The 115,343-nt window shown below is 68.1% G+C and carries 100 protein-coding genes and 1 tRNA gene (1 of these 101 running past the window's edge); 45 read left to right on the top strand and 56 right to left on the bottom strand.

Annotated elements, in window-relative coordinates:
• Positions 1 to 685: the beginning of an MFS transporter gene (locus NN4_RS11270; RefSeq protein WP_147129871.1), read on the bottom strand. Its footprint begins 806 nt before the window's first position; 685 of the gene's 1,491 nt are visible here — the first part of the coding sequence; it begins with the start codon at positions 683 to 685; the stop codon falls past the left edge of the window.
• A gap of 209 nt (positions 686 to 894) precedes the next feature.
• Positions 895 to 1,566 (bottom strand): FadR/GntR family transcriptional regulator, encoded by a 672-nt coding sequence (locus NN4_RS11265; RefSeq protein ID WP_107660875.1) that lies wholly within the window; start codon positions 1,564 to 1,566, stop codon positions 895 to 897.
• Between the two features lie 65 nt (positions 1,567 to 1,631).
• On the opposite strand from NN4_RS11265, the gene NN4_RS11260 reads away from it, so the two are divergent.
• From NN4_RS11260 to NN4_RS11220, 9 genes are all read left to right on the top strand, one after another.
• Positions 1,632 to 2,891: an MFS transporter gene (locus NN4_RS11260; RefSeq protein WP_246180820.1), complete on the top strand. Its 1,260-nt coding sequence runs from the start codon at positions 1,632 to 1,634 to the stop codon at positions 2,889 to 2,891.
• A gap of 287 nt (positions 2,892 to 3,178) precedes the next feature.
• Positions 3,179 to 5,689, top strand: a complete 2,511-nt coding sequence (nirB, locus tag NN4_RS11255; protein ID WP_147129909.1) for a nitrite reductase large subunit NirB — start codon at positions 3,179 to 3,181, stop codon at positions 5,687 to 5,689.
• 64 nt (positions 5,690 to 5,753) lie between these two features.
• Entirely contained in the window at positions 5,754 to 6,155 is a 402-nt protein-coding gene (gene nirD / locus NN4_RS11250; RefSeq protein ID WP_147129870.1) for a nitrite reductase small subunit NirD, read from the top strand.
• Between the two features lie 4 nt (positions 6,156 to 6,159).
• A complete protein-coding gene (locus NN4_RS11245; protein ID WP_135232995.1) occupies positions 6,160 to 7,383 on the top strand; it encodes a uroporphyrinogen-III synthase in 1,224 nt (407 codons plus the stop codon).
• Positions 7,380 to 8,135 (top strand): sirohydrochlorin chelatase, encoded by a 756-nt coding sequence (locus NN4_RS11240; RefSeq protein WP_147129869.1) that lies wholly within the window; start codon positions 7,380 to 7,382, stop codon positions 8,133 to 8,135. Before NN4_RS11245 ends, NN4_RS11240 begins: the two co-directional genes overlap by 4 nt.
• A gap of 376 nt (positions 8,136 to 8,511) precedes the next feature.
• Entirely contained in the window at positions 8,512 to 12,780 is a 4,269-nt protein-coding gene (locus tag NN4_RS11235) for a non-ribosomal peptide synthetase (protein WP_246180819.1), read from the top strand.
• Between the two features lie 15 nt (positions 12,781 to 12,795).
• Positions 12,796 to 12,996, top strand: a complete 201-nt coding sequence (locus NN4_RS11230; protein WP_147129868.1) for a hypothetical protein — start codon at positions 12,796 to 12,798, stop codon at positions 12,994 to 12,996.
• A 40-nt stretch (positions 12,997 to 13,036) separates the two neighbouring features.
• Positions 13,037 to 14,014, top strand: coding sequence for an alpha/beta hydrolase (locus NN4_RS11225; protein WP_147129867.1), 978 nt, complete (start codon positions 13,037 to 13,039; stop codon positions 14,012 to 14,014).
• Between the two features lie 45 nt (positions 14,015 to 14,059).
• Positions 14,060 to 14,398: a TfoX/Sxy family protein gene (locus NN4_RS11220; RefSeq protein WP_147129866.1), complete on the top strand. Its 339-nt coding sequence runs from the start codon at positions 14,060 to 14,062 to the stop codon at positions 14,396 to 14,398.
• A gap of 4 nt (positions 14,399 to 14,402) precedes the next feature.
• On the opposite strand, the gene NN4_RS11215 is transcribed toward NN4_RS11220, so the two are convergent.
• Complete coding sequence (locus tag NN4_RS11215) at positions 14,403 to 16,106, bottom strand: metallophosphoesterase (RefSeq protein ID WP_147129865.1); 1,704 nt, start codon at positions 16,104 to 16,106, stop codon at positions 14,403 to 14,405.
• Between the two features lie 239 nt (positions 16,107 to 16,345).
• Here NN4_RS11215 and NN4_RS11210 point away from each other — a divergent pair, with 239 nt between their 5' ends.
• From NN4_RS11210 to NN4_RS11200, 3 genes are all read left to right on the top strand, one after another.
• On the top strand, positions 16,346 to 17,251 hold the full coding sequence (locus NN4_RS11210) for an RpnC/YadD family protein (protein ID WP_147129864.1): 906 nt from the start codon (positions 16,346 to 16,348) through the stop codon (positions 17,249 to 17,251).
• A gap of 183 nt (positions 17,252 to 17,434) precedes the next feature.
• Positions 17,435 to 18,289 carry an aminoglycoside 6-adenylyltransferase gene (locus tag NN4_RS11205; protein ID WP_222595022.1) on the top strand — a complete coding sequence of 285 codons (855 nt, stop codon included), beginning with the start codon at positions 17,435 to 17,437 and terminating at the stop codon, positions 18,287 to 18,289.
• A 111-nt stretch (positions 18,290 to 18,400) separates the two neighbouring features.
• The gene (locus tag NN4_RS11200; RefSeq protein WP_147129863.1) at positions 18,401 to 18,853 is read left to right on the top strand and encodes a VOC family protein; all 453 of its coding nucleotides are present in this window, start codon (positions 18,401 to 18,403) and stop codon (positions 18,851 to 18,853) included.
• A gap of 32 nt (positions 18,854 to 18,885) precedes the next feature.
• Here the strand turns inward: NN4_RS11200 and NN4_RS11195 are convergent, their stop codons facing one another.
• Positions 18,886 to 19,692 carry a CPBP family intramembrane glutamic endopeptidase gene (locus NN4_RS11195; RefSeq protein ID WP_147129862.1) on the bottom strand — a complete coding sequence of 269 codons (807 nt, stop codon included), beginning with the start codon at positions 19,690 to 19,692 and terminating at the stop codon, positions 18,886 to 18,888.
• A gap of 115 nt (positions 19,693 to 19,807) precedes the next feature.
• Between NN4_RS11195 and NN4_RS11190 the strand changes: the two genes are divergently transcribed.
• Positions 19,808 to 20,239, top strand: a complete 432-nt coding sequence (locus NN4_RS11190) for a YdeI/OmpD-associated family protein (protein WP_147129861.1) — start codon at positions 19,808 to 19,810, stop codon at positions 20,237 to 20,239.
• A gap of 5 nt (positions 20,240 to 20,244) precedes the next feature.
• Here NN4_RS11190 and mtnC read toward each other — a convergent pair whose 3' ends face one another.
• From mtnC to NN4_RS11170, 4 genes are all read right to left on the bottom strand, one after another.
• Positions 20,245 to 20,934 (bottom strand): acireductone synthase, encoded by a 690-nt coding sequence (gene mtnC, locus NN4_RS11185; RefSeq protein ID WP_147129860.1) that lies wholly within the window; start codon positions 20,932 to 20,934, stop codon positions 20,245 to 20,247.
• A complete protein-coding gene (locus tag NN4_RS11180) occupies positions 20,931 to 21,506 on the bottom strand; it encodes a 1,2-dihydroxy-3-keto-5-methylthiopentene dioxygenase (RefSeq protein WP_147129859.1) in 576 nt (191 codons plus the stop codon). Before NN4_RS11180 ends, mtnC begins: the two co-directional genes overlap by 4 nt.
• Entirely contained in the window at positions 21,503 to 23,236 is a 1,734-nt protein-coding gene (gene mtnA / locus NN4_RS11175; protein WP_147129858.1) for an S-methyl-5-thioribose-1-phosphate isomerase, read from the bottom strand. Before mtnA ends, NN4_RS11180 begins: the two co-directional genes overlap by 4 nt.
• Positions 23,237 to 23,351: 115 nt before the next feature.
• Positions 23,352 to 23,699 (bottom strand): DUF1330 domain-containing protein, encoded by a 348-nt coding sequence (locus NN4_RS11170; protein WP_147129857.1) that lies wholly within the window; start codon positions 23,697 to 23,699, stop codon positions 23,352 to 23,354.
• 209 nt (positions 23,700 to 23,908) lie between these two features.
• Between NN4_RS11170 and NN4_RS11165 the strand changes: the two genes are divergently transcribed.
• Positions 23,909 to 24,196: a hypothetical protein gene (locus NN4_RS11165; protein ID WP_147129856.1), complete on the top strand. Its 288-nt coding sequence runs from the start codon at positions 23,909 to 23,911 to the stop codon at positions 24,194 to 24,196.
• 107 nt (positions 24,197 to 24,303) lie between these two features.
• Here the strand turns inward: NN4_RS11165 and NN4_RS11160 are convergent, their stop codons facing one another.
• From NN4_RS11160 to NN4_RS11140, 5 genes are all read right to left on the bottom strand, one after another.
• On the bottom strand, positions 24,304 to 25,062 hold the full coding sequence (locus NN4_RS11160; protein WP_147129855.1) for a class I SAM-dependent methyltransferase: 759 nt from the start codon (positions 25,060 to 25,062) through the stop codon (positions 24,304 to 24,306).
• A gap of 74 nt (positions 25,063 to 25,136) precedes the next feature.
• A complete protein-coding gene (locus tag NN4_RS11155) occupies positions 25,137 to 26,873 on the bottom strand; it encodes an NTP transferase domain-containing protein (protein ID WP_147129854.1) in 1,737 nt (578 codons plus the stop codon).
• 74 nt (positions 26,874 to 26,947) lie between these two features.
• Complete coding sequence (locus tag NN4_RS11150; protein ID WP_147129853.1) at positions 26,948 to 27,697, bottom strand: VOC family protein; 750 nt, start codon at positions 27,695 to 27,697, stop codon at positions 26,948 to 26,950.
• A 40-nt stretch (positions 27,698 to 27,737) separates the two neighbouring features.
• On the bottom strand, positions 27,738 to 28,034 hold the full coding sequence (locus NN4_RS11145) for an MGMT family protein (protein WP_147129852.1): 297 nt from the start codon (positions 28,032 to 28,034) through the stop codon (positions 27,738 to 27,740).
• A gap of 5 nt (positions 28,035 to 28,039) precedes the next feature.
• The gene (locus tag NN4_RS11140) at positions 28,040 to 28,816 is read right to left on the bottom strand and encodes an alpha/beta fold hydrolase (RefSeq protein WP_147129851.1); all 777 of its coding nucleotides are present in this window, start codon (positions 28,814 to 28,816) and stop codon (positions 28,040 to 28,042) included.
• Positions 28,817 to 28,887: 71 nt separating this feature from the next.
• Here NN4_RS11140 and NN4_RS11135 point away from each other — a divergent pair, with 71 nt between their 5' ends.
• Both NN4_RS11135 and NN4_RS11130 read left to right on the top strand, forming a co-directional pair.
• On the top strand, positions 28,888 to 32,772 hold the full coding sequence (locus tag NN4_RS11135; protein ID WP_371865641.1) for an ATP-dependent helicase: 3,885 nt from the start codon (positions 28,888 to 28,890) through the stop codon (positions 32,770 to 32,772).
• 276 nt (positions 32,773 to 33,048) lie between these two features.
• Positions 33,049 to 37,005: an ATP-dependent helicase gene (locus tag NN4_RS11130; protein WP_147129850.1), complete on the top strand. Its 3,957-nt coding sequence runs from the start codon at positions 33,049 to 33,051 to the stop codon at positions 37,003 to 37,005.
• Here NN4_RS11130 and NN4_RS11125 read toward each other — a convergent pair.
• A complete protein-coding gene (locus tag NN4_RS11125) occupies positions 36,962 to 37,375 on the bottom strand; it encodes a DoxX family protein (protein ID WP_147129849.1) in 414 nt (137 codons plus the stop codon). The two genes, NN4_RS11130 and NN4_RS11125, sit on opposite strands and share 44 nt — an antisense overlap.
• Before the next feature lie 139 nt (positions 37,376 to 37,514).
• On the opposite strand from NN4_RS11125, the gene NN4_RS11120 reads away from it, so the two are divergent.
• Entirely contained in the window at positions 37,515 to 38,570 is a 1,056-nt protein-coding gene (locus NN4_RS11120) for a potassium channel family protein (protein ID WP_186818369.1), read from the top strand.
• 45 nt (positions 38,571 to 38,615) lie between these two features.
• Positions 38,616 to 39,515, top strand: coding sequence for an NAD(+) diphosphatase (nudC, locus tag NN4_RS11115; RefSeq protein ID WP_147129847.1), 900 nt, complete (start codon positions 38,616 to 38,618; stop codon positions 39,513 to 39,515).
• A 111-nt stretch (positions 39,516 to 39,626) separates the two neighbouring features.
• Here the strand turns inward: nudC and NN4_RS11110 are convergent, their stop codons facing one another.
• The gene (locus tag NN4_RS11110) at positions 39,627 to 39,857 is read right to left on the bottom strand and encodes a mycoredoxin (protein ID WP_107660865.1); all 231 of its coding nucleotides are present in this window, start codon (positions 39,855 to 39,857) and stop codon (positions 39,627 to 39,629) included.
• Positions 39,858 to 39,962: 105 nt separating this feature from the next.
• Here NN4_RS11110 and NN4_RS11105 point away from each other — a divergent pair, with 105 nt between their 5' ends.
• The gene (locus NN4_RS11105; RefSeq protein WP_147129846.1) at positions 39,963 to 40,199 is read left to right on the top strand and encodes an EVE domain-containing protein; all 237 of its coding nucleotides are present in this window, start codon (positions 39,963 to 39,965) and stop codon (positions 40,197 to 40,199) included.
• A 9-nt stretch (positions 40,200 to 40,208) separates the two neighbouring features.
• Positions 40,209 to 40,667, top strand: coding sequence for a MarR family winged helix-turn-helix transcriptional regulator (locus NN4_RS11100; RefSeq protein ID WP_107658932.1), 459 nt, complete (start codon positions 40,209 to 40,211; stop codon positions 40,665 to 40,667).
• Here the strand turns inward: NN4_RS11100 and NN4_RS11095 are convergent.
• Entirely contained in the window at positions 40,662 to 41,921 is a 1,260-nt protein-coding gene (locus NN4_RS11095; protein ID WP_147129845.1) for a low temperature requirement protein A, read from the bottom strand. The two genes, NN4_RS11100 and NN4_RS11095, sit on opposite strands and share 6 nt — an antisense overlap.
• 48 nt (positions 41,922 to 41,969) lie before the next feature.
• On the opposite strand from NN4_RS11095, the gene NN4_RS11090 reads away from it, so the two are divergent.
• The 3 genes from NN4_RS11090 to NN4_RS11080 all read left to right on the top strand — a co-directional run bounded on the left by NN4_RS11090 (position 41,970) and on the right by NN4_RS11080 (position 45,058).
• Complete coding sequence (locus NN4_RS11090; protein WP_371865644.1) at positions 41,970 to 44,144, top strand: ATP-dependent DNA helicase UvrD2; 2,175 nt, start codon at positions 41,970 to 41,972, stop codon at positions 44,142 to 44,144.
• Positions 44,145 to 44,254: 110 nt separating this feature from the next.
• Positions 44,255 to 44,596, top strand: coding sequence for a hypothetical protein (locus NN4_RS11085; RefSeq protein WP_147129844.1), 342 nt, complete (start codon positions 44,255 to 44,257; stop codon positions 44,594 to 44,596).
• 192 nt (positions 44,597 to 44,788) lie between these two features.
• Positions 44,789 to 45,058, top strand: a complete 270-nt coding sequence (locus NN4_RS11080) for a WhiB family transcriptional regulator (protein ID WP_107658928.1) — start codon at positions 44,789 to 44,791, stop codon at positions 45,056 to 45,058.
• Between the two features lie 130 nt (positions 45,059 to 45,188).
• Here NN4_RS11080 and NN4_RS11075 read toward each other — a convergent pair whose 3' ends face one another.
• The 5 genes from NN4_RS11075 to NN4_RS11055 form a co-directional block, all read right to left on the bottom strand.
• A complete protein-coding gene (locus tag NN4_RS11075; protein WP_222595021.1) occupies positions 45,189 to 45,812 on the bottom strand; it encodes a helix-turn-helix domain-containing protein in 624 nt (207 codons plus the stop codon).
• Between the two features lie 97 nt (positions 45,813 to 45,909).
• Positions 45,910 to 46,326 carry an SSI family serine proteinase inhibitor gene (locus NN4_RS11070; RefSeq protein ID WP_159080686.1) on the bottom strand — a complete coding sequence of 139 codons (417 nt, stop codon included), beginning with the start codon at positions 46,324 to 46,326 and terminating at the stop codon, positions 45,910 to 45,912.
• Between the two features lie 102 nt (positions 46,327 to 46,428).
• Complete coding sequence (locus tag NN4_RS11065; protein ID WP_147129842.1) at positions 46,429 to 47,772, bottom strand: ABC1 kinase family protein; 1,344 nt, start codon at positions 47,770 to 47,772, stop codon at positions 46,429 to 46,431.
• A gap of 78 nt (positions 47,773 to 47,850) precedes the next feature.
• Positions 47,851 to 48,756: a hypothetical protein gene (locus tag NN4_RS11060; protein WP_147129841.1), complete on the bottom strand. Its 906-nt coding sequence runs from the start codon at positions 48,754 to 48,756 to the stop codon at positions 47,851 to 47,853.
• An 86-nt stretch (positions 48,757 to 48,842) separates the two neighbouring features.
• Positions 48,843 to 50,270, bottom strand: coding sequence for a zinc-dependent metalloprotease (locus tag NN4_RS11055; protein WP_147129840.1), 1,428 nt, complete (start codon positions 50,268 to 50,270; stop codon positions 48,843 to 48,845).
• A gap of 126 nt (positions 50,271 to 50,396) precedes the next feature.
• Here NN4_RS11055 and NN4_RS11050 point away from each other — a divergent pair, with 126 nt between their 5' ends.
• A complete protein-coding gene (locus tag NN4_RS11050; protein WP_186818366.1) occupies positions 50,397 to 51,422 on the top strand; it encodes a YlbL family protein in 1,026 nt (341 codons plus the stop codon).
• 5 nt (positions 51,423 to 51,427) lie between these two features.
• Here NN4_RS11050 and NN4_RS11045 read toward each other — a convergent pair whose 3' ends face one another.
• On the bottom strand, positions 51,428 to 52,033 hold the full coding sequence (locus tag NN4_RS11045) for a PPA1309 family protein (protein ID WP_107658922.1): 606 nt from the start codon (positions 52,031 to 52,033) through the stop codon (positions 51,428 to 51,430).
• A 225-nt stretch (positions 52,034 to 52,258) separates the two neighbouring features.
• On the opposite strand from NN4_RS11045, the gene NN4_RS11040 reads away from it, so the two are divergent.
• A complete protein-coding gene (locus NN4_RS11040; protein WP_147129838.1) occupies positions 52,259 to 55,264 on the top strand; it encodes a UPF0182 family protein in 3,006 nt (1,001 codons plus the stop codon).
• Between the two features lie 78 nt (positions 55,265 to 55,342).
• Here NN4_RS11040 and NN4_RS11035 read toward each other — a convergent pair whose 3' ends face one another.
• A complete protein-coding gene (locus NN4_RS11035) occupies positions 55,343 to 55,900 on the bottom strand; it encodes a transglycosylase family protein (protein ID WP_135232959.1) in 558 nt (185 codons plus the stop codon).
• 554 nt (positions 55,901 to 56,454) lie between these two features.
• Here NN4_RS11035 and NN4_RS11030 point away from each other — a divergent pair.
• The 3 genes from NN4_RS11030 to NN4_RS11020 all read left to right on the top strand — a co-directional run bounded on the left by NN4_RS11030 (position 56,455) and on the right by NN4_RS11020 (position 57,596).
• Positions 56,455 to 56,528: transfer RNA gene (locus NN4_RS11030), tRNA-Met, on the top strand.
• Positions 56,529 to 56,880: 352 nt separating this feature from the next.
• Positions 56,881 to 57,180, top strand: coding sequence for a hypothetical protein (locus NN4_RS11025; RefSeq protein ID WP_147129837.1), 300 nt, complete (start codon positions 56,881 to 56,883; stop codon positions 57,178 to 57,180).
• Entirely contained in the window at positions 57,177 to 57,596 is a 420-nt protein-coding gene (locus tag NN4_RS11020) for a hypothetical protein (RefSeq protein ID WP_147129836.1), read from the top strand. The genes NN4_RS11025 and NN4_RS11020 overlap by 4 nt, the downstream gene beginning before the upstream one ends.
• Here NN4_RS11020 and NN4_RS11015 read toward each other — a convergent pair.
• Positions 57,593 to 58,012, bottom strand: coding sequence for a TetR family transcriptional regulator C-terminal domain-containing protein (locus NN4_RS11015; RefSeq protein ID WP_222595020.1), 420 nt, complete (start codon positions 58,010 to 58,012; stop codon positions 57,593 to 57,595). The genes NN4_RS11020 and NN4_RS11015 overlap by 4 nt on opposite strands.
• Before the next feature lie 154 nt (positions 58,013 to 58,166).
• Between NN4_RS11015 and NN4_RS11010 the strand changes: the two genes are divergently transcribed.
• Positions 58,167 to 60,014, top strand: a complete 1,848-nt coding sequence (locus tag NN4_RS11010) for an arabinofuranosyltransferase (protein WP_147129835.1) — start codon at positions 58,167 to 58,169, stop codon at positions 60,012 to 60,014.
• 954 nt (positions 60,015 to 60,968) lie between these two features.
• Here the strand turns inward: NN4_RS11010 and NN4_RS11005 are convergent.
• From NN4_RS11005 to NN4_RS10995, 3 genes are all read right to left on the bottom strand, one after another.
• Positions 60,969 to 61,559: a TetR/AcrR family transcriptional regulator gene (locus NN4_RS11005; RefSeq protein WP_147129834.1), complete on the bottom strand. Its 591-nt coding sequence runs from the start codon at positions 61,557 to 61,559 to the stop codon at positions 60,969 to 60,971.
• Between the two features lie 57 nt (positions 61,560 to 61,616).
• On the bottom strand, positions 61,617 to 63,296 hold the full coding sequence (locus tag NN4_RS11000) for an ABC-F family ATP-binding cassette domain-containing protein (RefSeq protein ID WP_147129833.1): 1,680 nt from the start codon (positions 63,294 to 63,296) through the stop codon (positions 61,617 to 61,619).
• Positions 63,297 to 63,379: 83 nt separating this feature from the next.
• Entirely contained in the window at positions 63,380 to 64,642 is a 1,263-nt protein-coding gene (locus NN4_RS10995) for an MFS transporter (RefSeq protein WP_147129832.1), read from the bottom strand.
• Between the two features lie 203 nt (positions 64,643 to 64,845).
• Here NN4_RS10995 and NN4_RS10990 point away from each other — a divergent pair, with 203 nt between their 5' ends.
• Positions 64,846 to 65,652 carry a VOC family protein gene (locus NN4_RS10990; protein WP_147129831.1) on the top strand — a complete coding sequence of 269 codons (807 nt, stop codon included), beginning with the start codon at positions 64,846 to 64,848 and terminating at the stop codon, positions 65,650 to 65,652.
• On the opposite strand, the gene NN4_RS10985 is transcribed toward NN4_RS10990, so the two are convergent.
• Genes NN4_RS10985 through NN4_RS10975 form a run of 3 tightly spaced genes read right to left on the bottom strand, consistent with a single transcriptional unit; the run spans position 65,653 to position 67,975 of the window.
• Positions 65,653 to 66,114: a CinA family protein gene (locus NN4_RS10985; protein WP_147129830.1), complete on the bottom strand. Its 462-nt coding sequence runs from the start codon at positions 66,112 to 66,114 to the stop codon at positions 65,653 to 65,655.
• 29 nt (positions 66,115 to 66,143) lie between these two features.
• Complete coding sequence (locus NN4_RS10980) at positions 66,144 to 66,815, bottom strand: response regulator (RefSeq protein ID WP_147129829.1); 672 nt, start codon at positions 66,813 to 66,815, stop codon at positions 66,144 to 66,146.
• On the bottom strand, positions 66,812 to 67,975 hold the full coding sequence (locus NN4_RS10975) for a sensor histidine kinase (protein ID WP_246180818.1): 1,164 nt from the start codon (positions 67,973 to 67,975) through the stop codon (positions 66,812 to 66,814). Before NN4_RS10975 ends, NN4_RS10980 begins: the two co-directional genes overlap by 4 nt.
• Before the next feature lie 224 nt (positions 67,976 to 68,199).
• Here NN4_RS10975 and NN4_RS10970 point away from each other — a divergent pair, with 224 nt between their 5' ends.
• Complete coding sequence (locus NN4_RS10970) at positions 68,200 to 69,081, top strand: sterol desaturase family protein (protein WP_147129902.1); 882 nt, start codon at positions 68,200 to 68,202, stop codon at positions 69,079 to 69,081.
• A gap of 55 nt (positions 69,082 to 69,136) precedes the next feature.
• Here NN4_RS10970 and NN4_RS10965 read toward each other — a convergent pair whose 3' ends face one another.
• On the bottom strand, positions 69,137 to 69,943 hold the full coding sequence (locus NN4_RS10965) for a nuclear transport factor 2 family protein (RefSeq protein WP_147129828.1): 807 nt from the start codon (positions 69,941 to 69,943) through the stop codon (positions 69,137 to 69,139).
• Positions 69,944 to 70,097: 154 nt separating this feature from the next.
• Here NN4_RS10965 and NN4_RS10960 point away from each other — a divergent pair, with 154 nt between their 5' ends.
• Positions 70,098 to 71,444, top strand: a complete 1,347-nt coding sequence (locus NN4_RS10960; RefSeq protein WP_147129827.1) for a TIGR01777 family oxidoreductase — start codon at positions 70,098 to 70,100, stop codon at positions 71,442 to 71,444.
• 9 nt (positions 71,445 to 71,453) lie between these two features.
• Here the strand turns inward: NN4_RS10960 and NN4_RS10955 are convergent, their stop codons facing one another.
• Positions 71,454 to 72,716 carry an SAM-dependent methyltransferase gene (locus NN4_RS10955; protein ID WP_147129826.1) on the bottom strand — a complete coding sequence of 421 codons (1,263 nt, stop codon included), beginning with the start codon at positions 72,714 to 72,716 and terminating at the stop codon, positions 71,454 to 71,456.
• 407 nt (positions 72,717 to 73,123) lie between these two features.
• A complete protein-coding gene (locus tag NN4_RS10950; protein WP_147129825.1) occupies positions 73,124 to 73,969 on the bottom strand; it encodes a MerR family transcriptional regulator in 846 nt (281 codons plus the stop codon).
• 182 nt (positions 73,970 to 74,151) lie between these two features.
• On the opposite strand from NN4_RS10950, the gene NN4_RS10945 reads away from it, so the two are divergent.
• Both NN4_RS10945 and NN4_RS10940 read left to right on the top strand, forming a co-directional pair.
• Positions 74,152 to 74,763 (top strand): lipocalin family protein, encoded by a 612-nt coding sequence (locus tag NN4_RS10945; protein WP_371865640.1) that lies wholly within the window; start codon positions 74,152 to 74,154, stop codon positions 74,761 to 74,763.
• A 125-nt stretch (positions 74,764 to 74,888) separates the two neighbouring features.
• The gene (locus NN4_RS10940; protein ID WP_147129901.1) at positions 74,889 to 76,214 is read left to right on the top strand and encodes a cryptochrome/photolyase family protein; all 1,326 of its coding nucleotides are present in this window, start codon (positions 74,889 to 74,891) and stop codon (positions 76,212 to 76,214) included.
• A gap of 8 nt (positions 76,215 to 76,222) precedes the next feature.
• Here the strand turns inward: NN4_RS10940 and NN4_RS10935 are convergent, their stop codons facing one another.
• A complete protein-coding gene (locus NN4_RS10935) occupies positions 76,223 to 77,737 on the bottom strand; it encodes a sensor histidine kinase (RefSeq protein ID WP_147129823.1) in 1,515 nt (504 codons plus the stop codon).
• A 573-nt stretch (positions 77,738 to 78,310) separates the two neighbouring features.
• Between NN4_RS10935 and NN4_RS10930 the strand changes: the two genes are divergently transcribed.
• Positions 78,311 to 79,135 carry an amidohydrolase family protein gene (locus tag NN4_RS10930; protein WP_147129822.1) on the top strand — a complete coding sequence of 275 codons (825 nt, stop codon included), beginning with the start codon at positions 78,311 to 78,313 and terminating at the stop codon, positions 79,133 to 79,135.
• A gap of 12 nt (positions 79,136 to 79,147) precedes the next feature.
• A complete protein-coding gene (locus NN4_RS10925) occupies positions 79,148 to 79,684 on the top strand; it encodes a P-loop nucleotide/nucleoside kinase family protein (protein ID WP_147129821.1) in 537 nt (178 codons plus the stop codon).
• A 1-nt stretch (position 79,685) separates the two neighbouring features.
• Here NN4_RS10925 and NN4_RS10920 read toward each other — a convergent pair whose 3' ends face one another.
• Both NN4_RS10920 and ctaD read right to left on the bottom strand, forming a co-directional pair.
• A complete protein-coding gene (locus NN4_RS10920) occupies positions 79,686 to 80,318 on the bottom strand; it encodes a class I SAM-dependent methyltransferase (RefSeq protein ID WP_246180821.1) in 633 nt (210 codons plus the stop codon).
• Positions 80,319 to 80,411: 93 nt separating this feature from the next.
• On the bottom strand, positions 80,412 to 82,193 hold the full coding sequence (ctaD, locus tag NN4_RS10915) for an aa3-type cytochrome oxidase subunit I (RefSeq protein ID WP_147129819.1): 1,782 nt from the start codon (positions 82,191 to 82,193) through the stop codon (positions 80,412 to 80,414).
• A gap of 199 nt (positions 82,194 to 82,392) precedes the next feature.
• Between ctaD and NN4_RS10910 the strand changes: the two genes are divergently transcribed.
• Positions 82,393 to 83,688 carry a cytochrome P450 gene (locus NN4_RS10910; protein WP_147129818.1) on the top strand — a complete coding sequence of 432 codons (1,296 nt, stop codon included), beginning with the start codon at positions 82,393 to 82,395 and terminating at the stop codon, positions 83,686 to 83,688.
• 6 nt (positions 83,689 to 83,694) lie between these two features.
• On the opposite strand, the gene NN4_RS10905 is transcribed toward NN4_RS10910, so the two are convergent.
• Positions 83,695 to 83,919 (bottom strand): hypothetical protein, encoded by a 225-nt coding sequence (locus tag NN4_RS10905; RefSeq protein WP_147129817.1) that lies wholly within the window; start codon positions 83,917 to 83,919, stop codon positions 83,695 to 83,697.
• 232 nt (positions 83,920 to 84,151) lie between these two features.
• On the opposite strand from NN4_RS10905, the gene NN4_RS10900 reads away from it, so the two are divergent.
• Positions 84,152 to 84,982: a mycofactocin-coupled SDR family oxidoreductase gene (locus tag NN4_RS10900; RefSeq protein WP_147129816.1), complete on the top strand. Its 831-nt coding sequence runs from the start codon at positions 84,152 to 84,154 to the stop codon at positions 84,980 to 84,982.
• 148 nt (positions 84,983 to 85,130) lie between these two features.
• On the top strand, positions 85,131 to 87,083 hold the full coding sequence (locus NN4_RS10895) for a bifunctional copper resistance protein CopD/cytochrome c oxidase assembly protein (RefSeq protein WP_246180817.1): 1,953 nt from the start codon (positions 85,131 to 85,133) through the stop codon (positions 87,081 to 87,083).
• A gap of 19 nt (positions 87,084 to 87,102) precedes the next feature.
• Here NN4_RS10895 and NN4_RS10890 read toward each other — a convergent pair whose 3' ends face one another.
• Both NN4_RS10890 and NN4_RS10885 read right to left on the bottom strand, forming a co-directional pair.
• Positions 87,103 to 89,376, bottom strand: a complete 2,274-nt coding sequence (locus NN4_RS10890) for a heavy metal translocating P-type ATPase (protein WP_147129814.1) — start codon at positions 89,374 to 89,376, stop codon at positions 87,103 to 87,105.
• 13 nt (positions 89,377 to 89,389) lie between these two features.
• A complete protein-coding gene (locus tag NN4_RS10885) occupies positions 89,390 to 90,133 on the bottom strand; it encodes a zf-HC2 domain-containing protein (RefSeq protein WP_186818365.1) in 744 nt (247 codons plus the stop codon).
• A 130-nt stretch (positions 90,134 to 90,263) separates the two neighbouring features.
• On the opposite strand from NN4_RS10885, the gene sigC reads away from it, so the two are divergent.
• On the top strand, positions 90,264 to 90,830 hold the full coding sequence (gene sigC, locus NN4_RS10880; protein ID WP_107658899.1) for an RNA polymerase sigma factor SigC: 567 nt from the start codon (positions 90,264 to 90,266) through the stop codon (positions 90,828 to 90,830).
• 5 nt (positions 90,831 to 90,835) lie between these two features.
• Here the strand turns inward: sigC and NN4_RS10875 are convergent, their stop codons facing one another.
• From NN4_RS10875 to NN4_RS10835, 9 genes are all read right to left on the bottom strand, one after another.
• Positions 90,836 to 91,591, bottom strand: a complete 756-nt coding sequence (locus tag NN4_RS10875) for an ABC transporter ATP-binding protein (RefSeq protein ID WP_246180816.1) — start codon at positions 91,589 to 91,591, stop codon at positions 90,836 to 90,838.
• Positions 91,592 to 91,620: 29 nt separating this feature from the next.
• Positions 91,621 to 92,667, bottom strand: a complete 1,047-nt coding sequence (locus tag NN4_RS10870) for a FecCD family ABC transporter permease (RefSeq protein WP_147129811.1) — start codon at positions 92,665 to 92,667, stop codon at positions 91,621 to 91,623.
• A complete protein-coding gene (locus NN4_RS10865) occupies positions 92,664 to 93,716 on the bottom strand; it encodes an ABC transporter substrate-binding protein (protein ID WP_147129810.1) in 1,053 nt (350 codons plus the stop codon). Before NN4_RS10865 ends, NN4_RS10870 begins: the two co-directional genes overlap by 4 nt.
• Positions 93,710 to 98,104 (bottom strand): non-ribosomal peptide synthetase, encoded by a 4,395-nt coding sequence (locus NN4_RS10860; RefSeq protein WP_186818364.1) that lies wholly within the window; start codon positions 98,102 to 98,104, stop codon positions 93,710 to 93,712. Before NN4_RS10860 ends, NN4_RS10865 begins: the two co-directional genes overlap by 7 nt.
• Positions 98,101 to 98,337: a phosphopantetheine-binding protein gene (locus NN4_RS10855; RefSeq protein WP_147129808.1), complete on the bottom strand. Its 237-nt coding sequence runs from the start codon at positions 98,335 to 98,337 to the stop codon at positions 98,101 to 98,103. Before NN4_RS10855 ends, NN4_RS10860 begins: the two co-directional genes overlap by 4 nt.
• A gap of 5 nt (positions 98,338 to 98,342) precedes the next feature.
• Positions 98,343 to 99,881, bottom strand: coding sequence for a long-chain-fatty-acid--CoA ligase (locus NN4_RS10850; RefSeq protein WP_147129807.1), 1,539 nt, complete (start codon positions 99,879 to 99,881; stop codon positions 98,343 to 98,345).
• Positions 99,878 to 100,417: an FcoT family thioesterase gene (locus tag NN4_RS10845; protein ID WP_147129806.1), complete on the bottom strand. Its 540-nt coding sequence runs from the start codon at positions 100,415 to 100,417 to the stop codon at positions 99,878 to 99,880. Before NN4_RS10845 ends, NN4_RS10850 begins: the two co-directional genes overlap by 4 nt.
• Positions 100,414 to 101,274, bottom strand: coding sequence for a (3R)-3-[(carboxymethyl)amino]fatty acid oxygenase/decarboxylase (scoE, locus tag NN4_RS10840; protein ID WP_147129805.1), 861 nt, complete (start codon positions 101,272 to 101,274; stop codon positions 100,414 to 100,416). Before scoE ends, NN4_RS10845 begins: the two co-directional genes overlap by 4 nt.
• A gap of 123 nt (positions 101,275 to 101,397) precedes the next feature.
• A complete protein-coding gene (locus NN4_RS10835; protein WP_147129804.1) occupies positions 101,398 to 101,985 on the bottom strand; it encodes a TetR/AcrR family transcriptional regulator in 588 nt (195 codons plus the stop codon).
• A gap of 95 nt (positions 101,986 to 102,080) precedes the next feature.
• On the opposite strand from NN4_RS10835, the gene NN4_RS10830 reads away from it, so the two are divergent.
• On the top strand, positions 102,081 to 102,512 hold the full coding sequence (locus tag NN4_RS10830; RefSeq protein ID WP_147129803.1) for an STAS domain-containing protein: 432 nt from the start codon (positions 102,081 to 102,083) through the stop codon (positions 102,510 to 102,512).
• 19 nt (positions 102,513 to 102,531) lie between these two features.
• Here the strand turns inward: NN4_RS10830 and NN4_RS10825 are convergent, their stop codons facing one another.
• Positions 102,532 to 103,596 carry a DoxX family protein gene (locus NN4_RS10825; RefSeq protein WP_147129802.1) on the bottom strand — a complete coding sequence of 355 codons (1,065 nt, stop codon included), beginning with the start codon at positions 103,594 to 103,596 and terminating at the stop codon, positions 102,532 to 102,534.
• A 200-nt stretch (positions 103,597 to 103,796) separates the two neighbouring features.
• Between NN4_RS10825 and NN4_RS10820 the strand changes: the two genes are divergently transcribed.
• On the top strand, positions 103,797 to 104,081 hold the full coding sequence (locus NN4_RS10820; protein ID WP_147129801.1) for a hypothetical protein: 285 nt from the start codon (positions 103,797 to 103,799) through the stop codon (positions 104,079 to 104,081).
• A gap of 8 nt (positions 104,082 to 104,089) precedes the next feature.
• Here the strand turns inward: NN4_RS10820 and NN4_RS10815 are convergent, their stop codons facing one another.
• The 5 genes from NN4_RS10815 to NN4_RS10795 all read right to left on the bottom strand — a co-directional run bounded on the left by NN4_RS10815 (position 104,090) and on the right by NN4_RS10795 (position 110,269).
• A complete protein-coding gene (locus NN4_RS10815; RefSeq protein WP_186818363.1) occupies positions 104,090 to 104,947 on the bottom strand; it encodes an alpha/beta fold hydrolase in 858 nt (285 codons plus the stop codon).
• Positions 104,948 to 105,032: 85 nt separating this feature from the next.
• Complete coding sequence (casG, locus tag NN4_RS10810) at positions 105,033 to 106,682, bottom strand: steroid-24-oyl-CoA synthetase (RefSeq protein ID WP_147129799.1); 1,650 nt, start codon at positions 106,680 to 106,682, stop codon at positions 105,033 to 105,035.
• Positions 106,683 to 106,699: 17 nt separating this feature from the next.
• A complete protein-coding gene (locus tag NN4_RS10805) occupies positions 106,700 to 107,740 on the bottom strand; it encodes an NAD(P)-dependent alcohol dehydrogenase (RefSeq protein ID WP_147129798.1) in 1,041 nt (346 codons plus the stop codon).
• Positions 107,740 to 108,891 carry a serine hydrolase domain-containing protein gene (locus NN4_RS10800; RefSeq protein WP_147129797.1) on the bottom strand — a complete coding sequence of 384 codons (1,152 nt, stop codon included), beginning with the start codon at positions 108,889 to 108,891 and terminating at the stop codon, positions 107,740 to 107,742. Before NN4_RS10800 ends, NN4_RS10805 begins: the two co-directional genes overlap by 1 nt.
• Positions 108,892 to 108,901: 10 nt before the next feature.
• Positions 108,902 to 110,269 carry a flavin-containing monooxygenase gene (locus NN4_RS10795; protein ID WP_147129796.1) on the bottom strand — a complete coding sequence of 456 codons (1,368 nt, stop codon included), beginning with the start codon at positions 110,267 to 110,269 and terminating at the stop codon, positions 108,902 to 108,904.
• A gap of 233 nt (positions 110,270 to 110,502) precedes the next feature.
• Between NN4_RS10795 and NN4_RS10790 the strand changes: the two genes are divergently transcribed.
• Positions 110,503 to 111,132: a TetR/AcrR family transcriptional regulator gene (locus tag NN4_RS10790; protein ID WP_147129795.1), complete on the top strand. Its 630-nt coding sequence runs from the start codon at positions 110,503 to 110,505 to the stop codon at positions 111,130 to 111,132.
• A gap of 162 nt (positions 111,133 to 111,294) precedes the next feature.
• Positions 111,295 to 112,068, top strand: a complete 774-nt coding sequence (locus tag NN4_RS10785) for a DUF6319 family protein (protein ID WP_147129794.1) — start codon at positions 111,295 to 111,297, stop codon at positions 112,066 to 112,068.
• Position 112,069: 1 nt separating this feature from the next.
• Here the strand turns inward: NN4_RS10785 and NN4_RS10780 are convergent, their stop codons facing one another.
• Both NN4_RS10780 and NN4_RS10775 read right to left on the bottom strand, forming a co-directional pair.
• The gene (locus NN4_RS10780; protein ID WP_147129793.1) at positions 112,070 to 113,551 is read right to left on the bottom strand and encodes a GGDEF domain-containing protein; all 1,482 of its coding nucleotides are present in this window, start codon (positions 113,549 to 113,551) and stop codon (positions 112,070 to 112,072) included.
• An 86-nt stretch (positions 113,552 to 113,637) separates the two neighbouring features.
• Positions 113,638 to 114,204, bottom strand: a complete 567-nt coding sequence (locus tag NN4_RS10775) for a hypothetical protein (protein ID WP_147129792.1) — start codon at positions 114,202 to 114,204, stop codon at positions 113,638 to 113,640.
• Positions 114,205 to 114,374: 170 nt separating this feature from the next.
• Between NN4_RS10775 and NN4_RS10770 the strand changes: the two genes are divergently transcribed.
• Positions 114,375 to 115,343 (top strand): galactokinase (locus NN4_RS10770; protein WP_147129791.1); only part of this gene is annotated, 969 nt, incomplete at its 3' end.

The following is a 115,343-nucleotide window of genomic DNA, read 5'->3' as shown; positions in this document are numbered from 1 at the left end:
CGAAGCGGTAGCCCGCCGGATCCTTGGCCATCAGGTGCGTGCCCAGGGTGATCAGCAGCGGCAACGCCAGCTGGGTCTGTGCCACACCGAGATTGCCGCCCGCGGCGTTGATGCCGAGCGCCGCGCCCTTCTTGTTCTCCGGGAAGAAGAAGTTGATGTTGGCCATCGACGAGGAGAAGTTGCCGCCGCCGACACCGGCGAGTGCGGCCAGGATCATGAAGACCCACATGGGCGTGCCCGGCTGGTTCACGAAATACGCCAGCCCGAGAGTCGGAATGAGCAGCATCGCCGCGCTGAACGCGGTGAAGGCCCGGCCGCCGAATTTCGGGATCGCGAAGGTGTAGGGGATGCGTAGCGCGGCGCCGACCAGGGTCGGGGTGGACGAGAGCAGCAGCGCGTTGCTCACCGCCGTCGGGTTGCCTTTGCCGAGCCCCTCGAGGAAGGGGAAGCCCGCGGCGCCCATGCTGGTGACCACGGTGCCCCAGATGACCCAGATGCTGAAGCCGAGGTTCTCGGCGAACACCGAGAAGATCAGGTTCTTGCGTGCCGTCCGCGCGCCACCGGATTCCCAGAACTTCAGATTGTCCGGCTCCCAGTGTTCCAGCCAGCGGCCGCGGGTCTGGTGCTGGAAGGTCTCGGATGCGGTGTTCGACTCGGTGCCGGTGGCGGCTGCGATGGCAGTCATCGGCTTCCTCTCGTTCGCACTCGACCGGCCCTCATCGCGGCTGGCGCCGCCGGCGGAGTCGAGTTGCCTTTTTAGGTCGTTTCACAACGTAGGGGCCGGTTGTTGCGGCTCCGTGGCTACGCGTGACGTTCCAGGCAATTCCGACTCACATGCGAAGCGGACGGCACGTGAGTGGTTCTTCACGTGCCGTCCGCTAGGAAGAGAGCTGTTTATCGAACGTCGGGGTATTCGGCGATGAGCGACTCGAGGAAGCAGCTGGCCGCGGAGGCGGCGCGCTCGGGGTCGCCGTCGATCACGGCGTGCACCAGCTCGGCGTGCTCCTCGGGGTAGGAGTCGTCGGACTTCAAGGTCCGGGCCCGGATCACCTGCTCGATGATCGGCAGCAGCGAGTCGTAGAACTCGAGGTAGACCGCGTTGTGGCTGGCGACCACGATCGCGCGGTGCAGCTCGACATCGGACTCGATCGCGGCCGGGTTGTCCTCGTCGTAGGCCTTGTCGCGCTCGGCGAGCAGCTGCAGTAGGTTCGCGATGTCGCCGTCGTCGCGGCGGCGCGCGGCCAGCGCGGCGGCCGTGGTGTCCAGCGCCAGGCGTAGCTCGAGGACATCGCGCTCTTCGGCATCGGCGAAGTACTTGCCGAGGGTGCCGCCGAGGTCGGAGGAGGCGATCACGTAGGTTCCCGAGCCTTGGCGTCGCTCCAGCATCCCCGCGTGCACGAGGGCCTGGACGGCCTCGCGCACGGTGTTTCGACCCGTTCCGGTGAGCTCGGTCAGCTCCGGTTCGGTGGGGATGCGGGACCCGATGGGCCAACGGCTGGAACGAATTTCGGCACGCAGCTGCTCGGTGACCTGGGCGATGAGGCTGGTGCGCCGGACTGGTTGCACTGCCATAGAGTACCGCTCATCACAAATCGTTGCCTCCTATCATCCGGTCATCCTATGATTTCGCAGTGACTGCAACCCTCCAGAAAACTCCGACCGGACAGGAATCTCCGCAGGTCGAGCAGCGCCGACGTGCGCTGACGGAGGGCCGTCTCCTCGTTCTGGCCGCCATCGTTATGTCGGCGCTTACCCTGCGCGTCGCGGTCACCGCGTTCAGTCCGCTAGCCGAACGCATCGGCGCCGACGTGGGCTACGGCACCGCGGTGGTCGGCGTCTTCGGCATGATCCCGACCGCGATGTTCGCGCTGTCCGGCCTGCTGACCCCGGTGCTCGTCCGGCGCCTCGGGCTGGAGCGCACCGCGCTGGTCGCCATGCTGATGGCGGGCACCGGCCAGCTGGTCCGGGTGCTGCTGTCCGGCACCGCCGAACTCCTCGTCTTCTCCGCGCTGGCGCTGGCAGGCATGGGCATCGGCAACGTGGTGATCCCGCCGCTGGTGAAGCGGTACTTCGCCGATCGGGTCGCCATCGTCAGCTCGCTCTACATCGTGATGGTGCAGCTCGGCACCGTGGTGCCCGCATTCGTCGCGGTCCCGGTCGCCGACGCGCACGGCTGGCGGATCTCACTGGGTCTGTGGGCGATCCTCGGCTTCGCCGCCGTGGTGCCGTGGCTCGGCGTGCTGCGCGACCGGCGCGGCCGCGACGTGCAGGACAGCACCGCCCTCGGCGCGATCGACGCGCCGCGCACCGGGCGGGTCTGGCGGTCCCCGGTGGCGTGGGGCATGGCGGGCATGTTCGGTATGACGTCGTTGATCACCTACGCGATGTTCACCTGGTTGCCCAAGATCCTCAGCGACGCCGGAGCAAGCGCAGGCTTCGGCGGGTCGATGCTCGCGCTGTTCGCGGTGGTCGGTCTGGTCGCGGCGCTCAGTGCGCCGACGGTCGTCACCCGATTCCGTAATCCTTTCCCCGTCGTGATCGGCTGCGCGATCTTCTTCGTCGCCGCCTTCGTAGGACTGATCGTCGCCCCGATGAGCGCGCCCATCCTGTGGGTCGTCCTGCTGGGCCTCGGCCCGAGCACCTTCCCGATGGCGCTGACCCTGATCAACCTGCGCACCAACACCCCTGGTGGCTCCGCCGCGCTCTCCGGTTTCACCCAGGGCGTCGGCTACGCGGTGGCCTGCATCGGACCGCTGCTGTTCGGCGTGCTGCACTCGGTCACCGGCGGCTGGATCGCTCCGTTCGCACTGCTCGGCGTCGCCGTACTTGTGCTGCTCGCCGGTGCCTGGCAGGCCTGCAAGCCGCGGATGCTCGAAGACACCTGGAATTGATTCCCGGCTCGAGTTGCGGGGTGATGTGGCGGCGTTCATGCTGTGCGCGTCGCCCCGCATCGGCCGGCTATTGCGAGGTCGGCTCGCGATGACGCGCGCGAACGGCGCGTCGCACCCGCGCAACATTGCGGCGAGCTCACCCTGGTGAATCCGGGTCCGTGAGCAACCGTTGATGCGCCGGTCATCGCGCGCAGCATGGCGGCAATACCTGTTTCCTACCGTGGGGCCAACCGGATCTTGGGAGGCCCTTCTTGAGCACGTCGACGAATCACTCAGTCGAACCAGCCCTGCGCAAGACCGCGGTCGTCGTCGGCCACGGCATGGTCGGGCATCGGTTCGTGGAGGCACTGCGCTCGCGCGACGAGGCAGGACAGTGGCAGGTTGTCGTGCTCAGCGAGGAACGGCTGCCCGCCTACGACCGCGTGGGTCTGTCGACCTACGTCGGCGCCTGGGATACCGCGGCGCTGGCCCTGCCCGGCAACGACTACGACGGTGACGCCCTCGTCGACCTGCGGCTCGGCCAGCGCGCCGAGTCGATCGACCGGGACGCCCGCAAGGTCACCACGTCGGCGGGCGACACCATCGCCTACGACGCGCTGGTGCTCGCCACCGGCTCCTATCCCTTCGTGCCGCCGGTGCCCGGCCACGATCGCCCGGAATGCTTCGTCTACCGCACCATCGACGACCTGGACGGCATCCGGGCCGCCGCCGAGGCCGCCGGACCCGGCGCGGTCGGCGTGGTGGTCGGTGGCGGTCTGCTCGGCCTGGAGGCCGCGAACGCGCTGCGGCTGCTCGGCCTCACCCCGCACGTGGTCGAGTACAACCAGCGGCTGATGCCTGCCCAGGTGGACGAGGGTGGTGGCGCCATCCTGGAGCGGCTGGTCACCGATCTCGGCCTGTACGTGCACACCGGCGTCGGCACGTCCTCGATCGAGGCGGGGGACAGCGGCATCCGGGTCAGCCTGTCCGACGACTCGGTCATCGAGGCCTCGCTCGTCGTCTTCTCCGCGGGTGTCCGCCCGCGCGACCAGATCGCCCGCGACAGTGGGCTGGAGGTCGGCCCGCGCGGCGGCATCATCACCGACCTCGGCCTGCAGACCTCGGATCCGAGCATCTGGGCCATCGGCGAATGCGCCGCGGTCGAGGGCACCTGCTACGGCCTCGTCGCGCCCGGTTACACCACCGCCGAGATCGTCGCCGACCGATTGCTCGGCGGCGCAGGCGAATTCCCCGGCGCGGACATGTCGACCAAGCTCAAGCTGCTCGGCGTCGACGTGGCCAGCTTCGGTGACGCGCACGGCACCACCGAGGGCGCGCTGTCGGTCGTGCTGCACGACGCCGCCAAGGGCACCTACGCGAAACTCGTTGTCTCCGATGACGCGCAGATCCTGCTCGGCGGCATCCTGGTCGGCGACGCCACCGCCTACGCCGCGCTGCGCCCGCTGGTCGGGCGGCCGCTGCCGGCCGAGCCCGCCGCGCTGATCTCGCCCGCCGGTGCGGAATTGGGCGCCGACGCGCTACCCGACGACGCGCAGATCTGCTCCTGCAACAACGTGTCCAAGGGCGCGATCTGCGGCGCCATCGCCGAGGGCGCCTGCGACATCCCGGGCATCAAGAAGTGCACGACCGCCGGAACCTCCTGCGGCGGTTGCGTTCCCATGCTCAAGAAGCTGCTCGAGCAGTCCGGCGTGGAGATGTCCAAGGCGCTGTGCGAGCACTTCATCCAATCGCGCGCCGAGCTGTTCCAGATCGTGCAGGTCACCGGCATCCGCACCTTCTCCGGACTGATCACCAAGTACGGCAAGGGCACCGGCTGCGACATCTGCAAGCCGACGGTCGCCTCCATCCTGGCCTCGACCTCCAGCGAGCACATCCTCGACGGCGAGCAGGCCGCGCTGCAGGACACCAACGACCACTTCCTGGCCAACCTGCAGAAGAACGGCACCTACTCGGTGGTGCCGCGGATGCCCGGCGGTGAGGTGACCGCCGATCAGCTCATCACCATCGGCCAGATCGCCAAGGACTTCGACCTTTACGTCAAGGTCACCGGCGGTCAGCGGATCGACCTGTTCGGCGCCAGGGTGGAGCAGCTGCCGCAGATCTGGCAGCGTCTGGTCGACGTCGGCATGGAATCCGGTCACGCGTACGGCAAGTCGCTGCGCACGGTGAAAAGCTGCGTCGGCTCCACCTGGTGCCGCTACGGCCAGCAGGACTCGGTCGGCATGGCGGTGCTGCTCGAAAAGCGTTACCGCGGACTGCGTTCCCCGCACAAGCTGAAGCTGGCCGTGTCCGGTTGCGCCCGTGAATGCGCCGAGGCGCGGGGCAAGGACGTCGGCGTGATCGCCACCGAGCACGGCTGGAACCTCTACGTCGGCGGCAACGGCGGCCTCACCCCGAAGCACGCGGTGCTGCTCGCCGGTGACCTCGACGACGAGACCCTGATCAAGTACATCGACCGGTACCTGATGTTCTACGTCCGCACCGCCGACCGGTTGCAGCGCACCGCGCCGTGGCAGGAGGCGCTCGAGGGCGGCATCGACTACCTCAAGCAGGTCATCTGCGAGGACAGCCTCGGCATCGCCGAGGAACTGGAGGCGGTGATGGCCCAGCATGTCGCCGGCTACCGCGACGAGTGGGCGGCCGTGCTGGAGGACGAGGAGAAGCTGTCGCGCTTCGTTTCCTTCGTCAATGCCCCGGATGAGACCGACCCCACAATCGCGTTCGACGAAACGGGGGAACGCAAGGTACCGGTGTTGCTGGGCATGCCGGACGTGCCCGCCGCCATGCCCGGGAAATAACGGCTTAACCGCATAGAAACAGGACGCCTGTACCAATGGGTAAGGCGTTTGGAGGATGACACCGATGACCGTGATCGATACCCCCGGTTTTGCCGCTACGACCGCCACCGGCTGGACGCAGGCATGCCGGCTCGACTACCTGATCCCCGGCCGCGGCGTTGCGGTATTGCTGAAAGGTGGCCGTCAGGCCGCGTTGTTCCTGCTGTCCGACGGCATGCTCTACGCCGTGGGCAACATCGACCCGATCGGACGCGCGGCGGTCATGTCGCGCGGCATCGTCGGCGACCGCGGCGGTGTCCCGGTCGTCGCCTCACCCCTGCTGAAGCAGGCGTTCTCCCTGGTCGACGGGCGCTGCCTGGACGACGAATCGGCGGCGCTGCCGGTGTACGCGGTCCGCGTAGCCGACGGCGTCGTGTCGATCTCCAACGAGCCGGTCGCCGCCGGGCTCGCCTCCTCGGACGGATGAACGCATGACAACCATCGAGCCGGGCCCCTGCCTCGCCGGATTCACCATCGGCATCACAGCGGCCAGACGGGCCGACGAGTTCGCCACGCTGCTCGTCCGGCGCGGCGCCGACATCGTGTCGGCGCCGGCCATTCGCATCATTCCGCTGGCCGACGACACCGAGCTGGAGCGGGTGACCCGCCAGCTCATCGTCGAACCGCCGCAGATCGCGGTGGCCACCACCGGCATCGGCTTCCGCGGCTGGATGGAGGCCGCCGAGGGCTGGGGCGTCGCGGAGGAGTTGCGCGCCACGCTCGGCGCCACCCGGATGCTGGCGCGCGGCCCGAAAGCCAAGGGCGCCATCCGCGCCGCCGAATTGCGGGAGGAGTGGTCGCCCGCCTCGGAGTCGTCCGCGGAGGTGCTCGATCACCTGCTCGCCGAGGGCGTGGAGGGCGTGCGGATCGCGGTGCAGCTGCACGGCGCCACCACCGAGTGGGAGCCGGTGCCCGACTTCTGCGAGGTATTGCGTTGTGCCGGTGCGGATGTCGTGCCGGTGCCGGTGTACCGGTGGATGCCGCCGGAGGATCAGGGTCCGATGGACCAGCTGATCGAGGCCATCGTCACCGCGAACCTGGACTGTGTGACCTTCACCAGCGCGCCCGCCGTGGCGTCGATGTTGATGCGCGCCAAGGAAACCGGCCTGCTGGAGGGCGTGCTGCACGCGCTGCGCGGCCGGGTGCTGGCCGCCTGCGTCGGCCCGATCACCGCGGCGCCGCTGGAGGAGCTCGGTGTGGCGACGTCGATGCCCGGCCGGGCCCGGCTCGGTGCGCTGGCTCGCCACGTCGCCGAGGAACTGCCGCGGCGGGCCAACCGGATCTACGCCGCGGGCCACACGCTCAGCGTGCGTGGCGGCTGCGTGGTGGTCGACGGCGAGGTGCGTCAACTCGCGCCCGCGCCGATGGCGCTGATGCGCTCGCTGGCGCGCCAGCCCGGCCGGGTCGTCTCCCGGGAGAACCTGCTCGCCGCGTTGCCCGGCGGCGGTGACGACACGCACGCCGTGGAGACCGCGATCGCCCGGCTGCGGGCTGGGCTCGGTGCGCCGAAGGCGATTCAGACGGTGGTCAAGCGCGGCTATCGACTGGCGCTGGACGCGGCCGAATGCATCGACAACAATCCGCGCCCCGAGCTGTCGGGACCGCAGGCGCCCGGCGCGCCGACGCGGTACGTGCAGACGTTGGGGTCCTTGTGACCCCGCCCGCCCTGGTGCTGGTGGCGCACGGCACCAGGAGCACCCGTGGGGTTCAGATGATCGCCGCGCTGGCCGAGGCGGTGGACAGGGAGCTCGGCGTCGCGGTTTCGGGGCGCGACGCCGAGCTGCCCGACCCGGCCGTGCGGACTGCTTTCGTGGACGTTCTCGGTCCGTCGCCGGCCGAGGTGCTGCGCGATCTGTGCGACACGGCGGGGGATTCTGTTCCCGCCGTGGTGGTTCCGGCGTTCCTCGCCTCCGGGTACCACGTCTACCAGGACGTGCCGCGGGAAGTAGCCGAGAGCGGGCATGCCGCAGTGGCTGTCACTCCGGCCATGGGTCCGGATCCGGCATTGGCCCGGATCATGACGATGCGGCTGCGGGCCGCCGGCTGGCGTCCCGGTGACGCGGTCGTCTTCGCCGCCGCCGGATCCTCCGATGCTCGTGCCCGCCAGGATGTTCGCCGGGCCGCCGCCATGCTCGCCGAACACCTCGATACCCCGGTGCGGATCGGCTACATCGCCACCGGTGCGCCACGGGTTGCGGAAGTCGTTGCCGCACTGCGGGAGTCGGGTGCGCAACGGGTCTTCGTCGCTTCGTATCTGCTGGCGCACGGGCTGTTCCAGCAACGCCTGCACGACGCGGGTGCCGACGGCGTCGCCGAGCCCATCGGCGTGCATCCCGCCGTGGTCCGGCTCATCGCCGACCGTTATCGCGCGGCCGCGCGGGAATTGGTGCGGACCCGGGCCGCTTGAGCTCGTGTTACGAGCTGTGCGGTGTCGCCGACACGATGAGCCGAGAAAGGTTCGTACTGTCGGCTGCCGCCGGTCAGTGAACGGCTCCACTGAGCCCCCCGTTGGGCGAGCGGCTCCACTGCGACGCCTCCCGTTGAGCGAGCGGCTCAACGGCTACGCCTCCCTTGAGCTAACGGCCTACGTAGCAGGGTGTGTGCCGAGATAACGCTCGTGGCCGGATATTCGTCGAATCCGATAGGCCAGCGCCCGCTGTCTGTCCTGGCAGCGACCCTTGCACGCGCCGATCATGCTGCAATTACGGCGAGTTCGGGCCTAGATGCCGTAGGTTTGCCCGAGAAACGATTCAGCGGTGGCTTCCGAATGCATGGGAGGCGTGTTGACCGGAGCCGACGACGCCGTGCCTGGCGATGCCACGGCGCAGCGGATGTACCCACTCTCGACCGTGCAGCAGAGTTGGTGGGTGGCCCAGCAACTGCAACCCGAGGTGCCGCTCACGGTCGCGATGTACCTGGATCTTTGTGGACCCCTCGACATAGCACTGATGGCCCGCTGTGCCCGGCGCGCGGCCCGGGAACTCGAATCGCCGCACGTGCGACTCCGGACCGTCGACGGGCAGCCGCGGCAGTACGTCGATCCGGACGCGGAGCTGCCGATCGAGGTCGTGGACCTGACGACCGGCATCGACCCGGTCGCTACCGCTCTCGCCGCGATGGAGCGTGACTACAGCGCACCGCTGGATCCCCGCACCGACGACCACACCGTCGCCACTCTGTTCCGGGTAGCGCCGCAGCACCACCTGCTGTACCTGCGCAGCCACCATCTCGTACTGGACGGCCTCGGTGCCGCGGCGGTGCTGCGCCGCACCGGGGAGCTCTATCGGGCCGAAGTGCTTGCGTCCCAGCGGGACATCGAGCCGCGAGTGGTGCGTGGGGCGGGCGACACCGCGCTTCTCGACACCGGCCGCTTGGTAGGAGCGGGCCGTCGCCCGTCCGGGCGAGTGCTGTGGCGGTCCGCGGATCATCTCGCATCGACCGAAACGCGCGAAGCGGCAGACGAATCCACGCCGCGCGCCAGTACTGTGCTGTCGAACGGTGCCGCGGATCGCGCCAAAGCCGGTTCGGTACAGGACCTTCCGGCGCTATCGGTGCCGGAGATCTTGGCAACCGAGCAGGCCTATCGGGATTCACCACGCCGAGCGGTCGATCGGGACTACTGGCTGGATCGGCTCGCCGGACTCGGCGCGCCGGTGAGCCTGGCCGGCCAACCTGCCGCACCGCAGGCCCGGCCGCACCGGGTGACGGCGACCGTCGATGCCGCCACCGCGGAACTGCTCGCCGCCGCAAGGACCAGCCACGGTGCCACCTTCCCGGAGTTGGCCCTCGCGGCCTTCGCCTGCTTCCTGGCGCGGATGACGGGCAACGCGGAGGTCTGCCTCACCCTGCCCGTCCCCGCCCGCACCACCGCGGGACTGCGCCGATCGGCCGGATCGCTGTCGAATGTGGTGCCGCTGCGACTATCCGGGCTCGACACCAGCACCGTCAGTGCGGTCATCGCCCAGGTCCGATCGACTGTCATCGGCGCTTTGCGGCACCAGCGCTACCGTTTCGAGGATATGCGCCGCGACAGTGGCCGGGATCAGGCCCTGGGCAGTGGATTCGGGCCGCTGGTCAATGTCCTCGGTTTCGCCGAACCGCTCCGGCTCGGCCCGCTGACCGGCCAGGCCCGGCTGCTCGCACTCGGACCCGTCGAGGATCTGATGGTCAACGGCTACCAGGCCGGTCCGGACGACCGCTCGGTCAGCATCGATTTTCAGGCCAACCCGGCGCGCTACCGCCACGACACCGTGGTGTGGCAGCACCGCATGTTCCTGGAGTACTTCCGCCGCTTCCTTGCCGCGGCGCCCGACTGCCCGATAGTCGCGGTCGACGGCGCTCGGCCCGCTCCCGTGGTCGCGCCGCCCGCCGCGCCGGTGCGGGTGCTGCCCGAACTGCTGTGCGCGGACTCGGCCTCGGATGCTGTTGCGGTGCAGGACGATACCCGCACCATGAGCTACCGCGAACTGGACGAGGCGTCCTCGCGGCTGGCCCGCGAGCTGATGGCGGGCGGCGCGCGTCCCGGTGAGTTCGTGTTGGTCGCCGTGCCGCGTTCGCTGGAATCGGTGCTGGCCCTGTGGGCGGTCGCGAAGACCGGCGCCTGCTTCGTCCCGGTCGATCCGTCCGATCCGGCCGCGCGGATCGCCACGGTCATCGCGGATTCCCGTGCCCGGCAAGGAATCACGATCAGCGCGGTGCGGGAGAAATTTCCCTGCGATACCGGATTCTTCGGCCGCCTCGATCCTGCCGCGGCGGACGCGGACCGCGCGAGCGACGATGACGCACGCGGCGCGACCGGGTGTGGCATCGACTGGCTGGTGCTCGATGATCCGCGGTGCATGGCGGAGGTCGAGCGCCGGTCGGCGACACCGGTGGCCGACACGGAGCGGCCGCGTGCCCTGCGGCCCGCGCATCCGGCCTATCTGATCTACACGTCGGGCACTACCGGGCGGCCGAAAGGTGTGGCGGTCAGTCATCGCGGCCTCGGTTCGCTGACCGACTACATCGTCGAGCACTGGGGCGTCGGCAGGGACTCGGTGGTGCTGCATTCGCACGCCCCGTCTTTCGACGCACATCTCCTCGATGTTCTTGCCGCGTTCGCGTCCGGTGCGCGCTTGGTGGTGCAGCCGCCATCGGTGGTGTCCGGCGCCGAGCTGGCACGGCTGCTCCGCGCGACAGGCTGCACCCATTACCTGACGACCCCTGCGGTGCTTGCCACGCTCTCCCCGGCGGAGGTGCCCGGGCTGTCGGTGGTGGCCATCGGTGGCGAGGCTTGCCCGGCGAAGCTGGTGCGCGAATGGGCGCCGCATGTGCGGTTGTTCAACGGATACGGGCCGACCGAGGCCACCGTGATGGCGACGGAGACCGCGGCGATGGCGATCGACGCGCCGGTGACCATCGGGCGCGCGCTTCCCGGGGTGCTCGCGGTGGTGCTGGACTCCCGATTGGCGCGACTGCCCGACGGTGCCCGAGGCGAGCTGTACCTCGGCGGCATCGGCGTCGCCGATTGTTATGTCCGCAATCCGGCGGGCACCGCGGTGCGGTTCATCGCCGATCCGTTCGGGGTCGGGCGGCGGCTGTACCGCACCGGCGACCTGGTCAGCGCGGGACCCGACGGGGTGTTCGAGTTCCTCGGTCGCGTCGACGCCCAGGTCGAGGTGCGCGGGCGGCGGATCGAGCCCGCCGAGATCGAGGCGGCACTGCTCGCCGGACCGGACATCGAGTACGCGGTCGTCACGGTCGCCGACGCGGGTCGCCCCGAGGCGCGACTGGTGGGTTACGTGGTCGCCGCCCCCGGTGTCGCGTTCGACGCGGCGGCCACACTGCACCGATTGCGCGCGACGCTACCCGCCGCACTGGTGCCCTCGGCGCTGATCGAACTCGACCGGCTCCCGGTGGCGAGCAACGGAAAACTCGATCGTGCCGCTTTGCCGCCGTCGATCATCGTGCAACGTCCGTATCTGGCCCCGGAGAACATGATTCAGCGTCTGGTCGCCGAGCACATCGGCACGGCCACCGGTCAATCCAGGGTCGGCCTGAACGATGACTTCTTCGAGCTGGGCGGGAATTCGCTACTAGGCGTGGCGGTCTCGGCCGAATTGGCCGCAGCGACCGGGGTGCCGGTGACGGTGCGCTGGTTGTACGCGGCACCGACCGTGCGGGCGCTCGCCGAGCGGATCACCACCTACGACGGCACGGATACCAGCGACGACGACGCATTCGGTGTCTTGCTCGCATTGCGCCGCAACGGAACCCGCCCGCCACTGTTCTGCGTCCACTCGGCGGTCCCGCTGGCCTGGTGCTACGCCGGATTGGCGCGGCACATCACGGACCGGCCGGTGTACGGCTTGCAGGCGCCGACGCTGACCGGACCGTGCCGCACGCTCGGCACCATCGACGAGCTGGCCGACAGCTACGTCGACGCGATGCTGCGCGTGCAGCCGGAGGGGCCGTACCACCTGCTCGGCTGGTCGCTCGGTGGTCAGATCGCGCACGCGATCGCGGTGCGGCTGCGCGCCCGTGGTGCCGCGGTGGCGGTGCTGGCCATGCTGGACAGCGTCGTCTTCCCCGACGGCGTCGATCCGCCCCCCGCGCCTCGGATGCGAGATCTGCTGACGCACTTGCTCGGTGACGAGCCGGAAGACGGCGACGCCGCCCCGGAGCTGTCGGCCGCCGAGGCCGCCGACGAATTGGCCGGCGCCGGTGCGTCATTCGGTACCGGACTATCGGCGGCGCAACTGGAACGGCTGCATCGCGGTTATGTGGACGGCGTCGCCCTTTCCCATGGATACAAGCCCGGCGTCTTCGACGGTGACCTGCTGTACTTCTCGGCCACCCGTGGCGTGACCGAGCTGTTCGGCGCCGAGATATGGCGGCCGTTCATCACCGGCGACCTCATCGAACACCCGGTGCCAGCGACACATGCACAGCTCACCAATGCAGATGTGGTCGGCGTGATCGGACCGATACTGGCGCGGCATCTGGAGCGCACGGCGGTGCCCGTCGCGGTGCGCAGTGAACGGCTCGAGCGCGTTGCGGGTCCGGGCGCTTAAGGCTCGAATGCGTTGATGCAGGCACCTGACCCGGCCCGTCTGAGCTGCTCGAAGGCGCAGACGTGCATTACCGATTCGGCGCGCTGGACACCGATGGCTCGAACGCAGTTACGCAGGCTGAATCCGCCGTCGCTGGTCGATTGCTGGATTCTGATCGGCGACGACGATGCCGCCACCGACCTGCGCGTTCATTCGGTACGCGAACACGCCCGGTGAATGCCGGATGTCCCGGCGGCCCTGGGAGATACTCGACCCCATGCGCCGGCTGATGCGATGCCTGGTTCCCCTTCTCGCGGTCCTCGCCGCGATCGTCCCGGCCGGTCCGGCCGCCGCCGATCCCGACTCCCGCATCCTCGAGGTACGTCCGCTGGACGGGCGACAGCTCGAGGTCGTCGTGCACTCGGCGGCGATGAACAAGCCCATCACGCTGTGGATGTCGCATCCCGGCGCCGGTGCGCCCGCGCTGTATCTGCTCAACGCGGTCGACGGCGGCGAGGACGGTGGGCCGTGGATGCGGCGCACCGATGTCGCGGAGTTCTTCGCGGACAAGAACGTCAACGTGATCGTGCCGATGGGTGGGCGCGCCAGCTACTACACCGACTGGCTGCGCGACGATCCGGTGCTCGGCCGCAACCAGTGGACCACCTTCCTGACCCGCGAGCTGCCGCCGTTGCTGGAGGACAGGTTCGGCATGACGGGGCGCAATGCCGTTGCGGGACTGTCCATGTCGGCGACCTCGGCGTTGAACCTCGCGACCGGCGCACCCGGTCTCTATCAGGCGGTCGGCGCCTACAGCGGATGCCCGCGCACCAGTGACTCGGTGGCCCAGGCCTACGTCTCGTCGCAGCTCGCGGTGTTCGGCGCGAACGCCGCGAACATGTGGGGCGGGCCGGAAAGCCCGGCCTGGGCCGAGCACGATCCGATGCTGAACGCCGAACGCTTGCGCGGTGTGGCGCTGTACGTTTCGTCGGGCACCGGCGCACCGGGGGAGCACGACACCATCGGTGACCGCGGCATCGACGGCAACCCGGCCCGGTTGCTCGACCGCATGCTCGTCGGCGGTGTGATGGAGACCGTCATCGGCGGCTGCACCCGGCCGTTCGTGGATCGGCTGCACCAACTCGGCATCCCGGTCACCGCGAACCTGCGGCCTGCCGGTACCCACGCCTGGACCTACTGGGAAGACGACCTGCACCTGTCCTGGCCGTTGTTCGCCGCGGCGATCGGCGCGTGAGGCTGTCGCCGAGAATCTGTCGGTGCCAGGGTCGACAATTCCGCTATGGCATATGACGAGGAGTTGGCCGATCGCATCCGGCTGCTGATCAAGCCGGGGCCGGAGCTGTCCGAGCGCAAGATGTTCGGCGGTCTGGCCTTTTTGATCGGCGGCAATATGGCGGTGGCGGCCAGTGGGCAAGGCGGCTTGCTGGTCCGGGTCGACCGGGCGGAAAGCGACAGGCTGCTCGCGAACGAATTCGTGGAGCCCATGGTGATGGGCGGCCGGGAAATGGTCGGCTGGCTGCGCGTCAACCCCGAGGCGGCCGACGACGACACCGTGCTGCGCGAATGGGTCGATCGCGGCGTCGGCTATGCGCGGACGCTGCCGCCGAAAAAGAAGTAGCCGGTTACCCGCGCACCTGCCTGCGGTAGGTGACCCGGTCGAATTCGTGTCCGTACTCGTCGACGGCGATCACGTCCATCTCGCTGGCGAAGATGCCGGGACGGACGTCGACGCGCAGGAACGAATAGTTGCGGAACCGCACCCGCGACCACGGGGCCGCCTCGTCCTGCTTGTCGCCGCCGGGCGCCCACACATAGCTGTTCGGTACGGCCGTGTCCGGTAACTCGTTGCCTCGGTAGGACTCTCGTGATCCCGGTTGGAAGTCGTAGCGGGGCCGACCGCCGCCGCCGACCGTGTAGTAGACGGTGCCGTCGGTCTCCGGGTACACCACCGAATTGTCGCCCGCGACCTTCGTCGCGACGTTGCCGCGGATCGGGTCGGTGCGTTCGAAAACGTGATTGTGCCCCTGCAACACCAGATCCACCTGGTAGCGGTCGAACAACGCGACCCAGGCGTCACGCACGCCACCGTCGCTGGCGTGCGCCTCAGTCGTCGAATAGGCGCAGTGGTGGAAGAAGCAGACCAGGAAATCGATATCCGGGTTCGCCCGGTAGGCGGCGAGCGTGCGCTCCACCCAACTCGTCTGCGCCCCATCGGAATACCCGGTATTCGCGCGAATCTCGTAGGAGACGTCATTGGCGTCGAGCGAGAGCACCGCGACATTGCCGTAGGTGAACGAATACGCCGACGGACAGCCGGCCGGCCCGTTACCGGGAAAGTCGAGGCGCGCCGCGTGACCGCCGTAGCCGTGCGAACCGTAGGTCGCCTCCATATCGTGGTTGCCGGTGGCGAACATCCACGGCGTCTGAGCGGCGCTCACCTCGATGGCGCCGAAATAGACGTCCCAGACGTACGGATTGAACTTGTCGAAGCCGTGCGCCGATTTCGCACCGTGCGAGACGAATTGGTTCGGTTTGCCCGCACCGGACGGATCGGCGTAAGCGATGTCGCCCGCCAGAATATGGAAATCCGGTTTGGCCCTGGCGATTTGGCGCAGCACATTCGTGGCGTGCGGGACATTCGGATCGTTGTCCGCCTTGTAGTACTTGTCGTCGTAGTCACCGGGCGCGACACCCGACGGCAACGCAGGCGTTTCGTCGGTCCCCTGATCGCCCATCATGGTGAAACGAAACGGCACGATCGCCGCCCGCGCGGTCGGCATCGCCGTCGCAGCCGCACGGATATCACCAGCGAAGCCGTCCGACGTGCGCCAGCGATAGTAGTGCGGCACCCGCCCCGGCAACCCGTCCACCGGCGCGTGCACATAGAACTGTTCGGCCGCCAGCACGCCGCCATCGCTACTCGGCACCTGCGTCAGCAGATTGCGCACCTCCGCCTCCACCGTCGCACCGAGCGCAGGCGTCGGCCCATGCTCGAGAAACACCTTGGTACCCGCAGGTCGCCTGGACAACTGCCCCGCAAATCGCAACTGACTGGTCGCATCCGCCCCGAACCCCACATGCCGCCCCCCGACCGCCAACGGCGCATCCTGCGCATAAGCCCGCCCCCCGAACGGCGAAGTACCCACCGCCGCGACAGCAGCCGCAGCCGCCGCCCCTCGCAACACATTGCGCCGCGAAACCCGATGCCGCCGCAGATACTCCTGATGCCACTCATGCTGCTCAGCCATAGTCATCTCGGCAGACAGCCCACCCGGTATCCCGGTCTCCGGAACATCACCAACAGGATTCAGCGGATTCGACCCCATACCCACCGATGCTGTACTCCCCGCAAGCCCCCAGCAACTCGACACTGGAAGTCAAGTGCGAACACTGGATGAACTCTCCCGATCGGAGCGCTACAACCCGGCAATTACGACAATCCCACAACCACAGCCGGATTCAGCCGACCCCTTCGAAGACGGTCCCGTCCATGCACCTCACCCGAATTCCACTGCCCCAAATTTGAATCGAACGTATTTTCGAATCTCGAGGTACTTTCGGCGGAATGGTCGGTTCCCAGCACGAGGCGATGCACCGGATTTTTCAGCACGACCCGAAAATGTTCGCGCGCGCATTCCGCGCGTTGGACGTGCCATTAGACGATCCAACCGAAGTGGTCTTGCTACCAACGGATCTCACCGAAGTCAGACCGCTGGAGCGACGAGTAGACACCTTATTGCGGTTCACCACGGCTACGGGCCAGTTTCTGCTTCTGGTCGAGGCGCAAGGCGAGGACGACCCGGCCAAACCTTCGGCGTGGGCGTACTACCTCGCGCACGCGCACGCCAAGTACCGCCTCCCCGCACTGCTGCTGGTCGTCTGCCACGACCAAGCCACCGCGCTGTGGGCGGCCCGCCCTGTAGCGTTCGGCCAGCCGTTCTGGTCGAGTCTCACGATGCGCCCGCTGGTCCTCGGCCCGGAAAACGTGCGCCCGGTAACCGACCCCGACGAGGCCGCCGCCGACATCGCGCTCACCGCACTCTCCGCGATGACGCATGCCAAAGACCCCTGCATCGGTGAGATACTGAAGGCGCTCGCCGCCGCCCTGCGGGGGATCGACGAGGAGGACGCCCACGTCATCGCCGAACTCACCGAACTCGGCCTGGGTAAGAGCCCGGCCGCCCACACTTGGAGGCACCTGATGTCGATCGACCCATCGTTCTTCCGCTCGGAGACGTCGCAGCGCCTGCGGGAAGAGGGGCGGACTGAGGGGCTAATCGAGGGCGAGGCCAAAGGGGAGGCCAAGGGAGTCGCGGGCAGCATTCTCGAGATCCTGGCTGAGCGATCGATCGAGGTACCACCTGACGCGCGAGCTCGCATCACATCGTGCAAAGACCGGGACGTACTCCGCTTGTGGCTCCGGCGCTCGGCGACTGTGACCAGCATCGCCGACCTTTTCGGAGCCGAGTGACCCTGATCGGTCCGTCTCCGATGGGAGAACATGTGCGTTGGGCGGACCTGCGCGCTGAAGTCATGAATCGGTCAGGGGCTGGAGTTGCCTACGAGACGGCGCGAAGCCGATTCGAACTCGATGCCGCAGACGGGACCGGTGGTCCGTTGCCACCCCGAGGTCCGTCGGGCAGGATCGGCGATCATGGATCGCTCGCTGATGGGGATTGCTGAGGACGAACCGATGGTGGGGCGGGTGGTGGAGTGGGCGCGGGGGCGTGACGACATTCGGGTGGTGTTGCGGACGGGGTCGCGGGGGCGGGGAGATGGGATGGTGGATGCGCTGTCGGACCACGATATTGAGCTCTACACCACGGACGTGGAGCGGTATTCGGGGGATGACGGGTGGGTGCGGGAGTTGGGGGAGGTGTGGGTGAATGTCGAGTTGGAGGGGCCGTATGACAATCCTGCCCACCTGGTGTTCTTCGAGGGTGGGGTGAAGGTCGACTTTCAGGTGGTGCCGGTGCAGCGGCTGGGGGAGATGGTCGAGGACGGTCTCGACGAGTTGCATGAGCGGGGATATCAGGTGCTGTTCGATCGGGATGGGTCGGCGGCGGGGCTGCCGGCGGCGACCGGGTCGGCACCCGTCGGCGAGTTGCCTGATCAGGCGGAGTTCGGAGCGCTGTGCTCGGAGTTCTGGTTCGAGATCGCCCATCTGCCAAGGTATTCGGCGCGCGGTGAGTTCTGGGTCGTGAAGGCTCGGGACTGGGAGACCAAGGAACTGCTGTTGACGATGATCGAATGGCATGCGATTTCGCGGCACGGCAGTGGGCACGATGTTTGGCATGCGGGCACCAAGATGCGGCAGTGGGCAGCGCGGGGGGTGTGGGAGCGGGTCGAAGGGGTCTTCGCGATCCGTGATCCGTTGCGGCAGGCGCAGGCTACGGCGGATCTGTTCGGTGAGCTCGCCAGGGAGGTTGCTACGGCCGGTGGGCTCGACTACCCAGAAAAAGCCGAGAAGGCGATCCGGCCATATCTCGACCAGCTGCCGTCTCTCTGACCGGCCTCGCAGAAATATCTCGAGAAATTTCGGGGAGATAGGTCGAGACAGCGAAAACGGCTCCGACCAGAGGGTGACAGCAAGTCACACACCACCGGCAAGGAGCCCATCATGTCCGTCAACACTTTCCTCTGGTTCGACAGTGCCGCCGAGGAAGCCGCCACCCTCTACACCACCCTCGTGCCGAACTCTCGGATCACCGACGTCGCACGCAACTCGGACGGAACGGCGTTCATCGTCGCGATCGAACTCGACGGCCACGCGGTCACCCTGATGAACGGTGGCCCCGGCCACCCACTCACCGACGCGGCCTCGCTGCAACTGATCGTCGAAACCCAGGACGAGATCGACCGACTCTGGGACGCCCTGACCGACGGCGGCGAGCCGGGCCCGTGCGGTTGGCTCACCGACCGGTACGGCCTGTCCTGGCAGGTCACCCCGGCCGTGCTGCCGAACCTGATGAGCGGCGACGACCCCGCCAAGACGATCGCCGTCGGCACCGCCCTGCGCAGCATGTCCAAGCTCGACATCAAAACCCTCCAGGACGCCTACGACAACGCCTGAACCGACCGCCCGCCTCACCGAGAGGCGGGCGTTCAAATCTTGCCGCTGACCGCCGAACGTTCCGGGAGCACGAGCCGCCGTCGCCACGCGCCCGCGAGCAGGCAGGCAAGCAGACCCGTACCGAGCATGACGAACAGCCCGGTATCACCGGCGAGGTACTCCCCGAACACGACGGGATGATCAGTCGCCACGATCGCCGGCAACACCGCGAATGCCCAGTTGTGCGCGAAGTGCGCGAGCACCGGCGGCCACACGCTGTCCGACGCGAGCCGCAGATAACCGAAGAAGAAGGAGAACGCGAGCACGCTTCCGATGAACAGCGAAAGAGTAAGCAGCCGATTGCCTTCGCTGTGGTAGTAGGGCGTGAACAGAATGTAGGGCAGATGCCAAGCCGCCCAGACCACACCGACGAGCAGCATGGCGCGTCGCTCGCCCAGCCACATCACTCGCGGGAGAAGGTAACCGCGCCAACCGATTTCCTCGGCGAACGCGAGAATCGGCCCGGTGATCGCCAGCACGAGCATATTCATCCACATGTCCGAGCCGGGCGAGGTGAACGACGCGTAGCCGAGCAACACCACGAGACCCGTGGCCACCACCGACACCGCGACACTCCCACCGACAGCCAGCGGCCACTGACGAACCCCACTGCGGAACAACCCGGCCCGGTCCCACCCTGTGCGACTGTCGCGAGTGAACGCCAGCAGCAGCACGGTAACCAACACCGGCGACAACGCCAGAATCAACCCACCGGCCACATTCGCCGTCGCCACCGCGATCCCCAGAACCAGCACGATGAAGACGGCCGCGGCCGACCGATCCGAAACCTGACGCCGCACACTACCTCCACCGATGACCGACCGACGCTCACCGTAGGCCGGACCGGCGCACCCCTGCTATCGGGGAACACCCTGAATCCGGAGATCAGCACGCCTCAGGGACTAGGGTCGGTCCATGCGATTCGAAGCGAGAATCGAGTCCGGCGCCGGCGGCGGCGCGTACGTGGCAGTACCCACGGAAGTCGTCGCGGCGCTCGGTGGCGGCGGCCGCATCCCGGTCGAGGTGGACTTCGACGGCGTCGACTACCGCGGCTCCATCGTCGACATGGGTTCCGGACCCTGCCTCGGCCTGCTGAAGGCGATCCGCACCGAGCTGGGCAAGGCACCCGGTGACACCGTAGTGGTGACGGTGTCCCGCGACGACGCCGAACGCACCGTCGACGTCCCGGACGACCTGGCCGACGCACTGCGCTCCGCGGGTCGCCGCGACGCCTTCGACAAGCTGTCCTACTCGCGCCGCCGCGAACACGTCACGGCGGTCACCGATGCCAAGCGTGCGGAGACCCGCACGCGCCGGATCGCGAAGATCGTCGACTCGCTGGGCTGAGCCGCCTACTCGGCGCTCGGATCGATGTCAGCGAACGTATCCACCCAACGATGTGGTGGCCGAGGCGGATTGGGCTCGCCGGGCCTGGCGAGCCCGATGGCGTGCCAACCAGCCGCGACGGCCGCGTCGAGCTCGTCCGGATGGTCGGACAGGAACAGGATCCGATCGCCGGAGACGCCGATGGCACCCGCGATCTTCTCGTACGACGAGGCCTCACGTTTGCCGCCCGCCGTCGACAGATCGAAGTAGCCGCAGACCAGCGAGGCCAATTCGCCGCCGCGCGCGAAGGTGAACCAATCCTGTTGATTACGAACAGATCCCGACGAATACACGTACACCGCGAGACCGTCCGCATGCCAGGCGCGCAGCGCCGGTGGCACATCGGCGAAGAACTCCCCGTGCAGCGCGCCGTTGCGGAACCCCTCCGCACAGATCAGCCCCTGGGCGGCCTTGAGCGACTCGGCTTTGACGTCGGAGTCGAGCCAGCCGCGCAATGTCGCCGCAACCTCATCGGTGTCGGCAGACGGTCGCCCAGCCTGCGCCTTGGCCGCAGCGAGGATGGGAGCCGCTGCGCCCGTGCGGTTCTCGGCCAACCACGCCGGAAGACGTTCGCGGGTATAGCCGTACAAATCTTCGCGCACCGAACTGGTCGGGCTGGTGGTCCCTTCGATATCGACGACGATCGTCGTGATCATGAGGTGGCGAGCAGCTCGTCGAGGGTCGGGAACCCCGCGCTGATCCGGTCCCCGGTGAAGTCGCCCACCCAGCCGTCGGCCTCCTCGAAGAAGCGGATGGCGATGAAGTCGGGCCGACTGCCCATGTCGAACCAGTGCAGGGTGCCTGCGGGCACCGAGAGCAGATCGCCGCCCTCGCAGACCACGGCCAGCACCTCCTGCCCGAGATGCAGGTAGAAGCAGCCGCGGCCGGCGGCGAAGTAGCGGACCTCGTCCTCGGCGTGCCGGTGTTCGTCGAGGAACTTCGCCCGCGCACCCTCGGCGACCTTCGGCCATTCGGGGTCGGCGTCGTCCGGGTGGATGCGGGCGACGTCGATGTGCTGGTAGCGCCCGGACTGGTTCAGCTCGGCGACCTGGTCGGTGTAGTGCGCGAGCAGCTCATCGGAGGCGATCGCCGTCGCATTCTCCACCACCGGCCAGCGGCCGAAAGTTATGCCGTGCTTTGCCAATTCGGTGCCGATCACCGCGTCGTCGGTGGTCCGCACCCGCACGTCGGCCGGGTTGTCGGCGGCCATCACCTGGAGCAGGGTCATGTCAGTCCAATCTCGAGAGTCTCGTCGCGCGACCCGACTGCCTGCCTGCGACCGGTGCGGGCCACCAGCTCGCACAGCGCCTCCAGGCATTCGGCACGATCACGCGCCTGGGAAAGATTGTCCCCCCACGCGGTGATCCCGTGACCGGTGATGAACAGGATCGGCGGCGCGGCGGGGTGATCGGTGAGATAGCGCTCGATATCGGCGCCGATGCGCGGCACGTCCGGCCAGTTGGGGAACACGGGAATGTCGATGACCGCCGGGTCGCTGCCGCCGAGACCCTTGATGAGCTCGTAATCGGCGATCCGCAGAGCGGTTACCTCGTCTGACCCGCCGGCTCGCGTGGCCAGCGCGGTGGCATAGGGCGGATGGATGTGCACGACCGCCTGCGCGGCGGTGGCGCGGTAGGCCGCGGTGTGAATTGTGGTCTCCGCCGAGGGTTTCCGGCTGCTCCCGGCCACCGGTGTCGAATCCGCGACCCGGACGATCACCATGTCGTGTTCGGTGAGTTCACCTTTGGACAACCCGCTGCCGGTAATCACGGCGGTCTCGCCGGTCCGCACCGAGATATTGCCCGCGGTCCCCGGCATCCAGCCCCGCTGGTACAGGCCGCGCGCGAGATCGGCGATCGCCTTGCCGGGCAAGGAATTACCGCTGGCCGCGTCCGGCCCGGCACCAGCCGGCCGATGATCGCCCGGGACGAGGGTTCGGGTCGACCCCGACCCGGTCGTCGCGGCGCAGCGATGCACCACACCGAGTTCCGAGACCACCGCCGTCACCAACGCGCCGGGCGTCACATCGAACGCCGGGTTGAACACCGCGGTCCCTTCGGGAGCCGTTGCCACACCACCGAATCCGATCACCTCGGCGGCGGCCCGCTCCTCCACCACGATGTCGCGCCCGGTCGCCATGTTCGGATCCCTGGTCGATTCCGGCGCGACCACGATGAACGGAATGCCGTGATGCCGCGCCGCGAGCGCGAGCGAATACGTGCCGATCTTGTTCGCGACATCACCGTTCACGGTGACCCGATCGGCGCCGACCAGTGCACAGTCGACCTGCCCCGTCGCCATGGCCCAGGCCGCCGCGGCATCGATGGTCAGCCGATGCGGAATACCCGCCTCGGCGAGCTCCCAGGTGGTGAGCCGCGCGCCCTGCAACAACGGCCGAGTCTCGTCGACCAGCACGTCCTCGAGCGCGCCGCGCTCGAACAGCACCCGCAGCGTGCCGATCGCGGTACCGAACGCACTCGTCGCGAGCCGCCCGGTGTTGCAGTGAGTGAGTACCCGCAACGGCCGGTCCGGGCACAGCTCCTGGACCAGGTCGGCGGCGTGCGTCGCGGCGGCCCGATTGACCCGGCCGTCTTCGGCGAGCATGTCCAGCGTTTCGGCGAGCACGGCGTCGGCACCGTGCGCGATCTTGGCGCGCACGCGCTGCACCGCCCACGCGAGGTTCACCGCGGTCGGCCGCGCGGCCGCGATGCGATCGGCGTCGTCGTGCACCCGGGCCTCGTCCACCACCCCGTCGACCGTGTGCGCGGCGGTGGCGATGACCACGCCGAACGCCCCCGCGATGCCGATGGCGGGTGCGCCCCGGATGGCGAGCACCCGGATGGCGTCGATGACCGCGTCGACCGTGTCGAGCCGCAGCTCGCGGACTTCGTGCGGCAGTCCACGCTGGTCGATGGTGACCAGCGCACCGTCGTCCCAGCTCAGGGAACTGTCGTCCATCAGGCGCATCCTTCGTCGCGTGGAACCGTGTTGTGCCTGGTCAACGGTATCGGACGGGAATGGCGCGGAGAAAGTCGGCCGAGTGGCCGGAACCGGACGAGCCGCGGGTGCCCGGTTACCCGGCTGCGGCTTCCGCCCGCAACTTCACGGCCCGCGCGCGCGGGTCGTAGTTCGGTTCGACGCTTTCGATCAGCAGCAGATCGCCGTCGATGTGGTCGGTGCGCAGAGGCATGATCTGCTGATACGCGGGGGAGTGATACCACGCCCGTGCCGTATCCAGATCGGGGAACTCGAGCAGCACCATGCTGCCCGGCCAGTCGCCCTCGACCACCTCGGCGGGCGGTCCATGGATGACGAAGCGGCCGTGGAACGGATCCAGGGTGTCCTGAATGCGCTCCAGGTACTCGAGGATGTCGGGGTGCGGCCTGCGGGCGCGCAGGTGGGCGAAGCCATAGGCGGACATGGGCGGCTCCCGTCGTCGGTGGCGTCGCCGGAGCACGACGCCGATCCGAACGTAGGCCTTGCGCTGATGCCCGACAATTACTTCAGAGGTAAGCGTCGATCCGCTTACCCCGCAACACATTCCGCTGCCCGCTCGACCGCGCTTCCGGGGAACGGCACCGAAAGGTTTGCGGGTCAGCCGGACCGGCGTGCTCAGCTGTCCGGCGCCGAATGCGCCGGAACGACCACAACCGCGGCCGCCGGTTCGGTGAACCGGCGGCACGCGGTGCGGATCAGTTAGTTCTGGCCCATCCTGCGCTGGTCGGCGTCGCGCCGATCATCGTCGGACTGGCGCTGGTTCGGCATGCGCTGGCCGTCTGCGCCTGGGCGGTTCATGCCCTGGTTCTGGTTTTGATCCTGGCGCTGTTGTTGCTGCTGCCGATCCATCTGCCTAGGCATTTTCTTAGGCGTTTTCTTCGACTTTTCAGCCATCTCCACTCGGTCCTTTCCGGGGATTGATATTCGCCTAACGTCACTCACGATAGCGAGCGTCGAGCAATTCCGGAAGGGAAAGTGAAAAAAGCCTGTCGCACCGGCGATCCTAGGCATTTTCGCAGGTAGAAGCGCTATGGCTTGCGTGCTTCGATTAGGAATCGGGTCGAATGGGCGATGAATGGACCATTTGCTTCGATCTCGTCGTGCAGGGTCCGGAGGCGGTCGCGGTATCGGTCCACCGTGAAGTCGGGGACCATCCACGGCACCTTCCGCAGGAAGTACACGACCGCGCCGATATCGCCGAACTCGACGCGCAACCGTTCATATCGGAGATCGATGATATCGAGTCCCGCGGCCGCCGCGGCGGTCCGATCGTCATTCGGATTGCGGCGCTTACGAATTTCCGCCGGCTGTGCGCCGAGAAAATATTCGACGAGTTCGAAAACGCTTGCATCGCCGACATGTTGCGCCAAATAGGTGCCCGACGGACGGAGCACCCTGGCGATCTCCGTCCACCAGACGGTGACCGGGTGTCTGCTGACCACCAGATCGAAGGCGTTGTCCCCGAACGGCAACGGCGGTTCATCCGGATCCGCGATCAGCGCCACGCCCAGTGGATGTAGCAGTTGGGTCGCCTTGTCGATATTCGGCGGCCACGATTCGGTGGCCACCATCAGCGGCGGAAAGTTCCCGGCACCGGCCAGTACTTCGCCCCCACCGGTCTGAATGTCCAGTGCCGCAGTGACTTTCCCGAGCCGCTCAGCCAGCACCCGCTGGTACCCCCAGGACGGCCGCTGTTCGCTGGCCCGCCCGTCGAGCCAGCCGAAATCCCAGCCTGCCACGGAGACCGTGTCGGCCTCCGCTACCAGATCCTCGAAGCTGCGTCCCATGCCCCGATTGTTGCCGAGCGGTTGCCGCAGGGGCAACAGGTTTATCTACCCGCGCGTCGGCAGGTGGACGCTGCCTATCGCGGCAGCGGCAAGAACTCGACCGTTGCACCGTCTGCGGCGTCGGCGGGCACGATGACCAGACCGTCGCGGTCCACCAGACCGCCGAGGTGAGCGGTGCGAATGTGCGGGTCGCCGACCCAGCCGCCCGCCTCGGCGAAACGAGCGGGCACGATGCGCGCGACCGGTCCCGCTATCTCCGACGCGTTGTGCAGCGGGCCGAGCAAGGAGCGTCGCGGCGCGCAGCCGGTGCGACCCTCGACGAGAGCGGGGGCCAAGGCAAGAAGAGTAGCCACGGCGGCGAACGGGTTACCGGGCAGGCCGAGAACCGTAGTGCCCGTGGTGAGTTCGGCGACGATCGTGGAACCGCCCGGCCGCAGCCGCAGTCGCCGCACCAATACCCGAGCTCGCGAGCGGTCCACCGCGGCACGGAGCTGGTCGGCCGCCCCGCCACCCGTCGCGCCGACGATCACCAGCAGGTCGCACTCCGGCGCTGCGGCGAGCACCTGGTCGAAGCCGTTGGGGGTATCGCGCAGGTGCACGCGGTCGGCGGTGCGAATACCGCACAGCGACAGCAACTCCGGCAGGATCGGGCCGATCGAATCGCGGGTCTGCCCCGCGTGCAGCGGACCTTCGCTGCGGATCTCGTCGCCGGTCATCACGATCCTGGCCCGGACCGGGCCGCGCACCGGCGCCGCGGTCACCTCCACGCTCGCCGCGGCGGAGATCAACGCGGCGGTGACCGGAGTCCCCTGTGGCGCAACGAGATCGCCGGGTTGCCGGTCCTCGCCCCGGCGGCGCACATCGTCCCGGATCGGGGTATCCGGTAGTCGGTGCAGGCTGTCCTCCGCGGTCACCCGGACGAATTCGTCGCGCAGCACGCTGGTGGTGCCGTCGGGCACGTGTGCGCCGGTGGCGATGCGCACCGCCTCGCCGGACAGCAACCCGACCGGACGCTGACCGCCCGCGAACCCGATATCGCGGCGCAACCGCCACGGACCGTCGCCGGCCACCGCGTACCCGTCCATCGCGGAGACGTCGAAGCGGGGCAGCGGACCGCCGGCCGTCAGTGGTGCCGCGAGCGCCGCACCGCGCACCGAGGCCAGGTCGGCGGTGTACGTGGTGAGCCGGGAGAGGTTGTCGCGCAGGATATTCCGTGCCTCGTCTAGGGGCAGCGGTGGTGCCGGGTCGACCGAGGCGCGGGCCTGACGGACCTCCTCGTCGGTATCGCAGTCGGCGACCCCCGGCAGCGCGATGATCGCCGAGTCGGCCGGTATCAGCGCCTTCATCGGCTGATTGATCAGGGAGTCCAGCCCATCGAGGGCCGCGGCCAGCGCGGTGCGCCGCCACACTCCGATCAGATACTGCGGACGCCCCGACTCGTCCGCCGCGAACACCGCCTCGGCCCCGGATTCGCAGGCGTGCCTGATCAATTCGGTGACCGACCAGTCGGACAGGAACGGCAGATCGGCCGCGAGCACCACCAGGAGCGGGGCCGCCGAGCCGAGTGCGTGCAACCCGGCGCCGATCGCCGCGACCGGCCCCGACCCCGGTGGTACCTCGCGCGCCTGCTTGATCTCCGGCGGCAGCTCGGGCCGATGCGGTCCGACCACCACCGTGTGCGCACACGAGGAGACCGCGGCCAACGCGGCATCCAGCATGGAGCGCCCGCCGATCACGATCGCGGGTTTGTCGACACCGCCCATGCGGCTGGCTCGCCCGCCGGCGAGCACGATGGCGTCGGCGGCGGTCACCGAGCAGGGCCTAGGTACATGGCGGACATGCTAATTCGTCGTCGCCGCGAACCCGGGAGGCGGACACCGACGGTTTACACCGTCGAGCAGTCGCGCACCGGCCGTAGCAGGCAGAACTCGTTGGTCTCGGGGTCGGCGAGGGTGAGGCCGGGCGCGATGTCGACGTTCCCGCCGTCGTGCTCGATCGGTGTGGCGCCGGCGGCCCGCAGTCTGGCCAGCTCGACGGACTGATCGTCGAACGAGGCCAGATTCAGGTGCAGCAGGTTGCGGCCCGACTTCGCCTCCGGCGTGCGCACGAACTCCAGCCACGAGCCGAGCCCGGTCGCCGACCGCAGTCCGGCGACCTGCGCGCCGCCGTGCGCTACCGGCCAGCCGGAGGCGGCGGACCAGAACTCGGCCAGTCGCAGTGGGTCTCGGGTATCCATCACGATGGCCGCGACGGCGCCGGTGTCCACATATTCCTCGCGCGGCTCCAGGACACAGAATTCGTTGCCCTCGGGATCTGCGAGCACCACCCACGGCACCGAGCCCTGCCCGATGTCGACGCGGCGCGCCCCGAGGGACAGCGCGCGATCCACCTGCAGGCGTTGATGATCGATCGAGCGGCTGGCCAGGTCGAGGTGAATGCGGTTCTTGCCGTGCTTGGCTCGCGCGGCGGGCAGGAAGGCCAGGGCCAGATCGGCGCCGTCGGGATCGTGCGCCGCCACATCCACCTCGTCCGGGCGGTCGAGAGTCACACCCCAACCGAGCAGCTCGGCCCAGAAATCCGCGATGAACCGCGGCCGGTCTGCATCGAACACGACACACGCCAGGCGGGTGGACATGCTTCAACGGTAACCGTCGCGCGGCCCGCGCCGGGTGGGTTTACCCAAACGGAAAACGCGCCGCTCGCAAGTTCACTCGGCCCTCGCGGATCGGCACCCCTTCGGCCGCGAGCAGGCGCAGCTGGCGGTCGGCCAGGTGCGCGGCGGGCTTGCCTGCCGCGCCGATCACCCGATGCCACGGCAGATCCGCGGCGTCGGTGCGCATGATCCACCCGACCGTGCGCGGCGTGGACAGCCCGGCGGCCGCGGCGATGTCGCCGTAGGTCGCCACCCGGCCGGGCGGGATGGACGCGACCAGCTCGCGCACCCGCTCCACCTGATCGTCGGTGGTGGCCATCGCGCTCAGAGCACCGAGCGGATGAGCGCGGCGGCCTCGGCCGGAAGGGCTTGCGGGATCATGTGATCGCACTGCCACTCGTGCACGGTGAGCCGCGCGCCGAGGTGCTCGGTGAGCGCCGCGCGGAACTCGGGTGTGACGAACGGTGGCTGTACCTTCATCGCCTGCACCAGGACCGTGGGCAGGTCGGCGGACGGCAGCACGAAGGGGCGGGCGAGCTGGCCCCAGTAGGAGGTGATGGCGGGTAGGCTCATCCGCCAGCCGACGCGGCCGTCCGCGGTGGGCACCAGATGTTCGGCGAGTTCGGCATCCAGGCGCTCCGGCGCGACCTCGCCCCACGAGGAGGCCAGCTTGTCCTCCCGGGCGCGGGCCATGCTCTCGTAGTCGGGGGAGGCCAGCAGCGATTCGGCGATGTCGTTGATCAGTGCCGGGTCGATCGCGATGGCCGGATCGAACAGCACGAGCTGCCGGACCAGGTCCGGATGGCGATCGGCGAGATGAAGCGCACACGCGCCGCCGAACGAGTGCCCGACCACTGTCACCGGATCGGTGGTCTCCGCGGCGAGCAACTCGACCAGATCCGCGACGACGGCCTCGAAGGTCCACGGCGGCAACGCGCTCGACCGCCCGTGTCCGCGCAGGTCAGGTGCGATGATCCGGACACCGGGCAGATGGTTCGCGGCCAGGTCTTCCCAGCGTTTGCCGTGGCCGGTCACCCCGTGCAGGGTGAGGACGGCCGGTCCGGTCGCCGGGCCGAATCGATAGACATTGAGAGCAGACACCGGTCCATTTTGACCTGCGTAGCGAACGGCCGCTCGGCGAGTTGCCCGAGGGGCGCGTCGGCGTGTCGGTCGTGTCTGTTGCAATAGCCCGCGTGGTGCGATCGGATAGCGCGGTGCGACTTGTTCGCCGGAACGTGGCGGCACCCCGGCCGCGCGCCTGGGGTGCCGACGTTCGCGCGCTGTTCGAGGCCGCGGCCGCGGCCGGGCCGACGCGCCCAGGGTGGCGACCTTGGCAGGTGCTCGGCGGACCGGGCACGGGCAAAACAGCTCTGCTGGTCGATCTCGCCGCCGACCGCATCGCGGCGGGCGACGATCCCGAATCCGTGCTGGTCCTTGCCCATTCGAAGCAGGCCGCGAGTGCGGCCCGCGACGCCATCACCGCACGCCTGGCCGGCCCCGACGCCGAGGGCGGGGTACCGGGCGCGACCAGGGAGCCGCTGGCCCGCACCCTGCACTCCTACGCCTTCTCGGTGCTGCGCAGGCACGCGACCGCACACGGCAACCCGCCGCCACGTTTGCTGACCGGTGCCGAGCAGGATGCGGTGCTGCGGGAAATGCTGCGCGGGGACCTTATCGACATCGCTGAGGGCGCGGACGACCTGTGGCCGGAACGGCTGCAACCCGCATTGGCACTCGGTGGGTTCGCCGAACAGTTGCGTGACCTGATGTTGCGGGCGACCGAACGTGGGCTGGGGCCCGAGGATCTGGTGCGGCTCGGGCGCGAGCACGGTAAACCGGAGTGGGTGGCGGCGGGCAAGTTCGCGGTGCGCTACGAACAGACGATGCTGCTGCGCTGGTCGGTGGGCGTCGAGGCACCGGAGGCGACCGCGCCCGCGCTGGACGCCGCCGAACTGATCGGCGCCGCGCTCGACGCGCTGGCCGGCGACGCCGATCTGCTTGCCGCCGAACGCGCCCGGATCAGGTACCTGCTGGTCGACGATGCGCAACATCTCGACCCGCAGGCCGCGATGCTGGTCAGGGCGATCGGGCACAGCGCGCACACCACCGTCGTCGCGGGCGACCCGGACCAGGGCATCTTCGCCTTCCGCGGCGCGGACGCCCGGTTCGTCGCCGACCTGCCCGCACCCGACGGGCAGCGAATCGTGCTGCGCGACAACCGTCGTTCGGGCGGTCCGGTGGAGCTGGCCGTCGCCAGGGTGGCGGCGAAGTTGCCCGGCAGTGCGCCACAACGCTTTTCGTTGCCGAAGCGGGCGGATCAACCGGTGGACGACGGCACCGAGGTGCGGGTGCGGGTGCTCGCCACGCCCGCGAAGGAAGCCGCGCTCATCGCCGATCACCTGCGGCGGGCGCACCTGACCGGTGGGGTGCCGTGGTCGCGGATGGCGGTGATCGTCCGGTCGGTGCCGCTGTCGTTGCCGCCGCTGCGCCGGGCGCTGCTGGCGGCGGGAGTGCCGGTACAGCAGCCCGCGCTGGACACACCGCTGGCTCGGCGGCGGGGCGCGGCCTGGATGCTGCTGTCGCTCCGGGCGTTGCTCGCGGGAGAGAAGGGCTCGACGTTCGAGCCGGAGGATGCGCTGGACCTGCTTGCCGGTCCGCTCGGTGGCGCGGATCAGATCACGCTGCGGCGGTTGCGGCGTGGTGTGCGACGCAGTGTGCTGGAATCCGAGCGGAACAAGGCGAAGTTCGGCCGGGGTGCGGACGAGGCTCCGGAAAACGAGTACTCCGAGCGGAATCCGGGTGAGCCCGATCAGGCTATCGAAAGCTCCGAGCGGGAGACAGGGCTACCCGAGCCGAGTCCGGGCAGCGTCGAGCGGGCTGCGGACGACGCCGATTGGTATGGGATCGATGCCGAATGGAGCATCGAGGACTCCGAATGGCGTGGCATCGAGGTCGAACAGGATGACGAGGACGCCGACCAGAACGCTGACCCTGATGCCGCCGCCAACGACGATGACTCCGCCGACTCGACGGACGTGACCGCCACCGCTGATGCGACCGCCACCACCGCCGCTGTCGACGGCTCCTCCGCGAAGTCCAGTCACTCCATCGATCCCGCTGACGATCCTGCGGCGAGCGGTGAGTCCGCCGTACTCCGGCACGGCATAGATCAATCGTCTGCGGAGGTCCTGCGGGATCTGCTGATCGGGTCCGGCGACCTGCGCATCCTGGAGCGGCTGACCGATGTCGAGGCGGCCCCGCTGCGCCGGGTGCTCGACGCGCTCGAGCGGGCGCGCAAGGCGCGTCGGCCCGGCGCGGGGCTGGAGGACGTGCTGTGGGCGCTGTGGACCGCCTCGCGGCTCGAGCGACGCTGGGTCGCGCAGTCCGAACGCGGTGGCGCGGTGGGCATGCAGGCCGACCGCGATCTCGATGCCGCCGTCGGCTTGTTCGACGCGGCCGCGGCCTATGTGGACCGGCTGCCCCGCGCGAGCATCGAGGGCTTCGTGGAATACCTGGTGCAACAGGAGATTCCGAACGGTTCGATGCCCCGTACCGCGCCCAAGGAGGCGGTCGCCCTGCTCAGCGCGCACGCCGCCGCGGGCCGGGAGTGGGACGTCGTCGCGGTCGCCGCTGTGCAGGAAGGGATCTGGCCGAACCCGCGGGCGCGCGGGACGTTGTTGAACACCGAGGACCTGGTTGACCTGACCGCAGGCGTCACCGACGGCGGCGAACAGGTGAGCCGGGCCGCGCCGATCCTCGCCGAGGAACGCAGGCTGCTGCTCGTCGCGTGCAGCCGGGCCCGGCGTTCACTGCTGGTCACCGCGGTGGAATCGGTCTCGGGGGAGCGGGATCTCGTTCCGTCCCGGTTCCTGGCCGAGTTGCTCGGGCACGACGAGGACGGGGAACCCGGCGCGCTGCCGATCGCCGATCCCGGCCGCGCCCTGGTCATGCATTCGCTGGTGGCCGAATTGCGCGGCGCCGTCTGCGATCCCGAGGCCGATCCGGACCGCAGGCAACGGGCCGCGCACCAGTTGGCGCGCCTGGCCGGCGCCGGCGTGCCGGGCACCCACCCCGACGAGTGGTACGGCACCGCCGAATTGAGCTCGGCGCGGTCCCTGTGGGAGGAGGACGAGAGCCCGATCGGCCTCTCGCCGTCCACCGTGGAGCTGCTGCGCACCTGCCCGCTGCGTTGGGCGCTGGAACGGCACGGCGGCACCGACGGGGACAACCCGCACGCCGTCAAGGGCAACCTGGTGCACACCCTGGTGCAGGCGCTGGCCGGACAGGTGCCCGAGACGCAGGTGCGCGCCGCGCTCGAAAAGGCTTGGCAGTCCGTCGATCCCGGATCCGGCTGGCATTCCCGGCAGGAGCTGCGCCGCACCGAGGCCATGCTGGAAACCTTCATGGCGTGGGTGCGCAACACCCGTGGCGAACTCACCCAGGCCGGGGTCGAGGTGCCGGTGGACTGCGTGCTGCCGCCTCGGACGGAAGACGAACGGCCGGTGCGGATTCGCGGCCGGGTGGACCGGTTGGAGCGGGATGCGCTGGGCCGCTTCGTGATCGTGGACGTGAAGACCGGGAAGTCGCCGGTCACCAAGCAGGCGGCGGTCGATCACGCGCAGCTGGCGACGTATCAGGTGGCGGCGGCGATGGGCGCGCTCGACGCGACCACCGAGGAAGCGCAGGAAGAATCGGGCCCCGCCGATAGGCCGGCTGATTCGGATGCGGTCGAATCGGTCACCGCCCCAGGCGAACCGGATGCCGACGAGCAAGACTCGGACGAACAGATCGCGAACGAAGGCGGCGCACTCGGCGAGCCGGGCGGCGCTCGATTGGTCTACGTCGCCAAGCCGAGCAGCAAGGAGGGCGCTACCCAGCGCATGCAGCCGCCGCTCGATCCGGAGGCTCTGGACAAGTGGCGCAACACTATTCACGACGCGGCCGCCGCCACCGAGGGCCCGAGCTATCTCGCGATGCGCAACGACGGCTGCCGCCACTGCCCGGTCGCAGGCAGCTGCCCCGTCCAGGACACCGGCAGGCAGGTGACCGACGAGTGAGCCAGCATCGGCGAGTCGATCGCCAACACAGCGTGCTGTTGCGCACGACGGAGCCGGGCAGCGAGGTGACGTCGTGAACGACAAGCCCCGCCGCGTACCGCTGCCGATCTGCGGAGTCGAGTGTCTGTGCTGCTCCGTCATACCGGAGCGAGCGATCGACGCCGCAGCGCACTCGAGTATCGGGCCACGTCGCCGGGCCACCGGCGCACGTCGACCGCGACCAGGCGGACCGGTGCCACCCGGCGCGTCGGAGTGCGGTACCACCGAGGCGCAGTCGTGACCGGCGGACGGGTAACCCCGCACCGGCTGGCCGACGCACTCGGCCTGCCGCCGCCCACCGACGAACAGGCGGCGGTGATCGCGGCGCCGCCGGGCCCGACCCTGGTCGTCGCGGGGGCCGGGGCGGGGAAGACCGAGACGATGGCCGCCCGCGTGGTGTGGATGGTGGCCAACCGCCTCGTCCTGCCCGATGAGGTTCTCGGCCTGACGTTCACCCGAAAAGCCGCGCAGCAGTTGACCGCTCGCATCCGGACCCGGCTGGCCCGGCTCGCCGGTGCGCCGCTGCTGCGCGAACTCGACCTGTCCGGGCAGTTGCGGGCGCAGCTGTCCGGCGCCGAGCCGGAGATCAGCACCTACCACTCGTACGCGGGCAGGCTGCTCACCGAACACGGCCTGCTGCTGCCGGTGGAGCCCTCGGCGACGCTGCTCACCCAGACCCAGCTCTGGCAGCTCGCGCACCAGGTGGTGCGCACCTGGGACGGCGACCTGGACACCGACCGCACCCCCGTCTCGGTCACCGAGGCGATCCTCGCTCTGTCCGGGCAGCTGGCCGAGCACCTGGTCGAGCCGGAGCAACTGGCCGAGGCGCACACCGACCTCGAGAAGCTGGTGCACACCCTCCCGCCCGGCCCACGCCAGCGCGGTGGGCCGAGTCAAGCCCTGCTGAGCATCCTGCAGGTCCAGCGCGAACGCATCGCCCTGCTCCCACTGGTGCAGCAGCTGGCCGACGCGTTACGCCGTCGCGGCGCACTGGATTTCGGCGCGCAGATGTCCTTGGCCGCCCGCCTTGCCGCCGAACACCCGGAGGTCGCCACCGCCGAGCGGGCCCGTTTCCGCCTCGTCCTGCTCGACGAGTACCAGGACACCGGCCACGCCCAACGAGTGCTGCTGGCCGCCTTGTTCGGTGGCGCGCCCTGGGCCGATCCGACCGGCCGCGCTGAGCAGCCGACGAGTGCACGGGAGCCGCGGCACACCGGACGGCCGGCGAGCGAGGAGTCGCGGCAGGGCGAGCAACGCGGTGCTGCCAGGTCCTCGAATGCCGATTCGCGGGAGCCCTCGTCGCGTGACGGACAACGACTGGCGGTCACCGCCGTCGGCGACCCGATGCAATCGATCTACGGCTGGCGCGGTGCCTCCGCCGCGAACCTGCCGCGCTTCGCCACCGACTTCCCCAGTGCCCCCGGCGTTCCCGCGCCGACGCTGCCGCTGCTGACCAGTTGGCGCAATCCGCCCGAGGCGTTGGCACTGGCGAACCTGGTAGCGGACCCCTTGCGCCGCAAAGCCATCGAGGGCGGCGGCGTGACGGTCGATGCCCTGCGCGCGAAACCCGGTGCGGGACAGGGCGTGGTGGCGCTGGCGTTGACCGAGACCGTTGCCGAGGAGCGCGAGTGGCTGGCCATACGGATCGCCGAGGAGTGGGCGGCTCGTCGCGCCGCGGGGGAGCCGCCGCCCACCTCGGCGGTGCTGGTCCGCCGCAACGCCGATGCGTCACCGCTCGCGGAAGCGCTGCGCGCCCAAGGTTTACCGGTGGAGATCGTCGGGCTCGGCGGCCTGCTCGCCACCCCCGAGGTCGCCGATATCGTCGCCACGCTGCGCCTGATCGCCGAACCAGGCTCGGGTAGCGCGGCGATGCGGGTCCTGACCGGTGCTCGCTGGCGTATCGGTGTCGCCGATATCGCGGCGCTGGCCCGACGCGCGCGCATGCTCTCGATCAGCCGCTTCAACAGTGGTGACGCGCCGGACATCACCGACGGCAACTCGCTGGCCGAGGCCTTGCGCGAGGTGGCACCCGAACCTGCCGAACAGGCGGGCTTGGCCGACGCGATCGCCGATCCCGGTCCGCGCGAACAGTATTCGGAGTCGGGTTTCGCCCGGATCGAGGCCTTGAGCAGAGAACTCGCCGCTCTGCGCGAACGCAGCGGCCAATTGCTGACCGAGCTGGTCGCCGACGTGGAGCGCACCATCGGCGTCGGCGTGGAGACCCAAGCCCGCCGGGCCATGTCGGGCACCGGCGCGGGGCGTGAGCATCTCGACGCCTTCGCTGAAGTGGTCGCGGGGTACGCGGCCGATTCCGGTGCGTCGTTGAGCGGCTTGCTGTCCTTCCTCGCCGCGGCCGAGTCGGTCGAGAACGGCTTGGAGCCAGGCGAAGTCGAGGTCGCCAAGGACCGGGTGCAGGTGTTGACCGTGCACGCGGCGAAAGGTCTCGAATGGGAGATCGTCGCGGTGCCGCACGTGGTGCGTGGTGTCTTCCCGTCCGGGACCGCGTCGGGTACCTGGCTCGGTGCCCTGGCCGAACTTCCGACCAAGCTGCGTGGCGACCGGCAACAGGACGACGCGGCCGAAGGCGTGCCCGTCCTCGACCTGGCCGACCTGTACGACCGCGCCGACCTGGAACGCGCGATCAAGTCCCATAAAGAAGCACTGGAGCGCCGTCGCATCGATGAAGAGCGCCGCCTCTTTTATGTCGCCCTCACCAGAACCGAACGCGTGCTGCTCGTTTCGTCGCACCACTGGGCCGAGACCGGCACCACGCCGAAGGGCCCGTCTGACTTCCTGCTCGAACTGAAACACGCCAGCGAATCCGCCGACAGTCCCGCCAACGGCGTCGTCGACATCGCCCGCTGGGACGACCCACCGGCACACGACGCAGTGAACCCGTTCACCGACAACCCGGCCACCGCCGAATGGCCGCGCGACCCCCTCGGCGACCGCCGCGATCCCATCGAGCAGGGTGCCGCCCTCGTCCGTGCCGCCCTGGCCGAACTCCGCGCCAAGCGGCCCGCGCCGCGAGCAACAGCCCGCGAGAAGAAGATCGCAGCCGGACAACCGGGCGCGGTCGTAGAAGCGGCGGCAGTCCTCGAACCGGGCGCTGCTCTCGAACTCGGCAGTGCACTGGAACCGGAAGGTGCTCCCGAACCGGACAGCGTCTCGGCAGATCTCTTCGACACCACCTCGACCACAGCAGGATTCAGCGACCCATACCCGTTCGAACCGCCGGACGACATCGACGCCTTGCCACCGGACCCCATGGACGCCCTGCCACCGGACCCCGACAATCTGCCACCGGACCCCATGGACAACCCCACCGAACCCCGGCACCTCAGCGATATCCCACCCGACCCCATGGACGAGCCCGTCTCCGACGAGGACATCGCCTTCGCCACCGCACAATTCGCGGCAGAGCAACCCCTGGACCCGATCACCCCCGCCCCCGACCCCGACGACCCCGACGGCTGGGCCGCCGACGTCGACGCCCTACTCGCCGAATTCGAATCCGAGCAGGCCGCCGCCGAGGAGGTCGAACTCCCCGGCCAGATCGCCGCGACCGCCCTGGTGGAGATGCGCGCCGACCCGGCGAAACTCGCCGCGCGCCTGCGCCGTCCGCTGCCGTTCCCGCCGAGCCCACTGGCCCGCCGCGGCACCGCGTTCCACGCCTGGGTGCAGCGCTGGTTCGGTTCGACCCGGCTGCTCGGCCTGGACGAACTGCCTGGCGCAGCCGACAGCACCGCCGCCGACGCCGGCGTGGACGACGAGCTGACCGCGATGCAGGACGCGTTCCTGAACTCCTCGTGGGCCAACCGCAGCCCGATCGATGTGGAGGTCCCGTTCGAAACGTCGCTCGCGGGCACCGTGATTCGCGGCCGGATGGATGCGGTGTTCGCCGAGCCGGGCGGCGGCTGGATCGTGGTCGACTGGAAGACCGGCGCCGAGCCGACCCCCGCCGAGGAGCCCGCGGTCGCCATGCAGCTGGCCGTCTACCGGCTGGCCTGGGCCAGGCTGATGGCGTCCAGGGAGGGCAGGCCCGAGCAGGAGATGCTCGAACGCATCAGTGCCGCTTTCCATTACGTGCGCACCGGCCGCACCATCGCACCGACGGCGCTGGCCGGACCGGACGAACTGGCCGAGCTGATCAGGAATTCCGCGCCGACCGGCTCACCTTCAACGCCTGGATGATCAGCGGAACCTGCAGCGGCAGCCGCAGCACCGTGCCGACCTTCATCAGCTGCGAGGCCTTCTTGTTGCCGAGCGTGTCGACGGCCATCTGCACGTTCGCGGGGAACACCGCGATGAACAGCAGCGCGGCCAGCCGCCCGCCGAGGCCACGCGTCCGCGGGATCGCCAGCGCCGCGGCGACCCCGATCTCGGCGACGCCCGAGGCATAGGTGTAGTTGCGCGCCTCGCCGGGCAGCGCGCGGGGCACGATCCCGTCGAAGAACTTGGGCGCGACGAAGTGCAGGACCCCCATGGGGAACAGCAGGGCGGCGATGGCCAGTGCGGGGCGCCGACCGGCGGCGCGGGTAGGTACGTGAGCGTTTTCTGCCATGAGGCACCTTCGCATTCTGCGGGTGTTCGCGTCGAGACCGGGTGGTATCCCGGGAAACAGGTAGGCTCCCGTGCTGTGCTGGAGGGACAAGCAGAGCCGGGTACCGCCGACTCGTTGAATACCAGGGCGGGTGAGTCCGCTGTTCGGTGATCGAGCGCGCACGCTCGGGCTGTCGAATCGCCCGCATTTCGCGTTGGTCGGCGTGCTGCGCATCCCGGAAGTGCAGACCAGCCCGTGGATTTCGCTGACCCGCCGCGTGTTGTTCGCGATCGGGCTGCTGTTCACCGCGGCCCTGGTGGTGTTCATCGGCCGGGACGGTTACCGCGACAATTCCGGCGATCCGCTGTCGTTTCTCGACGCGTTCTATTACGCCACGGTGTCGCTGTCGACCACCGGTTACGGCGATATCGCGCCGATCACGCCGCAGGCGCGACTGGCCAACATCATCATCATCACGCCGCTGCGTGTGCTGTTCCTCATTGTGCTCGTCGGTACCACCCTCGGCGTGCTGACGGAACGGTCCCGGCAGGCTTTCAAGATTCAGCGATGGAGGCACAGCGTGCGCAATCACACCGTGGTCGTCGGATACGGCACGAAGGGACGGACCGCGATCGACGCGATGCTCGGCGACAACGTGCAGCCCGCCGACATCGTGGTGGTCGACACCGACGTGATCGCGCTGGAGGCCGCCGCGAACGCGGGCCTGGTGACGGTGCACGGCTCGGCGACCCAGTCCGACGTGCAGCGGCTGGCCGGCGTGCAGAACGCGTCCTCGGTGGTGGTCGCGACCAATCGCGACGACACCGCCGTGCTGGTCACCCTCACCGCCCGTGAGCTCACCAAGAGCGCCAAGATCGTGGTCGCGATCCGCGAGGCGGAGAACACCCACCTGGTCCGCCAGTCCGGCGCCGACTCGGTGGTGGTCTCCTCGGAGACGGCGGGCCGGCTGCTCGGTGTCGCGACGACGACGCCCTCGGTGGTCGAGATGATGGAGGACCTGCTCACCCCGGAGGAGGGGTTCGCGATCGCCGAGCGCGATGTCGACCCCTCGGAGATCGGCGGCTCCCCACGGCATCTGAGCGACATTGTGCTCGGCGTGGTGCGCGCGGGCGTGCTGGTCCGGGTGGGCGAGCCGGAAGTGGACTCGCTCGAGGGCAGCGACAAGCTGCTCTACATCCGCCGCACGGCCAAGTAAGGCCGCGCCACGGGTGCCGGCCGTTCGGCGCGATAGTCTCGGAGGGTGCCGGTCTTTCAGCTCAATGGTGTGCCCTTGCTGTCCCGTTCCGTGCTCGATCGCGCCGAGGAGACTCGGGCCGATGCGCAGGCCCTACTGGAAGGCTGGCGCGACGCCAAGCTGCTGCGGGTGAACGCGCGCGGCCAGGTCAGATTCGAGAACGGCGCGCTCGTCCTGGACAAGGCCATCGACCTGTCGCCCGAGCCGAGCCCCGACGCGGTGTTCCTCGGTATCGACGGTGTGCACCTGTGGGCGGTGCGTGATCGGGAACTGACCGGCTCGCTGACCGACCTGCGCGGCATGTCGAACACGGTCGACGATCTCACCGCCGGGGTGCTCTCCACCGCGGTCGCCCTGCTGAACTGGCATGACAAGGCCGGATTCAACAGCGCCGACGGCACCGCCACCACGTCGAGCAAGGGTGGCTGGTCGCGGGTCACCGAGAGCGGTTACGAGGAGTTCCCGCGGATCGATCCCGCGGTCATCTGCCTGATTCACGACGGCGCCGACCGGGTGCTGCTCGCGCGGCAGCACAGCTGGCCGGAGACGCTGTTCTCGCTGCTCGCCGGGTTCGTCGAGGCGGGGGAGTCGTTGGAGCGGTGCGTCGAGCGGGAGGTGAAGGAGGAGGTCGGCGTCGATGTCCGCGACATCCACTACCTGGGTAGCCAGCCGTGGCCGTTCCCGCGCTCGCTGATGCTCGGGTTCGCGGCGGTCGGTGATCCGGCGCAGCCGCTGGTCTTCTCCGACGGGGAGATCGCCGAGGCGCACTGGTTCACCCGGGACGAGGTGCGCGCGGCGCTGGCGGCGGGGGACTGGTCGGCGCGGGGTTCGGGCGCGCGGCTGTTGCTGCCGGGTTCGATCTCCATCGCCCGCACCATCATGGAATCCTGGGCCGCGCTCGACTGAGTTCGGCGCGCGCGAAACGACCGCGGCGGGCCGGGGACGGCCCGCGCGGATGCAGGGGTTCAGCAGGACTTGCGGAGGCTAATGCATGCCGTGTCGGCACGGCGGGGCTGATCAGGCTAGTGCGGCGAGCGCCTTCTTGACGTCCACCAGCGACGGATTGGTCGCCGTCGAGCCGTCCGCGAACTTCACCGTCGGCACCACATGGTTGCCGCCGTTGACGCTGCCGACGAACTCGGCCGACGCCGGATCTTGTTCGATGTCGATCTCGATGTAGCTGATACCGGACTCGTCCAGCTGCTTCTTCAGCCTGCGGCAGTAACCGCACCAGGTGGTCGAGTACATCGTCAGGTCGGGGGTTGCGTCAGTCACGAAGGATGCAACGCTGCCAGGGCCGATGGTGTTCCGCGTGGTCGCCGATCCGTGCCTCCACCTCGATCGGCACCATCGATGACCGCCCCCGCCTGGCAGGCCCACCCGGTCGACCGGCCGGACTGCAGCTGCTTCCGACCGTGGCGCCGCTCGGTCAGCTATCGGACCGCCGCCGAGGAGGTCGCGATCAACGACCTGCGCGGCGAACTGGCGCTGACGAGCACCCCGAACTGGGGAATGATATTGCGCCGCGGCCTGATACAACTCACCGAACACGACCATGCGGTGATCGCGGCAGCGATGTCAGGCGAGTGAGGCAGGCCGATGCGAAACAATGGGCTACGCAGCGAATTCGAACACGCCGACGAAGGTCCGGGCCTGCTGCTCTGGCAGGTGACCAACCGCTGGCAGGCCGCCCAGCGCGCGGCGCTGGCACCATTCGAGCTCACCCACGTGCAGTTCGTGCTGCTCACCTCGCTCACCTACCTTGCGGTCGCAGGCGATCCGGTCATGCAGCGTGATCTCGCCGCGCAGGCCGCCACCGACCCGATGATGACCTCCCAGGTGCTGCGCGTACTCGAACAGAAGGGCCTGGTCGAGCGGCGCGATCATCCGAGTGATCGGCGGGCGAAGTCGCTGGTGCCCACCGAAGCCGGTGCGGCACTGGCGAATCGGGCGGTGGTCGCGGTGCAAGCCTGTGACCGCGAGTTCTTCGGTCCGCTCGGGCCGCGGACCGGGCAATTCGGCGTCGATCTGCGGCGACTGCGCGACCGGCGGCTATAGCATCTCGTCGATCGCGAGACCGTGGTTCGGCCGCCGCCACCGCCTGCGGCGATCGGATCCGAGGCCCCACTGCCCTGCGGCATACGTCTGGCACAGCACCGCCCACAGGAACAGCGCCACCACGCCGTACACCAGTCCGAGCGCCCCGAGGTGCGGACCGAACGCGCCGAGCAGCACCGCGAGCACCGCACACGGCAGCGGCCAGGTCAGCATCCAGCGCCACCCCGCCCCGCTGCGCGCGCCGCCGAGTCCGGTGATCACGAAGTACGCGGCCGCGCCGCCACCGAGCGACCACCCGATCCCGGTGGACACGTGCCCGTCCGCATGCTCGACGGCCAGCCCGAGACCCGCGGTGATGGTGGCGATCGCGGCGGTGATCCAGCAGTGCATCGCCATCGCGTGTTGCCTCGGTAGCGAGCCGTCCGGGTCGATACCGGTCATCAGGCGTGGCACGAAGCCGTACATCAGGGTGAGCGCCCACAGGCTCGCCAGGACCACGAACGCGCCGAAGCCGAGGGCGAGCACCGGTGCGTGCCACCGCACGCCGCCCACGGCGGCGATCACCGCGATGACACCCTCGCCGAGCACGATGATCACGTACAGCCCGAGGCGTTCGCCGAGATGCGCCGAATCGGCATGCAGTGCCTTGATTTTCGGCGGCTCGACATTCCGGAACCGGCGCGAGTTGCCCAGTCTGCGATCGATCGCCTCCTGCGCACCTGCCAGCATCCGCTCGCCGGTCATCGCGAACATCAGCCACAGATCCAGCGCGAGGCCCAGCGCCCAGAGGCCGTACTTCCACGGCTCGGGCACCCACAGCGAGACGATCCACGGCAATACACCGACGGACAGTTGCGCGATCGGCCAGTCGACCACCAGCGTGCCGCGGCCCCAGACCTGCGCGGCGACCATGCGCACGAGCACGTAGACCGCCGCGAAGGTGGTCGCGTGCCGGTCCGGAATCCCCGCGACCGCGCTCGCCATCACGCCGAGGCCGAGCATCGCCGCCAGCATCAGCCGGATCCTGGTCTGGTCGCGCGCGATGTTGCCGTACAGCATCATGCATGCCCAGGCCGTCCAGAAGGCCAGGTAGAGCAGCAGATACAGGCCGAAGTCGCCGAGCGAGGGCCCACGGTGCAGCAGGTGGGTGAGCTGGCCGATCCCGGCGACCGCGACCAGGTCGAAGAACAGTTCCATCCAGGTCGCGTGCCGGTCGGTCGGTTGTGCGTCCGTTGACGGCGTGTCGTGTGCCACGAGGCGAGAGTATTGCGCGGGCCGCGTGAGTTGTCGGCGCTCACTGTCATGATGGGTGCCGTGTCGTCAACCAGTACACACCGACCGACCGGCCTCGAGCTGGACTCGCTCGACCCCGAACAGGCCGCCGCCGTGCGCGCGCCACGGGGTCCGGTGTGCGTACTCGCGGGGGCGGGCACCGGCAAGACCAGGACCATCACCCATCGCATCGCGCACCTGGTCTCCGCGGGACACGTGAAGGCCGATCAGGTGCTGGCGGTGACCTTCACCGCACGGGCGGCGGGGGAGCTGCGCAGCCGGTTGCGCGCCCTCGGCCTGGGTGGTGACGCGAACCAGGTGCAGGCGCGCACCTTCCACGCGGCCGCGCTGCGCCAGCTCAAATACTTCTGGCCGCAGATCGTCGGCGACGTGCCGTGGCGGCTGATCGACGGCAAGTTCCCGATCGTCGCGCAGGCGGCGAACCGGGCCGGGCTCTCCTCGGCCACCGACAGCGTGCGTGACCTGCTGAGCGAAATCGAGTGGGCGAAGGCCTCGCTCATCGCCCCCGAGGACTATCCGGCGGCGGTGGCCAAGAACCGTCGCGAGACGCCGTACGACGCGCTACGGGTCGCCGAGGTCTACGCGGGCTACGAGAAGCTCAAGGCCACGCCGGACGGACTGCTGCTCGACTTCGACGATCTGCTGCTGCACACCGCGGCGGCGCTGGAGGACTATCCGGCGGTGGCCGACGAATTCCGCGGCCGCTATCGCAGTTTCGTCGTCGACGAATACCAGGACGTCACCCCGCTGCAGCAGCGCGTGCTCGACGCCTGGCTCGGCGACCGCGACGACCTGACCGTGGTCGGCGACGCCAACCAGACGATCTACTCGTTCACGGGCGCGACCCCCGGCTACCTGCTCGACTTTTCCCGCCGCTTCCCCGACGCCACCGTGGTCCGCCTGGAACGCGACTACCGCTCGACCCCGCAGGTGGTGTCGCTGGCGAACCGGGTGATCGGTGTGGCACGGGGCCGCATCGCGGGCACCCGGCTGCAACTGATCGGCCAGCGCCCGGACGGACCCGAGCCGGTCTTCGCCGAGTTCGAGGACGGCCCCGCCGAGGCCGCCGCGGTGGCCAAGTCGATCAAGCGGCTGATCGATGCGGGCACGCCCGCCGCCGAGATCGCCGTGCTCTACCGGATCAACGCGCAGTCCGAGAGCTATGAGCAGGCGCTCACCGAACGCGGCATCCCCTATCAGGTGCGCGGCGGTGAAGGCTTCTTCTCGCGTGCCGAAGTCAGGCAGGCTGTTTCGGCGTTGCGCCAGGCCGCCTCGCGTGACGACCTGCCCGGCGAGGCGCGCAGCGGCGCCGCGCTGGTCACCCTGGTGCGCGCGGTGCTGGCCCCGCTCGGCCTGACCACGGCCGAACCGGCCGGTGTCCAGGCCAGGGAGAAATGGGCCTCGCTCGTCGCGCTGGTCACCCTGACCGAGGAACTGGTCGAGCACGACGAGAAGCTCGACCTGCCCGGCCTGCTGCGTGAGCTGGCCGCCCGGACCGAGGCGCGGCACCCACCGACCGTGCAGGGCGTCACGCTCGCCTCGCTGCACGCCGCCAAGGGGCTGGAGTGGGACGCGGTCTTCCTGGTCGGGGTCGCCGACGGCACCCTGCCGATCGCGCACGTGCTCGCCGACGACGGCTCGGTCGGCGACGAGGCGAAACTGGAAGAGGAACGGCGGCTGCTCTACGTCGGCGTGACCAGGGCGCGGGTACATCTGCAGCTGTCCTGGGCGCTGGCCCGCGGTGAGGGCAAGCGGCGCACCCGGCGCCGATCTCGGTTCCTCAACGGCCTCGTGCCCGATGATTCCCCGGCTTCCCGGATCGCGGTGCCGGTCTCGGAGACCGCGAAAGGCATCCGCCCCACCTGCCGAGTGTGTGCGAAGCCACTCATCGGCACCTATGCGACTATGCTCGGCCGCTGTCGGCGTTGTCCGGCGGACCTCGACGCCGAGCTGTTGGTGGCACTGCAGGAGTGGCGCGCCGAGAAGGCGCAGGCGTTGCAGGTGCGCGAATTCGTGGTGTTCACCGACACCACGCTGACCGCCATCGCCGAACAACTCCCAGGTGACGACGCCGCGCTGGCCGCGATCGCCGGGATCGGCGCGAAGAAGCTCGAACAGTACGGCGCCGACGTGCTCGCGATCATCGCTTCACGGCTGCGCGCAAGACCCCAAAACCGCAGGTAGAAAATAGGTTGTACCGTTTGGCGAACTTGCCTATGGTGGGTTCTACGCACCGGGAGGTCATCCCGGCGCGCACAGTCATCAGACACAACGAGTTATGGAGGGAGGCAGACGTGAACAGCAATTACTTCAGCGGCAGCGACGTTGCGGTGAATACACCCATGTCGGCCTCCCGGGGGATCCTCGCCTTGCAGGGGATCGGTCTGTCCGAAATCGGTGCGTTCGGCACGCAGGCGCAACTCGCGCCCATGCATGCCCATGGCTGCGCCGTCATGCAGGACAAGCCCAACGCGGGTAGCTGGCACCCGTCTGTCGTCACCACGACGGCAGACAACGTTGTCGTCATCGCAGCAGACGCCGGTTATGAGCCGGCGGATCTGCAGGCAGCACGCCTCCGCCCCGCAAACCAAGCGATCGTGATCAGGACTCGGCAGAGATGTCGAATACCTAGGTAGGGAATCTCCCTCCCAGACCTCCTGGCCACGGATCGCACGAAGCGAAACCGTGGCCAATCTTTTTCGGCCCTTCAGCCAGCCGGCACCGGTTTCGCGGACCACACAACGAACCGCTGCAACGAGCTGAAGGAGAACGACGTGTTCACCGCCCAGGAATGGCCAGAGGCCACTACTGACGTGACATGCCGAACCGTGGCCCCCATCACCCGGGCCAGGGAGGTCAACAAGGTGCTGCCTTGCCGTGCCGGAGATCCCGATCTCTGGTTCGCCGAGAGCCCTAACCAGTTGGAGCAGGCCAAGGCGCTGTGCGCCAGTTGCCCCATCCGGAAGGGCTGCTTGACCGCAGCCATGGATCGGCGTGAGCCGTGGGGTGTCTGGGGTGGCGAAATCTTCGAACAGGGAGTCGTCATCGAACGCAAGCGCCCGCGCGGCCGTCCGCGCAAGATCGCGGTCCCGGCATGAATCCGGGAGTAGCTTCCCTCCCTCCGGTCGATGTGCTCGATTCGGTTGGTCCTGACACGGGCCGAGCCAACGAACGAGAAAGCAGACGAACCGCTCACCGTTGCCCGGTGGGCGGCTCGTTTGCGTTGTGCTACCGGGGTTTTGGAAGTCCGGTTCGCCGTGGCCCGTGGGGTGCCCGGCGGACCGTCAGCCCGTCGGCAACGGCGAGCAGTAGTGTTCTGGTGTCGTCGGCGTGCGCCCACCAGCGGTGGCGCACGCCCGACGGGCAGTAATAGGAGTCTCCGGTGGACAGGATCACCTCTTCGCCACTGGCGACGACCGTGATCGTCCCGGAGACCACATAGATCAATTCGTCGTTGCCATGGGTGAATTCGCGCTCGCCCCGCCGGGTTCCGCCGGTGAACTCGAGCGCTCGCAGTTCCCTGGCGCCGTGCACCAGTGAGCGCACCGAACCGTCGTTGTCCCAATCGGTTTGGTCGAGGCTGCCTTCGCCCGCGCGCACGATCACCGAGCCGGGCGTGCTGTCGGCCGCCGCCAGTAGCTCCGTCGCCGTGGTGCTGAGCGCGTCGGCGATGCGTTGCAGCGAGCGCAGGCTCGTGTTGGTGCGCCCGTTCTCCAATTGGCTCAGAAATGATTGCGACAATTCGGTCTTCGCCGCCAGTTGTGCCAGCGTCAGCCGAGCCGCACGCCTGCGGTCGTGCACGACATTGCCGAGTCCAGGCCACCGCGCCTGGTCGTCGCTTCCGTACCGCACCTGCCGAAAAACCTCTCTCGATCCCATCGCACAGTGGCAGGAGTGCGGTACGGAATCCGCGTGTTTACATCACGCTGATCGGAATACTTCCCAGGGCTTAGAAGTCGAACACCGCGACCGTGGTGGCGTGCAAGACGCACTCGTTCGAGAAGAAGCCATGGTCGGAGATCGGTTCGCCACGCCAGACACCGTCGATGGCGGCGACCACCGGAACGAAGTCCTGGGAGCACAGCGGCGGCACGGTGAAGTCGGCGAGCGCCCGGATATTGCCGTCGGCCGCCGCCAAATTCGCACAGGCCTGCTCGGCTTTCGGATGGGTGCCGCCGATCTTCGGTGCACAGATGAGGCTGACGACGCGTTTGCCACCCACCTCGGTCGATACTCCCGGCCCCACCGACAGTGAGACCACCGACTGCGCCTCGGCGGCGGGTTCGGCACCGACCGGCGCCATCGACACCCCCAGCGCCGCGGCCGCGCCGATCGAGACACCGACTATCCGACCGGTGCGCGACATGGTCATCACCCTTCGTCGACGGAGACGATCCGAGCCGAGGATGAGGTTAATCGACCGGCGACCCCGCATCCCGCAATTCGCGTCGCGGGCCGGGTCACCGGTTCAGCTGACCGTGCGCTCCTCGCGGAAGCCCGGCATCCAGGTGCGGACCAGTTCCATGAACGGCAGTTCGGCGTCGAGCTGGGCGAGGATGCCGACGGAGCCGCCGAGCACCCGGAAGATCATCACGTATTCGGCCGGAAGTTGCAGGGCGCGTGCGGTTTTCATCTCCTGGCTGGAGATGTCGGAGGCCTTGCCCGCGACCCGCTGCATCCACTTGCGGGTGAAGTGGAACGAGTCGGACTTGATCGGGTCGGTGAACGGGCGCAGGTAGTCGGCGATCTCCTGATGGGTGACAGTGCGGCCGGGAATGACCCAGCCGTTGTCGTACATGAGCTCGGTCAGTTCCTCGAAGCGCTCCTCGACCGAGAGCGCGAGCATCTGACCGAGCACGGGGGGAAAGCCGTTCGGCAGCGGTGCGCAGGCGCCGAAGTCGATGACCGCGAGCTTGCCGTCGGCGAGCATCATGAAGTTGCCGGGATGCGGGTCGGCGTGCAGCAGGCCGACGGTCTCGGGAGAGGAGAAGTGGAACCGGCCCATCAGGGTCGCGACCCGGTTACGCAGCTCGCGGGTGCCCTCGGGGTCCGCGGCACCGGCCTGGATGATCGAGGAGACGGCGGTGCCGTCCAGCCATTCGGTGACGATCACCTTCGGCGCGCTGGCCACCACCTTGGGCACCACGATGTCCTGATGCCCGTCGAAACCCTTGGCGAAGGCGCGCTGATTGGCCGCCTCGTTGCGGTAGTCGAGCTCTTCCTCGGTGCGCTCGGTGATCTCGGCCAGGATCGGCTTCACATCGGCGCCGGGGATGACCGAGGCGAGCAGTCCGGTCATCCGGTTCAGCGTCTTGAGGTCCGCGCGCAACGCCTCGTCGGCGCCGGGGTACTGCACCTTCACCGCGACGGTGCGCCCGTCCGACCAGACCGCCTTGTGCACCTGGCCGATGCTGGCCGACGCGGCGGGGCTGTCGTCGAACTCCTGGAACCGCTGCCGCCACTGGGTGCCCAGCTGCTGGTCGAGCACCCGGTGCACGGTCTCGGCGGGCATCGGCGGCGCGGCGGCCTGCAGCTTGGTGAGGGCCTCGCGGTAGTGCTCGCCGAACTCCTCGGGCACCGCGGCTTCCATCACGCTGAGGGCCTGCCCGAACTTCATCGCGCCGCCCTTGAGCTCACCGAGCACGGTGAACAGCTGCTCAGCGGCCTTCTGGTTCAGCTGCGCGTTGATCTCGGACTTGTCGCCACCGGCCAGCTTCTTACCGAACCCCACGGCGGCCCGCCCGGCGATGCCGAGCGGAATCTTGGCCAACTTGGCGTTACGGGACGAGCGACGGCGCACGATCTCAGACACGTACCCATCATGGCGGAAGGAAGCACTTCTTAGCCACGGCAATCTTGCAATAGACACCGCTGATGGCAGTGACCCCGATCACTCGTGCTCCGCCTCGGTCGAGGTATCCGGGCGATCTCGACACGCGGTGAGCCCGGCCGGAATTCGGCGGCAGCCACAGTCCTCGTGCCGCGGCCACTGCCGCCGATCCAGCAGGTACGCGTCCAGGTCGACCTCGAGCGTCGCGTCCAAGGTGGCCGGTGCCCGGCGGGTGGACAGGGCCAGGACGGCCTCCACCTCACTCACCGCGAGGGCCGCGGTGGCCGCGATCTTGGCCGGCGAGGCGTGGCCGACCCGGCCCAGCAACTGCGCGGCCAGGTGCGGCCAGTCCGCGTCGTAGTCGGCGCGCAGCAGATCGGCACAGCGCAGGCAACTGGTCGCGCCGGGCAGCACCAGCGGGCCGATCACGCCGCGGCCGTCGCGGATCCGCACGGGCAAATGGGCGATCCGGTGTTGCACGAGATCGTCGGTGAGCCGCGGGTCGGCGACCAGCACATCGGCCAGCACCACCAGGTCGGTCTGCCAACCGGACACCGGGGCCGCGTGCGGCCGGTAGTCGCGCGAACGGCTCGGCCGCACCCCGAGTTTGCGCAGGCCCGTGGTGATCGCGTCGGACATCGGACCGAGCCCGTGCACCCGCACCGACCTGATCCGCCCGCCGCGGTCCTCGGGATGCTCGAGCAGTCCGGCCTCGTCCAGCACGTCCAGCAGCGCCATCGCGTGGTCCGGTTCGATGCCGCATTCCCCGGCGCGCCAGACGATTTGGGGCCGCGTCTGCGTCCCGTCCAGCAGGCGCAGGAAGGCGAGCACGGTGTCGGCGTCGAGCCCGGCGGGGTCGAGCAGCAGGGCGGTCTCGGGATGCCAGCCGAGTTGTACGACGCCGGACGGACGCACCAGCACGGCGATCTGCGGGGGCAGCAGCGGGCCACGACACAGTGAGGTCATGTCCGGCAGTATGCGGACCCCGTACGCGCCGACCAGCCACGAATCCCGTAGTTATGCACAGGGATTCGTGGCTATCAACAGGACACTCAGGCGGACGGGCCGCTGTCCTTGCCCAGGTCCGGACCGGGCTGGTCGTCGTCCGCACCCGGATCGGCCGCGTCGGTCTTGTCCCGCTCGGCCTTTTCGCGCGCCTCGGTCTCCGCCAGCTGCGCCAGCGGATCGTCGAACGCGGTGGTGCCGCCGCCGATCACCGCATCGATGAAGCCGGCGGGGGAGTCCAGGTCGTTGGAGTCGGGCAGCAGGTCCGGATGGGCCCAGACGCCGTCGCGCTGCTCCACACTCGCGTCGGTGGTGAGCCTGCGCCACAGCGCGGCGGCCTCGCGCAGCTTGCGCGGCCGCAGTTCCAGCCCGACCAGGGTGGCGAAGGTCTGCTCGGCGGGACCACCGGTGGCGCGGCGCCGCCGCAGGGTCTCGGCCAGCGCACCGGCGCCGGGCAGCCGATCGCCGACCGCGTCGGTGACCACGACCTCCACCCAGCCCTCGATCAACGCGAGCAGCGTCTCCAGCCGTTCCAGCGCCTGCTTCTGCTCCGGTGTCGTCTGCGGCTCGAACGCGCCCTGCGACAGGATTTCCTCGAGCTTGCCTGGATCGGTCAGCGCCATCGGGTCGATGCCCTGGGCGGCTTCCTCCAGCGCGGAGAAGTCCATTCGGATGCCGCGCGCGTAGTCCTCGACCGCGGCGAGCACCTGCTGGCGCAGCCACGGCACGTGACCGAACAGCCGCTGGTGCGCCGCTTCCCGCGCGGCGAGGAACACCATGATCTCGCTCTCCGGCTGTTCCAGGCCCGCGCTGAAGTCCGAGATCGCGGCGGGCAGCAGCGCGGCGGTACCGGTCGGGCCGAGCGGCAGGCCGATGTCGGTGGAGGTCAGCACCTCCTTGGCGAGCTGGCCGAGCGCCTGACCGAGCTGTGAACCGAAGGCGAGGCCGCCCATCTGACCGAGCATGCCCACCATCGGCGCCGCGAACTCCTTGGCTTCCTCCGGCAGGGACGCGGTCCACATGCCCGAGATCTGCTGCGCCACCGGGTCGCACAGCCGCTGCCAGGTGGACAGCGTCTCCTCGATCCAGTCGTTGGCGGTCCACGCGACGGTCTTGGTCGCGCCCGCGGGCAGGGTGGTCGCGCCGTCGAGCCAGAGCTCGGCGAGGTGCGCGGCATCGGCGATGGCACTCGCGGTGCTCGCCGACACCGGGGTCACGCTCGACCCGAGCTGTTGCCGGGCGAGTCGCTTGGCGACGTCGTAGTTCACCGGACCGGCCTGCGCCGAACCGGGCTGACCCATGCCGCTGAGCATCTGGCCGAGCGAGGTCAGCATCTGGCCGAGCTGTGACGGATCGAAACCGCCACCGGGTCCACCCACTCCGAACGGATTGTTCGACTCGGGACCGCCCGGCTCGTCACCGCGCTTGCGGTCGTCGTCGTCGCGGTCCGAAAATCCGAAGGGGACGTCACTCATACGGCCAACATTACGCGTGTAGTGCAGGCACTTGATGTTCGCGCGGCGCGAAACCGGGGACGCGCGCGAGCACCGAATGTCCGCCTCCGGCGTCCTTCGACGGCGGCCATCACTACTGTGGTCCAGGTGAATCGTCGGATCCTCACCCTGGTGGCCGCCCTGATCCCGGTGCTCGTGCTCGGCGCCCTCGGCAGCGTGCTCACTGTGCCGTTCGTCGCACTCGGCCCCGGCCCCACCTTCAACACCCTCGGCAAGGTCGAGGGCAAAGAGGTGGTCGACGTCCGCGGCACCGAGGTGGACCCGACGACGGGTCACCTCAATATGACCACCGTGTCGGTGCACGACGGGTTGAGCATCTTCAAGGCGTTCGGGTTCTGGGCGCGCGGCAGGTACGGGCTGGTGCCGCGCGCCGAGGTCTACCCGCCCGGTGTGTCGCGGGACGAGATCGACAAGTCCAACCAGCAGGACTTCAAGGATTCCGAGGGCAATGCCGAGGTCGCGGCGCTGCACTACCTGAACATGCCGACCGTGGTGCTGCTGCGCAAGGTGGCCGAGGACGGCCCGGCCAAGGATGTGCTGAAAGCCGGTGACGAGATCATCAGCATCAACGGCGCGCCGATCGCCGCGCCGAAGGACGTGGTGACGGCCGTGTCGGAGCAGCCGCCGGGCGCGCAGCTGACCGTGCAGGTGCGCCGCGAGAACGCCGAGCAGACCTTGCAGGTGACCCTCGGTGCGCGACCCGACGACAAGGACAAGGGCTACCTCGGCGTCACACCGGGCGAGGGTGCGCGCCCGCCCTTGCAGGTGACCTTCAACCTCGCCGACATCGGCGGACCGTCGGCCGGCCTGATGTTCAGCCTCGCGCTGATCGACAAGCTCACCCCCGGCGAGCTCGATGGCGGCAAGTTCGTCGCGGGCACCGGCACCATCGATCAGGAGGGCAAGGTCGGTCCGATCGGCGGCATCCAATACAAGATGATGGCCGCGCGCGACGCGGGCGCGGAGACCTTCATGGTGCCCGCCGCGAACTGCAACGAGGCCAAGCAGCGAACCCCCGAGGGGCTGCGCCTGGTCAAGGTCGAAAACCTCACCGGCGCCGTGCAATCGCTCAACGACATCAACGCGGGCAAGGAGACCGTCAGCTGCGGCTGAGCCGGTCAGTCGCCTGCCCACTCCAGGGTGGCGTGCAGCGCGTCGATGAGGTTGGGCGCCAGGTTCGGGTAGGTGCGCAGGTCCAGATCGCCGAAGTCGTCGGCGTCCTCTTCGGGTCGCAACTGCAGCAGGCTCAGCGACGCGCCCTCGCGCAGCACCGCGGCGAACAGACGGGCCTCGCGCCGCTCCGGATGCGACTCGGCCGCGGCCCTGGCGGCGGCGTCGGCCGCCTCGTGGTCGGCGAGCAGCGGCACCAGCGCCTCGTCCAGGGAGGACTCGGCGTCGGGCGGCAGCACCACGATCTCCTGCACCAGCACGCAGCCCTGGACGGCGGGCGGCCAGCTGGTGGTCGCGAGGTACTCGTCCAGCGCCACCGAGCCGCCGGTCACCTCGTCCGGATACGACTCCTGCGCAACAGGAGTGAGCTCGGCGGCCTCGTCGACCTCCTCGAGCAGCTCCGGCTGCGCCGCGATCAGGTCGGCGGTGGGTACCAGCGCGAACATCTGCGGCGGTCTTCCCCACCCTTCGGCGTCGACGAAATCGGCCACCTCCCGGACGGCGCGGGCGAGTACCAATTCGGCGTGCAGATCTGCGGGAGTCACGGGGGACATCCAATCAAATCGACTGGACACGCTATTCACAAACCCGAGTTCGGCGCTCGAATTTGCGCCGGGAGCGGATTTTCGAGCGTCGAATCGCGGGCAGAGCATGTGATCAGTGTCCGATTCCGTAGAGTGGGCCCCGACGGTCCGTAAGGACCACCCCGCACTATCGGACTGCGGCGTCTCGGCCTGCTGTATCGGCGCGAGTGCCGCCGGACCTTGGAGAGTGGCATCGTGGGCATGCGGCCCCCCACCGGCTTACCTTCGCTTTCCCGACGCAGCCGCGTGCTGCTGCTGGCGGCCATTGCCTTAGCGGCGTTGCTGCTACTCGGTCCACGGCTGACCGACACCTATACCAATTGGTTGTGGTTCGGCGAAGTCGGTTTCCGCGAGGTGTATCTCACGGTCTTGGTGACCCGGATCCTGTTGTTCGTCGGCGTGGCGATCTTCGTCGGCGTGATCGTCTGGCTGGCGTTGCTGATGGCCTATCGCTCGCGGCCGGTGTTCGTGCCGGTGGCCGGGCCGAACGATCCGATCGCGCGCTACCGCACCACCGTGATGAGCAGGCTGCGGTTGTTCGGTGTCGGCATCCCGGTACTGCTCGGATTGCTGTCCGGCTTGGTGGCGCAGTCGAATTGGGTCACCGTGCAGCTGTTTTTGAACAGCAGCAAGTTCGGCGAGGAGGACCCGCAGTTCCATCTCGACGTCAGCTTCTACGCCTTCGAGCTGCCGCTGTATCGGATGGTGCTGAACTGGTTGTTCGTCGCGGTGGTCATCGCGTTCTTCGCCAGCTTGGTGACGCACTACATCTTCGGCGGTCTGCGGCTGAGTGGTCGCGAGGGCACGCTGACCCGCGCCGCGCGCATCCAATTGGCCGTGCTGGCCGGGGTTTTCGTGCTGCTCAAGGCGATCGCGTACTGGTTCGATCGCTATGAGCTGTTGATGAGCAGTCGTAAGGAGCCCACCTTCACCGGTGGTTCCTTCACCGACATCAACGCGGTGCTGCCCGCCAAGCTGATCCTGCTCTCCATCGCGGTGATCTGCGCGCTCGCCTTCTTCGCAGGCATCGTGCTGCGCGATCTGCGGGTGCCCGCGATGGCGGCCGCGCTGCTCGTGCTGTCCTCGATCCTGGTCGGCGCGGTGTGGCCGCTGGTGGTCGAGCAGTTCTCAGTACGTCCGAACGCCGCGGACAAGGAAAGCGAGTACATCCAACGCAACATCGCCGCGACCAGGCAGGCGTTCGGGATCACCGACGACAAGATCAACTATCAGGATTACAAGGGCGAGAGCAAGAAGAACCCGCTGGACGTGCCGGTCGATGCCGCGACCATCGGCAATGCTCGGCTGCTCGATCCGAACATCTTGTCGCCCACCTTCACCCAGCTGCGCCAGCTGAAGAACTTCTACGGCTTCCCCGAGTCGCTGGACATCGACCGCTACAACCTCGACGGCGATGTGCAGGACTACATCGTCGCCGCGCGCGAGCTCTCGCCCGCCGCGTTGAGCGGTAACCAGAAGGACTGGATCAACCAGCACACCGTCTACACCCACGGCAACGGTTTCGTCGCCGCGCCGGCGAACCGGGTCAACAAGCCGCAGTCCGACGATCCGAACGCGGCAGGCGGCAGCAGCGACAGCGGCTACCCGATCTTCATGGTCAGCGACCTGTTCACGCCGAAGGACAAGCAGCGGATCAAGGTAGACCAGCCGCGTATCTATTTCGGCGAGGTGATTTCGCAGGCCACCCCGGACTACTCGATCGTCGGCACCACGGAAGGCCAGCGGCCCCGTGAATACGATTCCGACACCGCGCAGTTCACCTACGACGGTAAGGGTGGCGTGCCGATCGGCAACTGGTTCAACCGGCTCGCCTTCGCCGCCAAGTACGCCGAGCGCAACATCCTGTTCTCCTCGGCCATCGGCGACAACTCCAAGATCATCTTCAATCGTGACCCGCGCGACCGGGTGCAGAAGGTGGCGCCGTGGCTGACCACCGACGGCAACGCCTACCCGGCGGTCGTAGACGGCCGGATCCAGTGGATCGTCGACGCCTACACCACCCTCGACAACTACCCGTACGCGCAGAAGACCTCGCTGGACGGCATCGAGGACAGCATCGACAAGAAGACCGGCAGGCTGATTCCGCGCAAGGAGGTCAGCTACATCCGTAACTCGGTGAAGGCCACCGTCGACGCCTACGACGGCACGGTGAACCTGTACGAGGTGGACTCGAAGGATCCCGTGCTGAAGGCCTGGCGCGGCGTGTTCCCCGGGGCGGTCAAGCCGGAGAGTGAGATCACTCCGGAGTTGCGCGCACACTTCCGGTATCCGGAGGATCTGTTCAAGGTGCAGCGCGAGATGTTGACGAAGTACCACGTCGACGATCCGCGAGAGTTCTTCACCAACAACGCCTTCTGGTCGGTGGCGGCCGATCCGACGATCGAGGGTGGGGCACCGGCCAACCAGCCGCCCTACTACGTGCTGCTGGGTGACTCGAAGGGCGGAAACAAGCCGGTCTTCAACCTGACCAGTGCGATGGTCGGCTACAACCGGCAGTTCCTGTCGGCGTATATCTCCGTGCGGTCGGATCCGGACGACTACGGCAAGTTCACGATCCTGCGATTGCCGACCGATACGCAGACCCTCGGCCCGCAGCAGACCCAGAACCGGATGACGACAGCGCCGGAGGTCTCCCGGGAGAAGACGCTGCTGTCCAACTCGAACAAGATCAAATATGGCAACCTGCTGACCCTGCCGATCGCCGACGGCGGCATCCTCTACGTGGAGCCGTTCTACAACGAACGCAACACCGGAGCGAACACCGCGACCTTCCCGCAGCTGCTGCGCGTCCTGGTGAGTTACCGGGATGACGCGGGCAGCGTAAAGGTGGGCTACGCCTCGACTTTGGCTGAGGCGTTGAACCAGGTGCTGCCCGGCAGCGGTGCGCTGGCCACTCCGTTCGGTGGCGATTCCGGTACTAGGCCGCGCCCCGGTACCGTGCCGCCACCCGCGGAAGGCACCACGCCGCCGCCGAACACCGGTGGCACACCCACCCCGCCGCCGGGCAGTGTCACCCCGCCACCCGGCTCGTCGCCCGCCAAGGACGCCGCAGCCGCTGAGCTGAACCGGAAGATCGACGCCTTGCGAAATGCCATGCGTTCAGGCAACTTCCAGGAATTGGGCAAGGCGCTGGACGAGCTGGACGCCGCAGCGAAGGCGTACCAGGACGCCGGTCGCTGAGGTAGGTCCGAACCGAAACGCGAAGCGGCGCTGCCGTCCCCAGGGACAGCAGCGCCGCTTTCGTTGTGCTGCAGGCGCTTAGCGGCCGGCGATCGCCTCGATCAGCGACCCGTTCTGCTCCAGGATCTGCAGGTACTGGGCTTCCAGGCCGTGCTGCTTGGCCAGGTCGCTGCCCACGGCCTTGGCCTGGTCGACCAGCGCCTTGGAGCTGCCCGGCAGCGGCAGGGCGGGGGCGGCGGGCTCGGGGGCCGGTTCCGGCTCCACGACGGCCTCCGGCTCCGGCGCGGAGGTGCCCGGGCGCAGGTACTTGCCGCAGGACGGCCACGCGCCGACACCCTGGGTGGCGAGCACGTTCTCCGCGACGCGGATCTGCTCTTCCTTGCTTGCGGTGTGGGCCGAGCCCTGGCCGCCGTTGGCCGCCCAGGTGCTCGGCGAGAACTGCAGGCCGCCGTAGTAGCCGTTGCCGGTGGCGATGCCCCAGTTGCCGCCGCTCTCGCACTGTGCGACGCCGTCCCAGTCGTGGGCGGGCGCGGCGGATGCGGTCGCGGTGGAGAATGCGAACGGGACGGCAACAAGGGCGCCGGTAACAGCGGCAAAGCCGAGGGCGCGGGCGTTGAACTTCCGGTTCTCAGTCATAAGTGCATTTCCCTCCCTGCGCCTACCAGCCTCGGCGATCCAGCTGCCGGGCCCCTGCCCCCAGGTTGTCGGGGATCCTCGAACCGCGGGACAGGGTCGCCGGTATACGAACGGTTCGAGTTCGAGCCCTTCACGGATGATCCGGGCCGTGAACGCACGGTAACGAAGAAATCTCGGCAGATCACGTCTTGATAACGCTCGCATTGCATGAAGCGAATAACCCGAATATCATCCTTTGCGCAGGTCGGAAATGGCATCGACACGCATTCTGGACGGTCTGTTATAGCAACGTTATGTGTTCGAGATCACTACGATATAGTGACCCGGATCACGTTTAAGCGGTTGCCGTCGGCAGTGATAGGCCCATCGGCATAGCGAAACCGGGTGCTTCGGGCACGGCTCGCCGGCTCCCGCCGTGTGTGGCCCGTGGTCTCCGGCTCGATTTCCGGCTGCGGGTACGCCCGCCGCGAACGGCGCTCAGTCATCGCAAATATGCCCGCCGACCAGGCGATTTGGCATCGACGTGAACCCGTGTGTAATGTTGTGTTTACCGACGCGGGGTGGAGCAGCTCGGTAGCTCGCTGGGCTCATAACCCAGAGGTCGCAGGTTCAAATCCTGTCCCCGCTACAAATGGAAGAGGCTTCCGGATCACTCCGGGAGCCTCTTTTCTTATGCCCGGGTGCCGGGCGTAGCTGCCTGGTGGTTCGGCGCCGATTCGGTGATGGCCGTCCTGTTGCAGGCGCAGTGACTTGACTCGCGCAACCCGCCCGCCCACGCTCCCGCGCACCCATCCACCTGGGTCCGGGCAGCGAATAGCGATCGCGCGCTGCCCGCGCCCATTCCCCGAGGAAGAACTGGAGATGTGACCGCATTCATGGCCGTAACCGCGAGGATTCTGGCGAGTGTCGCATGTATGGGCTTATTCGTTCTCACGCCGACTGTCCCTGCCGCACAAGCGGACTCATGCCCCACGGCAGAGATGTTCACCGCCTGGATGGATAAGGCGAACGACGACGGCACGGTCGAAGAGACGATCGAGACGCCCGAGGCGGGGTGCGTCGTGACCGTCACCGAACGGCAACACCCCGTCAACGGCACCCTGTCCCTGACCGCCAAAGGCGGCAAACTCACCCTGAAGCATCAGAACGACGATCACTATGGCTTCATCAAAGTGAAGGAGGGCGGGACGCTCTCGCTGACCAATGTCATCCTCACCGGCGCCGACTCGTCGAGCACCAGTGGCGGCGCTTTCACCAACTCGAAGGGTCGGTCACGTTGACCGATAGCCTCGTTACCGGCAACAAGGCCCGCGATGGCGGCGGCATTTTCAACCAGGGCGGCACGCTGAAGCTGACCAACACCGCCGTCACCAACAATCGTGCTGAAGCGCAACAGAAGTACAAGAGCTCCGGTGGCGGCTACTACAACAGCGATGGTGGCACGGCCACTCTCGACAACAGCAAGGTCACCGACAATATTGCTGTGGCCCAACGCGTCAGCGAGGACGACGACCTCAATGCCTACACCGCGTCGTATGGGGGTGGGATCTACAACTCCGCCGCAACGCTTGTCTTGACCGGCAGCACGGTCAGCGGCAACAAAATCGTGGTGGAAGACGGAACCACCGCATACGGCGGCGGCATCTACGGTGCCGAAGGCACGGTCACCTTGGTGTTCGAGCGACCGAATCGCTAGACCAGCAGCGAACGTATGTGCGCCCGAAGGGTTCTACGGAGGCGCTCGACGCCGAGCGAACCGTTCGGTGTCACCGCATCCAAGCTCAGCCCTTCTATGATCGCGGTGAGTAGTGCGGTCTGTTCTCGTGGCTCAAGGACGGCGAGGCCGCGCAGGGCATCGGTGACCACTTGGCGCATGTCGCCGGCCATCTGTTCGGTGACCGGGCGGAACACCGGCTTCGTCCGGGCAGCGACGATGAACTCCAGCAGCACGATCGTTTCGACTCGGCGTTCCTCGTCGATCGGCAGCAGTTCTTCGAGCAGTGACTGGAGGGCGTCGACGGCTCGGCGGCCGGTCAATCCGCGCAATGCCGCGCTGCGATGGCAGGAAAGTCGTTGTCCTATGCGGTCGCCTACCTCGGCGCACCGCGACACGCCGCGCATCGTCACAGTTAGTCATCGAGTGCAGGAGACTCCAGGGCCGACGAGGCTGGTCAGTTCGCGCGTCACCTGGGGTGCCGGTTTGAGAGTCGGGTGTTGCCAGGAGGTCTGATGCTAGGCAGACAGCAAGATCCCGTAGCTTTCGACCATGAAGGTTTCTCCGGTCTTGTGCGGACAGAACGATTCACGGCGCAAGGACGTGGAGGCTGCCGGGGATCCGCAGCACGTGCCAGGCAGATCAGTGCGCGACGATCGTCCCGAGGGGCTACAACTCACTTCGGCAATCGTTGAAAGTGTTGTTGCCGTTGGTGTTGCGGTGGCGGTTGCGGCCGTCGTCGTAGTGGTGGAGTCGAGTGTTAGGTGGCCCGCGTTCACCACCTCTCACGTGCTGCGGGCGTTGACTACAGTCGGTCAGGTCTCGGCAATCGCTGTATTGTGTGCCGCGGTGGTGATGGCGCGCAGGCAACTCTCGGTACCGGCTGCGAGGTTGCGGATGAAGTTGACGCGAGTGCTGGGGTGGATCGGGTTATCAGGTTTTGTGGCGGTCACCATCGGCATGCCATTGGCCGCGTCGCGCCTGTACCTGTCGGGTTTGTCGCCTGATCAGCAGTGGCGTAGCGAGTTGCTGACGCGTTTCGCCGATAGTCCGGCGTGGCAAGACGGCACCTATGTCGGCCTGCCTCCGGATCAGTCTGCCGGCTGGTACTGGCTGGGTGGCCGTGTAGCGGTGGTTGCTGGGGTACCAGGGTGGGAGGCGTTGAAACCGTATGCGATTGCTTCGATCGCAGCTGCGGCGGTTCTCGCACTGGTCTGGTGGTCACGGATGCTACGCACCGACATCGCGATCGTGCTCGCAAGCGTCACCACGGCGGTGGCTGTTGCCTACGCCGCACCGGATCCGGCGTTCACGATCTGTCTGCTGTTGTTGGTTCCTGCACTGTTCGCAGCGTGGACCGGGCTGCGAGGTCCTGCAGGCCAATCCGCAACCGCGGGGATCACGCGTCGTGCCACCAGCGCGGCTGAGGTGTGGGCGCGGCTCGTAGGTGTGGTGGCCTATCTGGGGCTGTGTGCGGCGTTCAACAAAGCCTCCTTCGTGATCGCTACCGGTGCGGTGACGTTCGTCGCGCTGCTGGCATTGACTGTGTCGACCAATCGAGTCGCTGCCATCGAAGGATGGCCAAAGTGGCAGAGCGTCCTAGGGCGATGGCTGTTCATGACTTCGTCAGCGGTTATTCTCGCCGCGCTGGCCTGGAGCACATACCTGCGGCTGCGTGGGATTGAGGCATTGAGCGAGACCGAGGTCTATGCGGACGAATGGGGCGCTACAGGTCGGGTTTTCATCGCTGCTATTGGGGTGTTCACGGCAGCCACGATGATCCGCGCGATCTCAACGATCCTGCGCCGGCCCGCACAGTTTCATCGCGTCACGGCCGCTGTCGCAGTGATCGGCGTGCTGGGGTTCTCCCAGCATGTCCCGGATGTACTCGGCGTGCCAATCGGCGCTGCTTACACCGACACTGATGGCGACGGGGTGCGCGCTGATGGATACCCGGTCTCATCGGTGGCCGAATACGAGCGCGTCGATGCGGCTATCATCGACATGACGCGCCGGACCCGCCGCGACAGCGTGGTCTTGACCGGGGACACAACTCTGCTGGCGATCTATCCGTACCGAGGGTTCCTCGCCCAAAGCGCCCGATACTCGAATCCGTTGTCTTCCTATGACTCCCGTGTGCAGCAGATCCGTAACTGGGCAGCACTGAGCACGCCCAGCGAGCTGGTTGGCGAACTCGATCGCAGTCCACGCCCTGCTCCCACGGTGTTCGTGCTGCGCCGCTCCGGATCCGACTACCTGTTGAGGCTGGCCAGCGATCCACTGCACGACAACGGCGGCACCCGCACCTACACAACGATCTCGTTCCCGGGCGCCCTTTTCGACGGCGCGGAGTTCACTCGTACCGAGGTCGGCCCGTTCACCGTCTTAGTGCACCGCTGACTGCCACAACGTGGCATATGTCTGCCATGTTTTGGCAGACATATTGCAGCGCTTTCCTCTTTGTATGACGATACTGATTGATAAGATCGAATCATGCCCAAGGGGGGAATTTGTGAGTTCGCCGGACGAGGGTTCGCTATCACGTGGAGCGTCAATATATTTCAGTGAAGGTGGCTGCGGCCTCCGGCTTTACGGAGGTAGCGCAACATTTTCTTAGATTTGTTCGCTGCTGACCAATCCGTATAGCGCAAAGAATTCAGCATAGATGATGCGACGCGTCAGCGCCGCCGATTGTCGCTGCTCGAAGGACAACGTCGATGGTGATTGAGCCTATCGACCTACCGTAGAAGGAAGAATTAATCATGCGCAAAGCAAGCACTGTCGGGATTATGATGTTCGCGGCTGCCGCTTTTTCCGCTGGTGTTGCCGCTGCGGACCCGGAACGCCCCACGGATCCAGGCTTCGCACACCACCTCCCGACCGAATCATTCTCCTTCGGCACTCGTAACGAATGCGTAGACGCCCGCTACAGGGATGATAGGGCCTCGACCTCATGTACCTGGGTCGCCACATCGGATGGCAACGGGTGGTCGTACTCGGTCAACCGCAACCGAATTAACCGATGACAACACGGAACCTGGGAACACGCCGCTTCGCCGGGGTTAAAAGAACCCCGGTGAAGCGTGGTTGATCTTTAGGGTTCTCATTTGTTGCACCTGCCCGGTTCCGGCTGACTGCCGGTAACATTAAGCCTCTAGCGGTCAGAAACGCTCTCTCCAACAACCAATTGTATTCCCTTGTGAATTGAAGAGCGGCGGTGACCGATTCGGTGGCGGCATTTACTCAACCCTCGAAGGCGAGACTATCTTGAACGGTGTTACGGTGGCCCGAAGCCAGCCTGACAACTGCTCGGCCAGGGTGGGCGATGACACGCACGTCTGAACGACTGATTCGCTAGCCGAGCAGCGAACGCAGATGCGCTCGAAGGGTTTTGCGGAGGCGCTCGACCGTTAGCGAACCGTGTGGCGTCACCGCATCCAAGCTCAGCCCTTCTATGATCGCGGTGAGTTGTGCGGCCTGTTCTCGCGGCGCGGGGACGGCGAGGGCGCGCAGGGAATCGGTGACCACCTGGCGCAGATCGGCGGCCATCTGTTCGGTGACCGGGCGGAATACCGGCTTCGTCCGGGCGGCAACGATGAACTCCAGCAGCACGATCGACTCGGTTCGGCGTTCCTCATCTATCGGAAGCAGCTCTTCGAGTAGCGACTGGAGGGCGTCGACGGCGCGACGGCCGGTCAATCCGCGCAGGGCTGCGATGGGATGGCGGGAAAGTCGTTGTCCCATGCGGTCGCCGACCTCGGCTGCCGCGGCGGCGAGGAGGTCCTGGTGGTCATCGAAGTAGTGCCGCACCGAGCCAATGTTCAATCCCGATTCGACGGCGACCTTTCGCAGGGAAAGGGCGTCGAGGCCTTCGGCGACCACTAGGCGGAAGGCCGCCTCGACGACGTGGCGGCGGCGCTGTTCGGCGTCGATGCGAGCTGGCATCGGGCCAATGTATCGCAGCTGTGATAAACGCTGGGGCGCAACACCGTTGGTGGCGGATCAGGCTCTGTGCCGGGTGACGCGCCCTTCGTCCCACACCGGCTCGGCCGACTCGTAGGCACCACCATCGGCGCCGAAGACGAGGAAGCGATCGAAGTCCCTGGCGAACCATCGGTCATGGGTAACCGTGAGCACCGTTCCGTCGAAGCTGTTCAACGCCTGCTGTAAGGCCTCGGCGGAGACGAGATCGAGGTTGTCGGTCGGTTCGTCCAGCAGCAGCAGTGTCGCGCCGCCGAGTTCGAGCAGCAGGATCTGCATCCGCGCCTGTTGCCCGCCCGAGAGCGAGTCGAACGTCTGCTCCGCCGCGCCTGCCAGTTCGTATCGGGCCAGCACCCGGGACGCCTCCTCGCGCGGCAACCCGGTCCGATGCTCGTCACCGTGGTGCAGGATCGACAGCAGCGTGCGGCCGGCCAGGTCGGGGCGACCGTGGGTCTGCGCGAACCACCCCGGGCGCACCCGCGCCCCGAGCCGCGCCCGCCCGGTGTGTGACACCGGTTCGACGGTCAGGTCGCCGACCGGTCGATGCTCGGGATCCGGGTCGGTGCCGCCGGCGGCGAGCAGCCGTAGGAAGTGCGACTTGCCCGAGCCGTTGGCGCCGAGCACGGCAACCCGATCGCCGTACCAGACCTCCAGGTCGAACGGCTGCATCAAGCCGGTGAGCTCCAGGCGCTCGCATACCACGGCGCGCTTACCGGTCCGCCCGCCGCGCAACCGCATCGCCACGTGCTGCTGCCGTGGCTGCGCCTCGGGTGGCCCGGCCTCCTCGAACCGTGCGAGTCGGGACTGCGCCGCGCGGTACCGCGACGTCATGTCCGAGTTGTAAGCCGCCTTCTGCTTATACATCTGCACCAGCTCTTTGAGCGTGACGTGTTCGTCGTCCCATCGCCGTCGCAGCTCGTCGAGTCGCGCGAACCGGTCGGCGCGCGCGGCCTGATACGTCTCGAACCCGGCCGGGTGCACCCACGCGGTGTTCCCGGCCGCGCCGAGCTCGACGGTGACGATCCGCTGCGCGGTGCGGGCGAGCAGCTCGCGGTCGTGACTGACGTACAGCACGCTCTTCGGCGTCTCGATCAGCCGACTCTCCAGCCAGCGCTTGCCGGGCACATCGAGGAAGTTGTCCGGCTCGTCCAGCAGCAGTACCTCGTCCGTGCCGCGCAGCAAAGCCTCCAGCACGAGACGCTTCTGCTCGCCACCGGACAGCGTCCGCACCGCACGCCGCAGGCATCGGTCGAACGGCACGCCGAGCGCCTCGATGGTGCACACATCCCACAGCACCTCGGCGTCGTATCCCCCCGCGTCGCCCCATTCGGCCAGTGCGGACGCGTACGCCATCTGTGTGTCGATGTCGTTGCGCGCCAACATCTTCGCCTCCGCCGCGGCTACCGTTGCCGCGGCCTGGCGTAATCGCGGCGCCGCCACCGACAACAGCAGGTCGCGCACGTCGGCGTCCTCGCGGGCGATGAACTGCCGCATGACGCCGAGGCTGCCGCTGCGCGTCACCGCGCCGGTGCTGGGCGTCAGATCTCCGGCGACGATGCGCAGCAGCGAGGTCTTCCCGGAACCGTTCGCGCCGATCAGGGCGACCTTCGAGCCCTCGCCGACCCGGAACGAAATCTCGTCCAGCAGAACGCGACCGTCGGGAAGCGCATACCCGATCCCGTTGATGTCGATGTGCCCCATGCCGCGAAAGTATCACGGGCGTGATAAATAGACGAGCCGTTTTTCCGGCGGCCGCACCGCGCGAAGTCCCTAGCGGCGGATGCTCACTCCGCGTCCAGCGCCCGCCTGCCGGTGAGCGGGCCCCAGATGCCGACCAGGGCAACCATGGCGAGCAGCGCGACGGTTATCGCCGAGAACACCAGGCCCGGCCCGTTCGGTCGGTCCAGCAGCGGAAGCAGCAGGAACGGCAGCAGGGCGGTGCTGACCTTCGACAGCGAATAGGTTGCGCCGGAGGCGGTTCCGCGCACCGCGGTGGGGAACGACTCGGGTAGGTAGGCGTGGATGGCATCGGAGAAGACGTTGCTCGCCACGGTGAACAGCCCGCCCGACAACAGGATCAGCGGCACACTGGTGGCGAAGCCGAAGATGAGGCCGAAGATCGCCATCAGCGTGGCGGTTCCCATGACCAGGTGCTTGCGTTCGATCCGCTCCATCAGCGGGATCGCCAGCAGGGAGCCGAGCGGATAGCCGAGATAGGTGACGGCCAGGTAGCTCAGTGAGGTCACCACCTCGAATCCCTTGCGGTCCAACACGAGTACCGCCAAGGTGCCGAACCCGTAGTAGCCGAAGACCTGCAGGATCATCACGGCGGAGAACAGTGTGGTCCTCGCCCGATAGGGCGGCCGGACGATCGCGCTGAACGGCGTGAGAGCGGTCTTGTTCTGCTGCCGCGCAATCCAGTGCGGCGATTCGGGCATGTCACGCCGTGCGAACACCACCACGGCCGCGCCGAGCCCGCCGATCACGAACAACCAGCGCCAGCCCTCGATGCCGAAGGGCTGCAACGGAACCAGCCACTTGGCGAGGAACCCGACGGTCGGCACCGCACAGAAACCGATCGTGTACGCCATGGCGATCATCCGCCCACGCACCTGTGGCGGAACAACTTCCGACAGATAGGTGTCCGACACGGTCATCTCGGCGCCGATCCCGAGTCCGGCCAGGAACCGCGTCGCCATCAGAAAGGTGATGTTCGGGCTGAACGCGCCCAGCAGCGTGAATCCGGAATACAACGCGATATTGATCATGAACATGCGGCGCCGGCCGAACACATCCGACAACCGGCCGATCACCAGCGCGCCGAGGAACTGTCCGGCGAACGCCGACCCTACGATCCCGCTGAGTTGAAACGTCGACAGGTGCATCTCTTGTTTCAGCACCCCGGTAATGGTCCCGGCGAGAAACAATTCATACAGATCGAAAAACAATCCGGCACCGACGAGCAGGACCAATTTGCGATGAATGGGACGAACCGGAAGTTCGTCCAGCCGCAGACGTTCGCGCCCGACGTCGGATGTTGTGATCATCCCGCCATACTCCTGATCATCCCTTGTCAGGGCAACAAATCAGTACGGTGTGTCCGGTTCGCGAAGCTTCTCCGATTATGGATTCGGTGTGCTGTGCCGGAATTGTCGATCGGCTGATTCGCGAGTGCCGCGATGGTTGACTTGGCGCCGTGCAGGCCGCGACCGGCCGCACTTCAGCGCACCGAGGTCAGGAGGCCACGGATATGCCCACGCACGACGGAAAATGGCCGCAGGGGACACCGAGCTGGGTCGACAGTCAGGTCGACGACACCGCGCGGGCCCGCGAGTTCTACGGGGAACTGTTCGGCTGGGAAATCATGGACGGCCCGCCGGACGCAGGCGGCTATCTGATGGCACTACGGCACGGCAGGCCCGCCGCGGGCATCGGGCCCAAACCCGACGGCATGGCGATGCCGTCGGTGTGGACCACCTACTTCGCCGCGGACAGCGCCGACGCGATTGCCGAGAAAGTCACGGCGGCAGGCGGTTCGGTGCTGATGGCACCCTTCGACGTGCTCGATGTCGGCCGGATGTTCGTCGCGACCGATCCCGCCGGTGCGGTGTTCGGTGTGTGGGAAGCCAAGGCGCACAACGGGGCCGGGATCCACAACGAGCACGGCGCCTACTGCTGGAACGAGCTGCACACCGATCGGTACAAGCAGGCGCAGGAGTTCTACGCGGCCGTATTCGGCTGGCACTACACCGAAATCGGGGACGGCCAGAACTTCGTCTACTCCACCTTCGGCCTGACCCAGGACGGCGACCCGGTCGGCGGCATCAACGACGCTACAAAGACGCCCGGGGACTCGCCGTCGTTCTGGCTGGTCTGGTTCCAGGTCGACAACACCGACGCGGCCGTCGCCAAGGCCACCGAGCTGGGCGCGACGGTCCTGATGGACGTGTTCGACAGCCCGTTCGGCCGGATGGGCGTGGTCCAGGGCCCACAGGGCGAGGCGTTCGGCCTGGTCGACCCGTCGACGACAGTGGGTGAGCCGCCGACGGGTACCTGATCAGTGCCGCCGCGCCGCCTCCAGTAGCAGTTCGAGGGCGCGCTGCACGGTCTGCTCCAGCACCTGCTCCGGATCGCCGTCGAACTGGCGATGCGAGGCCGTCACGCTGTCATCGGCGACGGAGAACCACACCGACCCGGCGGGTTCGCCATCCTGCGGGCCCGGTCCACCGACGCCGGTGACAGCGACCGACAGCGTCGCGCCCAGGAGGGAGTTGACCCCTTCGGCCATCGCCTTGGCCGCCGTCTCCGACACCACCGGCACCCGGGGCACGCCGAGTACTTTGTGCTTGACCTCTGCCGCGTAGGCGACGATGCCGCCGCGGAACCACTCGGCGGAGTCGGGTGCGGCGCCCAAGGAGGTCGCGATCTGACCGGCGGTCAACGACTCCGCGACCGCCACCGTCAGACCGCGACGCCGGACGACCTCGGCAAGCTCTTCGGCAATGGCGTGATCATTCATGCCATCCATGATGCGCACTGCCGCATCGGTCATCGAGGGCCGGGTGGGGTGCGGGGGACAAGGCCGTGCTGGTGGGCGTAGACGACCGCGTGGATGCGGTCGCGCACACCGAGTTTGGCCAGTACGCGGGAGACGTGCGTCTTCACGGTTTCCTCGCCGACGCCGAGCAGGCCGGCGATCTCGGCATTGCTGCGGGCGTCGGCGAGCAGCAGTAGCACTTCGAGTTCGCGGGCGGTGAGCTGCCCGATCTCGGGTGGGTCGGTCGGCGGGGCGAGGGTGGCGGCGAAGCGGGCGGCCAGGCGGCGGGTCATCGAAGGATCGATCAGCGCGTCGCCGCGGGCGGCGATCCGGATCGCGGCGACGAGTTCTTCCGGCGGCAGGCTCTTCAGCAGGAATCCGCTCGCCCCCGCGCGCAGCGCTCGGTAGAGGTTGGCGTCGCTGTCGTAGGTGGTGAGCACCAGCACGTGGGTGCCACCTGCGGCGACGATGGCCTCGGTGGCGGCGAGCCCGTCCAGTTTGGGCATGCGCACGTCGAGAATCGCGACATCCGGTCGCAGCCGGGCGGTTTCGGCGATGGCGGTGCGGCCGTCGCTGACCTCTGCGACGCAGTCGAGGTCGGCCTGGCTGTCCAGGACCGCGCGCAACCCGGAGCGGAACATGCTGTGGTCGTCGGCGATCAGAATCCGGAGCGGCGCGGTCATACGCTACCGATCGGTACGGAAACCGTGGTGTGCCAACAGGTTCCGGCGGGATCGAGACCGTAGTCGAGTGTGCCGTCGAAAAGCTCGGTGCGGCGGCGAATCCCGCAGAGGCCGCGCGGTGCCGCGGTATCGGTGGCGGTCGGTGCCGGTGGCATCGGATTGGTAGCGCGGATGACCACCCGATGGGGGAGGTACTCCACCGTCAGCCGCGCATGTTCGCCGTCACCGTGGCGCAGCGCGTTGGTCAGCATCTCCTGCACGATCCGATACACCGTGACATCCAACGACTCCGGCAGGTCGACCACCGCACCGCGCACGGCGACCTCGACGGCCAGCCCGGCGGCCCGCACATGCTCGACCAAGCCGTCGATATCGACCAGGCCGGGTTGGCGTTGCCCCTCGTCGTCGCGGCCGTGCAGCAGATCGAGTTGCCGCCGCAGGTCCACCATCGCGGCCCTACTGCTCGACTCGACCGCCGTGAGGGAGCGGGTAGCCGCACCATTTGTGCTGTCCGACAAGGCCATTCGCGCCGCGCCCGCGTGGATGCCGATGGCGCTGACATGGTGGGAGATCACATCGTGCAGGTCCCGCGCGATGGCGGCGCGTTCTTCGGTCACCGCCCGCTCCAGCGCCACCTGATGATCCCGGCGCCGCAGGCGCTCGCGCTGCTCCAGGTCCGCGATATAGGCGCCGCGCGCCGCGGTGTAGCGCCCGACCAGCCACGGCACGCAGCCCGCGGCGACCGTCGAGGTGACCAGTATTCGCCAGTCGCGGGTGGCGTAACTCGCGGTCAGCAGATGCCCCGCCGCGACACCGCCACACATCACCAGCATGGTCAGCACCGATGTCGGTCCGGCCAGCCACGCACCCGCCCGATAACCGGCCACCAGAAAGCCGACATCGGCGAAGCGCGCGCCGAAACCGTGCCAGTGCAGCAGCCACGCGCCCATCAGCCGGACAACGACATGGGCCACCGCGACCACACCGGCCGTGCGAGGCGGTGCGGCCAGGGCCAGATCGACGGCGACGAAGCCCGCCACCGCGGCGACGGTCTGCCACGGCGCGACACTGAACACCCCGCTCAGACCGAGCACCATCGCGTCGATCAGCGCCGCCACCACCGCGACCAGCAACGACTGGCGAGCGAGCGACCGGCTCACGTCCACTGGTTCGCCACCGCCTTCGCGTCGTCGGAGCTCTCGATCCTAGCCAGCTCGGTGCGCCGGGGTCGCGCGCTGCCTGTGACAACTCTGCCCGTCGGCGGGTGTGGCCGCGTCCCCCGCGCGAGGGACGCCGAATCCCTCGGCGGCGCGATGTTTGCGCAGGCCATCGCCCGTAGCGTCGGGATCACCGCCGGAGGAGTCAAGGAGATCTCGTGGGCAGAGTGGAGCTGTTGAGCTATGCCGTCCCCGCTTTCGCGTTGTTCATGCTCGTGGAGTGGTTCGCCTACCGCCGCGATCCCGACCGCCCCAGCAACGCCGGGTCCGGCCGCGACACCGCAACCAACGTGGCGACGTTCACGATCGGCCGGCTCACCAAACCGCTGACGCAGTACCTGATTCCGTTCTCCGCGGTGGTCGGGGCCGCCGCGATCACCCCGCTGCACCTGTCCGCGAAGGCGTGGTGGGTCTGGGTGCTCGGCCTGGTGGTGACCGATTTCTGCTACTACTGGGCGCATCGGGCCGACCATCGGGTCCGGCTGCTGTGGACTTCGCACAGCGTGCACCACTCCAGCGAGCACTTCAATCTGTCCACCGCGATCCGGTTGCCCTGGGTACATCCGGTGACCAATGTGCTGCGCGGAATGGCTTGGGTGCCGGCGGCTTTGCTCGGCCTGCCGGTGTGGATGATCTTCGTGCTGCAAAGCATCGGGCTGCTGTATCAGTTCCCGATCCACACCCAGCGCGTCGGCACGCTGCCGCGTCCGATCGAGTTCCTGTTCAATACTCCCGCCCACCATCGCGTCCACCACGGGTCGAACCAGCCCTACCTCGATCGGAACTACGGCGGCATCTTCATCATCTGGGACCGGATGTTCGGCAGCTTCGCCGCCGAGTCCGAGCCGATCCGGTACGGGCTCACCAAGAACATCGATACGCACAATCCGGTGAAGGTCAATTATCACGAGCTGGCCGGGCTCGTTCGTGACGTGCGCGGCGCACACACGTGGCGTGGCCGCCTCGGTTATATCTTCGGTCCGCCCGGCTGGACCGAGGGCGGCGTGCCGGAGCCGGTGCGGCAAGCGCAGTCGGTCCAGCTCACCTGAGCGTGTACCGGGCGATGCGACACATCGCCCGGATTTCGCTATCCCACAGTCGATCTCACGCGCGATCGAGGAAGAAGCGCAGGCTCGCGATGCTCGGCGCGCCTGCGGCGAATTCAACGAACGCCACCCCGCGAGTATCACCGAACCGAACGCTCGCGCTCACCGTGCGACCCGCGGCGATCAGCTTGCCCCACCGCATGTTTCGCGCCCGATTGGTGAACTCCTCCGCCGAAACCGGTGTGCCCGCAGGGAACTCGACAACGGCATAGTGTCCGAGCAGCCCGCGGACGCGAACGATGTCCGTGCTGCCCGCCGCGGCGAACAGCCGGGAGGACACGCGCTTACCTGTCCGCCCCACCCCGCCGAGCGCACGCAGCATGCCCAACGCGCCGCTGACACCCTGGTGGCGAATCAGTTGCGGTCCGAGCTGTAGCGCGGCGCCGAACCCGCTCGGCCCGGTGCGCAACAGCTGCACGATCATCGGCGCCAGTTCCCAGTGCGCGGCCAGCTGGGTGATCTTCCAGCCGTCGGTGTCCTCGGTGAGCTGGTAGCGCAGGTGCATCGGGACCGAGACCCTGGCGCCGGTCGACATGGTGGTCTCGATGGTCAGGTCGCGCACCACCGTCGGCGGGTGCACGATGTCGCGCTCCACCCGGAAGGCGATGTCGTTCGGGGCGATGAAGGTGTCGTAGAAGCGCTCGATGGCGGCGCGCCCGACATGCGGGCGGGCGCCGACCGGGTCGTTCACCTCGGCGTCGACGGCGAATAAGTCGACCCACGCGGACTTGTCGTGCGCGGCGACCGCGGTCGGCGACGCCTGGACGGCGGTCAAGAGCTCCGCGGCCGAGGGTTCCAGCGGCATGACAAATCCTCCGATGTCGACGATGACTCGTCATATGGTAGAACAAGTTTCAATTGCACGGTATCGCGCGGGAGAGGGCGGCCGATCCGGGGCGATTTTCGGAATAACGATGCATGAACGTTGCAAAGCGTCGCTACCTCGCTAGAGTCGAGTGATGGGCATCGAGTGTTCGAGCGTCGTCGCGGCACCCCGGTCCGAGGTCTTCGAGTGGCACGCCCGACCAGGCGCGTTCGCGCGGCTAGCGCCGCCGTGGCAGCCGGTGTCGGTGCTCGCGGAGGCCGATTCGCTGGCCGACGGCCGGGCCGTGCTCGGCCTGCCCGGTGGGCTGCGGTGGGTGGCGAAACACGACCCGGCTGGTTATGACCCGCCGCAGCGGTTCGTAGACCGGATCGCCGTGGACGGTCTCGGCTCGCTGCCCGCGGGCCTGCTGCTGCGCTGGCGGCACACCCACGATTTCGAGATCGTCGACGACACGCACACCAGGGTGGTGGATCGGGTCGAGTCGCCGGTGCCCGCGTTCACCCTGCGCCCGATGTTCGACTACCGATACCGGCAGCTGGCCGACGACCTGGCGGCGCACGCCGACGCGGCCCGCGCCGGCTTCACCGCCAAGACGATCGCGGTGACCGGTGCGTCGGGGCTGGTCGGCTCGGCCTTGACCGCCTTTCTGTCGACCGGCGGCCACACCGTGCTCCGCCTGGTCCGCCATGCGCCGCAAGCCGGTGAAAGGCAATGGAACCCGGACGATCCCGCGCCCGACCTGCTCGACGGGGTCGACGCGGTGGTGCACCTGGCGGGTGCCTCGATCGCGGGCCGGTTCACCGACGAACACAAACAGGCCATCGTGGACAGCCGGATCGGCCCGACCGAGCAGCTTGCCGCCCTCGCCGCCCGCGCGGGTGTCCCGACCTTCGTCAGCGCGTCCGCCATCGGCTACTACGGCTACGACCGCGGCGACGACCGACTACCCGAAGACGCCTCGCGCGGTGACGGCTTCCTCGCCGACGTGGTCGACGCGTGGGAGGCGGCCACCAGCGCCGCCGCCGACGGCGGGGCCCGGGTGGTCAAGGTGCGCACCGGCATCGTGCAGTCGCCGCGCGGCGGCACCCTGCGCCTGCTGCGGCCGCTGTTCGCAACCGGGCTCGGCGGCCGGATCGGTGACGGCGAACAGTGGCTGTCCTGGATCGGCATCGACGATCTGGTGGATATCTATTATCGGGCGCTATGGGACAACTCCGTGTCCGGGCCGGTGAATGCCGTTGCCCCGCAACCTGTTCGCAACAGTGAGTACACCAATGTTCTGGCCGGCGTGCTGCGCAGGCCCGCCCTGCTTCCGGTGCCCGAGTTCGGTCCGGCCCTGCTGCTCGGCGGGCAAGGCGCGCGGGAACTGGCCGCCGCGAGTCAGCGGGTGGTGCCCGCTGTGCTCGACAAGGCCGGGCATCGTTTCCGCACACCGGATCTCGCGTCCGCGCTGAAACATCTGCTCGGTCGCACCCGCTGAATTACTCGCTCACGCGTCGCGGGTGAGCAGAATCTGGTGCACATCGAGATAGCCGCAGCGGAACCCGGCCTCGGCGTGCGCCAGGTACAACCGCCACATCCGGCGGAAGATCGGATCGAAACCCAGTTCCGCGACGCGATCGGCGCGCGCGTTGAACCGCTGCTGCCACAGGCGCAGGGTGTGCGCGTAGTGCTCGCCCATCGACAGTTGTTCGCGGACAACGAGTTCGGTGCGCCGGGCGGCCACGTCGGCGAGCAACCGAGTGGACGGCAGGAAGCCGCCGGGGAAGATGTACTTATGCACCCAGGTGTAGGTGTCGCGGGTGGCGCGCATGCGGTGGTGCGGCATGGTGATCGCCTGGATCACCGCGCGGCCACCCGGCGCGAGCACCCGGTCGATGGTCTCGAAGAAGGTGTCCAGGTATTCGTAACCGACGGCCTCGATCATCTCCACCGAGACCACCGCGTCGAACTCGCCGGTCACCCTGCGGTAGTCGAGCAGATCGATGGTGACGCGCTCGGACAGGCCCGCGGCGGCGATCCGGTCGAGCGCCAGTGCGCGCTGCTCCGTGGACAGCGTCACCGACCGTACCGACGCGCCGCGAGCGGCCGCGCGCAGCGCCAATTCGCCCCAGCCGGTACCGATTTCGAGCATCCGGGTGCCCGGACCGACGCCCGCGCGGTCGAGTATTCGGTCGATCTTGGCCTGCTGCGCGGCGGCGAGGTCGGCCCACCGCGGCGGCGGCGCGGTCGCGGGGAACAGCGCGCTGGAGTAGGTCAGCGTCTCGTCGAGGAACAGCTCGAACAGGTTGTTCGACAGGTCGTAGTGCCTGGCGATATTGCTGCGGCTGTTCGACTCGCTGTTGTGCTCGGCAGCGGGGTGTTTCGACACGTATAGGCGGCGTAGCGCCCGCAGCGGGGCGGGGACGAGCCGGTCGATGCGGGCCGCGAACACCGTGAGCGTCGCCGCCGGATCCGGCGACGACCAGTCGCCGGCCATGTACGACTCGCCGAAGCCGATCAGGCCGCCTACCCCGAGCCGCGCGGTGAAGTCCGCCGGCCGGTGCAGGATCAGCCGCGGCGCGTCCGCCCCGCCGCGGCCGAGCACCGTCCCGTCCGGGTATTCGACCCGGATCGGCAACGTGCGCACGGCGCGCCGGAACAGCCGATCCGCCAGCGCGGCGGCGATGGTGGCGCGGGTGCCGGTGGGCACGTGTTCGACATCGGGCCATGAGGTCGAGGGTCGTGCCGTGACGTGCGATTGGATGCTCACCGCGAAGACTCCTCGAAGTGTTGGGGTGGCCCGGGACGAGTGGCAGGCCGCGTGCTCGGAGAGGTACGCCGGGCCTGCGCAGGAGCGCCGAGACCACAAGTGGGGCAAGGGGGTACCGCCACTGTCGCGCGCAGGGTGGTACGGACGGTGGCCGAAGAGCAACGCCCGGTCATCGAGGCGGCGAAAATCGGTCGGCCAACTCTGGCGGTGCGGGTGGCCCGGATTCGATCGACGGGCTGCTTCGGCTCGGCGCGCTGGTCGAGGTGCCCCCGCCGACCGCCGGTCCCACGCGGCAGGGAGGTGACTGATCGGTTGCCACCGCACATAAGGCAGTGGATAACCCGACGGTTATCTGGCAAACGGGCCGATTGCCGAGTGCCTCATTATTGCATCGTTTGCCGCGCGGGTCAGCTCAGATGCTCGACGGCGTCCGTCAGGCTCGTCACCCGCTCGGTCGACTCGGGCAGGATCACCGAATCCCAGCCCGGCCCGCCGACGAACACTCGTGCGCCCGCTTCCTGGCAGGCGCGCACCGCCGAGGTCAGCGCCGTCGATTCCTGCTGGGACCACAGCACCACCGAGGCGGGCTGATCGTGGCGCGCGAGACTGTCGGTCAGTGCGCTGGTCGGGACGTCCGCGCCGAGCATGTGCGCGCCGACTTCGCCCTCGGCGAGCGCCGCGCGCAGTACTTCGAGCGGCAGCGCGTGCGTCTCGCCGCTGGTGCAGGCGAGCACCACCGGTTGCGGCGCGGGCGCGTCGGGCGGCGGATTGGTGCGATGCAGCACCGAGGTGATGCACCACGACAGCAGATGCTCCACGTCGATGCAGCCTTCGCCCGCACCCTGGCGCGCGACGATGTCGGCGAATGCGGGGCGACACAACTGATCCCACGTGTCCACCACGCCGTAGGCGCGGAAGTGCGCCTCCAGATAGTTGGACACCGCGCGCGTCTCCAGCGTGAAGGCCGCGGCGAGCAACGGGAATCGGTCACCGAGCTGCGGCGCCGGGCCGCGTACCGCCGCTGCCGCGCCCGCCGGGCTGGCGCCGTCCTGGATGAGGGTCAGCATCCGGCCGAGCAGCGCGATGTCGGCCTCGGTGTAGAGGCGGTGTTTGCCGGGGCGGTGCTGGGGCGGGCCGATGTTGTAGCGGCGGTTCCAGCTCCGCAGGGTCGCCGTGGGGATGCCGAGGCGCTCGGCGACCGCGCGGACCGTGTACCCGGCCGCGTCGGAAACGGGAGCGGAACCGGCGGACATCGCCCTATTCTGCCTGTTCCGGTTCGCCCGCTTCACCACGCCCGGGCGGCTGCGCATCGCGCGGGACGCCCGCGGCAATCGGTTCCGGGTGGTGGCTCGCTTCGCAAATCTCGACACATTGAATCACTTGTGCATCGTTATCGGCTACCATGGTCGGTGTCGTCGATTCCCGAGGAGTTCGCGTGACATCACGAACGAAGCGGTATCCCGTTCGCCTGCTCGTTGCCCTGGCCGGTCTGGCCGGCTCATTCTTGGCCGTGGGTGGTGCGCAAGCCGCCCCCGTTGCCGCACCGGCACCGGTCCCATCGCTGGACCTGAACCGGTACCTCGGTACCTGGAATCAGCTCGCGGCGGTCCCGCAGTACTTCAATCTGGTCTGTGCGCGCGATACCCAGGCCAACTACGCGCTCGACCAGCAAGGCAACATCTCGGTGCGCAACACCTGCACCACCTGGACGAACACGAACAACGAGATCATGGGCACCGCGACGGTCAACGACCGGGCCACCGGTGCGCAGTTGCACGTCAGCTTTCCCGGGGTGCCCACCCAGGACCGGCTCGACGGGCCGACCAATTACATCGTGACGGCCCTCGGCCCGGACTATTCGTGGGCGCTCGTGACGAACCCGGAGCGGACATCGGGTTTCGTGCTGGCCCGCGCACCGATGCTGGATTCGGCCGCATGGTCGCGGGTGCGCGCGGAAATCGTTGCGGCAGGCCAGGACCCGTGCCTGTACCTGACCTCACCCAGCACCGTCGGCCGGACGGATATCGTCCCGCTCTGCACGCTCTGACCGAGTGCTCCGGCACCCGCCAGGGTCGCGTCGACGGGGTCCAGCATTGAGCCGCCCGTGGCACCGTGGCGCCACCCTTGTGGGTGCCGGAGTTACTTGTCCCCGCACTGTCCGAAGAGGAGCAGATGACCGTCACCATCGCAGTGTTCACCCGTGACCTGCGGGTGCACGACAATCCGGTGCTCACCGCCGCCCATCGCGAGGGCGCGGCGGTGGTACCGCTGTTCGTCATCGACGACGCCATCGCGGCCGGGCGTTTCGCCGCGCCGAACCGGGCGCGCTTCCTCGCCGCCGCACTGGGCGAGCTGGACGCCGAATTGCGGGCCATCGGTGGCCGGCTGGTGGTGCGGCGCGGCAACGTCGTCGACGTGGTTGCCGAGGTGGCGGCGCAGGTGCACGCCGACAGCGTGCACATCGCCGCCGACGTGAGCGGGTACAGCCGCAGGCGCGAACAGGCCCTGCGGGAACGCCTCGAAGAGCGCGGTTGCCTGCTGCACAGCCATGCCGCCACGATCACCGCCGCCGATCCCGAGGTGCTCGTTCCGTCCACCGGGCGGGACCATTTCGCCGTCTTCACCCCGTACTTCCGCCGCTGGTCCGAGGCGCATCAGCGCAAACCGTTCGGCAAGCCGCGCGAGCTCACCATGCCGCCCGTGGCGAGCGATCCGCTGCCCGAAGCCGAGCAACTCTGTGCGGGTCCGACCTCGCCGCAGCTCGCCGTGGGTGGTGAGACAACCGGACGAAAGATACTGCGGGACTGGCTGTCCGGGCCGATCGCGGGCTACGAGGACAACAATGACGATCTCGCCGCCGACGCCACCTCGCACCTCTCGCCGTATCTGCACTTCGGGTGCGTATCGCCGGTGGAACTGGTGCACCGGGTGGACATGGCGACGCCGGGCGGGCATGCCTTCGCCAGGCAGCTCGCCTGGCGCGACTTCCATCATCAGCTGCTCGCCGCCAGGCCGGACGCGGCGTGGTCGGACTATCGGCCCCGGTCGGTCACCTGGCGCGATGATCCGCAGGCCGTCACGGCCTGGCAGGACGGACGCACCGGCTACCCGGTCATCGACGCGGCCATGCGGCAATTGCGCGCCGAAGGGTGGATGCCGGGGCGCGCCCGGTTGATCACCGCCAGCTTCCTGGCCAAATCGCTGCGGGTGGACTGGCGCGTCGGGGCCGCCCACTTCCTGCACTGGTTGGTCGACGCCGACTTGGCGAACAATCAACTCAACTGGCAGTGGGTGGCAGGCACCGGCACCGACACCCGGCCGAATCGGGTGCTGAATCCGCTGCGCCAAGCCAAGCGCTACGACCCGGACGGCGACTATGCGCGCCGCTGGCTGCCCGAACTGGCGCACATTCCGGGCGCCGCCGTGCACACCCCGTGGCGCGAGAACGTCGATCCGAGCGTCTACCCGGCGCCGATCATCGAATGCGTCGGGATGTAGCGCCCGGGTCAGGTTGTCGCACAGGCGGTTTGCTCGCGGGGCAGCGTGACCGTGAAGATGGCTCCCTCGCCCGGCTGGCTGTGCACCGTGACTCGGCCGCCGTGTGCCGCCACCAATGCGTGCACGATCGAGAGGCCGAGGCCTGCGCCGCCGCTCGCCCGGTTGCGGGAGCTGTCGGTGCGGTAGAAGCGTTCGAAGACGCGGGCGGCGGCCTCGGGCGCGAGTCCGGGGCCGGAGTCGATCACGTCGAGGCGCACCTCGTCGCGAAACGGGGTGAGCCGCACGATGATCGCGGCCTGCGACGGCGTGTGCGCGAGGGCGTTGCCGAGCAGGTTGGCCAGGATCTGGCGCAGTCGTGGTTCGTCGCCGATCACTTCCATCGTGCCTTCGCCGCGGTCGACCACCACGCCGATACGCCGCTCGGGCGTTGCGGGCGTTGGCTTCTGGCGGGCGGCCATGGCTTGGGCGTTGTGCACGGCATCACCGGCCAGGGCCAGCAGATCCACCGATTTGCGCTCCAGCGGGCGCTTTTCGTCCAGTCGCGCCAGCAGCAACAGGTCTTCGACGAGCAGGCTCATCCGTTCGGACTCGGACTCGATGCGGCCGATCACCATGGCGGCATCGGTGCTCGCACCCTGCCGATACAGCTCGGCGAAGCCACGAATGGTGGTCAGCGGGGTCCGCAACTCGTGGCTGGCGTCGGCGACGAACCGGCGCATCGTGGCCTCGGAACGGCGGGCGGCCTCCTCGGACGCCTCCGTGGCCGCGACACCGTACTGGATCCGGGCGAGCATCTCGTTCAACGAGCGGGCCAGATGATCGACCTCGGTATCCACGCCGCGGACCGGGACCCGCCGGTGCAGATCGCCGCCCGCGATGGCGGCCGCGGTGTCCTCCACCTCGCGCAGCGGTCGCAGGCTCCGCTGGATCACCAGGTAGCCGACCACGCCGAGGGTGATCAACGCCGCTGTGCCGGTAGCGATCTCGATGAAGATCAAGTGCGAGACCGTCTCCTGGTTGTCGGTCAGCGGCAGGCCGACGGTGGTCGAGCCGTACTGGTTCTCGGTGGTCAATACCCGCCAACGCACGGACGAGCCGTCGGCCGAGTCGACCGTCACCGGAGCGTCCCCGGACTGCCCCGCGAGATCCGGTATGCCCGAAGCATTGCCGCCACCCGCGACCTCGAAGAACACCTGCCCGCCCGCGCTCTTGTGCAGTTCGAAGAACCGGCGCGGTTGGTCGCCGGGCAACCGCGGCAGTGGGCCGGGAGCGTCGGCCGGGACCCATTGCACGGCACCGTCACTCGTGCGCACCTGCTTCATCGGCCGCGGCTGGGCCCACGACCGTGCCGCATCGTAGAGCTGCTCGTCGGTGCGTTGGGTCAGCGATTGGCTCAATGCCGAGGTCACCGCCACACCCGAGGCGAGCAGGGCCGCCGCGGTCAGCAGCAGCAACGCGATCACCAACCCGATCCGCAACGGAACCGACGCCACCCGCCGCGCCACCCGCGCCCGCGCGCTCATGCCCGGCTCGCCCGTGCCACACACGGCTGCCGACCAGCGCCGAACGCGCCGATCCACGCGAGATAAGTACCGACCATGCGCCCATGATCGCCCGGCAACCGCTGGCCGACCTGCGAGCGAGCTGGGGATTCCCTGTGAGCGCCGCCAGCGGAGGGGTGCCCGCGCCGCGCCGTTGCGATGCGGACACCCGGGCCGGTTGGCTCAGCTACCGATCGTCGGCGATACGGCGTAAAGACCTAATACCCATTCGGTGCGCGGATCACCCCACGAATTTTCGCGGACCTTCCGCATGGCGCTTCGATGCCAGTGCGCTTGGCTGCCAGTGCGCTTGGGCTGCGGTGCACTTTGGCTGACGGTGCGCTTGGCTGGCGGCGGGCTTGGGCGGCGGTGCGCTTGGCTGGCGGCGCACCTAGGCGTGGCGCTCGCGGCTGCCGGTGAACTCGGCGGCCGGTACGTTTCGGCGCCAGAGCGGATTTCGATTGCGTGCCTGGATTCGCCGATCCGCCTGAGCGGCGCCGGGACACTGACTACCGTAAGCGGCGTTGACCGATGCGATATCCGTGGGGAGGGACGATGGCGATCATCGATGCGTGGGCGCAGCATCCGACGGCACGGATGGTGCAGCACGACATGTTCGATTCGCTGCGGCGCTGGGGTGCACCGCTACCGACCGAGCAGCCGCCGGTGTCCGCCACGATCGCGGCCATGGATACCGGGGGCGTCGACGTCGCATTGATCAGCGCCTGGTATGGCCCGGAAGGGGTGTTGATCTCCAACGACGAGGTCGCCTCGTTCGTCGCGGAATCCGACGGCCGGCTGGTCGGCGTCGCCTCGGTGGATCTGCGCAAGCCGATCGTCGCAGTGCATGAATTGCGCCGTGCGGTCCACGAATTGGGCATGCGGGCGCTGCGCATCGTGCCGTGGTTGTGGGGTTTGCCGCCGAACGACCGCCGCTACTACCCGCTGTACGCCGAGTGCGTCGAACTCGGCATTCCCTTCTGCACCCAAGTCGGCCACACCGGCCCGCTGCGTTCCTCGGAGACCGGACGACCGATTCCCTACCTCGACGACGTCGCCCTGGACTTCCCCGAACTGACCATCGTCGGCGGCCACATCGGCTACCCCTGGACCACCGAAATGATCGCGCTCGCAACGAAATACCCGAACGTGCACATCGACACCTCGGCCTACACCGTCCGCCGATACCCACCCGAACTGGTGACCTACCTCCATGGCCACGGCCGCGAAAAAGTCCTCTTCGGCACCAACTACCCAATGATCATGCCGAACCGAGCCCTGACCGGCCTCGACGACCTGAACCTCGACCAAGAAGTCCGCGACCTGTTCCTCGCCGGCAACGCCCGCCGAGTCTTCCGCCTGGAGACGCCCGAACGCTGAGGAGACCGGCAGATGGCCGAACTTTTAGTGCTGGTCAATGGATTGCCGGGCTCTGGTAAGACGACGCTTGGGCGATCGCTGGCCGCGGCGTTGGGGGCACAATTCTTGTCGAAGGACACCGTCAAGGAGGCCCTGGCGGACTGTGTTGCCGACTCCGCTGCCATCCCTGAGTTGGGTGGCATCGCGATGGATGCGGTGTGGGCGTTGGCGCGGGCGACGCCGGGGACTGTTGTCATCGACTCGTGGTGGTTCAAGCCGCGTGACTTATCTTTTGCCGCAACGGGAATCGACAAGTCCGGCGCTGACCGGGTCGTCGAGGTGTGGTGTGACATCCCCGCCGAACTGGCGAAAGCCCGCTATGCGGGTAGACGCCGGGCCGCGATACATCGGGACGAGCAGCGCCTTGTCAGTGACTGGGCGGTGTGGGCGGCGCAGGCCGCGCCGCTCGACCTCGCGCCGACGGTTCGGGTGGATACGGCGCGGCCGGTTTGTGGTGTCGAGGTGGCGGTGGAGGTCGAGCGGGTGGCTGTTCGGTGGACGCGCAGGTGAATCAGTGGCGGCGGATGCGGAGGATGTTGTCCTGGCGGGTTCCGGGTTCGCCTTCTGGGCCGGCGTGTTCGCGGTCGACGACTTCGTCGGCTTCGACTGTCCATTCGGTGGGGGTGAGGTGGAGGCCCGCGAGGACCTCGGCGGTGGTGGGGAGGTGGATGTTGGGTGGGTCTTGGACCCAGGTGGGCCAGCCGGCGTGGCCGACGATGAGGAGTTGGCCGCCGGGGGCGACGGCGTCGGCGGCGCGGCGCAGGATCTTCTCGCGTTCGTCGGCCTGTGCGACGGGGGAGTGCAGGTATTGGGCGTTGACGAGGTCGAATTGTCCTTCGGGGAAGGAGTTCGCGAGATCGTGTTGCTGCCAGTCGATGTCGGTGATGCCCTCGTCGGCGGCGTGGGCCCGCGCACGGCCCAGCGCGGTCTCCGAGACGTCGACGGCGGTGACGCGCCAACCGTGCTGGGCCAGCCAGACGGCGTCGGCGCCTTCCGCGCACCCGAGGTCCAGGGCGGAACCCGGTGACATCGACTCGATCTCGCGAACGAGGAAGACATTGGGCAGACCGGACCAGACGCGTTCCCGCTCCTGGTAGAAGTGCTCCCAGTAACCCACCGTATCGTCGCCGTCGTAGGGGGTCATCTGGCTGCTGCCGTGGTTGTGTGTCTCGGTCATGAGCACCACGATCCACGCGCGAGGCTGTTCTGGCAAACTTCTTTGCCGATTCAGCAATAGCTATTCGGGCGTGCTGTCGATACCCGGCTTTTTCTCCAGCGAGGGCCTGTTCTCATCGATCGCACGATCCTGGACGAGCATCGCCGCCCGCTGCTCGGCACCCCAGCCCGCGTACGCCTCGGTCCGCATCCGCTCCACCATGTGCGGGTAGTGCAGCTCGAAGGCCGGCCGTTCGGACCGGATCCGGGGCAGCTCGTAGAAGTTGTGCCGCGGCGGCGGGCAGGTGGTCGCCCATTCCAGCGAGTTCCCGTAACCCCACGGATCGTCCACGGTGACCACTTCGCCGTACCGATAGCTCTTGAAGACGTTCCAGATGAACGGCAGCATCGACGCCCCGAGCACGAACGCGCCGATGGAGGAGACGGTGTTCAGCACGGTGAACCCGTCGCTGGGCAGATAGTCGGCGTAGCGGCGCGGCATCCCCTCCGAACCCACCCAGTGCTGCACCAGGAACGTGGTGTGGAAGCCGACGAAGGTCGTCCAGAAATGCAACTTTCCGAGGCGCTCGTCCATCAGCCGCCCGGTCATCTTCGGGAACCAGAAGTAGATACCCGCGAACGTCGCGAACACGATGGTCCCGAACAACACGTAATGGAAGTGCGCCACCACGAAATATGAGTCGGTGACGTGGAAGTCGAGCGGCGGGCTGGCCAGGATGATGCCGGACAGTCCACCGAACAGGAAGGTCACCAGGAAGCCGAGTGACCACAGCATCGGCGTCTCGAAGGTCAACTGCCCGCGCCACATCGTGAAGATCCAGTTGAAGAACTTCACCCCGGTGGGCACCGCGATCAAGAAGGTCATCAGCGAAAAGAACGGCAGCAGAACGGATCCCGTCGCGTACATATGGTGTGCCCAGACCGCAACGGACAGCGCGCCGATCGAGATCGTCGCGTACACCAGTGCGGTGTAACCGAACAGCGGCTTGCGGCTGAACACCGGGAAGATCTCGGTGACGATGCCGAAGAACGGCAGCGCCACGATATACACCTCGGGATGGCCGAAGAACCAGAACAGGTGCTGCCACAGGATCACGCCACCGTTGGCCGGGTCGTAGATGTGCGCGCCGAGGTGGCGGTCGATCGCCAGCGCGAACAGCGCGGCCGTGAGGATCGGAAAAGCAAGCAGCACAAGGATGCTGGTGATCAGGATGTTCCAGGTGAAGATGGGCATCCGGAACATGATCATGCCGGGCGCACGCAGGCAGATGATCGTGGTGATCATGTTGACGCCGCCGAGAATGGTGCCGAGGCCGGACAGGATCAGGCCCATGATCCAGAGATCGCCGCCCACCCCGGGCGCGTGCTGGAAGTTGCTCAGCGGCGTATACCCGGTCCAGCCGAAGTCGGCGGCCCCGCCGGGGGTGATGAAGCCCGCGGTCGCGATGGTCGCCCCGAACAGATACAGCCAATAGCTGAACGCGTTGAGCCGCGGGAACGCGACGTCCGGCGCGCCGATCTGCAAGGGCAGCACCGCATTCGCGAAACCGAAGACGATCGGGGTGGCGTAGAACAGCAGCATCAGGGTGCCGTGCATGGTGAACAGCTGGTTGTACTGCTCCGGCGACAAGAACTGCATGCCGGGCCGCGCCAGTTCGCCGCGCATCAGCAGCGCCATCAGTCCGCCGATGAAGAAGAACGACATGGCCGAGACCAGGTACATGACCCCGAGTACCTTCGGATCGGTGGTCGTGATCATCTTCCAGATGTAGGAACCCTTCGGCCCCATCCGTCGCGGATAAGGTCGAACCGCCTGAAGTTGTTCGGTCTGCGTCACACTCATGGCTGTCGCCACCTCCGAACCGCCGTCCAGCTATGGCCGGCGCGACCGGCCTGTCTCCACCAAACCATGTGACCGCCGTCTCATGTCAGGGATTGATCGACTTTGCCGAAGGTTCGCCTCAGCTGCCACCGTGGGCCGATGCGCGCCGCGCTACCGGTGCGTACCGTGAGGGAATTCGACGACACAGGCGGGGGCCACGATGAAGAGTTGGATCAGGTGGGCGATACTGCACGGCGGCCCGGGTGCGTTCCTCCGAATGCGGGCCCGCCGTGGCGATCCCGTGTCCGAGATCCTCGCGGGACGGCGCGCCGGACCGAACCCCTACCCGTTCGGTGACCGCGTCCGCGAGCAGGGCAGGCTGGTCCGGACTCCGTTCTCCTGGGTCTCCGCCGACCATGAAGTCTGCCGGAACATTCTGCGCGACAAAAACTTCGGCGTCACCCCGCCGGAGACGATGAACCTGCCCGGCCCGGTGCTGCGCCTGCTGCGGGCCACCGATCCGAAGCTGGCGAACCCGGTGGAGCCGCCGTCGATGCTGATGGTCGACCCGCCGGAGCACACCCGGTACCGCAAGCTCGTCGCCCAGGAATTCACCCCGCGCGCCGTCGCCCGCTTGCGCGATCGGATTGCCGAGGTGACCGACGAACTCCTGGCCGACCTGGCGACCCGCCCCGCCGCCGACCTGATCCAGGACTTCGCGCGGCTACTGCCGGTGGCGATCATCTGCGAAATTCTCGGTGTGCCGAAGGAGAAGGAGGGCGAGTTACTGGAACTCGGCCACGCGGGCGCGCCACTGCTCGACGTCGGCATCTCCTGGCGCGCGTTCCGCGGCGCGATGGCCGCCCTGCGCGACAGTCAGGACTATCTCGAAGGGCACATCGAGCAATTGCGCGCCGATCCCGGCGACAACATCCTCAGCGAACTGACCGTCGGCGGCCTGCTGACCAAGCCGGAACTGATGGCTACCGCCACGCTGGTCACCGGGGCGGGCTTCGAAACGACGGTCAACCTGCTCGGCAACGGCATCGTGGCATTGCACGAGAACCCGGATCAGCTGGACCTGCTGCGGGCCGAGCCGCACCGGTGGCCCGGGGCCGTCGAGGAGATCCTGCGCTACGACAGCCCCGTGCAGATGACCGCCCGAATTGCGTTGTGCGACAGGGAGGTAGCCGGCCAGAAGATCGCACGCGGCGAGATGGTGTCGCTGCTGCTCGGTGCCGCCAACCGCGACCCGGCCGTCTTCGCCGACCCCACGCGATTCGACGTGACCAGACCCAACGCGAAGGACCACCTGTCGTTCAGCAGCGGCGTGCACGCCTGCCTGGGCGCCAGTCTGGCCAGGACCGAGGGCGTGATCGCCCTGTCGGCGCTGTACGAGCGCTTCCCCGGGCTGCGGCTCACCGGCCCGCCCGAGCGCCGCGGGCTGGTCAATCTCCGTGGCTATCAACGGATACCGGCCGCGCCGGGACTGCCCGCGGCCAGTAGTACCGTCTGATCCCGCTCAGCAGTCGAGCGGGTCGCGCACCAGCATGCCCTCGACCGCGCGCAACCGGTCGCTCATGGTCGACAGCAGATCGATGGAGTCGTGCGAGAGCCCGACCACGGTGTACATCAGCCTGCGCAGCCGCGGGCTGTCCAGCGCGCGCACCACGGTCACGTCGTAGTCGGTGTCGATAGGTCGGACGAGCTGGTCGAGATCCACGGCGCGGTACTCACAATCGGTCATCTGGCCCCCTGGGACCATTGTGGGCGCGCTGGGCCGCGCGCCTGGGTGTTGTGGCGCAGACGAGTCCTACCGGATGCTGCGACACACACCGCATCCACTTCGTCGCTGCGCCGACCCGGAACGTTTCGTGCACTGGGCTGGACAATACGAACGTAAACGGCAACCGCACACCGATTCGGCGTGAAACGATGGTTTCGGCCGAGCACATGCCGATCTTGGTGAGGGGCCCGATATGGGGAATCTCGATGACAAGGTAGCGGTGATCACCGGCGGTGCCCGCGGGCAGGGTCGTGCTCATGCGGTCGCGCTGGCGGCGGCGGGCGCGGACATCGTGGTCTGCGATATCGCCGAGCAGATCGCGAGCGTGCCGTATCCGATGAGCGCCGAGGACGATCTGGCCGAGACGGCCAAGCTGGTCGAGGAGACCGGACGCCGCTGCGTGCCGCTCAGGGCCGATGTACGAAGTCAGACGGAGATGAACGCGGTCGCCCAGCGCGCCATCGATGACTTCGGTCACATCGACATCCTGATCGCCAATGCCGGCATCGCGTCCAACGCGCCGATCGCCGAGATGGGCGACGAGATGTGGCAGGACATGATCGACACCAACCTCAACGGTGTCTTCCACAGCATCCGCGCGGTGCTGCCGCACATGATCGAACGCCGCTGGGGCCGCATCGTGGCCACCTCTTCCATCGTGGCCCGGATGGGCGTGCGCAACGCCGGACACTATGCGGCCGCGAAATGGGGTGTGGTCGGTCTGGTCAAGTCGGTGTCGCTGGAGGTGGTGGAGTACGGGATCACCGTCAACGCGGTGCTGCCCGGCGGCGTGGATACCGACATGATCCAGAATCCGGCGATGTATCGACTGATGCTGCCGGACAAGGAGAATCCCACCAGGGAAGACGTGATGGAGATGTTCGCCGCCGGCCCGCCGAACGGCGATCTGATCGCACCGGACGAGGTCGCTGACGCGGTCTTGCTGCTGGTGTCCGAGCACGGGCGGCACTTCAACGGCGAGGCCCTGACGATCTCCGGCGGAATCAGCGCGAACACCGTCTGAGCCGCGAGCTCGACCACCACCCACGAAATGTGACCTGCATCGCAGTCGGGTCGACGTCGGAACTTTCCCGGCGCCGCGGCCGACCGGTCAGCGAGGCCTGGTTCAGGGGCAACTTTCGTACTCGAGGATGGTGGACGGAAACGTGCAGGTGAAACGCTCGACGGTCCACCTCGTCTGGCTGGTCGCGACGGCCGTTCTGCTCGCCCTCGTCATCGGCTCGGTGGTGGAAGCGGGCGCGACGCCGTACCGGGCCGCCGGAACCGCCTATCCCGGCTTCGTCGACGTGCTCGCGTACGTGGTGCTGCGTGTTGCCGCCGCGCTGGCGGGTGCGACCGCGCTCGGCGCCCTGGTCTACGCGGTGTGCTGTACCGCGGTCACCGGCCGCGGCCGCCTCGATGTCGACGGCTACTCCGGCCTGCGCCTGGCCGAGCGGGCCGGTGCGGTGTGGCTGGTGTCGGCGTTGGCGCTGATCCCGGTGACCGCCGCGAATGTGGGCGGATTGACCGTCTCCAGTCTCTTCCGGCTGGGCGCGCTCGGCCCGCTGATCGACGCCGGCGAAAAGCCGAAGGCGTGGATCGTGGTCGCCCTGCTTGCCGCAGTGGTGACCCTTGGTGCTCGAATCATGTTGTCCTGGAACGGGGCAGCGGTGCTCATGCTGGTGGCCGCCATCGGCGTGCTGCCCCCCGCGATGGTGGGCAACGCGGGGGAGGGTCCGAATCACGACTACGGCACCGGCGCGATGATCGTCTTCCAGCTCGCGGTATCGGTGCTGCCCGGACTGCTGTGGTGCGTCGCGGAACACCTGCGGCGCAACGGGTCACACGCGCGCACCGCGGTACATCGCGGTGCGACGATCACTCTGCTGTGCCTGGCGGCGGCGACCCTCAGTGGCCTCGTGCTCTGGCTGATCCTGCTGCCCTGGCGGGATGTGCTCGGTACCGGGTACGGGCGGCTGGCACTGGTGGTGGTCGCGGTAGGCGTCGACCTCGCGCTGACCATGCGCGTCGTGCTGCGCCACCGGCAGCCCGGCCCCCGCACCGCCTTCCTGATCGCTTCCGGCGGAGCGCTTTCCGCGATAGCGCTCGGCGCGACGGTGGCCATGGCGGTACAGCCCGCCCCGGCCTTCGCCGACCGGTCGTTCACCGCGCAGCAGGTCTTCCTCGGCTTCGACCTGTTCGACCGGCCGAACCTGCTGCGGCTGATGACGTTGTGGCGCTTCGACCTCGTGCTCGGCACCGCCGCGGTGGCCGCGATCGTGCTGTACGCGCTCGGCGTGCTGCGGTTGTGGCGGCGCGGCGACGAGTGGTCGAAGTGGCGCACCATTTCCTGGATCAGCGGTTGTGTGGCGCTGCTGATCGCGACCTCCTCGGGCATCGGCACCTACGGTTTCGCGATGTTCAGCATGCACATGATCACGCACATGGCCTTGAACATGTTCGTGCCGGTGCTGCTGGTGCTCGGCGCGCCGGTGACCCTGCTGCTGCGCGCGGTCCCGGCGGCCAAGCGCGGCGCGGTGCACGGTGTGCGCGAATGGGTACTCGCGCTGCTGCATTCGCGACCGACCGCGGTGATCGCCCACCCCGCGACCGCGCTGTCGTTGTTCGTGATCTCGCTCTACGGCTTGTATTTCACGCCACTGTTCGAGAGCTTGATCCGCTACCACTGGGGGCACGTGCTGATGAACGTGCACTTCCTGATCGTCGGCTACCTGTACTACTGGGGCATCATCGGCATCGACCCGGGCCCGCGCCGGCTGCCACATCTGGGCAGGCTCGGGATGCTGTTCGCGGTCATGCCTTTTCACGCTTTCTTCGGTGTCGCGGTGATGTCGATGAACACCGTCATCGGGTCGCGTTTCTACACGAACCTGCAACTGCCGTGGCGGATCGACCTGCTCGCCGATCAGCGCGTCGGCGGCGGCATCGCCTGGGTCTCCGGCGAAATCCCGATCCTGCTCGTGGTCGGTGCGCTGCTCACCCAGTGGGTGGCCCAGGACCGCCGCACCGCGGTGCGCACCGACCGCAAGGACGACGACTACGGCGACTCCGATCTCGCCGCGTACAACGCCATGCTGGACCAACTGGCCCAGTCCCGTCGTTGAGGCCTTATCGGGGGCGCGGCTAGCGATCGAAGCGAACTCGCCGCAGCCGCAAGCTGTTCGAGACCACGAAGAACGACGAGAACGCCATGGCCGCCCCGGCGATCAGCGGATTCAGGAACCCGAGCGCGGCCACCGGGATGGCGATCACGTTGTAGCCGAAGGCCCACACCAGGTTTCCCTTGATGGTGCGCAACGTGGCATGCGCCAGCTCGATGGCGTCGGCCACGGCGCCGAGGTCCTCGCGCACCAGGATGACGTCGGCGGCGGCGATCGCGACGTCGGTGCCCGCGCCGATCGCCATGCCGAGGTCGGCGGTGGCCAGCGCCGCACCGTCGTTGATGCCGTCGCCGACCATCACCACGCGGCGCCCCTGCTCCTGCATGCGGGCGATCAGGTCGACCTTGCCCTCCGGAAGCAGTTCGGCGACAACCTCATCGATGCCGATCTCGTCGGCCACCGATTGCGCCGCGTAGGCGTTGTCACCGGTGAACATCATGACCCGCAGCCCGAGCCGGTGCAGCCGGGCGATCGCGGCGGCCGCGGTGTCCTTGACGGTATCGGCCACCGCGATCACCGCGACGACCGCACCGTCCACGGCGACCAGCACCACGGTGCGCCCGCAGCGTTCCTGTTGCCGGACAGCGCGATTCAGTTCCTGTGGGATGCCGATGCCTTGATCGTCGAACAGCCGCGCTCGGCCCACCAGCACGCGGCGGCCATCTACCGTGCCGCTGGCACCCAATCCCGGTAGTGCCTCGAAGGATTCGACGGCGGGCAATTCCTCGACCACGTCGCGGGCGTGGCGGGTGATCGCCGCGGCCACCGCGTGTTCGGACGCCGCCTCCACCGCACCGGCCAGGCGCAGCACCTCCGCCGTGCTGAACGGCTCGCGCTCGGTCACCGCGACCACGCTCATCGCGCCGTTGGTGACGGTGCCGGTCTTGTCCAGCACGACGGTGTCGACGTCGCGGGTGGCTTCCAGCGCCTGATGTCCCTTGATGAAAATGCCCAGTTGCGCACCGCGTCCTGAGGCCACCATCAGCGCGGTCGGGATGGCCAGGCCCAGCGCGCACGGGCACGCCACCACCAGCACCGCCAGCGCGGCGGCCGCGGCCCGATCCGCACCGGCACCGGTGACGAGCCAGCTCACGAAGGTCACGGCGGTCAGGAGGAAGACGAACGGAACGAACACCGCCGACACCCGATCGGCGATCCGCTGCATGCGCGCCTTGCCGGTCTGCGCCTGTTCGACCAGCCGGATCATCCCGGACAGCTTCGTATCCGCCCCTACCGCAGCGGCTTCCACGATCAGGCGACCGGTGAGCGCGGTGGTGCCGCCGATCACCGCCATGCCCGCCGTCACGTCGACCGGGAGGGATTCACCGGTCATCGCGCTGGCGTCGACGCTCGATTCACCCGCTACGACAAGGCCGTCCGTGGCGATGGTCTCACCAGGGCGCACCACGAAGCGCTGCCCTTCCACGAGTTCGCCGATGGGCACGCGTAATTCGCGGTCGTCGCGGGTCAGCACGGTGACCTCGCGGGCACCGAGCGCGGCCAGCGCACGCAGCGCGCTGCCCGCCGAGCGCTTGGCCTTCGCCTCGAAATACCGCCCCGCCAACACGAATGCGGTGACACCCGCGGCCACCTCGAGGTAGATCGCGTCACTGGCCCAGATCGCCGCCCAGACCCCGTCGGGGGCAGGCTCGGAACGGTTCGGGTGCAGGAACATGGTGTCCAACGACCACAGCGTCGCGGTGAGCACGCCGACCGAGACCAGGGTGTCCATGCTGGCCGCACCGGCCTTGGCATTGGCGAAAGCCTTGCGGTGGAACGGCGCCGCCGACCAGACCACGACGGGCAGCGCGAGCACGGTGAGGATCAGCTGCCAGCCGGTGATCCGGGTGGACGGGATGGTGGCGAACATCACCGAGAGGTCGGCCAGCGGGAAGAACGCCATCAGCGCGACGACCAGCCGCCGCAGCAGATCGCTGACCTGCGCGTCCTCCGGCGTCGAACGGATCGTCTCGGCGCGGTCGGTGACCGGCGACGCCCCGAAGCCGGTGGCCTCGACCTCGGCGCACAGCTGCTCGGCGGTCAGGTCGCCGACCGCGTCGATCGTCGCGATGCCGGTCGCGTAGTTCACCGACGCGGTGACTCCATCGATCTTGTTGAGCTTGCGTTCCACCCGAGTGGAGCAGGCCGCACAGCTCATACCGGTGACGGCGAGGGAGATGCGGTTCGGCGAGTCGGTCGAGTCGGGTCGAGTGATCGGGTCGAGCTCGATGGTCATGACAGTCCGTTCATCACGCGGCGGGATCCTGGGTCGAACGAAGGTGACGAGTGCGCCTGCCGAGCTGGGCACCCGCAGGCAGGACCAGATCGGTGGGGACCCGGTCGCTGGTCGGTGGCGAGGTGTCCGGGCGGCGGGTCCGGTGCACGACCACGACCAGCACCAGCGCGATCACGAGCAGGCCGTGCGAAAGCACCCGGGAAACCGGCACCACACCGGAGTACAGGTCGGACACGACGAACGCGCTCAACGCGGCGACCAGCACGCCCAACACCGGCAGCACGCCCGAGGCGGCATGCGGCCGCAGCGCGCAGTAGAGGAATCCGACGCCGATGGCCAAGCTCCACGCGGTGCTCTCGTTGAGCAGGTGGCGGGTCATCTCGGCGGCGTGGTGGTGGCTCATGCCGAAGTCGACCCCGGCCAGCTGGCCCAGCGCCAACGCGCACTGCAGGACACCGAGCAGGCCGAGCAGCATGCGGGCGGAAACGGCGCGCGAGGTCGGTACGGCGGCGCGCAGCCTGGACAGCCGCGACGGCTGCGGCCGCTCCAACTGGGCGGCGGCGAAGATCGCGTCGGTCAGGTCCGGCGCGTACGACGAGCCGGCGCGCAACCGCTTCGAGGTCTCCACCGCGGCGACGTACCAGGAGCAGCACTCGGCGCACTGCTCCAGGTGCTCGTCCACCCTGGCCGCGGGAACGGTTTCGCGCTCGCCGTCGATCCGGGCCGACAGCGCCGTCCGGCACACTTTGCACTCCACGTCCAGATTGTCGTCTATCCGGACACCGAAGTTCCCGCAGGTTGTCTTCGGTGGCAACGCTCACCGTGACGCGGATTACGGCCGCCGGGCCGGTCCCTTGCCGCGATACCCGCCGGTTATTGTCGACACCATGCCGACGCCCGCCGAGGATGACGAGACGACCCGCCTGGCACTGGCGGCGGCGCGTGGCGACCGGCGGGCACTGGAAGCTTTCATCCGGGCCACCCAGAAAGACGTGTGGCGACTGCTCGCCCATCTGACCGAGGTCGGCCGGGCCGACGACCTGACCCAGGAGACCTACCTGCGTGCCCTCGGCAGCATCAAGCGCTTCGAGGGCCGCGCCAGCGCGCGCACCTGGCTGCTGTCCATCGCGCGCCGCGTCGTGGTCGATCAGGTGCGGATGGCGGTGGCCAGGCCGAAGATCGCGCACGGCGTCGACTGGGCCGCGGCGGCGGACCGGCAGGTGCCGCGCCGGGACGGGCTGACCGAGATCGTCGAGCTCAATCTGCTGCTCGACGACCTGGCGCCGGAGCGGCGCGAGGCGTTGGTGCTCACCCAGGTGCTCGGCCTGTCCTACGCCGAGGCGGCGGCGGTGTGCGGCTGCCCGGTGGGCACGGTGCGTTCGCGGGTGGCGCGGGGCCGCGAAGATCTGGTCGCCGCGACGCGGTTCGGCGGCAGGCGACGCGCGCACGGCTGAGGCCGTCACAGCACAGCCAAAGGGTTTGCGGCGTAATGCAATCGGATGATTCCGTCGGCGTGCCTCGTCGCCGTGGCGTGTACACCGAACACCTCGCGGAGTAGTACCGGCGTCATCACCTCGAGCACCTCGCCCGCCGCGACGACGCCGCCGCGGTCGAGCACGACCAGCCGGTCACAACAGCGGACGGCGAGATCGAGTTCGTGCAGCACCGCGAGGGTGGTGATGCCGGTGGCGCGGATCAGGTCGAGCAGTTCGAAGCGGGCCCGGACGTCGAGATGGTTGGTCAGTTCGTCGAGCACCAGCAGGCGTGGTTGTTGCGCGAGGGCTCGGGCGAGCAGGACGCGCTGACGTTCGCCGCCGGACAGTGAACCGACGGTGCGGTCGGCGTAGGCGGTGACGCCGGTGCGCGCCATGGCGTCCGCGACGGCCTGCTGGTCGGCCGCGGTGTCCCGGCTGAACAGGGCGTGATGTGGATTGCGGCCGAGGCCGACCACTTCGGCGACGGTCGATTCCGGTGCGCCGGAACCGTTCTGGAGGACCGCCGCGGTTGTCTGGGCCGCCGTGCGTATCGACATGCCGGCGATGTCGGCACCATCGATCGCGATGATGCCGGTGGCGGGTTGGAGTGATCGATAGACGGTGCGCAGCAGCGTGGTCTTGCCGCTGCCATTGGGGCCGACCAGGCCGACGACCGCGCCGGGCGGGGCGTGCAGGGTCACCTTGTCCAGGACCGCGGTGTCGCCGAACGTGACACTCACTCCGGCAACCGACAATTCGGCCGAGGCGCTCATGCCGGCCCGCCGCCGCGGCGCAGCAGCCAGAGGAAGAACGGTGCGCCGAACGCCGCGGTGAAAATACCGAGCGGCAGCTCGTTGGGCGCGTCGACGGTGCGCGAAAGCAGGTCTACCGCAACCAGATACGCGGCGCCGATCACGGCGGACAGCGGCAGCACCCGCCGATGGTCCAGGCCGAAGCCGAGCCGGACCAGATGCGGAATCATCAAGCCGACGAAGCCGATACCGCCGGCCACCGCGATCAGCACGCCCGTCAGCAGCGAGGCCAGCACCAGCAGGACGATCCGGAGCGTGCGCACATCGACACCGAGCGCGGTGGCCTGCTCGTCGCCGGTGCCGAGCACATTGAGCCTGCGGCCGAAGGCGAGCACGATGGCCACGGTCACCAGCACCACCACGGTGACCGGCCCGAGCCGATCCCAGCTCGCTCCGGCGACACTGCCCATCGTCCAGAACATCACCGCCCGTAGCTCGTTCGGTGTGGCGCGCAATTGCAGGTAGTTGGTGGCGGCGAGCAGGAGGTAGCCGACCGCGACACCGGCCAGCACCAGCCGGGTGGGCACCAGGGTGCCGCGTTGCTGCCCGAGCAGGAACACCACCGCGATGGTCGCCACCGCGCCGCAGAAGGCCGCGGCGCTCACTCCGACCCCGCCGAGTACGCCACCCGTCGTGACGATGACGGTCACCGCGCCGAGTGAGGCACCGGAGGACAACCCGAGCACATACGGATCGGCCAGCGGATTGTTCACCAGCGCTTGCAGAATCACGCCCGCCACCGCGAGACCACAGCCGCACAGCGCGGCCAGAATCACCCGGGGGAGTCGGTAGTGCCAGACGATCTGGTCGACGGTGAAGCCGACATCCGGTGTCTTCCCGGATAAATGAGCCAGGATCACGCGGCCGGTGTCTGCGATCGAGACGGTGACCGAGCCCGCGGCGATCGACAGCAGCATCACGGCGAGCAGCACCGCGGCCGAGATCGTGAGCACGATCGGCAGCGGTGTCGTCGCCAACGGTGCACGGGTAGTGGTGCGGGTCATCGGAATTGCTCGGGGTGCACCAGGGTCGCTATGCGCCGCACCGCGACGTCGTTGCTCGGACCGAGGTAGATCGAATCGGACAGCACCGCATAGTTTTCGGTCCGTGCGGCCGCCCACTGCGGAAACTGCGCGAGTATGCGTTTGGCGACCGCGTCGATGTCGGGGCTGCGGTAGTTGACCACGACGAGCCCGTCGATCGGCGTCACCGCGAGTTGCTCCTTGCTGATCGTCACGAACGTGGTGCCGTCGTCGCGATCGAACGGGTTCACCCCGCCCGCCTTGCCGATCACGTCGTTCCAGATGCCGCCCGCCGCGATGGCGGAGAAGTCCGAGGAATCGCCCATGCCCATGCCGGGGAAGACGAGCAGCACGTTCTTCTTCGGTTGCCCGGCAACCCGGCCCGCCGTCTCGGCGATCGCACGCTGCGAGTCGGCGATCAGCCGTTCGGCCCGGCCGGGCACGTCGAAGATGGTGCCGAGATCGCGGAGCAGCGCGTAGCTGTCCTCGATCGTCGGCGTGCCGGTGACGGCACCCGTCACGCCGCAGTTCGCGCGGGGCACATAGGTATTGGCGCCCGCGGCGGCCAGCTCGTCCCGAGTCGCGAAACCCTGGTCGGCGGCGAAACCACCGCCGCCGGTGGAGATCACCAGGTCGGGGTGCTGGTTCAGCATGGCCTCGCGCGGGATGTCCTGGAGGCTGTTCGGGGCGATCTGGCCGGTCGGCAACGCGTCGATCGCGGCGGCCCGGTCCGGTACGTCGGAGGCGCCGTAGGACTGGGCGTTGGCCACTACGCGGTCGGCGACGCCCAGTGCGAGCAGCGCAGATACCTCGCCGACGGAACCACCGTTCATCACGACGACGCGCTTCGGTGCCTCGGTGAAGGTGTATGTCTTGCCGCAATTGTCCAGGGACACCGGAAATTTGGTGACACCCTCAGTTGCCGCCGCAGATGGCCGGTGGTCTGCCGCATCGGTGACCGTGGTCGTGCAACCGGTGACGGTGAGGGTGCTTGCCGCGAGTGCCAGCAGCAGCGCGCGTTTCATCAGCATGGGTGCCTCTTCGATCGTTGCGCCGCCACAGCCGGTGGCGGCGGAAGGAAACGGGTGTCGATCAGGTAGTCGATCCCGGCGAGGAGTGCCGTGACGGGATCCGGTTGCGGGAGTGCGGGATCGAGTGCGGCAGCGGAGTTGTCATGCCCGTAGCTGACGGCGCGGCCAGGGGGTGCCAGGTGCGTGGCGTGCGCGCGGGCTATGGTCAACGCATGGTCGTCTCGCGCGGACGCCTGGTCCGCCATAGCGGTCAACCGGGCGTGCCAGACCGGGCCGGGGATTGTGGCGATCGGGTAGCCGCGGTCACACAGTGCGTCGACGACGGTGGCGAATGTCAGCGGGTGGCGGCTGGTCAGGTGGTAGGTGGGGGCCGTAGGTCGATGGGCGACAAAGTGGGCGATGGCGGCGGCGACCCAGTCCACCGGTACCAGGTCGACGGTGCCCGCGTCGTAGCTCTCGTCCGGGACGGCTCCGAGCACGACCATCGCGCGGATCAGGCTCCAGAACGCGTCGTCCCGGCCGGAAACACCGGTTACCGAGTGGCCGCCGATGCGGCCGGGCCGGTACACCGTGGTCGGGACGCCGCGGTCGGCGGCGGCGTACACCAGGCCCTCCGCCACCCACTTGCTCGCGACATATCCGTTGTGCGGCAACGATGTTGCGGCTACCCGTCGGTCTTCGGAGAGGACCGGTGGGTTGCCGTCGACGGCGAACGCGGTGTCCACGGAGGAGACGAAGTGGACCGGTTTGGTCGTGCCGGTGGTCGCGAAACGCAGAATACGTTCGGTGCCTTCGACATTCGTCGGCCGAAGTCGGGAGTACGGCTCGAAGTGGTGGACTCGGGCGCCATTGTGGACGATCACGTCGATGGTGTCGGCCAGCTGTTGGTAGTGCGTCGGCGGAAGGCCTAGCCGGGGGCGGGTGAGGTCTCCCGCGATGGCCGTGACCCGGTTCCCCGGCGGGAAGTCGAGACCGTAACGCGTGCAACCAGATTCGATTCGGCGCAGTGCCGCGGCATCATCGTCTGCGCGGACCAGGCAGTACACCTGAAAGTCGGTACGTTCGAGTAGAGCAGCGAGCAAAAACGCGCCCAGAAACCCGGTCACGCCGGTCAGCAACACCGCGTGCGGCTGCGTCCCTGGTTCGGCGGTCGCCCGGATGTCGTCGTCGAGCCGGGTGTCCGCTTCGAGATCCGCTGCGGTCCAGGATGACCCGCTGTTCCGGCCGGATTCGAGGCGTTCGGCGAGCCCGGCGACGGTGGGTGTGTCGAACATGGCGCGCAGGTCCCACCGCACTCCGAAGGCCTCCCGGACACCGTTGAGCACCCTTGCCGCCCGCAACGAATGCCCGCCGCGCGCGAAGAAGTCGTCATCGATGCCCACCGACGCGACCTCGAGTGCCTCGGCAAACAATCGGGCCAGCGCGCGTTCGGTGGGCGTGCGCGGGGTTCGGTCGGTCGGTTCGGCGTTCGGCGGTGCGGGCAGCGCGGCTCGATCCAACTTTCCGTTCGTGGTGTGCGGCAAGCGATCCAGCGAGACATAGACCGACGGCACCATGTAGTCGGGTAGCCGACCGGCCAGGTGTGTGCGGAGGTGCTGCGCGTCGGGCGCACCCGCGCCGGGCGTGGGCACCACATAAGCGACAAGGACTTCGTCGTGGATACGCACCGCGGCCGCGCCGACCTGCGGGTGTGCGATGAGCGCGGCCTCCACCTCGCCGACCTCGATGCGATAGCCGCGCAACGACATCTGGTCGTCGCCGCGGCCCAGATACTCCAGATGACCGTCGGTGTGCCACCGCACCAGATCACCGGTGCGGTAGAGACGGCTGCCGTTCGCGCCGAACTGGTCGGCTACGAATCGCGTCGCGGTAGCGGCAGGCGCACCGAGATACCGCTGCCCGACCGGCATTCCGCCTACGTACAGCTCACCGACGACCCCGGGCGGCACCGGCCGCAGGTGTCGATCCAGGACGTGGCAGCGGCCGTTGGTGACGGGAGAACCGATCGATGGCGCGGTGTGCGTGGCGAGGGTGGTCCAGGTGGCATCGACCGTGCATTCCGTTGGGCCGTACAGGTTGTAGACCGAGATGCCCGGCTCGGCACGGAGCGCGATCCACAAGGCCGGATCGGCCGCTTCGCCGCCCAGCGCCAGCACCTCCGGACGATGTGCCCCGGCGTAGAGCCCGGCAGCCAGCAGTTCGCGCGCGAAAGTTGGCGTGACATCGAGAAAGTCGATGTGCTGCGCTCTGATGTAGCGCACCAGGCGGTCGGGGTCGCGGCGTAGGTCGTCATCGATGAGATGCAGCTCGTGTCCCGCGAGCAGCCAGAACAACCCTTCCCACGCGGTGTCGAAAGACATCGATGCGGTGAGTGCCGCGCGCATCCGCCGCCCATCTCGTGCCGCCACCGCGGGCTCGATGAGGTGCTCGCGATGGTGGTGGTACAGGTTCGCCACCGAGCCGTGTGGAATCACCACGGCTTTGGGAGTCCCAGTGGTGCCCGAAGTGTGGATTACCCAGGCCGGGTGCTCGGGATGCAGGCGGAGCGGGGGATGGGCGTGCGGAACTACCGGTAGGCCACCGTCATCCAGCACGACGGCTCGGTCGCGTAGTGCGGCGGGGATCTTCGTGGCCAGCGCGGTCATGGTCACGACGGCACTGAGCTCGGTTCCCTCGACCAAGCCTTGCAGGAGCGTCGCCAATCGCGCGTCTGGCTGTCCGGGATCGAGCGGGACATAGGTTGCACCGCTGGCGAGTACGGCGAACAGCGCCGCGATCGCATCGCTGGTGCGGGGAAGCAGCACCGCCACGGCGTGACCAGGGCGAGTGCCCGCTGCGGTTAGGGCGGCGCGTAATAGCCCTGTCCGGCTGTCGAGTTCGGCATAGGTGAGCACCTGCCGAGCGCCGTCGGCAGCGGTGGCCACGAGCGCCGTAGCCGACGGGGTGCGGTCCACCTGGGCGGTCAGCAAGTGATGCACCGTGCTGTCGTGCCGAGCACGTTCGGGGCCGCTGCTGTTGGCACGCAACCACTCTCGTTCCCCGGGCAGGAACAGATCGACCGCAGCGAGGGGCCGATCTGGCTCCGTCAGGAGGCGTCGGAGAAACGTCGTGAAGCGCTGCAGATGCGTCGCCAGCTCCGCCGCCGTGTACGAGCTCGGATGGCCGTCGAGATACAGCGTCGGCCCGGCGCCATCCATCCGGTCGTAGAGGTTGAAGACCAGGTCGTCGATCATGCCCGCGGTGACATTGCGGACCGTGCTGGTGCACGCACCGAAGCGCAGGTCGTAGTCGAACAGCATGATGTTGACCGACGGGCCGTACATACTGCGGTCGCTGCCGACCAAGCCGAGGTCGCGGCGCACCTGCTCACTGCGGTAGCGCTGATGACGGCGGCTGCGGACGAGCTGGCGCGCGACCTGGCCGGCCAGCTCGGTCAGCGTCGGGTCGTCCGCGAGATCGGCCCACAGGGCCACACCGTTGAGCGTCATGCACGGCACTCGCAACGCGGGCGTCCCGGTACGCAGCATCACCGGTAGCGCGAGACACACTTGCGCGGCGCCGGCCATCCGGTGCAGGTAAGCGGCGACCGCCGCGGTGAACACGTCGGTCCAATTGGCACGTGCGGCCTGTGCGACGCTCCGCAGCAGCGCGACGATCTCGGCATCGAGCGTGGTGAACTCTCGAAGTGCCCGGCCCGCAGCGGAAGTCGGCCGAGGCGCGGCACCGGACAAGGTGACCGGGGCCGGGCGATCGCGGAGGTAGTCGAGCCAAAATGCGCGATCGCGGTCGAGCTCGGGGGATTCGGCGTACGCGAGATCGGCCACCACTACCGCATCCCAATCCCCGAATGCATAAGGCGGCGAGGTTGTTCCGGCTACAGACGCGGTGTACAGCTCGGCAACCCGACGTGCGATCAGCGCCATGCCATAGCCATCGAGCAGGATGTGGTGCACCCGGTGATACCAGAGCGTCCGCTGTGTATCGAGCCGGAAGACGATGTGCGCGAAGAGCACACCATCGGTCAGGCTCACCGGCTGCGAGACATCCCGATCCATCAGCTCGAGCGCGGCGCGCAGCGGATCGGGCTCGCCCGAAACATCCACCACCTGAACAGCCCAGTCGAGTGATTCCGCGATCTGTTGCGGACCGTCCTCGACGAACCGAACGTGCAACGCCGCAGCCTCATCGACCACAGCCTGAATCGCGGCCACCAGCGCCTCGACCTCGGCCGGACCTGAAATCTCGACGTACTCGGCGATATTGAAGACCGCTGAGGCCGGATCCAGCTGCTGGCCGAGCCAGACGCCGAGCTGCGCGGCGGTCAACGGTCGCGCGGCCGAACCCACGGCCCCATCGGCTCCGTCGATTGCTCGGGCACGCGCGCTCACGGCGCGGACCGTGGAGCGAGCAGCGGCCACCAGGCGGTGAGGGTGGGGTTCTCGGCCAGGTCCACGAAAGCCGGTGCGGCACCGCGGGACTTCCACCGATCGATCAAGCCGATCAACCGCACCGAATCGAGTCCGGCGGCGAACAGATCTTCGGTGTCGCTCAATTCGTGCGGTTCGAGATACAGCACGTCGGCGATGTCCGCGCGCACGCTGTCGTAGGTGAGTGGTTCCATCGCGCTCAGTTGACCTGTCTGTCCCGGCCGGCCCAGAACCGGTCGCGCAGCTGCCAGCGCAGGATCTTGCCGCTGGGATTGCGCGGAATGCGGTCGACGAACTCGAAGCGCGCCGGAATCTTGAACCACGCCAGCTGCTCCCGGCAGCAGGTCATCAGCTCGCGCACCCGAACCTGCGCGCCGGGCCGGCACGTTACGAACGCGTGCACCGATTCACCGAGAATGTCGTCCGGCACACCGATCACCGCCGAGTCGGCCACGGCGGGATGCCGGGCCAGGGCGTTCTCGATCTCGGCGGGATAGATGTTCTCGCCGCCGACAATGATCATGTCCTTCAAGCGGTCTCGGATGTACAGGTAGCCGTCGGCGTCGACGTATCCGGCGTCGCCGGTGTGGATCCAGCCGTCGATCAGCGTTTCCGCGGTGGCCTCCGGCAGGTTCCAGTAGCCGAGCATGGCGGCGGGCGAGCGCAGGCAGATTTCCCCCACCTCGCCGGGTGGCCGCTGTGCACCGGACGCGTCGATGATCTTCACGGACACACCGGGATACGGCCGTCCTGCGGCGGCCAACCGCGGATTGCCTGCCGCGTGCTCAGCGGGCGGCAGACAGATCGCGGTGTTCCCGGTTTCGGTCAGCCCGTAGATCTGCGCGAACTCGGCGCCGAAGAGCTCCAACGCTTCCCGCAGCAGCGTCTCCGAAATGGGCGATCCACCGTAGACGACTTTGCGCACCGACCCGACGGCCTCCGGCGTCACCCGCGGTTCGCCGAGGATCAGCCGCAGCATGGACGGGACGACGCACATGGTGGTGATGTGGGCTTCCTCGATGATCGCCACCGCGGTGGTGCTGTCGAATCGCGGCATCGCCACATTGGTGATGCCCGCCGCGAAACCCTGCATGGCCCACCAGATGCCACCGACGTGAAAGCCGGGGATGCCGATGAGATTGCGGTCGCCGTCGCGGAAGTCAATCCAGTCCAGCCCGGCCTGCGTGAGTGCATCCGCGATGGCGAAGAAGCTACGTTGCGCCAGCACAACACCTTTGGGAAGTCCGGTGGTGCCGCTGGTGTACAGCTGGATTACCGCGTCGTCGCGACCCGATGGACGTTCGCCGGGAACCGGGTCGGCGACATCGGCCAGCCATCCGGCGAACTCGTCATCGTCCATTCGAACCGAGCGGACTTGTGGCGCGGCGGATCTCGCGATGTCGGCGGTATCGGCGTCGACCAGCACCAGCGCGCTGCCCGAGTCCCGGATGATGTGTTCGACCTCCGGCGCGGTCAGCCGGAAGTTGATCGGCACCAGCACCGCGCCGAGCCGCGCGCAGGCGAAGAACAGCGCGTAGTAGTAGACGGACTCCTTGCCGAGATACGCCACCCGGCTGCCCTTGCCGATGTCCGCGGCGTGCAAGGCACGGGCCAGTCGGATGCTGTCGGCGTGCAGCTGGGCGTAGTCGAGTCCTAGTCCAGCGCAGGCGATCGCCAGGGTGTCCGGACGATTCCGCGCGTGCTTCGCGAGGACCGAAGTCACCGTGGGGACACTCATCGCATCGCTCCCATCGGTTGCGCCACGTCGACGATGGCCAACCGAACCGTGCCCGCGCAGCGTCCCCCTGCGTCGTCCCAGCACCGAAACGACGTGTCCAACGAGGTGAACGGCGCACCATCGATCGAGCTGACGCGTTCCTGGCTACCGTCGAGGACGAACTCCCCGTAGAACCGCCGCGGATCGATCGGCCGCCGGAACTCGCTGTCCAGCCTGGTGATCAGGATGCCGGGCAGCTGGCGCCGCCAGTAGTCGTCCATGGTCCAGCCGCCGAACAGCGGACCGACGCGATGGCGCACCAGCACCGCGATGGTCTGGTAGAGCATCTGGTTGTAACAGATGTTCACCTCGACCGAGTTGAGGTGACCGGTCGCATCGATGTAGCAGGACTCGGCGATCTCGAACGTACCGGTGGCCGTTGCTTGTTCGCCCCGTGCCTCGACTGTCAGCTCGCGCAGATAACGGCAGTGCGGCTTGTAGCAGCGCAACACCTCCGACAGCAGCAACGGATCGTTGGCGAACACCTCCGCGGTCACGCCGGGATGCCTTCGTCGTCGTACACGGTGACCCGGTGCGACACCGCGGGCTCACAGGTGGTGTTGTGCAGCGCCCGGTGCACCAGGCTGCGGTTGTCCCAGATGAGCAGATCACCACGTTCGAAGGTCTGTAGCCGGATCGCCGGATGCTCGAAGGTGTCATCGAGTTGCCCGGTGGCGGAGAGCAATTCGTGCAGCAGATCGGGCCGGTCGGTGCCGTCGGCCGCGGTGACGGATTCGGTGAGACCCTCGCTGACGTACACCACCGGCTCCCCGGTGTGCGGGTGCGCGTGCACCGTCGGCAGCGTCACCGGCGGCGTCTTCCGCTCGATCTCGGCGAGCAACTCGGAGACGGGCCGGTAGACATCGCTCGGCCGGATCTTGAAGTAGCGGCGCACGCTGTGCGTCGCGACCGTATCGGCGACGGCCCTCCGCAAATCGGGGCTGAGTTCGCGGTAGGCGCGGGCCAGGTCGATGAAGTAGGTGCCCCGGCTGTGCGTGGGCACCACCTGGGTGTGGGTGAACGTCAGGTCGAACGGCCGTGCCATGAACTGGTAGTCCGAGTGCCAGAACTTTCCGGTCTTGGGCACGCCCACCCGCTGCCGGCCGGTGTCGACATTGGACGACACGAACACCTCGGGCACTTCCGGGTGGTGGTAGATCGGCTCGTAGTACCGGACCGGATCGCCGAAACCGCTTGCCAGCGCGACGAATTGGTGCGGGTCGAGCTCGATGCCCTTGAGCACCGCGATCCGCTCGCGGTACACGGCGCGCTTGACCGCACGGACATCGTCGGGCGAGGTGGGGTCGAAGTCCTCGACCACCACACCGAAATCTCCCTGCGGGCTGATCCGCATGGCTGTTCGCTGCATAACCACGTAGTCGGCCAACTACGCCCTGTAGTTCCCGGGTACCTCGTCGGCTGTGAGCCAGCCGACACTCAGGGTGACCGGTCGTCGGACTACGCCGAGCTCAGTGGGTCAGGCCGCAGGCTCGACGCGGTGACTGTCGATGAGGTTCCGCGCCATCGTTTGGGCACGTCGGGCCGCGTGCCGATCGCCTTCGGTGGCGGACACGATCGAGCCCTTCATCAGGATGTGCCAGGACCTGGCGAAGTCGTCGGGGTCGCGCAGTCCCGCCTCTTCGGCGCGGGACCGGACGACGCCGCGAATGTTGTTCAGGTGGTCGATGCTCGCCCGTCCGGCGGGGTGCTGCGGCCCCATCTCCAGCAGCACATTGATGAACGTGCACGCCTCGAAGCCGTCGGTGCCGAACCAGTCGTCGAGCACATCGAAGATGGCGAGCAGTCGTTCCTCCGCGGTGCTGCCGAGTCCGCGAGACCGTTGCTCGATCAGACCGAAGGTCCACAGCAGTTCGCGGCGGGCCAGCACCGCGAGGACCAGCTCGTCCTTGGTGTGAAAGTGCCGGTACAGCGTCGCTTTCGCGATGCTGGCCCTGGCGATCACCTCGTCGACGCCGACGTCTCGGATGCCACGCCGAGTGAACAGTTCGTAGGCGGCGGACAGGATCCGTTCGCGGGCACCGACAACCACGTCGTCGCTTGCCATCACGGTATAACCCTAACGCTGTACAGAGCTGTCGGGCCATGCTTCACTAGGAAGACAGGTCTGTCCCGTGTGGTGACAGACCGAGGAGTCGGCAAATGTCCCTCAATAACAACGAGCGGTTCTCCGGCCCGCCCCCGGACCGTTCGGTGCTGGAAGTTACTGAAGTTCTTCGTTTTTCGGTGTGCCGTCCGCGCCGCGATATCGCCGTGATGCTGGTGGTCGGCGAAATCGATCTGGGCACCGCGCCCAGTTTCCGTGATCAGCTCCGTCGACTGTTCGGTGACGGAGCCGCCATGGTCGTGCTCGACCTCTCGCCGGTCACCTTCCTCGGCGCGGCCGGCCTGCGGGTGTTGCTGGACGCGCAGTCCCAGGCCGAAAAGACCAGGCGCCGAATGGTGTTGATCACCGAGGCGCGCTGTGTCGAGCGCGCGCTGGAGGTGACCGGCTTGGCGCCCAGCTTCCACCGAGTGCGGTCGCTGGACGCCGCGCTGGCCGACAGCTCCGTGGGATACGAAGAGACGGCCTAGCTTTCGGCCTACTGCTAGCTCAGTTCAGCCTCTTCTCGACCCGATGCCGAGCGGTGTCGGCAAACCGGCCGCCGCGCTTGCGCGCGGTGTCGGCGAGCTCCGGGCCACGGTCGCGCGCGGTGTCCGCCAGCTCGGCGGCGCGCTCCCTGGCGACCTCCGCGTACTCCACCCCGCGTTCCCTGGCCAGCTCCGCCCACTCCGCGCCGCGGTGCTTGGCCACGTCGGCCAGCTCCGCGCCGCGTTCCCTGGCCAGCTCGGCCAGCTCGGCGCCGCGTTCACGAGCGAACTCGGCCCACTTCGGTCCGCGTTCCTTGGCCAGTTCGGCCCATTCGGCGCCGCGGTGCTTGGCCACGTCGGCCAGTTCCGCGCCGCGGTGCTTGGCGACATCGGCCAGCTCCGCGCCGCGCTCCTTGGCGACATCGGCCAGCGGAGCCGCGTGTTCCTTTGCCGCGGAAGCCCATTCGGGGCCGTGCTGCTGCACGGTCTCGGCGAGCTCGGAACCCTTGGCGGCCGCGGCGCTACCGAGACTGCCTGCCGCGGCGGCGACCTCGTGGGCGCGGCGCTTCAGCAGCTCGCCGGTCGCACCGTCGGAGGATCCGGTGAACGGCAGGGCCGCGGTGACCGTAGCCGCCGCATCACGGGCGGCCCGCTTGCCGCGCCAGCCGAGCGAGGGCTTGCCCTCGGTATCGGCGGCCGCGATCATCAGCCCGCCGAGCAACCCGAGATCCTTGAGGAACGCCTTGCGCTTGGTCGCCTTCTGCGCCGGATCCGGCTCGTTCCAGAAGTCCTGTTCGGTGACCGTGGCCGGGACGACGGTGGCCGCCAGCACCAGCGCGGCCAGGCGCGGCGCCTTGCCGAGGGCCAGCAGCACACCACCGGCTACCTGTGCGCCCGCGTTGATCCGTACGACGGTTCCCGGATCGCTCGGCAGCTTCGCGGCGTATTGCTCGGGCAGCTGACGCTGGCCTCGCTGCACCAGCTCGGTCGCCGCCTTCACTCGTGATTCCGGGCGTCGCAACGTATCGACACCCTCCACGACAAAGACAGTGGCCAAAAGCGGGCGGGCAAGTCGGCGTAACAACATGACGGATCCCTTTCCTCGACGGCTCTATTCGACCGGGTTCCCGGAAGGTGTCGCATCAAACCCGGTGGGCGGGGAGTAACGGGCGTATCGGACGTCGAATCTACACCGCGTAACAGCAATAATTTGGCTAACGATCAGCAGTGTGTGGATCCGAGGGATCCGCATGTCGTCGCTCAGCTGCCCGCCGGAAGGTACCGCCGATGAACACCGCCACGGCCCCAACGACTTTCGAGGCCATCGTGGCCCCGCTACCCGCCGCGCCCGGCTGCACCTTCCGTTTCGATACCGTGCCCTGCCGACATCGCGCCGAATGGTTCATTCGCAAACGCGGCTGCTGTCACGTCGAGGGTGTCGACTTCATGTGCGATACATGTCACACCCGCGTCCACTGGCTGCTCACCCTCGGCGTCGAATTCGAGTGCGCCGGTTGCGGTGTGCGCTCGGACAGCTTCACCGAGCTGTACCCGACCGCAGGGCCGCTGTAGGGCAGCGCTCAGGACCCGCCGACGGCCTTCGGGACCGTGGCCCGGCCGGTCGTCGCCAGGAAGTCGGTGATGACCGCGGTGACCCGCTCCGCGTCCTCCATCATCGGCAGGTGCCCGCAGTCGGGCAGCTCGACCGCCGTGTGGACGTGCAGCCTGCGATTGAGGCGGGCGCCCGCGCGGGCCGAGAGAATGCGGTTCTGCTTCCCCCAGAGCGTGCAGATGGGCGGAAAGTCCGGCGGCGGGTCGAACCGATCGAAGGCGGCATAGGCCGGGAAGTCCTGGACCAGGCCGTGCAGGGCGAACAAACGACCCCGATCGGACCAGTGGGCGCGCAGTCGCGGCGAATCCTGGAGCCGTTGCCGCTTGCCGCGGGTGCCGAGCTGGTTGGCCACGATCATCGACACGGCGCGGCCGGGCAACGCGAGCCTGCGGGCCAGCGGTCCCAGCGGCAGCCGAGCATCCGCCCAGGCGAGCGCCGCCGACTGCCCGGAGCTGACCGTGTCCCAGGTCAGCGGGTTGATCAGGACGAGCGCGCGTACCCGCTCGGGATGCCCCGTCGTGTAGCTCAGCGCGGTGGCGCTGCCGAGGCAGTTGCCGACGAACACCACGTCGGAGAGGCGGTGGGCGTCGAGGAACGCGCCGAGCATGTGCACGTAGTCGGCGAGGCGGTAGCCGTCCGCGGGTTGCTCGGACTCGCCATAACCGGGGAGGTCGAGCGCGAATACTTCGTGGTCGCGCCGCAGCACCGTCACCTGGTCGTCCCAGATATGGCGTTGGGTGCCCGCGTTGTGCAGGAAGACCACCGGCGCGCCGCTACCGGCCCGATCGAAGGCGACAGCCCTGCCCAGATGCTCGAAAACGTCCACAGCGACTCCTTGCGAGCGGCCGAGCGGCGATGCCCGATCCGTGCACAATTTTACGGGGTCGGCGGCGGCCTGTCCGAAGACTGCTTCATACTTCGATGCCGTTGCGAACGACCTTCCCTGTCGCATTGCGCGGTAGCGCGGTGGTGGTCAGGCGCCACCGCGCGGGCACTTTGTAGTAGGCGATCCGTTCGGCGGCGAAGGCGCGCAACTCCTCTTCGGTTGCCGCCGAAGCGCTTTCGAGAACGACCAAAGCCGCGACCGTCTGCCCGAGATCGGCGTCTGGCACCCCGATCACCGCGCATTCGCGCACGGCCGGGTGCTCGTCGAGGCACTGCTCGACCTCGGTGGGGTAGACGTTCTCGCCGCCGCGCAGGATGAGATCCGAACGCCGGCCGGACAATCGCAGCCTGCCCTCGGTGAGCACGCCGATATCGCCGGTGCGCAGCCAGCGATCCTCGGTGATCGCGGCTGCGGTCGCCGCCTCGTCGTCCCAGTAGCCCAGCATCACGTAGGTGCTGCGCAGGCAGATCTCGCCTTCGGTGCCGTCCGGTACGGGGTTGCCCGCGCTGTCGCGGACCTGCACGGTGGCCCCGATGACGGGGCGGCCCACCGTATCCGGGAACGCGGCGAGCTCGGCCGGACTGGCCAGGGTCGCCGCGGTACTGCACTCGGTGAGCCCGTAACTGGTGACCAGCGCGGTCCGCGCCACCGGAAGTTGTTCGCGCAGTTGCTGTTGCAGCGCGGCCGAGGACGGCGCCGAATTCAGCGAGAAGGAGGCCAGCGAGGACAGGTCGTACCGGGACAGGTCCTGGTCGAGCAGCCGGGTAGCCATGGTCGGCATGGCGCCCCAGTTGGTGATGCGCTCGCGTTCGATGAGGCGCAGCACCCGATTCGCGTCGTACGAGCCCTGGTAGAGGACGGCGGTATCGCCGGTCACCAGCCGAGGCACCACCAGGTTGTGCAGGCTGGCGATGTGGAACAGCGGCGAGGTGAGCAGGAACCGCCGCCCGCTCGGCGGTTCGGTCGCGCCGGTGAACTCGGCGGCCATCGCGTCGTTGAACAGGTGATAGCCGATGACCGCCACCACGTTTCGATGCGAATGCACCGCGCCCTTCGGTCGCCCGCTGGTGCCACTGGTGTACAGAATGACCGCCGGGTCGTCTTCGTCCACCTCCGTGCGCGGGACTTCGCTCCCACCGAATTCGGCGATCACGCCGGGCAACTCGTCTTCCATGGTGAGCACGGGCACTCGAATATCCAGCTCCGCCACCAGCGCCGCGCGTTTCGCGTCGACGACGAGTACGGCGGGCTGGGTGTGCTCGACGCCGTAGGCGATTTCGCGGGGCGTCCACCAGGCGTTGTAGCCCACCGCGATCGCGCCGAGGCATTGCGCCGCCCAGAACGTGACGACCCACTCGGGGGTGTTGGCGGCCAGAATGCCTATGCGGTCGCCCTTTCGGATGCCGTAGCGGTCGCGCAGCGCCGTGGCCAGCGCACCGACCGCCGCCGCGTGCTCGGCGAACGACATCCTGCGGACCTCGGTGACGAGATAATCGCGGGCACCCCAGGCGGTCGACGCCGCGAGCACGTCGCCGAGCGACTTGTCGCGGTGCCGCAGCACCGGCAGCGGCGCGCCGAGTACGTCCTCGACCACCATCTCGAAACGGCCACCGGGCCCGGTCAACCGGGCCGCCGCGGCCGCCGCGAACGCCTGCTGATCGAAAGGCTTTGTCATTTACCGCACTTCCTCGTCTACGGAACCAATACCGCGCGACCGGTGACCAGGCCGCGCTCCAGCCGGTCGAGCGCCTCGCGGCCGGCCGCCAGGTCGTACTGCTCGATCTCGACCGTGAGCTTGCCCGAGCGGGCCAGGGCGACGGACTCGATCAGGTCGGATTTGGTGCCGCCGTACGACTTTCGAACCGACGCACCCCACGGCCAGCCCGGCCCACCGGCGGGGCCCGCGGTGAGCTCCGGTGCGCCGCCGCCGAGGCCGATCATCCGGTACGCGCCGTTCGGGGCCACCGATTCCACGGCGAGCGTGGCCGTCTGATCGACGCCGACGAAGTCGAAGACCGCGTCGGCGCCGCGACCGTCGGTGCGGTCGAGAATGTGGCGGGCGGTGTCGGCGTCCGCGAGCAGGCCCTCGGCCGCGCCGCACCGGGCGGCCAAGGCGAGCTTGTCCGTGCCGACGTCGACCGCGATCACCCGGGTCGCGCTGGTCGCGGCCAGGATCTGTACCGCGACATGACCGAGACCGCCGATGCCGATCACCACCGCGACCGAGCCGGGTCGGAGGTGTTCGCGGGCACCGCGAATCGCGTGATAGCTGGACAGCGCGGCATCGGCGAGCGGGGCGGCCTGGCGGAAGTCGAGGTCGCCGATCGGCACGAAAGAGCTTGCCGGAATGCGGATGTACTCGGCCATGCCGCCGTCCGGACCGAGGCCGGGACACGGCGGCATCGCGGTGCGGCCCGCGGCCAGGCAGACATTCTCGTTGCCGGAAACGCATTCCCGGCACACGCCGCACGACCAGCACAGGTAGACGATGCCGCGTTCGCCGGCGGTGCGGCCGTCGACCTCGGCGCCGACCGCCTCGATGGTGCCCGCGACCTCGTGTCCGAGGGTCAGCGGTTCGTCGCGCAGCCGGAACGGGATGTGCAGCACATGCAGATCGGAGTGGCAGATCCCGGCCGCGCCCACCCGCAGCAACAGCTCGGTAGGGCCGATCTCGGGGACCGGAACCTCGCGCAGCTCCAGCACTCCCGGCTCGGTGAGTTGCAATGCCCGCATCACGTGCGAGCCTCGGCACCCACCGCGGTGAAGACCGCGCGCAGGTAGGCGTCGGCGCGGGCGGAGCCGATCAAACCCGGAGCCATCTTGTTCATGGTGTAGGCGAAGGTGATTCGGCGATCCAGGTCGTTGACGACGATGGCGCCGCCGAGCCCGGCCCACCAGCAGACCCGGCCCTCGGGTACCTCCGGTGCGGTCTGTCGCTGCGGTAGTCCGTAGCCGAGGCCGAAGCGCAGCGGCAGCAGCAGCGCCAGGTCGGGGCCGTCGGACTGCTGCTCGAAGATCAGCTCGATCGTCCGCTCCGACAACATCTTTCGCCCGTCCACCGTGCCGCCGTTGGAAACCAGCGACTGGATCCGGGCCACCGAACGGGCGTTGCCGTGACCGTTCACCGCACCGATCTCGGCCTGCCGCCAGGCGGCGCTGTTGGCCTCCTGAAGATCGAGCAGGGGACTGGTGAGGGTCTTGACCAGGATGCTCGTCTGGTCGAGCGAGGCCATGTCGAACTGCAGCATCGGTGGCGGTACCAGCGGCGCGATCCGGTGATGGTGTTCGGGGGCGGTGCCGATATGGAAGTCGGCGGCCAGCGGCTCGGCGAGTTCTTCGGCGAAGAACTGCCCGAGGCCGCGGCCGGTGATCCGGCGGATCACCTCGCCGACCAGGTGCCCGTAGTTGAGCGCGTGATAGCCCGACGCGGTGCCCGGCGTCCACCACGGTGCCTGTGCCGCCAGCCGCGCACTGGCCGCCTCGGTGTCGTAGATGTCGGCCAGCTCGATCGGTTGCTCCCAGCCGGAGACCCCGGAGGTGTGCCCGAGCAGCTGCCGAATCTCGATGTCGCCCTTGCCGTTCGCCGCGAACTCCGGCCAGTAGTGCGCGACCCGCTGCCGCACATCCAGCTCGCCACGGTCGACGAGCAGCAGGGCGGACAGCGCGGTCATCGTCTTGCTGATCGAGAAGACATCGACCAGCGTGTCCTCGGTCCACGGCACGGTGCGCTCGATATCGCGGTGCCCGCCCCAGATATCGACCACCGGTTCGCCGTCGACCGTCACGCAGATCGCCGCGCCGAGCTCCTCGCCTGTGGCCAGCTGGTTCGCCAATTCTGTCCGTACGCTTGCGAATTGATCGGCGCAAAAACCCGAAGTAGTCATCGTCGCTCACTCACGCATGCTCGAGGGCGCGGGCAGGCACCGGTAGCGCGTACCCCTTAGCCGCGGCACGCTTTGCGCCCCTTGCCATTTCCTTGTTCATGTCACGCACGTACGGCTCGAACTCGATTTGGATCGTGTGCCGCGGCGAGTCGTAGTAGCGCCCGGCCCTGCGCTGCTCGGCCGCACGGGTCGCCGCGTGCATCTCCGCTTCGCTGGGCGGCAGGTACTTGCCGGTGAGGTAGGCGGCGACCAGCTTGCTCTGCTGCTCGGCGAAGTTCACCAGCGTCGGCAGCGGTTGCGCCAGGCCCAGATAGAACAGGTTGTCCACGCCCGGCTTCATCATCTGCTGGAACAGTGGCATGCGGTTCTGCGCGTCCGGCACCAGGTTCGGATCCGCGAAGAACGGGAAGCTGATGTGGTAGCCGGTGGCGCAGACGATCACGTCCACCTCCTCGGTGCTGCCGTCGGCGAAGCGCACCCGCGGACCTTCCAGCGCCGTTATGGCGGGCTTGAACGCGATATCGCCGCAGCCGGCGCGGTGCAGGAACTCCTCGCTGGCCGACGGATGCGCCTCGAACGGCGCGTGATCGGGCTTGGGTAGTCCGTAGAACTCCATGTCACCGCGGAATTTCCGAACGAAGCGCTGCTTGAGTTTCAGGCTGACCTTGCGCGGAATCCACGCGGGCACACTCTGCTTGTCGCCGACCTTGCCGTGCACGTACTTCGGCAGCACCCACACCCCGCGACGGGCGGAGACGGTGAGCTTCGCCGCGACGAAGCGCTGCGACAGTTCCGAGGCGATATCCAGTCCGGAGTTGCCCATACCGACGACAACGACCTTCTTGCCGCGCATATCGACCGGATCGAACGGATCGTTGTAGGCGTGGCTGTGGATCAGTACGCCGTCGAATTCGCCGGGGTAGTCGGGTATGCGCGGATCCCAGTGGTGACCGTTGCAGACGATCAGCGCGTCGTAGTCGCGGGTGCGGCCGTCGTTCGCGGTGACGAGCCAGCGGCCGTCCGCCTGCCGCTCGGCCGCGGTGACCTTGGTGTTGAACAGGATTTTGTCCCGGAGGCCGAAATGGTCGACGTAATCCTTGAAGTACTGGAACAGCTGCGAATGGTGCGGAAAATCCGGCCAGCCCTCGGGCGCGGGATAGTCCTCGAATGCCAGGCGGAACTTGCTGGTGTCGATGTGCAGGGACTGGTAGCAGGCCGACATTCCGTTGGGATTCTTGAAGTACCAGTTGCCGCCGACCTCGTCCGAGGCTTCGAACACCTCGAAGGGAATGCCGAAGTCCTGCAGGCGTTTCGCGGCGGTGATCCCGGAGGGGCCCGCGCCGATGACGCAGACCCTGGGCAGATCGGTTCGAGTCATTCACTTGTCCTCGTGCTGGGAGGGAGTCACCAGCGGTGGCGCGCCCGGCGCCGAAACCGTCCGTCGCCGTGCGGCTTCGGGGGTGACGTAGGCAACAACGTAACACTGGCTAGACAGCGTGTCTAGTGAATGACGTATTGTCTAGTGAAGGCCGTGCGCGGCACGGGTATCAGTAGACTTGCTCCAGCGAAAGTCGCACGTCAGCACAACTTTCGACCGACAAGGGGTAGCCGTTGCGCACGAACTCGACGCCGACGGGCGGCAGCCTGCGGGAGGAGCAGAAGCAGCAGACCAGGACCCGGCTGCTGGCCGGGGCCAAGGAGCTGTTCAGCACGCGCGGCTACGCGGCGGTGCGGGTCGACGACATCGTCGCGGCGGTCGGGTGCAGCCGGGCCACCTTCTATCTGCACTTCACCAGCAAGTTGGAGATACTGCGCGCGATCGCCGAGCAGAGCACCGCGCCCACCGCCCTGCACTTCTACGAGGATCTGGACCGGGTGCTCGACACCGGCTCGCGCGCCGAATTCGTCGCCTGGGTGACCAGGGCCATCGACTGGTTCCACGAATACAAGGACCTGCTGCCCGCCTGGGACGAGGCCACCGCGCTGGAGCCGGAATTCCGGGAGATCGCCCGCAACGGCATCCTGGCGCTGCCCAACGCGATGACCTCCTACCTCGCCCGCTGGCCCGCCGAACGCGCCGACGAGGCGCGGCTGCGGGTGGAACTGCTTGTCGCCCAACTGGAGCGCTTTTTCACCCGCTGGGCGGTGCAGGGCACCATCAACGTCTCCGCCGAACGCGCGGCCGAGGTGCTCACCGATATTTGGTTTCCGGCGTTGCGCGCGCCGGTCGACGGCGACTGAGCGAACCGGCGATCGGGCGCCGGATGCGGCCGTAGCTCGATATTCGCTGGCCTCGCGAGAATCGTGTTCTGGGACTCGATTTCGTAGCGGCCTGCGAATCTGTCGGTGCGGTGCGGCATCATCTGTGCACGCAGCCATCCACGAATATTGCTCGGAGTCACCATGCCGTCGCCTAAAACCAAGCCCAAGCCATTGTCGGACAGCGAGATTCAGCGGATCGCCACGGATATCGCCGGTGGCCGACCGCCCATGGTGTGGTTCACCGCCGCCGCGGTGGGCGTGCCGGAAGGACGGTCGGGAAAGGTGATCTCCCTCGGCGACCCGGCCGACGGAGACTTCCTGCAGGTCCGGCCCACCGGATCGAAGGATGTACTGTCCTTTTCTCCGACAGAAGTGACGTTGACCAAGCCGCCCCGCGGGGCGGCGCCTGTTTCCACTGCCCAGCCGAAGTCGACAACCAGGAAGGAATCACCCGTGACCCAGCCGTCGACCTTGACGAGCACTGCGACACCACCCACCCCCAGTTCTGTCACGCCGCCACCGGTCGTCCCGAAACCCGTTGCGAGCACGCCGGAATCCGACGATCAGGACGGCGGTGCGAGCAAGCCCGCCGCCAAGTCCACCCCGGCCCCGGCGAAGGCCGCCAAGGCTCCCGCCCGGCCGAAGGCGAAGACGGCGGAGGTCACCGTCACCCTGACCGGCACCGCCGACGGCGAATGGTCCGTCGACGTGGTCAGCGGCAAGAAGCGCGCCGTGCGCGGGCTCGCGGTGCCGAGTTCGGCCGTGGCGCAGGCCGCCAAGATCCTGCACCCCGAGGTGGCCGACGTGGTGGCCGGCATCCTCGACGCGGCCAGGGAGGCGCAGGAGGCCAAGGTGCAGCAGTTACAGGCCGAGCTGGAGGCCGCCAAGCGCCTGCTCGACGAACTGGTCGACTAGCTCAGACCGCGGTGCTGGTGGACCTGGGGCTCGCGCGCCAGATCCGCCGGCCCGGCTCGGTGGCGGCATGCCGCGTCGGGTCGTTCGTCATGTGTCGCACGGGGGAATCGGGCGCGTGCCGCGCGTCGTCGTGGAACGCGTAGCCGAGCGAGTATTCCTTCGCGTGATACATGGCCGAATCCGCATCTCGGATGAGGTCGTAGACGGTCGATTCGGCGCTGCGCGGGCTGCCGCAGGCGATGCCGATGCTCGCGGTGATCGGGATCTCGCCCGCGCTCAGGTCGAACGGCCGGACGAACGCGCCGAGCAGCTGCTCGGCGAGCGTGGCGGCCTGCTGCCGGTCGAGCGGGGACAGCACCACGAATTCGTCGCCGCCGTAGCGCGCGACCACATCCTCGCGCAGCACTACTCGGCGAATTCGCGAGGCCGCGTTCGCGATCAGCTCGTCGCCGACCGCGTGCCCGTAGCTGTCGTTGACCATCTTGAAGCCGTCCAGGTCGATGAACAGCAGACACAGCGGCTGTTCGGCCCAGCGTTCGCTGTTGCGGTTCAGCGCGCGTAACAACGCCGATCGGTTCAACAGCCCGGTGAGCACGTCGTGGTCGGCCTGGTACTGCGCGCGCCGCTCGCTGCGGGAGCTGCGCACGATGGCGCGCTCACTGCGGACCAGCACCCCGATGAGCAGCAGCGCGAACAGCGACGACACCACCACTCGGTTCAGCGGGTCCAGCGAGGAGCCGACCACCGGCACCAGCGAGGCCACGATCAACGCGACCGCGATGAAGCTGGCGCGCTGACGCGAGTGATGTGGATGGATCTCGCGCGGCGTACCCAGACTCGTCATCGTCGGGTGCAGTGCCGCGACACCGACGATCGCGTACGCCGCCAGCAGCGGCGCCACCTGGATCTCGCGGCTGATCGCCGCGGTGCCCGCCGCCGTCATGTTGTCGGCCAGATCGCCGAGCAGTGCCGCGATCAACCCGAGATGGATCAGATCCAGCGAGGTTTCCGAGCGGGTCGAGGTGGCCACCGAATGCGCGACCAGCGTCAGCAGCAGCGCGTCCAGCACCGGATAGGTCGCCGCCACCATCGTCTTCAGCACCGTGTCGTGCGACTGGAGGATTGGTGAGATGAGGAAAGTCCAGGACGCGAGCAGCGCGCCGAGCCCGATCAACCCGGAGTCCAGCAGCAGGTCGTGATTGCCGCGAGTCTGGCGCGGGCGCAGCCAGATCAGCGCGGCGAGGCCCACGGTCAGGTACCCGAGCAGGGTGAACGCGTCATTGAGCCAGTGGTCGGCTTCGCGCAGCGCCACCCCTGTCGCGGACAGCACGGCCGAGGCCGACAGCAGATACCAGGGCAGGGGACGGCTGGGCCGGTGCGTCCAGAGGCCGAAGCCGATCATGGTCAGCGTGCCCGCCAGGATGGCCGTCAGCGTGAGATACGACAGCAGCGGGGAATCGACCCACAGGTGGAGCGCGATCATGGCCGCGCTGCCTCCGAGAAGCAGTGCATACCATCGTGTTCGGAGCAGGTATCGCCGCTCCGACTGCCGCTCTGCGCTGACTGCCATCAGCCCCCCTTGGTCGCTCCATCCCCTGTGAACCAGGCTCGGTAGAAGGTTAATGAATCCTCCACCGAGACCTCGAGATTCGCTGCGTCGAGCACCGCCTGTACACATTCGGTGAACCAGAACCGAGTGTTGTTGTACGAGCAGACGTCCCAACCGACCGCGGCACGGTCGGCAACCAGAACCTGGACAACTGACTCGATCATGGCACGAAATGCGGGTCCTTGTCGCGCACTTGGCGCAACAAGGGTGATACCGACGTAATAGATCGCGTCGCGCGCCGCGTGCTCCGGATATCGGGCGGTGAGATATTCCGGACTGATCCAGGAGATGGTCTCGAGGTGGTTGGTCAAGGTGGTCAGCCCGATCGGCTCCCCGACGTCGTTCCATGCGACGTGTTTGTCCACCCTGGGATCGACCATTTCCGCATGGAATTCGTCGGGGTCCAGCACTTGCTTGACGATCGTTTTAGTGCGCAGCGGCCCGAACGACTCCTCGTAAAGGCGGTGAAATATCGCTATCTGGTCGTCCGGGATCTTGGTTTCGACGGTGATGCGCAGGTCGTTCATGGGGGTAACTCCAGGACTTCCAGGCTTGCGGGGATCTGAGCCTGTTCGGTGTTTCGACTGTGCATCATGGAACGCGAATCGCGCACCTGCGGCGGCCGAAAGCAGTGCTCGTGCGGCGTGTCTCGTAACGTGGGGCAGGGCAACCGGACTCGACAGACAGCGAGGGGCAAGTGCAGAAGTGGGTGGCACCGGGGCGGGTCAACATCATCGGCGAGCACACCGATTACAACGACGGCTTCGTGCTGCCCATCGCACTGCCGCTGGTGATGGAGTGCGCGGCACGGGTGCGCGTGGACGGGCAGGTGCGGGTGGTCTCCCGGCAGCGGCCCTCGGAGACGGTGCTGGTCGAGGTGGCCGAACTCGCGAAACGCCGGGACGGGGTGCCAGGCTGGTCGCGGTACGCGCTCGGCGTCGTCGCCGAATTCGTGCGACGCGGTCACGAGATCAGCGGGGTCGAGCTCGAGTTGGACGGCGCCGTGCCGATCGGCGCCGGGCTGTCGTCGTCCGCGGCGCTGTCCTGTGCGGTGGCCATCGCGCTGCGGGATCTGTTCGCGCCCGCCGTCACCGATCGTGAGCTGATCGACCTCGCCCGCGCCGCGGAGAACGGTTATGTCGGCGCGCCGACGGGTTTGCTGGACCAATCGGCCTCGATCCTCTGCACGGCAGGGCACGCGCTGTTCCTCGACGTCCGGCGCTTCGCCGCCGAGGCCACCGATGCGGATGCGAATACTGGTGCGCACGAACAGATTCCGTTCGATTTGGCGCGATTCGAACTGGAGCTGTTGGTGATCGATACCGGCCAGCCGCACGAGCTGGTCGACGGTGGCTACGGCGAGCGCCGCGCCCAATGTGAAGCTGCCGCCGCGGAACTCGGTGTGCCCGCCCTGCGCGACGCCGATTCGGTGGCCGCGCTCGCCCGGATCACCGATGTGGTGTTGCGCCGACGGGCGCGACACGTGGTGACCGAGAACGCCCGAGTGTTGACAGTTGCGGAAAAATTGCGGAGTGGTGCCGACCCGCGTGCCATCGGGCCGGTGCTCACCGAGGGACATGCCTCGCTGCGGGACGATTTCGAGGTGTCGACGCCCGAGCTGGATGCCGCCGTCGCCGCGGCGATCGCGGCGGGGGCGCACGGCGCG

Origin of the sequence: Nocardia ninae NBRC 108245, from assembly GCF_007990755.1 — a bacterium.
GTDB classification, from domain to species: domain Bacteria; phylum Actinomycetota; class Actinomycetes; order Mycobacteriales; family Mycobacteriaceae; genus Nocardia; species Nocardia ninae.
Note: the sequence above shows the minus strand (reverse complement) of the source record. Positions and strands in the feature narration are given on the sequence as shown.

What these genes read in the sequence shown, in the direction of transcription:
- nirD (WP_147129870.1), top strand. Translation starts at nt 5,754, where the DNA reads ATGACCGTGATCGATACCCCCGGTTTTGCCGCTACGACCGCCACCGGC.
- NN4_RS11245 (WP_135232995.1), top strand. Translation starts at nt 6,160, where the DNA reads ATGACAACCATCGAGCCGGGCCCCTGCCTCGCCGGATTCACCATCGGC.
- NN4_RS11230 (WP_147129868.1), top strand. Translation starts at nt 12,796, where the DNA reads ATGCAGGCACCTGACCCGGCCCGTCTGAGCTGCTCGAAGGCGCAGACG.
- NN4_RS11225 (WP_147129867.1), top strand. Translation starts at nt 13,037, where the DNA reads ATGCGCCGGCTGATGCGATGCCTGGTTCCCCTTCTCGCGGTCCTCGCC.
- NN4_RS11220 (WP_147129866.1), top strand. Translation starts at nt 14,060, where the DNA reads ATGGCATATGACGAGGAGTTGGCCGATCGCATCCGGCTGCTGATCAAG.
- NN4_RS11215 (WP_147129865.1), bottom strand. Translation starts at nt 16,106, where the DNA reads ATGGGGTCGAATCCGCTGAATCCTGTTGGTGATGTTCCGGAGACCGGG.
- NN4_RS11210 (WP_147129864.1), top strand. Translation starts at nt 16,346, where the DNA reads ATGGTCGGTTCCCAGCACGAGGCGATGCACCGGATTTTTCAGCACGAC.
- NN4_RS11205 (WP_222595022.1), top strand. Translation starts at nt 17,435, where the DNA reads ATGGATCGCTCGCTGATGGGGATTGCTGAGGACGAACCGATGGTGGGG.
- NN4_RS11200 (WP_147129863.1), top strand. Translation starts at nt 18,401, where the DNA reads ATGTCCGTCAACACTTTCCTCTGGTTCGACAGTGCCGCCGAGGAAGCC.
- NN4_RS11190 (WP_147129861.1), top strand. Translation starts at nt 19,808, where the DNA reads ATGCGATTCGAAGCGAGAATCGAGTCCGGCGCCGGCGGCGGCGCGTAC.
- mtnC (WP_147129860.1), bottom strand. Translation starts at nt 20,934, where the DNA reads ATGATCACGACGATCGTCGTCGATATCGAAGGGACCACCAGCCCGACC.
- NN4_RS11180 (WP_147129859.1), bottom strand. Translation starts at nt 21,506, where the DNA reads ATGACCCTGCTCCAGGTGATGGCCGCCGACAACCCGGCCGACGTGCGG.
- mtnA (WP_147129858.1), bottom strand. Translation starts at nt 23,236, where the DNA reads ATGGACGACAGTTCCCTGAGCTGGGACGACGGTGCGCTGGTCACCATC.
- NN4_RS11170 (WP_147129857.1), bottom strand. Translation starts at nt 23,699, where the DNA reads ATGTCCGCCTATGGCTTCGCCCACCTGCGCGCCCGCAGGCCGCACCCC.
- NN4_RS11165 (WP_147129856.1), top strand. Translation starts at nt 23,909, where the DNA reads ATGCGCCGGAACGACCACAACCGCGGCCGCCGGTTCGGTGAACCGGCG.
- NN4_RS11160 (WP_147129855.1), bottom strand. Translation starts at nt 25,062, where the DNA reads ATGGGACGCAGCTTCGAGGATCTGGTAGCGGAGGCCGACACGGTCTCC.
- NN4_RS11150 (WP_147129853.1), bottom strand. Translation starts at nt 27,697, where the DNA reads ATGTCCACCCGCCTGGCGTGTGTCGTGTTCGATGCAGACCGGCCGCGG.
- NN4_RS11145 (WP_147129852.1), bottom strand. Translation starts at nt 28,034, where the DNA reads ATGGCCACCACCGACGATCAGGTGGAGCGGGTGCGCGAGCTGGTCGCG.
- NN4_RS11125 (WP_147129849.1), bottom strand. Translation starts at nt 37,375, where the DNA reads ATGGCAGAAAACGCTCACGTACCTACCCGCGCCGCCGGTCGGCGCCCC.
- NN4_RS11110 (WP_107660865.1), bottom strand. Translation starts at nt 39,857, where the DNA reads ATGTACTCGACCACCTGGTGCGGTTACTGCCGCAGGCTGAAGAAGCAG.
- NN4_RS11105 (WP_147129846.1), top strand. Translation starts at nt 39,963, where the DNA reads ATGACCGCCCCCGCCTGGCAGGCCCACCCGGTCGACCGGCCGGACTGC.
- NN4_RS11100 (WP_107658932.1), top strand. Translation starts at nt 40,209, where the DNA reads ATGCGAAACAATGGGCTACGCAGCGAATTCGAACACGCCGACGAAGGT.
- NN4_RS11090 (WP_371865644.1), top strand. Translation starts at nt 41,970, where the DNA reads ATGATGGGTGCCGTGTCGTCAACCAGTACACACCGACCGACCGGCCTC.
- NN4_RS11070 (WP_159080686.1), bottom strand. Translation starts at nt 46,326, where the DNA reads ATGTCGCGCACCGGTCGGATAGTCGGTGTCTCGATCGGCGCGGCCGCG.
- NN4_RS11060 (WP_147129841.1), bottom strand. Translation starts at nt 48,756, where the DNA reads ATGACCTCACTGTGTCGTGGCCCGCTGCTGCCCCCGCAGATCGCCGTG.
- NN4_RS11055 (WP_147129840.1), bottom strand. Translation starts at nt 50,270, where the DNA reads ATGAGTGACGTCCCCTTCGGATTTTCGGACCGCGACGACGACGACCGC.
- NN4_RS11045 (WP_107658922.1), bottom strand. Translation starts at nt 52,033, where the DNA reads ATGTCCCCCGTGACTCCCGCAGATCTGCACGCCGAATTGGTACTCGCC.
- NN4_RS11035 (WP_135232959.1), bottom strand. Translation starts at nt 55,900, where the DNA reads ATGACTGAGAACCGGAAGTTCAACGCCCGCGCCCTCGGCTTTGCCGCT.
- NN4_RS11025 (WP_147129837.1), top strand. Translation starts at nt 56,881, where the DNA reads ATGTTCACCGCCTGGATGGATAAGGCGAACGACGACGGCACGGTCGAA.
- NN4_RS11010 (WP_147129835.1), top strand. Translation starts at nt 58,167, where the DNA reads ATGAAGGTTTCTCCGGTCTTGTGCGGACAGAACGATTCACGGCGCAAG.
- NN4_RS11005 (WP_147129834.1), bottom strand. Translation starts at nt 61,559, where the DNA reads ATGCCAGCTCGCATCGACGCCGAACAGCGCCGCCGCCACGTCGTCGAG.
- NN4_RS11000 (WP_147129833.1), bottom strand. Translation starts at nt 63,296, where the DNA reads ATGGGGCACATCGACATCAACGGGATCGGGTATGCGCTTCCCGACGGT.
- NN4_RS10995 (WP_147129832.1), bottom strand. Translation starts at nt 64,642, where the DNA reads ATGATCACAACATCCGACGTCGGGCGCGAACGTCTGCGGCTGGACGAA.
- NN4_RS10990 (WP_147129831.1), top strand. Translation starts at nt 64,846, where the DNA reads ATGCCCACGCACGACGGAAAATGGCCGCAGGGGACACCGAGCTGGGTC.
- NN4_RS10985 (WP_147129830.1), bottom strand. Translation starts at nt 66,114, where the DNA reads ATGAATGATCACGCCATTGCCGAAGAGCTTGCCGAGGTCGTCCGGCGT.
- NN4_RS10980 (WP_147129829.1), bottom strand. Translation starts at nt 66,815, where the DNA reads ATGACCGCGCCGCTCCGGATTCTGATCGCCGACGACCACAGCATGTTC.
- NN4_RS10965 (WP_147129828.1), bottom strand. Translation starts at nt 69,943, where the DNA reads ATGCCGCTGGAACCCTCGGCCGCGGAGCTCTTGACCGCCGTCCAGGCG.
- NN4_RS10960 (WP_147129827.1), top strand. Translation starts at nt 70,098, where the DNA reads ATGGGCATCGAGTGTTCGAGCGTCGTCGCGGCACCCCGGTCCGAGGTC.
- NN4_RS10950 (WP_147129825.1), bottom strand. Translation starts at nt 73,969, where the DNA reads ATGTCCGCCGGTTCCGCTCCCGTTTCCGACGCGGCCGGGTACACGGTC.
- NN4_RS10940 (WP_147129901.1), top strand. Translation starts at nt 74,889, where the DNA reads ATGACCGTCACCATCGCAGTGTTCACCCGTGACCTGCGGGTGCACGAC.
- NN4_RS10935 (WP_147129823.1), bottom strand. Translation starts at nt 77,737, where the DNA reads ATGAGCGCGCGGGCGCGGGTGGCGCGGCGGGTGGCGTCGGTTCCGTTG.
- NN4_RS10930 (WP_147129822.1), top strand. Translation starts at nt 78,311, where the DNA reads ATGGCGATCATCGATGCGTGGGCGCAGCATCCGACGGCACGGATGGTG.
- NN4_RS10925 (WP_147129821.1), top strand. Translation starts at nt 79,148, where the DNA reads ATGGCCGAACTTTTAGTGCTGGTCAATGGATTGCCGGGCTCTGGTAAG.
- NN4_RS10920 (WP_246180821.1), bottom strand. Translation starts at nt 80,318, where the DNA reads ATGACCCCCTACGACGGCGACGATACGGTGGGTTACTGGGAGCACTTC.
- ctaD (WP_147129819.1), bottom strand. Translation starts at nt 82,193, where the DNA reads ATGAGTGTGACGCAGACCGAACAACTTCAGGCGGTTCGACCTTATCCG.
- NN4_RS10910 (WP_147129818.1), top strand. Translation starts at nt 82,393, where the DNA reads ATGAAGAGTTGGATCAGGTGGGCGATACTGCACGGCGGCCCGGGTGCG.
- NN4_RS10905 (WP_147129817.1), bottom strand. Translation starts at nt 83,919, where the DNA reads ATGACCGATTGTGAGTACCGCGCCGTGGATCTCGACCAGCTCGTCCGA.
- NN4_RS10900 (WP_147129816.1), top strand. Translation starts at nt 84,152, where the DNA reads ATGGGGAATCTCGATGACAAGGTAGCGGTGATCACCGGCGGTGCCCGC.
- NN4_RS10890 (WP_147129814.1), bottom strand. Translation starts at nt 89,376, where the DNA reads ATGACCATCGAGCTCGACCCGATCACTCGACCCGACTCGACCGACTCG.
- sigC (WP_107658899.1), top strand. Translation starts at nt 90,264, where the DNA reads ATGCCGACGCCCGCCGAGGATGACGAGACGACCCGCCTGGCACTGGCG.
- NN4_RS10870 (WP_147129811.1), bottom strand. Translation starts at nt 92,667, where the DNA reads ATGACCCGCACCACTACCCGTGCACCGTTGGCGACGACACCGCTGCCG.
- NN4_RS10865 (WP_147129810.1), bottom strand. Translation starts at nt 93,716, where the DNA reads ATGCTGATGAAACGCGCGCTGCTGCTGGCACTCGCGGCAAGCACCCTC.
- NN4_RS10855 (WP_147129808.1), bottom strand. Translation starts at nt 98,337, where the DNA reads ATGGAACCACTCACCTACGACAGCGTGCGCGCGGACATCGCCGACGTG.
- NN4_RS10850 (WP_147129807.1), bottom strand. Translation starts at nt 99,881, where the DNA reads ATGAGTGTCCCCACGGTGACTTCGGTCCTCGCGAAGCACGCGCGGAAT.
- scoE (WP_147129805.1), bottom strand. Translation starts at nt 101,274, where the DNA reads ATGCGGATCAGCCCGCAGGGAGATTTCGGTGTGGTGGTCGAGGACTTC.
- NN4_RS10835 (WP_147129804.1), bottom strand. Translation starts at nt 101,985, where the DNA reads ATGGCAAGCGACGACGTGGTTGTCGGTGCCCGCGAACGGATCCTGTCC.
- NN4_RS10830 (WP_147129803.1), top strand. Translation starts at nt 102,081, where the DNA reads ATGTCCCTCAATAACAACGAGCGGTTCTCCGGCCCGCCCCCGGACCGT.
- NN4_RS10825 (WP_147129802.1), bottom strand. Translation starts at nt 103,596, where the DNA reads ATGTTGTTACGCCGACTTGCCCGCCCGCTTTTGGCCACTGTCTTTGTC.
- NN4_RS10820 (WP_147129801.1), top strand. Translation starts at nt 103,797, where the DNA reads ATGAACACCGCCACGGCCCCAACGACTTTCGAGGCCATCGTGGCCCCG.
- casG (WP_147129799.1), bottom strand. Translation starts at nt 106,682, where the DNA reads ATGACAAAGCCTTTCGATCAGCAGGCGTTCGCGGCGGCCGCGGCGGCC.
- NN4_RS10805 (WP_147129798.1), bottom strand. Translation starts at nt 107,740, where the DNA reads ATGCGGGCATTGCAACTCACCGAGCCGGGAGTGCTGGAGCTGCGCGAG.
- NN4_RS10800 (WP_147129797.1), bottom strand. Translation starts at nt 108,891, where the DNA reads ATGACTACTTCGGGTTTTTGCGCCGATCAATTCGCAAGCGTACGGACA.
- NN4_RS10795 (WP_147129796.1), bottom strand. Translation starts at nt 110,269, where the DNA reads ATGACTCGAACCGATCTGCCCAGGGTCTGCGTCATCGGCGCGGGCCCC.
- NN4_RS10785 (WP_147129794.1), top strand. Translation starts at nt 111,295, where the DNA reads ATGCCGTCGCCTAAAACCAAGCCCAAGCCATTGTCGGACAGCGAGATT.
- NN4_RS10780 (WP_147129793.1), bottom strand. Translation starts at nt 113,551, where the DNA reads ATGATCGCGCTCCACCTGTGGGTCGATTCCCCGCTGCTGTCGTATCTC.
- NN4_RS10775 (WP_147129792.1), bottom strand. Translation starts at nt 114,204, where the DNA reads ATGAACGACCTGCGCATCACCGTCGAAACCAAGATCCCGGACGACCAG.